At 57.5% G+C, this 114,895-nt stretch carries 103 protein-coding genes and 4 tRNA genes (1 of these 107 only partly in view); 45 read left to right on the forward strand and 62 right to left on the reverse strand.

Annotation, left to right across the window (positions count from 1 at the left end; all coding sequences use genetic code 11):
- Positions 1-142: the 3' end of a twin-arginine translocase subunit TatC gene (gene tatC / locus ACR0DE_RS10335; protein ID WP_170396809.1), read on the forward strand. It extends 737 nt beyond the left edge of the window; only the last 142 of its 879 coding nucleotides appear in the window; the start codon falls outside the window, past its left edge; its stop codon occupies positions 140-142.
- A gap of 115 nt (positions 143-257) precedes the next feature.
- Positions 258-1,100, forward strand: coding sequence for an ATP-binding protein (locus tag ACR0DE_RS10340; RefSeq protein ID WP_170396985.1), 843 nt, complete (start codon positions 258-260; stop codon positions 1,098-1,100).
- Positions 1,101-1,161: 61 nt separating this feature from the next.
- On the opposite strand, the gene ACR0DE_RS10345 is transcribed toward ACR0DE_RS10340, so the two are convergent.
- The 7 genes from ACR0DE_RS10345 to ACR0DE_RS10375 form a co-directional block, all read right to left on the reverse strand.
- Positions 1,162-1,806 (reverse strand): SDR family NAD(P)-dependent oxidoreductase, encoded by a 645-nt coding sequence (locus ACR0DE_RS10345; RefSeq protein ID WP_480753018.1) that lies wholly within the window; start codon positions 1,804-1,806, stop codon positions 1,162-1,164.
- A gap of 42 nt (positions 1,807-1,848) precedes the next feature.
- The gene (locus tag ACR0DE_RS10350; protein WP_170396813.1) at positions 1,849-2,097 is read right to left on the reverse strand and encodes a hypothetical protein; all 249 of its coding nucleotides are present in this window, start codon (positions 2,095-2,097) and stop codon (positions 1,849-1,851) included.
- A gap of 238 nt (positions 2,098-2,335) precedes the next feature.
- On the reverse strand, positions 2,336-3,856 hold the full coding sequence (gene purF / locus ACR0DE_RS10355) for an amidophosphoribosyltransferase (RefSeq protein WP_170396815.1): 1,521 nt from the start codon (positions 3,854-3,856) through the stop codon (positions 2,336-2,338).
- Positions 3,857-4,499: 643 nt separating this feature from the next.
- Positions 4,500-5,072 (reverse strand): CvpA family protein, encoded by a 573-nt coding sequence (locus ACR0DE_RS10360; RefSeq protein ID WP_170406144.1) that lies wholly within the window; start codon positions 5,070-5,072, stop codon positions 4,500-4,502.
- Between the two features lie 40 nt (positions 5,073-5,112).
- Positions 5,113-6,477 carry a DNA repair protein RadA gene (gene radA / locus ACR0DE_RS10365; protein ID WP_170406458.1) on the reverse strand — a complete coding sequence of 455 codons (1,365 nt, stop codon included), beginning with the start codon at positions 6,475-6,477 and terminating at the stop codon, positions 5,113-5,115.
- A gap of 121 nt (positions 6,478-6,598) precedes the next feature.
- On the reverse strand, positions 6,599-7,375 hold the full coding sequence (locus tag ACR0DE_RS10370) for a DNA repair protein (RefSeq protein WP_480753022.1): 777 nt from the start codon (positions 7,373-7,375) through the stop codon (positions 6,599-6,601).
- A gap of 148 nt (positions 7,376-7,523) precedes the next feature.
- Positions 7,524-7,976 carry a paraquat-inducible protein A gene (locus ACR0DE_RS10375; RefSeq protein WP_480753024.1) on the reverse strand — a complete coding sequence of 151 codons (453 nt, stop codon included), beginning with the start codon at positions 7,974-7,976 and terminating at the stop codon, positions 7,524-7,526.
- 209 nt (positions 7,977-8,185) lie between these two features.
- Between ACR0DE_RS10375 and ACR0DE_RS10380 the strand changes: the two genes are divergently transcribed.
- A complete protein-coding gene (locus ACR0DE_RS10380) occupies positions 8,186-8,425 on the forward strand; it encodes a hypothetical protein (protein WP_480753026.1) in 240 nt (79 codons plus the stop codon).
- 85 nt (positions 8,426-8,510) lie between these two features.
- Here the strand turns inward: ACR0DE_RS10380 and ACR0DE_RS10385 are convergent, their stop codons facing one another.
- From ACR0DE_RS10385 to ACR0DE_RS10425, 9 genes are all read right to left on the reverse strand, one after another.
- The gene (locus tag ACR0DE_RS10385) at positions 8,511-9,257 is read right to left on the reverse strand and encodes an ATP-binding cassette domain-containing protein (RefSeq protein ID WP_170396829.1); all 747 of its coding nucleotides are present in this window, start codon (positions 9,255-9,257) and stop codon (positions 8,511-8,513) included.
- Positions 9,254-10,036, reverse strand: coding sequence for an MlaE family ABC transporter permease (locus ACR0DE_RS10390; protein ID WP_170646218.1), 783 nt, complete (start codon positions 10,034-10,036; stop codon positions 9,254-9,256). Before ACR0DE_RS10390 ends, ACR0DE_RS10385 begins: the two co-directional genes overlap by 4 nt.
- Positions 10,033-11,067 (reverse strand): alanine racemase, encoded by a 1,035-nt coding sequence (alr, locus tag ACR0DE_RS10395; RefSeq protein WP_480753033.1) that lies wholly within the window; start codon positions 11,065-11,067, stop codon positions 10,033-10,035. Before alr ends, ACR0DE_RS10390 begins: the two co-directional genes overlap by 4 nt.
- A gap of 47 nt (positions 11,068-11,114) precedes the next feature.
- Positions 11,115-12,053 (reverse strand): isopenicillin N synthase family oxygenase, encoded by a 939-nt coding sequence (locus tag ACR0DE_RS10400; RefSeq protein ID WP_170396835.1) that lies wholly within the window; start codon positions 12,051-12,053, stop codon positions 11,115-11,117.
- Between the two features lie 173 nt (positions 12,054-12,226).
- The gene (locus tag ACR0DE_RS10405) at positions 12,227-13,717 is read right to left on the reverse strand and encodes a replicative DNA helicase (protein ID WP_170421945.1); all 1,491 of its coding nucleotides are present in this window, start codon (positions 13,715-13,717) and stop codon (positions 12,227-12,229) included.
- 201 nt (positions 13,718-13,918) lie between these two features.
- Entirely contained in the window at positions 13,919-14,596 is a 678-nt protein-coding gene (locus tag ACR0DE_RS10410) for an orotate phosphoribosyltransferase (protein ID WP_170646217.1), read from the reverse strand.
- 330 nt (positions 14,597-14,926) lie between these two features.
- Entirely contained in the window at positions 14,927-15,409 is a 483-nt protein-coding gene (locus tag ACR0DE_RS10415; RefSeq protein WP_480753039.1) for a CinA family protein, read from the reverse strand.
- Positions 15,406-15,903, reverse strand: coding sequence for a phosphatidylglycerophosphatase A family protein (locus tag ACR0DE_RS10420; protein WP_480753042.1), 498 nt, complete (start codon positions 15,901-15,903; stop codon positions 15,406-15,408). The genes ACR0DE_RS10415 and ACR0DE_RS10420 overlap by 4 nt, the downstream gene beginning before the upstream one ends.
- The gene (locus ACR0DE_RS10425; RefSeq protein WP_480753044.1) at positions 15,900-17,030 is read right to left on the reverse strand and encodes a bifunctional 2-C-methyl-D-erythritol 4-phosphate cytidylyltransferase/2-C-methyl-D-erythritol 2,4-cyclodiphosphate synthase; all 1,131 of its coding nucleotides are present in this window, start codon (positions 17,028-17,030) and stop codon (positions 15,900-15,902) included. Before ACR0DE_RS10425 ends, ACR0DE_RS10420 begins: the two co-directional genes overlap by 4 nt.
- A gap of 233 nt (positions 17,031-17,263) precedes the next feature.
- Between ACR0DE_RS10425 and dusB the strand changes: the two genes are divergently transcribed.
- From dusB to ACR0DE_RS10460, 7 genes are all read left to right on the forward strand, one after another.
- Positions 17,264-18,193 carry a tRNA dihydrouridine synthase DusB gene (dusB, locus tag ACR0DE_RS10430; protein WP_480753782.1) on the forward strand — a complete coding sequence of 310 codons (930 nt, stop codon included), beginning with the start codon at positions 17,264-17,266 and terminating at the stop codon, positions 18,191-18,193.
- Complete coding sequence (locus ACR0DE_RS10435) at positions 18,190-19,269, forward strand: two-component system sensor histidine kinase NtrB (protein ID WP_170396849.1); 1,080 nt, start codon at positions 18,190-18,192, stop codon at positions 19,267-19,269. Before dusB ends, ACR0DE_RS10435 begins: the two co-directional genes overlap by 4 nt.
- Complete coding sequence (locus ACR0DE_RS10440; RefSeq protein ID WP_480753047.1) at positions 19,269-20,636, forward strand: response regulator; 1,368 nt, start codon at positions 19,269-19,271, stop codon at positions 20,634-20,636. Before ACR0DE_RS10435 ends, ACR0DE_RS10440 begins: the two co-directional genes overlap by 1 nt.
- 162 nt (positions 20,637-20,798) lie before the next feature.
- A complete protein-coding gene (locus ACR0DE_RS10445; protein WP_480753785.1) occupies positions 20,799-23,024 on the forward strand; it encodes a sensor histidine kinase NtrY-like in 2,226 nt (741 codons plus the stop codon).
- Positions 23,021-24,430 (forward strand): nitrogen assimilation response regulator NtrX, encoded by a 1,410-nt coding sequence (gene ntrX, locus ACR0DE_RS10450; protein ID WP_170396856.1) that lies wholly within the window; start codon positions 23,021-23,023, stop codon positions 24,428-24,430. The genes ACR0DE_RS10445 and ntrX overlap by 4 nt, the downstream gene beginning before the upstream one ends.
- Positions 24,427-25,017 carry a helix-turn-helix transcriptional regulator gene (locus ACR0DE_RS10455; protein ID WP_480753049.1) on the forward strand — a complete coding sequence of 197 codons (591 nt, stop codon included), beginning with the start codon at positions 24,427-24,429 and terminating at the stop codon, positions 25,015-25,017. Before ntrX ends, ACR0DE_RS10455 begins: the two co-directional genes overlap by 4 nt.
- A 43-nt stretch (positions 25,018-25,060) precedes the next feature.
- The gene (locus tag ACR0DE_RS10460; RefSeq protein ID WP_480753051.1) at positions 25,061-26,254 is read left to right on the forward strand and encodes an MFS transporter; all 1,194 of its coding nucleotides are present in this window, start codon (positions 25,061-25,063) and stop codon (positions 26,252-26,254) included.
- Here the strand turns inward: ACR0DE_RS10460 and ACR0DE_RS10465 are convergent.
- Positions 26,219-26,698, reverse strand: a complete 480-nt coding sequence (locus ACR0DE_RS10465; protein ID WP_170396863.1) for a hypothetical protein — start codon at positions 26,696-26,698, stop codon at positions 26,219-26,221. The two genes, ACR0DE_RS10460 and ACR0DE_RS10465, sit on opposite strands and share 36 nt — an antisense overlap.
- Positions 26,699-26,794: 96 nt before the next feature.
- Between ACR0DE_RS10465 and trkA the strand changes: the two genes are divergently transcribed.
- The 4 genes from trkA to hflX all read left to right on the forward strand — a co-directional run bounded on the left by trkA (position 26,795) and on the right by hflX (position 31,354).
- Positions 26,795-28,171, forward strand: a complete 1,377-nt coding sequence (gene trkA, locus ACR0DE_RS10470; RefSeq protein WP_170396865.1) for a Trk system potassium transporter TrkA — start codon at positions 26,795-26,797, stop codon at positions 28,169-28,171.
- Entirely contained in the window at positions 28,171-29,712 is a 1,542-nt protein-coding gene (locus ACR0DE_RS10475) for a TrkH family potassium uptake protein (protein ID WP_170636180.1), read from the forward strand. The genes trkA and ACR0DE_RS10475 overlap by 1 nt, the downstream gene beginning before the upstream one ends.
- Before the next feature lie 131 nt (positions 29,713-29,843).
- Positions 29,844-30,083 (forward strand): RNA chaperone Hfq, encoded by a 240-nt coding sequence (hfq, locus tag ACR0DE_RS10480; RefSeq protein WP_005982826.1) that lies wholly within the window; start codon positions 29,844-29,846, stop codon positions 30,081-30,083.
- The gene (gene hflX / locus ACR0DE_RS10485; RefSeq protein ID WP_480753055.1) at positions 30,083-31,354 is read left to right on the forward strand and encodes a GTPase HflX; all 1,272 of its coding nucleotides are present in this window, start codon (positions 30,083-30,085) and stop codon (positions 31,352-31,354) included. Before hfq ends, hflX begins: the two co-directional genes overlap by 1 nt.
- Here the strand turns inward: hflX and ACR0DE_RS10490 are convergent.
- From ACR0DE_RS10490 to hemB, 4 genes are all read right to left on the reverse strand, one after another.
- Positions 31,351-31,746 carry a nuclear transport factor 2 family protein gene (locus ACR0DE_RS10490; RefSeq protein ID WP_170567134.1) on the reverse strand — a complete coding sequence of 132 codons (396 nt, stop codon included), beginning with the start codon at positions 31,744-31,746 and terminating at the stop codon, positions 31,351-31,353. The two genes, hflX and ACR0DE_RS10490, sit on opposite strands and share 4 nt — an antisense overlap.
- 103 nt (positions 31,747-31,849) lie before the next feature.
- On the reverse strand, positions 31,850-34,312 hold the full coding sequence (locus ACR0DE_RS10495) for a penicillin acylase family protein (RefSeq protein WP_480753059.1): 2,463 nt from the start codon (positions 34,310-34,312) through the stop codon (positions 31,850-31,852).
- Positions 34,313-34,477: 165 nt separating this feature from the next.
- Complete coding sequence (locus tag ACR0DE_RS10500) at positions 34,478-35,050, reverse strand: lipid-binding SYLF domain-containing protein (protein WP_170396874.1); 573 nt, start codon at positions 35,048-35,050, stop codon at positions 34,478-34,480.
- 143 nt (positions 35,051-35,193) lie between these two features.
- Positions 35,194-36,192 (reverse strand): porphobilinogen synthase, encoded by a 999-nt coding sequence (gene hemB, locus ACR0DE_RS10505; RefSeq protein ID WP_480753061.1) that lies wholly within the window; start codon positions 36,190-36,192, stop codon positions 35,194-35,196.
- 120 nt (positions 36,193-36,312) lie between these two features.
- On the opposite strand from hemB, the gene ACR0DE_RS10510 reads away from it, so the two are divergent.
- Positions 36,313-36,837, forward strand: a complete 525-nt coding sequence (locus ACR0DE_RS10510; protein ID WP_170396878.1) for a component of SufBCD complex — start codon at positions 36,313-36,315, stop codon at positions 36,835-36,837.
- 21 nt (positions 36,838-36,858) lie between these two features.
- Entirely contained in the window at positions 36,859-40,314 is a 3,456-nt protein-coding gene (gene mfd, locus ACR0DE_RS10515) for a transcription-repair coupling factor (RefSeq protein WP_480753064.1), read from the forward strand.
- Here the strand turns inward: mfd and ACR0DE_RS10520 are convergent.
- From ACR0DE_RS10520 to ACR0DE_RS10540, 5 genes are all read right to left on the reverse strand, one after another.
- Positions 40,311-40,988, reverse strand: coding sequence for an SH3 domain-containing protein (locus ACR0DE_RS10520; protein ID WP_480569916.1), 678 nt, complete (start codon positions 40,986-40,988; stop codon positions 40,311-40,313). The two genes, mfd and ACR0DE_RS10520, sit on opposite strands and share 4 nt — an antisense overlap.
- The gene (locus tag ACR0DE_RS10525; protein ID WP_480753066.1) at positions 40,985-42,649 is read right to left on the reverse strand and encodes a hypothetical protein; all 1,665 of its coding nucleotides are present in this window, start codon (positions 42,647-42,649) and stop codon (positions 40,985-40,987) included. Before ACR0DE_RS10525 ends, ACR0DE_RS10520 begins: the two co-directional genes overlap by 4 nt.
- A 58-nt stretch (positions 42,650-42,707) precedes the next feature.
- Positions 42,708-43,916 carry a multidrug effflux MFS transporter gene (locus tag ACR0DE_RS10530; protein WP_170396885.1) on the reverse strand — a complete coding sequence of 403 codons (1,209 nt, stop codon included), beginning with the start codon at positions 43,914-43,916 and terminating at the stop codon, positions 42,708-42,710.
- Positions 43,917-43,989: 73 nt separating this feature from the next.
- Complete coding sequence (locus ACR0DE_RS10535; protein ID WP_170662690.1) at positions 43,990-44,649, reverse strand: DsbA family oxidoreductase; 660 nt, start codon at positions 44,647-44,649, stop codon at positions 43,990-43,992.
- Positions 44,646-46,163, reverse strand: coding sequence for a class I adenylate-forming enzyme family protein (locus ACR0DE_RS10540; protein WP_480753069.1), 1,518 nt, complete (start codon positions 46,161-46,163; stop codon positions 44,646-44,648). The genes ACR0DE_RS10535 and ACR0DE_RS10540 overlap by 4 nt, the downstream gene beginning before the upstream one ends.
- Before the next feature lie 65 nt (positions 46,164-46,228).
- Here ACR0DE_RS10540 and ACR0DE_RS10545 point away from each other — a divergent pair, with 65 nt between their 5' ends.
- Entirely contained in the window at positions 46,229-46,852 is a 624-nt protein-coding gene (locus ACR0DE_RS10545) for a helix-turn-helix domain-containing protein (RefSeq protein ID WP_170646197.1), read from the forward strand.
- Here the strand turns inward: ACR0DE_RS10545 and ACR0DE_RS10550 are convergent.
- From ACR0DE_RS10550 to ACR0DE_RS10570, 5 genes are all read right to left on the reverse strand, one after another.
- The gene (locus ACR0DE_RS10550; protein ID WP_170396893.1) at positions 46,841-47,077 is read right to left on the reverse strand and encodes a hypothetical protein; all 237 of its coding nucleotides are present in this window, start codon (positions 47,075-47,077) and stop codon (positions 46,841-46,843) included. The genes ACR0DE_RS10545 and ACR0DE_RS10550 overlap by 12 nt on opposite strands.
- A 187-nt stretch (positions 47,078-47,264) precedes the next feature.
- Positions 47,265-47,924, reverse strand: coding sequence for an MIP/aquaporin family protein (locus ACR0DE_RS10555; RefSeq protein WP_170421892.1), 660 nt, complete (start codon positions 47,922-47,924; stop codon positions 47,265-47,267).
- Positions 47,921-48,397 carry an arsenate reductase ArsC gene (locus ACR0DE_RS10560; protein WP_223117981.1) on the reverse strand — a complete coding sequence of 159 codons (477 nt, stop codon included), beginning with the start codon at positions 48,395-48,397 and terminating at the stop codon, positions 47,921-47,923. The genes ACR0DE_RS10555 and ACR0DE_RS10560 overlap by 4 nt, the downstream gene beginning before the upstream one ends.
- Positions 48,398-48,423: 26 nt before the next feature.
- Positions 48,424-49,248, reverse strand: a complete 825-nt coding sequence (locus ACR0DE_RS10565) for an arsenate reductase/protein-tyrosine-phosphatase family protein (protein WP_170421885.1) — start codon at positions 49,246-49,248, stop codon at positions 48,424-48,426.
- 32 nt (positions 49,249-49,280) lie between these two features.
- Positions 49,281-51,107 (reverse strand): extracellular solute-binding protein, encoded by a 1,827-nt coding sequence (locus ACR0DE_RS10570; RefSeq protein WP_480753075.1) that lies wholly within the window; start codon positions 51,105-51,107, stop codon positions 49,281-49,283.
- A gap of 293 nt (positions 51,108-51,400) precedes the next feature.
- Between ACR0DE_RS10570 and ACR0DE_RS10575 the strand changes: the two genes are divergently transcribed.
- Complete coding sequence (locus ACR0DE_RS10575) at positions 51,401-52,174, forward strand: 3-hydroxybutyrate dehydrogenase (protein WP_170421879.1); 774 nt, start codon at positions 51,401-51,403, stop codon at positions 52,172-52,174.
- A 64-nt stretch (positions 52,175-52,238) separates the two neighbouring features.
- Complete coding sequence (locus tag ACR0DE_RS10580) at positions 52,239-53,264, forward strand: patatin-like phospholipase family protein (protein ID WP_480753077.1); 1,026 nt, start codon at positions 52,239-52,241, stop codon at positions 53,262-53,264.
- Here the strand turns inward: ACR0DE_RS10580 and ACR0DE_RS10585 are convergent, their stop codons facing one another.
- From ACR0DE_RS10585 to ACR0DE_RS10600, 4 genes are all read right to left on the reverse strand, one after another.
- Positions 53,265-53,942, reverse strand: coding sequence for a DUF502 domain-containing protein (locus ACR0DE_RS10585; protein ID WP_170396909.1), 678 nt, complete (start codon positions 53,940-53,942; stop codon positions 53,265-53,267).
- Positions 53,943-54,005: 63 nt separating this feature from the next.
- Entirely contained in the window at positions 54,006-54,920 is a 915-nt protein-coding gene (locus tag ACR0DE_RS10590; protein ID WP_170406047.1) for a pseudouridine-5'-phosphate glycosidase, read from the reverse strand.
- Positions 54,917-55,810: a PfkB family carbohydrate kinase gene (locus ACR0DE_RS10595; RefSeq protein WP_170636170.1), complete on the reverse strand. Its 894-nt coding sequence runs from the start codon at positions 55,808-55,810 to the stop codon at positions 54,917-54,919. Before ACR0DE_RS10595 ends, ACR0DE_RS10590 begins: the two co-directional genes overlap by 4 nt.
- Before the next feature lie 55 nt (positions 55,811-55,865).
- Entirely contained in the window at positions 55,866-56,486 is a 621-nt protein-coding gene (locus ACR0DE_RS10600) for a thiamine phosphate synthase (protein ID WP_480753081.1), read from the reverse strand.
- Between the two features lie 164 nt (positions 56,487-56,650).
- Here ACR0DE_RS10600 and ACR0DE_RS10605 point away from each other — a divergent pair, with 164 nt between their 5' ends.
- From ACR0DE_RS10605 to ACR0DE_RS10615, 3 genes are read left to right on the forward strand one after another with little or no spacing between them, the layout of a single operon-like run.
- Positions 56,651-57,394 (forward strand): RNA methyltransferase, encoded by a 744-nt coding sequence (locus tag ACR0DE_RS10605; protein ID WP_480753084.1) that lies wholly within the window; start codon positions 56,651-56,653, stop codon positions 57,392-57,394.
- Between the two features lie 59 nt (positions 57,395-57,453).
- Positions 57,454-58,599 (forward strand): heme A synthase, encoded by a 1,146-nt coding sequence (ctaA, locus tag ACR0DE_RS10610; protein ID WP_480753086.1) that lies wholly within the window; start codon positions 57,454-57,456, stop codon positions 58,597-58,599.
- Positions 58,600-58,603: 4 nt separating this feature from the next.
- Positions 58,604-60,073, forward strand: coding sequence for a carboxypeptidase M32 (locus ACR0DE_RS10615; protein WP_170662680.1), 1,470 nt, complete (start codon positions 58,604-58,606; stop codon positions 60,071-60,073).
- Positions 60,074-60,096: 23 nt separating this feature from the next.
- On the opposite strand, the gene trhA is transcribed toward ACR0DE_RS10615, so the two are convergent.
- Both trhA and gyrA read right to left on the reverse strand, forming a co-directional pair.
- Positions 60,097-60,765 (reverse strand): PAQR family membrane homeostasis protein TrhA, encoded by a 669-nt coding sequence (trhA, locus tag ACR0DE_RS10620; protein WP_170406032.1) that lies wholly within the window; start codon positions 60,763-60,765, stop codon positions 60,097-60,099.
- 126 nt (positions 60,766-60,891) lie between these two features.
- Positions 60,892-63,615 carry a DNA gyrase subunit A gene (gyrA, locus tag ACR0DE_RS10625; RefSeq protein ID WP_480753088.1) on the reverse strand — a complete coding sequence of 908 codons (2,724 nt, stop codon included), beginning with the start codon at positions 63,613-63,615 and terminating at the stop codon, positions 60,892-60,894.
- Between the two features lie 194 nt (positions 63,616-63,809).
- Here gyrA and ACR0DE_RS10630 point away from each other — a divergent pair, with 194 nt between their 5' ends.
- Positions 63,810-64,079, forward strand: a complete 270-nt coding sequence (locus ACR0DE_RS10630; RefSeq protein WP_039535770.1) for an usg protein — start codon at positions 63,810-63,812, stop codon at positions 64,077-64,079.
- 3 nt (positions 64,080-64,082) lie between these two features.
- Here ACR0DE_RS10630 and ACR0DE_RS10635 read toward each other — a convergent pair whose 3' ends face one another.
- Positions 64,083-65,036: a radical SAM protein gene (locus tag ACR0DE_RS10635; protein ID WP_480753090.1), complete on the reverse strand. Its 954-nt coding sequence runs from the start codon at positions 65,034-65,036 to the stop codon at positions 64,083-64,085.
- Positions 65,037-65,199: 163 nt separating this feature from the next.
- On the opposite strand from ACR0DE_RS10635, the gene zwf reads away from it, so the two are divergent.
- The 4 genes from zwf to ACR0DE_RS10655 all read left to right on the forward strand — a co-directional run bounded on the left by zwf (position 65,200) and on the right by ACR0DE_RS10655 (position 70,664).
- Complete coding sequence (gene zwf, locus ACR0DE_RS10640) at positions 65,200-66,654, forward strand: glucose-6-phosphate dehydrogenase (RefSeq protein WP_170732317.1); 1,455 nt, start codon at positions 65,200-65,202, stop codon at positions 66,652-66,654.
- The gene (gene pgl, locus ACR0DE_RS10645) at positions 66,651-67,322 is read left to right on the forward strand and encodes a 6-phosphogluconolactonase (RefSeq protein ID WP_170396937.1); all 672 of its coding nucleotides are present in this window, start codon (positions 66,651-66,653) and stop codon (positions 67,320-67,322) included. The genes zwf and pgl overlap by 4 nt, the downstream gene beginning before the upstream one ends.
- A gap of 5 nt (positions 67,323-67,327) precedes the next feature.
- Entirely contained in the window at positions 67,328-68,938 is a 1,611-nt protein-coding gene (gene pgi, locus ACR0DE_RS10650; RefSeq protein ID WP_480736094.1) for a glucose-6-phosphate isomerase, read from the forward strand.
- A gap of 106 nt (positions 68,939-69,044) precedes the next feature.
- The gene (locus ACR0DE_RS10655) at positions 69,045-70,664 is read left to right on the forward strand and encodes a long-chain-fatty-acid--CoA ligase (RefSeq protein WP_480753092.1); all 1,620 of its coding nucleotides are present in this window, start codon (positions 69,045-69,047) and stop codon (positions 70,662-70,664) included.
- A gap of 18 nt (positions 70,665-70,682) precedes the next feature.
- Here ACR0DE_RS10655 and ACR0DE_RS10660 read toward each other — a convergent pair.
- Together ACR0DE_RS10660 and ACR0DE_RS10665 are read right to left on the reverse strand one after the other, a co-directional pair.
- Positions 70,683-70,757: transfer RNA gene (locus tag ACR0DE_RS10660), tRNA-Asn, on the reverse strand.
- A gap of 347 nt (positions 70,758-71,104) precedes the next feature.
- A complete protein-coding gene (locus tag ACR0DE_RS10665; RefSeq protein ID WP_170393677.1) occupies positions 71,105-72,304 on the reverse strand; it encodes an ROK family transcriptional regulator in 1,200 nt (399 codons plus the stop codon).
- A 186-nt stretch (positions 72,305-72,490) separates the two neighbouring features.
- Between ACR0DE_RS10665 and ACR0DE_RS10670 the strand changes: the two genes are divergently transcribed.
- The 5 genes from ACR0DE_RS10670 to fsa all read left to right on the forward strand — a co-directional run bounded on the left by ACR0DE_RS10670 (position 72,491) and on the right by fsa (position 76,895).
- On the forward strand, positions 72,491-73,510 hold the full coding sequence (locus ACR0DE_RS10670; RefSeq protein WP_480753094.1) for a substrate-binding domain-containing protein: 1,020 nt from the start codon (positions 72,491-72,493) through the stop codon (positions 73,508-73,510).
- 117 nt (positions 73,511-73,627) lie between these two features.
- Complete coding sequence (locus ACR0DE_RS10675; protein ID WP_170392953.1) at positions 73,628-74,698, forward strand: ABC transporter permease; 1,071 nt, start codon at positions 73,628-73,630, stop codon at positions 74,696-74,698.
- Entirely contained in the window at positions 74,698-75,480 is a 783-nt protein-coding gene (locus ACR0DE_RS10680; RefSeq protein WP_170402609.1) for an ATP-binding cassette domain-containing protein, read from the forward strand. The genes ACR0DE_RS10675 and ACR0DE_RS10680 overlap by 1 nt, the downstream gene beginning before the upstream one ends.
- A 122-nt stretch (positions 75,481-75,602) precedes the next feature.
- Positions 75,603-76,148 (forward strand): nucleoside/nucleotide kinase family protein, encoded by a 546-nt coding sequence (locus ACR0DE_RS10685; RefSeq protein WP_480613444.1) that lies wholly within the window; start codon positions 75,603-75,605, stop codon positions 76,146-76,148.
- A 105-nt stretch (positions 76,149-76,253) separates the two neighbouring features.
- Complete coding sequence (fsa, locus tag ACR0DE_RS10690) at positions 76,254-76,895, forward strand: fructose-6-phosphate aldolase (RefSeq protein WP_480753097.1); 642 nt, start codon at positions 76,254-76,256, stop codon at positions 76,893-76,895.
- 750 nt (positions 76,896-77,645) lie between these two features.
- On the opposite strand, the gene ACR0DE_RS10695 is transcribed toward fsa, so the two are convergent.
- Together ACR0DE_RS10695 and ACR0DE_RS10700 are read right to left on the reverse strand one after the other, a co-directional pair.
- Positions 77,646-77,720: transfer RNA gene (locus tag ACR0DE_RS10695), tRNA-Asn, on the reverse strand.
- Between the two features lie 73 nt (positions 77,721-77,793).
- Positions 77,794-78,708, reverse strand: a complete 915-nt coding sequence (locus ACR0DE_RS10700) for an MBL fold metallo-hydrolase (RefSeq protein ID WP_480753100.1) — start codon at positions 78,706-78,708, stop codon at positions 77,794-77,796.
- A 44-nt stretch (positions 78,709-78,752) separates the two neighbouring features.
- On the opposite strand from ACR0DE_RS10700, the gene ACR0DE_RS10705 reads away from it, so the two are divergent.
- Entirely contained in the window at positions 78,753-80,072 is a 1,320-nt protein-coding gene (locus ACR0DE_RS10705) for an ATP-binding protein (RefSeq protein WP_170421844.1), read from the forward strand.
- Positions 80,073-81,046: 974 nt separating this feature from the next.
- Here the strand turns inward: ACR0DE_RS10705 and ACR0DE_RS10710 are convergent.
- Positions 81,047-82,147, reverse strand: coding sequence for a glycosyltransferase family protein (locus ACR0DE_RS10710; RefSeq protein WP_480561437.1), 1,101 nt, complete (start codon positions 82,145-82,147; stop codon positions 81,047-81,049).
- A gap of 182 nt (positions 82,148-82,329) precedes the next feature.
- A tRNA-Ile gene (locus ACR0DE_RS10715) sits at positions 82,330-82,406 on the reverse strand.
- 107 nt (positions 82,407-82,513) lie between these two features.
- On the opposite strand from ACR0DE_RS10715, the gene purM reads away from it, so the two are divergent.
- The 3 genes from purM (at position 82,514) to rnd (ending at position 85,421) form a co-directional block, all read left to right on the forward strand.
- A complete protein-coding gene (purM, locus tag ACR0DE_RS10720; protein ID WP_480753102.1) occupies positions 82,514-83,560 on the forward strand; it encodes a phosphoribosylformylglycinamidine cyclo-ligase in 1,047 nt (348 codons plus the stop codon).
- Positions 83,557-84,153, forward strand: a complete 597-nt coding sequence (gene purN / locus ACR0DE_RS10725) for a phosphoribosylglycinamide formyltransferase (protein ID WP_170562539.1) — start codon at positions 83,557-83,559, stop codon at positions 84,151-84,153. Before purM ends, purN begins: the two co-directional genes overlap by 4 nt.
- Positions 84,154-84,263: 110 nt before the next feature.
- Positions 84,264-85,421 (forward strand): ribonuclease D, encoded by a 1,158-nt coding sequence (gene rnd / locus ACR0DE_RS10730; protein WP_170392960.1) that lies wholly within the window; start codon positions 84,264-84,266, stop codon positions 85,419-85,421.
- On the opposite strand, the gene ACR0DE_RS10735 is transcribed toward rnd, so the two are convergent.
- Complete coding sequence (locus ACR0DE_RS10735) at positions 85,418-85,942, reverse strand: hypothetical protein (protein ID WP_480753104.1); 525 nt, start codon at positions 85,940-85,942, stop codon at positions 85,418-85,420. The two genes, rnd and ACR0DE_RS10735, sit on opposite strands and share 4 nt — an antisense overlap.
- A 141-nt stretch (positions 85,943-86,083) precedes the next feature.
- Here ACR0DE_RS10735 and ACR0DE_RS10740 point away from each other — a divergent pair, with 141 nt between their 5' ends.
- On the forward strand, positions 86,084-86,494 hold the full coding sequence (locus ACR0DE_RS10740; protein WP_170392962.1) for a SufE family protein: 411 nt from the start codon (positions 86,084-86,086) through the stop codon (positions 86,492-86,494).
- A gap of 3 nt (positions 86,495-86,497) precedes the next feature.
- Here the strand turns inward: ACR0DE_RS10740 and ACR0DE_RS10745 are convergent, their stop codons facing one another.
- Together ACR0DE_RS10745 and ACR0DE_RS10750 are read right to left on the reverse strand one after the other, a co-directional pair.
- A complete protein-coding gene (locus ACR0DE_RS10745) occupies positions 86,498-87,163 on the reverse strand; it encodes a DUF1638 domain-containing protein (RefSeq protein ID WP_480753106.1) in 666 nt (221 codons plus the stop codon).
- A 101-nt stretch (positions 87,164-87,264) separates the two neighbouring features.
- On the reverse strand, positions 87,265-87,963 hold the full coding sequence (locus tag ACR0DE_RS10750; RefSeq protein WP_170392964.1) for a corrinoid protein: 699 nt from the start codon (positions 87,961-87,963) through the stop codon (positions 87,265-87,267).
- A 315-nt stretch (positions 87,964-88,278) separates the two neighbouring features.
- Between ACR0DE_RS10750 and ACR0DE_RS10755 the strand changes: the two genes are divergently transcribed.
- A complete protein-coding gene (locus ACR0DE_RS10755) occupies positions 88,279-89,346 on the forward strand; it encodes a PA0069 family radical SAM protein (protein WP_480753108.1) in 1,068 nt (355 codons plus the stop codon).
- Positions 89,347-89,355: 9 nt separating this feature from the next.
- Here the strand turns inward: ACR0DE_RS10755 and ACR0DE_RS10760 are convergent, their stop codons facing one another.
- The 3 genes from ACR0DE_RS10760 to gltX form a co-directional block, all read right to left on the reverse strand.
- Positions 89,356-90,297: an autotransporter outer membrane beta-barrel domain-containing protein gene (locus tag ACR0DE_RS10760; protein ID WP_480753109.1), complete on the reverse strand. Its 942-nt coding sequence runs from the start codon at positions 90,295-90,297 to the stop codon at positions 89,356-89,358.
- Positions 90,298-90,468: 171 nt separating this feature from the next.
- Positions 90,469-91,764, reverse strand: a complete 1,296-nt coding sequence (gltA, locus tag ACR0DE_RS10765; protein ID WP_170392967.1) for a citrate synthase — start codon at positions 91,762-91,764, stop codon at positions 90,469-90,471.
- Positions 91,765-91,878: 114 nt separating this feature from the next.
- The gene (gene gltX / locus ACR0DE_RS10770; protein ID WP_480753111.1) at positions 91,879-93,285 is read right to left on the reverse strand and encodes a glutamate--tRNA ligase; all 1,407 of its coding nucleotides are present in this window, start codon (positions 93,283-93,285) and stop codon (positions 91,879-91,881) included.
- A 78-nt stretch (positions 93,286-93,363) separates the two neighbouring features.
- Between gltX and ACR0DE_RS10775 the strand changes: the two genes are divergently transcribed.
- Entirely contained in the window at positions 93,364-95,391 is a 2,028-nt protein-coding gene (locus ACR0DE_RS10775) for a ComEC/Rec2 family competence protein (RefSeq protein WP_480753113.1), read from the forward strand.
- Here ACR0DE_RS10775 and lexA read toward each other — a convergent pair.
- The 6 genes from lexA to ACR0DE_RS10805 form a co-directional block, all read right to left on the reverse strand.
- Positions 95,385-96,083 carry a transcriptional repressor LexA gene (gene lexA, locus ACR0DE_RS10780; protein WP_170392970.1) on the reverse strand — a complete coding sequence of 233 codons (699 nt, stop codon included), beginning with the start codon at positions 96,081-96,083 and terminating at the stop codon, positions 95,385-95,387. The two genes, ACR0DE_RS10775 and lexA, sit on opposite strands and share 7 nt — an antisense overlap.
- Positions 96,084-96,153: 70 nt before the next feature.
- Positions 96,154-97,326: a molybdopterin molybdotransferase MoeA gene (locus ACR0DE_RS10785; protein ID WP_480753116.1), complete on the reverse strand. Its 1,173-nt coding sequence runs from the start codon at positions 97,324-97,326 to the stop codon at positions 96,154-96,156.
- Positions 97,323-97,796 (reverse strand): cyclic pyranopterin monophosphate synthase MoaC, encoded by a 474-nt coding sequence (gene moaC, locus ACR0DE_RS10790; protein ID WP_170405973.1) that lies wholly within the window; start codon positions 97,794-97,796, stop codon positions 97,323-97,325. Before moaC ends, ACR0DE_RS10785 begins: the two co-directional genes overlap by 4 nt.
- On the reverse strand, positions 97,796-98,608 hold the full coding sequence (gene trpC, locus ACR0DE_RS10795) for an indole-3-glycerol phosphate synthase TrpC (RefSeq protein ID WP_480753118.1): 813 nt from the start codon (positions 98,606-98,608) through the stop codon (positions 97,796-97,798). Before trpC ends, moaC begins: the two co-directional genes overlap by 1 nt.
- Positions 98,605-99,624, reverse strand: coding sequence for an anthranilate phosphoribosyltransferase (gene trpD, locus ACR0DE_RS10800; RefSeq protein ID WP_480753120.1), 1,020 nt, complete (start codon positions 99,622-99,624; stop codon positions 98,605-98,607). Before trpD ends, trpC begins: the two co-directional genes overlap by 4 nt.
- On the reverse strand, positions 99,621-100,202 hold the full coding sequence (locus tag ACR0DE_RS10805) for an anthranilate synthase component II (protein WP_170392975.1): 582 nt from the start codon (positions 100,200-100,202) through the stop codon (positions 99,621-99,623). Before ACR0DE_RS10805 ends, trpD begins: the two co-directional genes overlap by 4 nt.
- Positions 100,203-100,399: 197 nt before the next feature.
- On the opposite strand from ACR0DE_RS10805, the gene ACR0DE_RS10810 reads away from it, so the two are divergent.
- On the forward strand, positions 100,400-101,881 hold the full coding sequence (locus tag ACR0DE_RS10810; protein WP_480563189.1) for a divergent polysaccharide deacetylase family protein: 1,482 nt from the start codon (positions 100,400-100,402) through the stop codon (positions 101,879-101,881).
- A gap of 24 nt (positions 101,882-101,905) precedes the next feature.
- On the opposite strand, the gene trpE is transcribed toward ACR0DE_RS10810, so the two are convergent.
- From trpE to fabI, 5 genes are all read right to left on the reverse strand, one after another.
- A complete protein-coding gene (gene trpE, locus ACR0DE_RS10815) occupies positions 101,906-103,417 on the reverse strand; it encodes an anthranilate synthase component I (protein WP_480753125.1) in 1,512 nt (503 codons plus the stop codon).
- 12 nt (positions 103,418-103,429) lie between these two features.
- The gene (locus ACR0DE_RS10820) at positions 103,430-105,271 is read right to left on the reverse strand and encodes a SurA N-terminal domain-containing protein (protein ID WP_170646150.1); all 1,842 of its coding nucleotides are present in this window, start codon (positions 105,269-105,271) and stop codon (positions 103,430-103,432) included.
- A gap of 81 nt (positions 105,272-105,352) precedes the next feature.
- Positions 105,353-106,528, reverse strand: coding sequence for an aminotransferase (locus ACR0DE_RS10825; protein WP_170421806.1), 1,176 nt, complete (start codon positions 106,526-106,528; stop codon positions 105,353-105,355).
- A 39-nt stretch (positions 106,529-106,567) separates the two neighbouring features.
- On the reverse strand, positions 106,568-107,077 hold the full coding sequence (gpt, locus tag ACR0DE_RS10830) for a xanthine phosphoribosyltransferase (RefSeq protein WP_170392980.1): 510 nt from the start codon (positions 107,075-107,077) through the stop codon (positions 106,568-106,570).
- 6 nt (positions 107,078-107,083) lie between these two features.
- Complete coding sequence (fabI, locus tag ACR0DE_RS10835; protein ID WP_480753129.1) at positions 107,084-107,890, reverse strand: enoyl-ACP reductase FabI; 807 nt, start codon at positions 107,888-107,890, stop codon at positions 107,084-107,086.
- Between the two features lie 134 nt (positions 107,891-108,024).
- Here fabI and pdxH point away from each other — a divergent pair, with 134 nt between their 5' ends.
- The 4 genes from pdxH (at position 108,025) to ACR0DE_RS10855 (ending at position 109,870) form a co-directional block, all read left to right on the forward strand.
- The gene (gene pdxH, locus ACR0DE_RS10840; protein WP_480753132.1) at positions 108,025-108,630 is read left to right on the forward strand and encodes a pyridoxamine 5'-phosphate oxidase; all 606 of its coding nucleotides are present in this window, start codon (positions 108,025-108,027) and stop codon (positions 108,628-108,630) included.
- 117 nt (positions 108,631-108,747) lie between these two features.
- Positions 108,748-109,275 carry a cold-shock protein gene (locus ACR0DE_RS10845; protein WP_170392983.1) on the forward strand — a complete coding sequence of 176 codons (528 nt, stop codon included), beginning with the start codon at positions 108,748-108,750 and terminating at the stop codon, positions 109,273-109,275.
- 7 nt (positions 109,276-109,282) lie between these two features.
- A complete protein-coding gene (locus ACR0DE_RS10850; RefSeq protein WP_170392984.1) occupies positions 109,283-109,750 on the forward strand; it encodes a DUF192 domain-containing protein in 468 nt (155 codons plus the stop codon).
- A 43-nt stretch (positions 109,751-109,793) separates the two neighbouring features.
- Positions 109,794-109,870 (forward strand) — tRNA-Pro (locus tag ACR0DE_RS10855).
- An 8-nt stretch (positions 109,871-109,878) separates the two neighbouring features.
- Here ACR0DE_RS10855 and ACR0DE_RS10860 read toward each other — a convergent pair.
- A complete protein-coding gene (locus ACR0DE_RS10860; RefSeq protein WP_170392985.1) occupies positions 109,879-110,313 on the reverse strand; it encodes a hypothetical protein in 435 nt (144 codons plus the stop codon).
- Positions 110,314-110,857: 544 nt separating this feature from the next.
- Between ACR0DE_RS10860 and ACR0DE_RS10865 the strand changes: the two genes are divergently transcribed.
- Positions 110,858-114,475, forward strand: coding sequence for a vitamin B12-dependent ribonucleotide reductase (locus tag ACR0DE_RS10865; protein ID WP_480753137.1), 3,618 nt, complete (start codon positions 110,858-110,860; stop codon positions 114,473-114,475).
- Positions 114,476-114,895 lie beyond the last annotated feature (420 nt).

The raw sequence follows: 114,895 nt of genomic DNA on the forward strand, positions 1-114,895 counted from the left end.
CGGGCTCTATGAAATTTCAATATTCCTGGTCGCCCGTGTCGAGAAGAAGCGCGAAGAACAGTTGCGCGCCGATGGATACTACGACGATGAAGAGGCCGAAGCCGACGCAGACGTGATGCAGGATTACGAAGAGAACAAGTAACCTGTTCCAATAGCTCTAAAGGCGCGCCCAAGGTAGGCGCGCCTTTTTCAATTGCTACTCTTGTTGTGTTGATCGGAACATGGTTGAACTCCGCCAGAACATCCCGGAGGAGCCGATGGACGACCAAGCCCTGAATCGCATTGCGGACGCGTTGGAACGCATGGCGCCCGCGCCGCTGGCGACACCTGATTTCAACGCGGCCCCGGCTTTCGTCTGGCATGTCGAGCCTGACCGGCTGGAACCCGTCACACAGGTCAATCGGGTCGACCTTGATCTATTGGTGGGGATCAACCGCTCCCGCGATACGTTGCTGGACAACACGCGCCGCTTTGCTGCGGGTTACAAGGCTAATAACGCGCTCTTGTGGGGCGCGCGCGGAATGGGGAAATCCAGCCTCGTCAAAGCGGTGCACGGTACGTTGCAGGATGAGCATCCTGACCTGAAACTGGTCGAATTGCAGCGCGAGGATATGGGCTCGGTCGCGCGTTTGCTGAACCACCTGCGTGCCGCGCCGCACAGGTTCATCCTGTTTTGCGATGATTTGTCGTTCAGCCACGATGACCAGCATTACAAATCGCTCAAGGCCGTGCTGGATGGCGGTATCGAAGGTCGCCCGGAAAACGTTGTGTTCTACGCCACATCAAACCGCCGCCACCTGATGCCGCGCGACATGATCGAAAACGAACGCTCCAGCGCCATTAATCCGTCCGAGGCGGTCGAGGAGAAGGTCTCACTCTCTGACCGTTTCGGCCTGTGGCTGGGGTTCCACCCCTGCGATCAGGACGAATATCTAGCGATGATCGATCGCTACTGCGCCGCTCATGGCGTCAAGGTTGATCCCGAAACTCTGCGCGCCGAAGCCATCGAGTGGCAAGCCACCCGGGGGGCACGCTCGGGCCGCGTCGCCTGGCAATTCTTCGTCGACCTCGCCGGGCGAAACGGCGTCCATATCGGTTAGTCCGCCCGCTTCATCTGGCCAGAAATACCTCCGCCGGAGGCATGGCCCGTCAGGGCCATTCTCACAACAGTGCTATGATCCGCGCCGCTTCATCCGCAGTACTGGTTAATACATCCCGATCTTCACCTGGATGGAAACGTGCACGGACAGCGGTCGGCATCGGTGCAGGCTCAACAATCGACACGCGCGGTCCCGTCCGCGCGGTCTCGGTCGCCCAGCTGCGAGCCAGCGCCATCTGTGCCGCTTTGGTGGCGCCGTAGATGCCATAGAACTTCTCGCCTGCCTTGGGGTCATCGAAGAACACGGCATGGCCAGTTTCGCCCAACAAAGGCGAGACATACGGGATCAGAACCGAGGTGGCGTTTGCATTGATGCTGACTGCCTTGTTCCATTCCTTCGGATCAACGAAATGCACTGGCGTCAGGGCTGAAGTGTGGATTGCAGTATGCAACCACAAATCGATCTTGCCCCAGCGATCGTGAATGCTCCGGCACAGGGTCGCCATCGCATTGGGATCGGTGATGTCCATGGGGGCCAGAGTGGCCAAGCCACCCTTCGCCTGGATGCGGTCATCCAGCTCTTCCAGCCCGCCCTGAGTGCGAGCGACAGCGACGATGTGATAGTCGGGGGCCAGCGCTTCGGCCAGCGCCGCGCCCAACCCGCGAGAAGCCCCGGTGATAAGGGCGATTTTGGTCTGATCGGTCATGAGGGGGGTTTGAACCTGCACGCGCAGGGCGTCAAGTCAGGATCAGCTGCCGGGGATGTCGATCCGGCGGTTCTGGCCGCTTTGTCGCAGCACAACACCATTTTCATCAATGGCGACGACCTTACCCGGGCCGACACGACTGCCGGGTTTCACTTTCTTAATGCGCCCCGACGACATGCGGACCAGGGCTTGCAGGTCCGCCTTGGGTCCAAAAATACCCAATACCGAGACCGCGTTTTTCTTGAGCGCCCCCGCCTGTGTGGCGGCGCTTTTCACCGTTGCGTTTGCCATGATCTGTGGCCGAGCTGCGCGCCCGGACCCCGTTTTGTGAGTGGTTTTCGGCATCCGGGTAACACGGGCTTTGCCGGACCAAAAGGCCGGCAGCACTCGGTTGGAAGCGGTTCGAATGCCGCATACCGAACCCTTTGCAAATGCAGCCTGTTCAGCAATAGGTTGTCGGCGGATTCTGACCTATGGCGGCTAGCGCAAGTCTCTTGGCCGACGCCTCAGGACAAAGCGATTCGCCCGATCACCCCGAGGCAAGTTTCGCCGCGTTCCACGAACTGCCGACCACCTGCATATCTTCACGCTTCTTGCTGACCCGACTGCTGTTTTCTAGGCTGCCCAGATATTCCTCATCGACGCCGGTGACGTAGTTGCCGTCAAAGCAGGAACAGTCAAAGGCTTCGATCTCGGGGTTGCCTTCCTTGGCAGCCCAGATCAGATCGTCGAGATGTTGGTAGAACAGCGCATCCGCACCCAGTTCTTCGCGAATCTCCTCGATCTCTTTGCCATTCGCGACAAGCTCGTGTCGGGTGGGCATATCGATGCCATAGACATTGGGGTATTTCACCGGGGGCGAGGCGCTGGCGATGTAGACCTTTTTGGCGCCGGCCTCACGGCACATCTGGACGATCTTTTTGATTGTATTGCCGCGCACGATCGAATCGTCGATCAGCAGTACGTTATGACCGTCAAACTCCAAAGGCACCGCGTTCAGTTTGCGACGCACGGATTTCTGCCGTTCTTCCTGGCCTGGCATGATGAAGGTGCGGCCAACATAACGGTTCTTAACAAGCCCCTCGCGATAGGGAATGCCTGTGATCTTTGCGGCCTCAAGCGCGACAGGGCGGGCGCTATCTGGCACAGGGATGATCCGGTCGATCTCAAGTCCCGAGTCCTGAATTTGCTTGGCCAGCGTCTGCCCCATTCGCATCTGGGTTTTGTAAACCGACACCCCATCCAGCAGCGAATCCGGTCGGGCTAGATAGACATACTCGAAGATGCAGGGTGTCAGTTTACCTTCAACGGCCTGGAACTCGTGCATATTGCCGTCGAGGTCGATAAGGATCGCCTCGCCGGGACCTAGGTCGCGCAGCTTGTCAAAACCGTTGATGCCGAATGCCACATCTTCGGACGCAAAGGCATAATCATCGCCGTCACCAGTTGCAGCACGCTTGGCAACAGACAAAGGTCGGATGCCGTAAGGATCGCGGAAGGCCAGCATCCCTACGCCCGCGACGAGGCAGATCACCGAATACGCCCCCTGAACCCGCTCCATCGTCATTTTGACACCGGCAAACAGGTTGCGGATCGGATCAGCATTACCATTGACCTTGATCGCATCAGCGACCTTGTCGGCCAGTACGTTCAGAAGGACCTCTGAATCCGAAGTTGTGCGTAGGTGACGGCTGTATTTGGCAGTTACCTTTTCGCGCTGTTCTTCGGTATTGGTGATGTTGCCGTTATGAACCAGATAGATGCCATAAGGCGCGTTCACGAAAAATGGTTGCGCCTCGGCCGCGCTGAGCGAGCCAGCGGTTGGATAGCGGACATGGCCCATGCCGACCTTTCCCAACAGGGTTTCGGCGTCACTGGCATTGAACACGTCTTTGACGAGACCATTTGCTTTCTTCTCACGGAAGAACTCGCCGTTGTAGGTGACGATCCCCGAGGCGTCCTGACCTCGGTGCTGAAGCATCAGCAAGCCGTCATAGATTTCCGCAAAGACATCATGTGTCCGGCTTGCGATCCCCAAAATCCCACACATACACGGGCTCCAATTTCTATGACTTGCTTAGGATGGCGTTCAGGTCGGATCGGGTGCGCACGGGTATCTGAATGGTGTGTTTTGGTCCGTTTGCACGGGACTGAGGCACAAGCACGAAAGCGGCTAGCGCATAAGAAAACAGATACAGCAAGGTCGGCAGCTCCGATTCCATGTCGGTATGGCCACCACATAATGCCAAACGATGCGTGTGTCATCAAAGGATCACATTCGCGATTTGACGCAGGTGCGAATTGTACACGCCGCGGGTTTAGGATGACAAATGTACAGACCTATGCTGTCATATCATTACGAAGGTTTTTTGCATGCAGTCCGGCAATACCTGGTGGAGCAGACGCCATGTGGCAACACAAGCAAAACACACCGAAGGACAAACCTGTCAAGCGGCGTTGCCACCGATGTCGTGGGGCAGGGCGCGCACCCTGCGAGATCTGCAAGGGAACCGGTGAAGTGATCAAGAGCCGAGACCAGTATGGCAAGCCGATCTCAAGCCGATGTGACGGATGCTTTGGCCTGAAGACCATCCGTTGCAATATTTGTGGTGGCGAAGGGTTTATCTGATTTTTCCGAACCAAACGCAAAAAAGCCCGGCTGAAACCGGGCTTCTCGTTGGAATTTGGTTTGATTAGCCCTCAGAGGCGTTGTCGGCGGTGCAGCTTGCGACCAGCTCTTCGTACTGGGCGGTAACCCAACCCAGCGCCGCCTCGGGGTTTTGTTCTTCGATCTGTCCGCTGAACTGTTCGAACACTTTGGCAGAGCGGCTTTCATCAACCATGGTATAAGACTGGCCGGTCATCACCGTGTCGTAGACAAAGAACGCGATGGCAACCAACAGGATGCCGCGGGCGATGCCGAAGAAGAAGCCAAGCGCCTGATCCAGCCCACCAAGCGCGGAACGCTGCACCAGTGAAGAGAATAGCGGCGTGAAGATGCTGACTACGATCAGTGCAATGGCGAAGACGGCGGCAAAGCCGGTAATCACCGAAAGCTCACAACTGTCGCGCAGGAATTCACCGACCACTGGCACTTCTTTGACCAGCGGCACAGCCTGCGGCGCAAAGATGAATGCTAGAACTGCCGCGGCGACCCAACCTGCGATGGCCAAAACCTCGCGCATGAAACCGCGCGAATAGGCCAGCAAGCCCGACAGCACGATGATCAGGGCCACAACCCCGTCAATTATTGTAAAACCTTCCATGGCCCTCGCCTGTTCGTTTTCTGCCCCTCAAGGCGCGACTTTACCCTGCTCCGAAGGTTTCGCCAACAAACCCCACCAAATCAGAGGGTCGGGTGAGTGTCAGACCTGCCACAGTGCCAGTTTTGCCACCTGCCGGAGCAATTGCCGCTGTGAAACCAAGTTTTTGCGCTTCTTTCAACCTGTTTTCGGTCTGCGGGGCTGGTCTAAGTGCCCCGGATAGCGAGATTTCTCCGAAAACGACCGTATCGGCAGGCAGGGCGGTGTCTTCACGAGCGCTGAGCAGTGCAGCAGCAACGGCGAGGTCAGCGGCGGGTTCGCTGACTTTCAGCCCTCCGGCGACGTTCAGATAGACATCGAGCCCGGCAAAGGGGATGCCGCAGCGTGCTTCGAGCACTGCAAGGATCATGGCGAGCCGCCCGCTATCCCATCCGACAACTGTGCGGCGGGGCTGGGAATGGGGGGACGGCGCCACCAGTGCTTGCAATTCGACCAGCACGGGGCGGGTGCCTTCGATACCTGCGAATACGGCGGAACCTGGGCTGGGCTTACCGCGTTCCGATAGGAACAGGGCCGAGGGGTTGGTGACTTGCGCCAGCCCTTTGCCGGTCATTTCGAAGACGCCAATCTCATCCGCTGGGCCAAAGCGGTTCTTAACGGCGCGCAGGATGCGGAACTGGTGCCCGCGTTCGCCTTCGAAGTAAAGCACGGTGTCGACCATATGTTCGACTACACGGGGTCCAGCGATCTGGCCTTCTTTGGTGACGTGGCCAACCATGATGATCGATACGCCGTGGCGTTTTGCAAATGTCGTCAGCTCATGCGCTGCGGCGCGCACCTGCGACACCGAGCCCGGCGCGCTGTCGACATTGTCGGCCCACATCGTCTGGATCGAGTCGATGATGGCGAGGCCGGGTTTTTCTGCCTCTAGCGTCGTGAGGATGTCCCGAAGGTTGGTTTCAGCCGCCAATTGCACCGGCGACTCTTCCAGACCTAACCGGCGCGCGCGCATCCTAACCTGTGCGCTGGCCTCCTCGCCCGAGACGTAGATGGTTTTGACACCTTTGCGGGCAAAACGTGCTGCAGCTTGCAGTAAGAGGGTCGATTTGCCAATGCCGGGGTCACCGCCCACCAGCAGCGCCGATGCAGGGACAAGGCCGCCGCCGAGGACACGGTCCAATTCTTCAACACCGCAGAGGGTGCGGGGCGGGGGTGTTTCTTCGGTCGAGAGGTCGGTGAGCGCGATTGACTGGCCGCGTTTGCCGCCGAGGGATTTCTTGGCTGGTCCAGCCGAGAGCGGGGCTTCCTGAACGATGGTGTTCCACTCGCCGCAGCCGTCGCAGCGGCCCGACCATCGTGTATGTGAGGCACCGCAGGCGGAGCAGGTGAAGGATTGTGTCTTTGCCATGTCGCCCTTGGTGCCCGAGGAAGGGCGGTTCTTCAAGCCCTTGCGGGCTTTCCTCACCGCCGGTGGCGCGCCACGTCCTCAGGCCCTGCGGGCCATCGTCCGCTGCGGGCGCTAGACGCGCCTATTCCGCGGCGCGCGGCGGGGTCATCGCGACGACGCTGGCAGGTTTGGATTCGTCGGTCGAAGATTGCAATTGCGCCGACAGCTCGGGCAGCAGGTCAAACAATTCGTCCCTGAGGCGCGCGAGCTGGGATTTGGCGATGGATTCTTCGATTTCTATATCGCGGGTCCATTGGCGCAGTTCATGCTGGATGATCTGAGCTTCTTCGATCCGGCGCTGAAATTGCTCGACCTCTTCCTGACGTTGCCGCAGGAAGGTGCGGGCGCGTTCGACCTTTGTGTCCCCATAGGTCTCGGCCAGGTCCTGACTGATCTGGCTCATCTGAGCAGCCAGTTCCAGCACCTGCGGTTCGAGCCCCTGCAAATCGGGGTGATCGCGCAGGAAGGCCATACGCTCTTTCACCGCGTCGAATTCGGAGGCCAGCGCAAAGGCGCCGCTGCGGTCGGCGGCATGGGCGACCTGATAGGCCCCGGCCACGTCCTGCATATTCATTGTGAACTTACGATGGGTGTTTTCAAGCGCCATCATGCGGGCGTTCGATGGCAGATAGAAGACCAGCATCAGGATCAGGGCGGTTAATCCGATTTGGATATAGATGCCTGCGTCAATTGTTGCACCGTTGCTGAGACCGGCCTGCAACGAGAGCCAGGGCAGGATGCCAAACGCGGATAAAATGGTGGTCGTCACCGCGAACAATGCTGCGGCGCAGATCAGGAAAAAAGTGAGCCTTAATAAGGTATTCTGAAATTGCAATGTTATTGTGTGGAGGGCGGCCATGATCGTCGTTCTCCTTCTTCAACCGGTACAAAAACCGGGCCGAAGCGGAAGGTTAAACAGACGCGAGGTGATCCGCTACGGACCCGAAAACTACAAAATTTACTGCTCGAAATATAAAGATGATACTCAGAAATCTGTTTTCAATCAATTAGGTCTGAGGTTTTCGTGATCCAAATGTCATCTCTGTAATATGGCCCAAGGCCAGCGAGGCCAGAATGCAGCCGGTGAACAGGTAGAGACCCCATGCGGTTTCGATGGTGGCGTATGAGATGCCTTTGGCCAGCGTGATGTAGAGCGCGATGAGGAAGATATCGGCCATCGCCAGCTTGCCGAGGATGTTGAGCGCGGGCTGGACGCGCGGGTCCAGCAGGTTCCATTGGATCAGAGCGGTGCCGATGGTTTTGATGTAGGGCGCGAAGAGGGCGAAGATGGTGACAACCAGCGCGAGGAAGATGTCGGATTTCCACAATGATTGGAGGCCGGTGATGACGCTTATTTCGCTGAGGCCGAATATCGGCAGCAGGCCGGCGCGCATCAGCGGGGCGAACCACGCGATGGGGTAGAGGATCAGGAGGGATAGGGTGGCGAGGCGGAGGGTCATGAACAAGATTTTGGTAAGGCAATTGAATACTTAATGAGTGGAGGTATCTGCGGCAAGTTCTGAGTTGCCGTCGCTTGAGTTGAGTGTAAGGTTAGGCAAGTCATAAATTAATCAGCTTTAGATTGCAGTGTCTGACCCAATAATAAAGATCGTAAACGGCCCATCCGCGTTGAGCAAAGGAACCTCTGCAGCGATAACAGGAGGTTTGAATGTTGTCTTTTCTGCTGGGAGTGTTGCAGCAGACAGATTACCGTTTGACCGAGAGCAGCTTTTCGGTGTTTTGCATTTCCGACTTTACGAAACGGATCGCGCACGAAGAAGAGCGGTATGGTTTGGTGGCCGTCTATTCAACAGGTTTTCTGGCGAAGATCCCGGCTACATCCCGGTTTCCGGAACACATCTTCGCCAAGTGTTTGATGCAATACGCATTCAAACCCCCGACTTTGTGATAAGCGCAGGGCAATATCTATTGCGCTGTGACTACGCTAAGCGCGCGTATGATCAGTTAAAGCAGGATCGTGAGGCGGAGAGAGCTTAACGCACCGCCTCAATCGGCCCCTCGGCACTGCCGCTGATGAACTGCTCCACATAAGGATCGCCCGAGGCGTCCATCTGGCCGACCGGGCCGGTCCACTGGATCACGCCTCCGTGCAGCATGGCGACGTTGTCGGCAATCGCGCGGACCGAGCTCATGTCGTGGGTGATGGTCATCGCGGTGGCGCCCATCTCGGTCACGATTTCGCGGATCAGGTCGTTGATGACGCCGGACATGATGGGGTCGAGGCCGGTGGTAGGCTCATCGAAAAAGATGATCTCGGGCTCGGCGGCGATGGCGCGGGCGAGGCCGACGCGTTTTTGCATGCCGCCCGACAGCTCGGCCGGGAACCGGTCAGCAACGTTGGATTTCAGGCCCACGCGGCGCAGTTTCTCGATGGCGATTTCGCGGGCTTCATCAGCGGGGCGTTTCAACGAGCCGCGCAGCAGGCGGAAGGCGACGTTTTGCCAGACGGGCAGCGAGTCGAACAGCGCCGCGCCCTGAAACAGCATACCAAAGCGGGCCAGAAACGCATCGCGGTCGCCTTTCGCGGCGTCTTTGCCGTCGACGTAGATCATGCCGCTGTCGGGTTTGATCAGGCCGAGGATACATTTCAACGCCACGGATTTGCCAGTTCCAGAACCGCCGATGATGACCATCGAGGTGCCCTTGGGGATCTCAAGGTTCATGCCTTGCAGGACGTGGTTGTCGTCAAAGGCCTTATGTACGTTCTCCATCCGGATCATAGCGAGAAGAACACCCCTGTAAGAACGAAATTGGCGGCGAGGATCAGCACAGCAGCAGCCTCGACCGAGCCCTTGGTGGCGCGGCCCACGCCCTGCGCGCCGCGGCCCGAGGACATGCCGTAATAGCAACCCATAATGGCGGCGATCACGCCGAAGGCAGCGCCTTTGACCAGTGACGAAACGATGTCGCGCAATTCAAGGAAATCGACGGTGTTTTTCAGATAGGCCGCCGGGTTGAAGCCCAGATTTTGCGTGGCCACGGTGTAGCCGCCTGCGATGCCGATGATATCTCCAACCCCGACCAGCGCTGGAACCGTGATCAGGGCGGCCAGCACGCGTGGGGCGGTGAGGTACTTCATCGGATGGGTGGACAATGTGACCAGAGCGTCGATCTGCTCGGTCACTTTCATCGTCGCAATCTCGGCGGCGATCGAAGACGTCACGCGGGCGGCGATCATCAGGCCGACCAGCACCGGGCCAAGCTCTCGCACCATGCCTATGGCGACGATCTGGGGCACCACGGCCTCGGCGTTGAAACGCGCGCCGCCTGCGTAGATCTGCAGCGCCAACGCGCCGCCGGTGAAGATGGCGGTCAGGCCGACCACGGGCAGGGACAACCAGCCGATATTCAGCAGGGCGATGCCGAACTCGCGCGGATAAAACGGTGGTCGAAATATGTGCGAAACCGCGTCGAGCGCGAACAGCGCGACGCGGCCAAACGCAGCGAGCATGGTCAGGATAGAACGCCCCAGCTCACCCAGCAATGAAACGGGGTTCATTCCACGTAGCCCCGTGAAAAGCGACTGCCGAGCGAGGTCAGAATTTCATAGCCGATGGTGCCAGCGGCTTCGGCCAGATCATCGACGGTTTGGTGCCCGTTCAGGATACGCAGGCGATCAGGTTTATACGGCAAGTCAGTCACATCCACGGTGATCAGGTCCATCGAGATACGTCCTACCACCGGGCAGGGCTGATCACCAGAGAATGTATCGATGCCGCCCCCAATGGCGCGATGCAGCCCATCGGCATAACCGGCCGCAACGGTCGCAATCTTCGACGGGCGGCGCGCGCTCCAGCTGTTGCCGTAGCCGACGGTCTCGCCCACGGCGACGTCGCGCACTTGAATCACCGGCATATCGACGGTGACGACCGGCTTGGCCCCGGCAAAGGGCATCCCGCCGTACAGGCCAATCCCTGGGCGGCAAAAGTCAAAGTGGAATTCCGGCCCCATCAGAGTACCACCCGTCGCCGCAAGCGAGCGCGGCGCGTCGACGCCATCGGTCATCTGTTTGAACGTGTTCAACTGTTGGCGGTTCATAGGGTGTTCAGGCTCATCCCCGCAGGCCAAATGCGACATCACGACCAGCGGGTCCAGGGCAAGAGCTTCGTGCCGCAGTTCGGCCCAGTCCGCGGGCTCAAGCCCAAGGCGATTCATACCGCTGTCGAGCTGGATACCAAAGCCATGATCGGGCAGGGCCTGACGATGACGCTTGAATTGTTCGGGCGAGTTGATCAACGGCGTCAGATCATGCTGGCGCAGCAGATCCGTGTCACCCTCCATATGTCCGGAAAACACCGCAACCAGCGGGCCGGGGCCCACAGCCTCACGCACGGCCACGCCTTCCTCGGCAACGGCGACGAAGAATTTTGCAACGCCTTCCTCAGCCAGCGCAGAGGCGACCGGACCGGCACCTAACCCGTAAGCGTCAGCTTTGACCACTGCGCCGGTTTCAACCTGGGTCATTGCGTCAAGCGCCTGCCAGTTCTGGGCGAGCGCGTGCAGATTTATCGTCAGATGTGCGGTACTCATAAACGCCGTTCATCACATAGGATTGGCCCAGGTCAAGGGGGAGCACCTTAATTCTTGGCGGGTTTATGCGCCTCATAGGCCGCTTCCAGCTCGGAACGCAGGAAATCCGCAAATAATAAGGGGCTAAACTGAGGTTGGCCGGTCCCGGGTAGGGGTTCGATGATTGTGCTGACATGAGGATCAAAAAAGAACGGAACGCTATATCGTTCACGGCCCGAACGGTTGATGACCCGATGCGGCGTCGAAAGCAGGCGGCCGTTCGACATCCGGTGCAGCATATCCCCGACATTGACGACAAAAGCGTCGGGACGGGACGGAACGTCAACCCAATGCCTTGACGGTGTTTTGACCTGCAAGCCGCCCACCTGATCTTGAGCAAGCAGCGTAAGGCATCCGAAATCAGTGTGCGGGGCCGAGCCGAATAGATCATCGGGGCTGGTCTTTGCTTGCGGAGGATAGTGAAGCAGACGCAGCCAGAATGTAGGCTCATCAAAGGCGGAAAGGATCGAGAAATCCTGCGCGTCACAAGCGATCAGCGCGATATGCATCAATCTGCGTCCAAGGGCCGACATAGCCTTAACGTAGGTTTCCAGGGTGTCGCGAAAATCCGGTAGATCAGGCCATCGGTTTGGACCCGAGAGGTAGATATCGGGATCAACGCCAGCATCCTCGCGCATCATCATGAAGCTGGCGGATTGGTTGGGTTTTGTTACATCGGCCAGTGTTGAGTTCACATCTGTCGATGTGTTGATGGCGATGTATCCGCGATGCGTGTGGTCGACTGCGATTGCCAGCTTTTGATCCAGCGGCAGCGCGTGAAACTGTTTTGAGGCTTCGAACACATCGCGCATCAGCTGCGGGTCTATTCCGTGATCTTCGATATAGCCGAAACCAGTCGTGCCGTAGGCCGAACGAAACTCGGCCGCGATTTCCTCATCAGGGCGTGCACCCAGACGAATAACGGGGATCTCTGTGAATTCAGTCATGTCTCTCTCGCTTATAGGGGGAATATTGCAGGGACAAAAATGCCCCCGGTCTATCCCGCAAAGCGTTTGCGGCGATGCCCGAAATGACGCGCCAGAATCACGCGCCGGGGTAGGGGATTGAGACAAGCTTGCATGGCCCGATCCGTACACATCGGACCGGGCAGGTCAAGGAATCAATAACCCTCGATTTGGCTATCCTGTTGCCAGGGTTTGACCAGATTGCCAAATCGGGTGAACTGAGCTTCGAACGACAGCTCTACCGTGCCGATGGGGCCGTGGCGCTGCTTGCCGACGATGACCTCGGCCTTGCCATGCAGGCGCTCCATGGCCTGTTTCCACTCTTCCATCTTTTCCAACTCGTGATCGCCGGGTTTTTCGCGTTCCTTGTAGTATTCCTCGCGGAACACGAACATCACAACGTCGGCATCCTGTTCGATCGAGCCCGATTCCCGCAGGTCAGACAGCTGCGGGCGTTTGTCGTCACGGCTTTCTACCTGTCGGCTGAGCTGTGACAATGCGATGACCGGGATGTTGAGTTCCTTGGCGATGGCTTTCATGCCCATCGAAATCTCGGCGATTTCGTTGACGCGGTTGTCGGCCATTCCGCGGCAGAGCTGAAGGTAGTCGATCACCAGCAAATCCAGCCCGTGCGTCCGCTTCAGCCGCCGTGCACGGGCAGCGAGTTGCGAGATTGGCAGGGCGGGGGTGTCATCAATGAACAGCGGGCAGGCTTCCAGTTCTTTCGCGGCGTCCACGAAGCGGCGGAACTCGGACTCGGTCATGTCGCCCTGGCGGATTTTGTGACTGGAGATCTCAGAAGCCTCGGCCAGAACCCGGCCCGCTAGTTGCTCGGCGCTCATTTCGAGTGAAAAGAACCCAACCACACCGCCGTCGATCGCACCTTCAGAGCCGTCCGGCTTGGTGCCGCGCTTGTAGGCCTTGGCCACGTTAAATGCCACGTTTGTTGCCAGCGATGTCTTACCCATCGACGGACGCCCGGCCAAAATGATCAGGTCGGACGGGTGCAGGCCACCCAATTGCTTGTCGAGATCGGCCAGACCGGTGGAAATCCCCGCCATGCCGCCACCGCGTTGGTACGCCTCGTTGGTGACGTTGACGGCTTCTGTGACCGCCTTGAGGAAGGATTGAAAACCCTGTTCGGTCTGGCCCTGCTCGGATAACTGATAAAGCTGTTGCTCGGCCTCGACGATCTGTTCTTTGGGCTCGCTGCTGACATCGACCCGCGCCGCCTTGTCTGAAATGTCCCGGCCCAGCCGGATTAGCTCGCGCCGAATGGCGAGGTCGTAGATCATCTGGGCGTAGTCATGCACCGCAAAGGCACTGATTGAGGCACCGGCAAGCTTGACCAGATAGGCCGGACCACCCAGTTCCTTCAGGCCCTCATCCTCGGCCATGAAAGACTTCAGCGTGACGGGTGAAGCCAGCGCATTTTTAGCGATACGGGTCGACGCGACTTCGTAGATGCGCGCATGAACCGGATCATAGAAATGCTCGGCCCCAATAATCGATGCGACCCGATCATACAGATCGTTATTCGTCAGAATCGCACCCAGAAGCTGCTGCTCGGCCTCGATGGAGTGCGGCATTGTTTCTGGGTTCTGAATCTGTGCGGCGGCCTGCTCGATACTGCTGATCTCGTTCATTGCTGTTCTCTTTGTCCCCTGGACAGAGGCCATAGCGCGGCCCTGTGAGTCGGCGCAAATTGTATGTTTTCTGGGGATATGCTGTGCATATCTCTTTGCCCCATCATATTGAAGGATGAGGCAGGGTTGCGTCAACATCTTGTGGATGAAGCGATCGACGCAGCGGTCAGTGTTTCCATTCTGAAAACAGTTTGCGCAACGTCAGCTTTTATGTGCGTCCTGCCAACCACGCGGGTCGTTCAGGAAGGCCTCGACGCCATCAAGCGTCTCTTCGTCAAAAGCATTTTGCGCTTTGGCTTCCGCCAAAACATCCCACCAAGTACAAAGCGAGTGCAATTTTACGCCGTGATCGCCCAGCGTTTTCTCGGTTTCGGGGAAAATACCATAATAGAAGATCACAGCCGTATGCCCACAGGTCGCACCGGTTTCGCGGATCGCGTCGACAAAGGACAGTTTTGAGCCTCCATCGGTGGTCAGGTCTTCAACCAGCAGTACCCGCTCACCCTCGCTCATCGCGCCTTCGATGCGGGCGTTCCGGCCGTAGCCTTTGGGTTTCTTCCGCACATAGGTCATTGGCAGTGCCATGCGCTCGGCGACCATTGCAGCGAAGGGAATACCCGCTGTTTCGCCACCGGCGATATTGTCAAACGCTTCGAACCCCGCGTCGCGCATCACGGTAACCGTCAGGAAGTCCATCAGAGTTGAGCGGATGCGCGGGTACGAGATCAGCTTGCGGCAATCGATATAGGTCGGGCTTGGTAGACCGCTGGCCAGCGTGAAAGGTTCGCGGGAATTAAAGTGTACGGCTTTGATCTCCAGCAGCATCCGCGCGGTCAGGCGGGCGATTTCGGTGCTGTCGGGGAAGGAACTGGGGATCATGGCGCAAACCTCTGGGCTGAAAGGGTGTCGCAGGCTGATAGCCTGACCCCCGGCCCAGAGTCGAGAGGGCACGCCAAAAGAAAAGCGGACCCCCAAGAGGTCCGCTTGATGCCCTTGCGGGCAGAGCAGCCAAGGTGGGCTTGACTGCTCATTTCTCGGGCTCGCTTTCCGCAATCGGCAAGACCGTGCCTTCAATCTCGGTTTCGACGTGTATGCGAGGCGAGGTAAGAAGCGCAACCACCATTGCCGTCACAAATGTGTAGGCTGCCGCGCAGTAACTGTATTCAGCGCCCAGTATTCGAATTGATGCGCTGTAGGTTGCACGTTTTCTTAGGTCTGAGCCAGATCAGCAAGAGCGTCGCTCAAAAGGGTCAAAGCGTGGTCCCGTGCAGCGCGACGTACGTTATCCCGTCCCTGTGCTCCGAATTCCACGGTCTCGGTTCGGGTCGGTTGACCCTGTGCAGCGAGGCCAAAGCAAACGCGGCCTTCGGGTTTGTGTTCGGACCCGCCGGGGCCCGCGATGCCGGTGATCGAGACCGCCAGCTGCGCCCGCGAATTCAGCAGGGCGCCATTGGCCATTTCTTGGGCGACTTCTTCTGAAACTGCGCCATACGTCTCAAGCGTATCGGCGCGCACACCCAGCATCTCTTGCTTTGCGGTGTTGGTGTAGGTGACAAAGCCGCGCTCAACCACGGCAGAGCTGCCGGGGATGTCAGTCAGTGCAGCGGCGACCATACCACCGGTACAGCTTTCAGCAGTGGCGATCATCATGCCCTGCGCCTTGGCGCGATCCAGCAGCTCGATAACGGTCATAGACCCATCACTCCATGTGAGATACCGGCGAGGACGACCACACCGATGGCTGCAAAGACCCCTGCGATCACATCATCCAGCATGACACCCATCGGATCTCCACGCCGGTCGGCCCAGCCAATGGGACCGGGTTTGGTAATGTCGAAGAGGCGGAACAAGAGAAAACCCGCGATCCAGCCGGGCCAGAGCGCTGTGATGTCGATCCCATGCGCCCAAGACGGGTAGGAAATCGCCCATATCGCGATGAACTGGCCCGCGACTTCATCAATGACAATTTCGGACGGGTCGTGGTCATCTTGTCCAGCTGTCATCACTAGCGTGGCCCACAGGCCCCCGAAGAAAACCGCGAGTGTTGAGATGACCAGCAAGGGGAAGCCACCCAGCGTATGCAGAACCCACGCCAGCGGCAAAGCAGCCAGCGATCCCCAGGTGCCGGGGGCAGGGCGGAGGTAACCGACGCCGCAGACGGTTCCGATTAGACGAGCCGCTGTCATGACTTCACCAGACAGGCAGTTGCGAGCGAGGCAATGCCTTCGCTGCGACCGGTAAAGCCCAGCCGTTCGGATGTGGTGGCCTTGACCGAGACCTGATCGGTGCGCAAGCCCATGATCCGTGCCATTTCGGCACGCATGGTATCGGCATGAGGGCCGATCTTGGGAAATTCGCAGACCAGTGTGCAGTCGACATTCGAGATCTCATAGCCCAACTGCCCAGCCAATTCGACTGCGTGGCGCAGGAAAAATTCACTCGCTGCACCTTTCCACTGCGGATCGGAGGGCGGAAAATGCTGTCCGATATCACCCCGCGCCAGGGCGCCATAGATCGCGTCGGTGACCGCGTGCATCCCCACATCTGCATCGGAGTGACCTTGGAGCCCACGATTGTGCGGCACCTTCACACCGCAGAGGATCACGTGATCTCCGTCACCAAAGCGGTGCACGTCGTAGCCGTTGCCCAGCCTTACATCCATATTCATACCCATTGTACGTTCGGCCCGTGCGAAATCCTCGGGCCGTGTGATTTTCAGGTTATCCGCATCGCCCGGAATAATCGCGACTTCGATTCCCGCAGCGCGCGCGACTTCTACATCATCCGCTGCACCTCCGGGATGGGCTGAATGGGCGGCGGTGATTGTGCCATAATGAAATCCCTGCGGTGTCTGCGCAGCGTAAAGGCCGGATCGATCCTGCGTTCCTGTGACCACTGAACCGTCGCCTGTCCAGAGCGCATCCGTGACGGCCAAGCCCGGAGCAGCTGCCGCATGCGTGTCGAGTGCTTTCAGAACATCGCCGATTATCCGAGCGCTGACGCAGGGTCGGGCGACATCATGTATCAAAACCTTTTCAACGCTGTACGCTTCCAAAGCCTGCAACCCGTTGCGCACTGATCTGGCGCGGTCTGCACCGCCGGGTGCAAGGATCAGGTTTGTCGCGCTGAATTCTTCCCAAACGGCTGTGTCCTCTTCGGCCAGCACCAAAACGACGTGATCAACCAACCCTTCGAAGCGGTCAATCGCCCAATCGGCCACGCGCCGCCCAGCCAAGGCACGCCACTGTTTGGGCACTCCGCCACCGGCGCGCTGGCCGCGCCCGGCGGCGACGATGATGGCGGCTGTGGTCATCTGAAAGGTCTCCTGATTGGGGCATTGTTTAGGGGGCGGTGAATGCAGAGGCAATCACCCGCGTCAATTTGCTTAAAAAATAAGCATATGATGATTTTGCGGGCTTGAACGCTCCCGTTTTATTGTTCATATGCCGCAATTTCGATATCAAATGCGCAACTGCTCAAGGATTAAGCACATTGGCCCTGCGTCTTGCTGAAAAGGATCTGACCCCTCCGGTGCTGTTGGCGCCAATGGCCGGAATCACCGACCGGCCTTTTAGGGACCTTGTGATGCGCTTCGGCGCGGGGATGGTTGTCAGCGAAATGGTCGCCAGCCAAGAGATGGTACAGGCCAAACCAGGCGTACGTGAACGGGCCGAGCTGTCGGCGGATGTGGAAAACACCGCTGTGCAACTGGCCGGACGCGAGGCGCATTGGATGGCCGAGGCCGCCCGGCAAGTCGCTGACCGGGGCGCGCGCGTGATCGATATCAATATGGGTTGCCCAGCAAAGAAGGTAACCAATGGCTATTCCGGTTCGGCTTTGTTGAAAACTCCGGACCATGCACTGACGCTGATCGAGGCCGTTGTGGGTGCAGTTGATGTGCCTGTTACGCTGAAAACGCGGCTAGGCTGGGATGACAATCTGTTGAACGCACCGGATGTGGCGCGGCGGGCGCAGGACGCAGGCATCCGGATGGTGACCATCCATGGGCGTACGCGCTGTCAATTCTATAAAGGCCGGGCAGATTGGCGGGCGATCCGGGCGGTGAAAGAAGCCGTCTCGATCCCTGTCATCGCAAACGGTGACATCGTCGATACCGAGGCCGCGCAAATCGCGCTGAATCAGTCCGGGGCCGATGGCGTCATGATAGGTCGTGGGGCGCAGGGCAAGCCCTGGCTGCTGGCGCAGATTTGCCATGATCTCTATGGCGCTGCTTCGCCAACCATTCCCACGGGCACTGAACTGATCGAGATGGTGCGTGGCCACTATCTGGCGATGCTGGAGTTCTACGGTACCGATCTGGGCCTGCGCGTCGCACGCAAACATCTCGGTTGGTACATGGATGAGGCCGGAACACCCGCCACCTTGCGGCGGGCTGTCCTGACATCCCGCGACACCGATGAGGTGTTACGGCTTTTGGCAGATGCGCTGAGTGGCACGGCGGAGGCAGCAGCATGACCTCTGACCAGAGCATCTGGACCTCGCTTCCGGTTCCGGCGTTCATTATCGATGCCGAAGATCGGATATCGGACGTCAACTCCTCGGGTGAGGGGTTTCTGAACGCCTCCCGCAAGGCAGTGATTGGACACCCGGTCTGGGATCAACTCGCGGTTGACGCGCCGTTGGAAGAGGCGTTTCTGCGCGCGCGTCAACAAGGTACACCGCTGTTCGTGAACGATGTGGACGTTGGGTCGGGCAATCGCGCGCCGCTACAATGTGCGCTGCAAATCGCGCCGCTGATGGGGCATCCCGGTTCAATGATCATGATCATCTCGCCGCGCGAACTGGCCGGTCGGATGACCCGTGGCAACACTGTGAAATCGGCAGCGCAGTCTGCGATTGGTATGGCCGAGATGCTGGCGCATGAGATCAAGAACCCTTTGGCAGGGATCACCGGTGCGGCGCAATTGCTCAGCATGAATATTTCGCAGCAAGATCTTGAGCTCACTGACCTTATCGTTGAGGAAAGCCGCCGCATCGTGAAGTTGTTGGAGCAGGTAGAACAGTTCGGCAACCTGTCTCAACCCGATTTCAAACCGGTCAATATCCACGATGTACTGGATCGCGCTCGCAGGTCAGCGCTGTTGGGTTTTGGCGCGCATATGACGATTATCGAGGATTACGACCCCTCGCTGCCCTTGGCCTATGGGGACCCGGATCAGTTCCTGCAGGTGGTTCTGAACTTGCTCAAAAACGCTTCGGAAGCTGCTGATGGCAACGGTACAATCCGGCTGCGTACCTATTTTGAGCATTCATTCCGACTGCGGCGCAGTGACGGTTCGGGTCATTCGCTGCCTCTGCAGATCGAGATTATTGATGATGGGCCGGGCCTGCCGGAAAATATTCGCAGTGATATTTTCGACCCCTTCGTGTCGGGCAAGGAGAACGGCACAGGGCTTGGGCTGGCGCTGGTCAGTAAGATCGTTTCCGACCACGACGGCTGGATTTCGGCTGAATCTGTGCCCGGACGCACTAGTTTTCGACTGTCCCTGCGGCGTGCACCGAACGACGCGTATGAAAAGGAGAGCATCTGATGGATGGCACAGTTCTGGTTGCTGATGACGACCGCACGATCCGCACGGTTCTGACACAGGCCCTGACGCGGGCGGGGTGCAAGGTTCACGCGACATCTTCGCTGACCACGCTGATGCGCTGGGTAGCCGAAGGCAAGGGCGACGTTGTGATCTCGGATGTGGTAATGCCGGATGGAAACGGGTTGGAGATGCTGCCAAAGATCGCGCAGGACCGTCCCGGTTTGCCGGTCATCGTGATCTCGGCCCAGAACACCATCATGACAGCCATTCAGGCGGCTGAGGCCGAAGCTTACGATTATCTGCCAAAGCCTTTCGATTTGCCCGATCTGATGAAGCGCACCGCGAGGGCGCTGGATCAAAAGCAGCGGGTACAGGCTGAGCCGGTGATGGCCAGCGAAGACCGCCCTGATGAACTGCCGCTGGTTGGGCGCACCCCCGTGATGCAGGCGCTTTATCGTCTGGTCGCCCGGGTGATGAACACGGATCTGTCTGTGATGATTTCTGGTGAAAGTGGGACGGGTAAATCTCTGATAGCACGCGCTATCCACGATTTCTCTGACCGAAGGACACTGCCCTTTGTCACCGTGACTGTTGCCGATCTGAGCGATTTGGAAGGCCCGGCACGGGTTATGGCGCGCGTACGTGGTGGTACGCTGCTGATCGATGAAATTGCCGATATTGATGATGAGATTCAGGCCCGTATCGTACGCATGATGGACACGCCGGGCGATCACGTGCCGCGTTTCATGGCCACAAGTCAATCAGATCTGACCGACGCGATGGAAAGCGGTCGCGTGCGGCAAGATCTCTATTACCGTCTCTGCGGTGCGACGATCCACGTGCCTGCGTTGCGCGAACGGGTTGATGATATCACCTTGCTGACCGATCACTTTCTGGCGCGGGAGGAGCGGGAAAGCGGCGCGCAGCGTCGCCTCAGCCCCGAAGCGGTTGAGTTGGTGCGCCGGTACTCCTGGCCCGGCAATGTCCGACAGCTTGAAAATGCGATCCGGCGTCTTGGCCTAACCAGCCGTTCTGATGAAATCTCGCGCACCGAAGTAGAGATGGTGCTGGGTAGCCAGCCCGAGGCCGAACCAGTTCTGGGTGATGGCGAGCGTGAGAAGCTGTCATCTTCGGTTGGTCGTCACCTGCGCCGGTATTTTGATCTGCACGGAAACATCCTGCCGCCCCCCGGCCTCTATCAACGTATTCTACGCGAGGTCGAGGCACCGTTGATCGAAATCGCGCTGGATGCGACTGGTGGAAATCAGGCAAAATGTGCTGATCTCCTGGGGATTAACCGGAATACGCTGCGGAAAAAGATTACTGACCTCGATATTCAGGTGACACGCCGTCGCAAACTGATGTAATATCGCCACACAAACAGTGGCATTCGGGTTAGACCCCGGTAACGACCACGATATATGGCGGTAAGCCGCGGAAGCGGCACATCAGAATGAGGGCAGACGGTGGCAACCCGGGCACAGAACGGGCCGATCCTATCGATTAACCGGTGGCGCAAGTCCCGGAGGATGCGCAATTTCAGTACATTGGGATTGGTTATACTGGGCCCGGTTCTGGCGCTTGCAACCTATCTCGTCATTGGCCCTTTTGATCTTGGCGCGGCGGCACCGACACTGCGGCTGATTTTGTTGGCTGATCTGGTCTACGTGCTGGTCGTAGCTGCGCTGGTGTTGGGCCAATTGTTCAGTCTGATCGCCGCACGTCGCGCGAAATCTGCGGGCTCCCGTCTTCACCTGCGCCTGATCGGCGCTTTCACGCTGTTGGCTCTGGTGCCGACGGTCACGGTGGCGATTTTCGCCGGGCTGACGGTGAATATCGGCCTTGAAGGTTGGTTCTCGGACCGTGTGCGGCAGGTGGTTGGGTCGTCACTGACTGCGGCCGAAGCTTACGAACAGGAACACCGCGAGGGCCTGACGCAGGATGCGGTTATTCTGGCGCGTTTCCTCGATAACGCGCGATCGTTGGATTATTTTGTCTCAGACGCCGAATTGCGAGAGGTTCTGGCCCAGGGGCAGGCCCAGATACAACGCGGTTTGCGCGAGGCCTATGTGATCGATGGCAGCGCCGAAATCCGATCGCGCGGTGATCGGTCCTACCTGTTCGACTACGAGGCACCAACTCCCGAAGAGATGATCGAGGCCAATGATCAGGGCGTGGCCATCATTGCCGATTGGGAGAACAGCGAATTCCGCGCGCTTGTTCCTTTGCATGCCTATCTTGACCGGTATCTTTATGTCAGTCGCGAGGTTGATGGGCAGCTTCTGACCTTGCTTGATGAAACCAAAGAGACAGCACAGTTCTACAGCCAACTGGAAAGCGAGCGGGGCAGGGTCCTGTTCGAATTCGGCCTTCTGTATCTCGGCTTTGCTGTGATCCTGATTCTGGCCGCGATGTCGCTGGGCATGTGGTTCGCCGAACGCCTTTCTCGCCCTGTCGGACGGCTGACAACGGCGGCGCAACGCGTTGGTGCTGGTGATCTTAGTGTTCAGGTCATCGAAGAGGCCAGCGACGACGAAATCGCGATGCTGGGCCGCTACTTCAACCAGATGACTCGTCAGTTGAAGGGGCAGCGCGACACGCTGTTGGAAAATACTCGCCATATCGAACGTCGAAGGCGGCTATTTGATTCAGTTCTAAGCTCGGTGACATCCGGTGTCGTTGGCGTTGATTCAGAGGGCTGTGTGACCTTCGTGAACCGATCCGCGGAACGTCTTCTGGGCTGGTCTGGTGGAGAGCAGAACCTGGCTATCGGTATCGCTGTTCCCGAATTTTTGCCTTTGTTCGAAGCCCTTAAGGACAGCGGGCAAGAGGCGGTTCAGGGGGAGATCAAGGTAACCCGCAAAGGCCGGTTGGAGAACTTACTGGTACGCATGGCGACGCGGCGTGGCGAGGATGGAAGGCTGGAAGGCTACGTTGTGGCCTTTGATGACGTGACCGATCTGGTAAGCGCGCAGCGCATGGCGGCCTGGGGCGATGTGGCCCGTCGCATTGCGCATGAGATCAAGAATCCGCTGACACCGATCCAACTGAGCGCCGAGCGGATCAAGCGCAAATTCTCGCGCAAGCTGGACGAGGACGATTGCGATAGCCTGGAATCGATGACCGACGTGATCGTGAGGCAGACCAATGATCTGCGGCGGATTGTTGATGAGTTCTCGAAATTCGCACGCATGCCTGAACCGGAACGGCGCGAAGAGAATATCGTGACGCTAGTGCGTGAGGCGGTTCTGTTGCAGCAGGCGGGTCAGCCTGATGTTCAGATCGATGCGGACTTACCTGAACAGCCCATTTTGGCGGATGTGGATTCGACCATGTTGAGCCAAGCGTTGACGAACCTGATCAAGAACGCGGGCGAGGCTATTGAAACGCTGAAAGAAAAAGGCGCACCGGACAATCTGAAACCTCAGATCAAAGTCGTAGTCTCCACTGACGATGCAGGAACGCAGATCACCATTGCGGACAATGGCATCGGTCTGCCTGAGGACAGGGCACGGCTGTTCGAACCTTATGTGACTACGCGTGACGAAGGCACAGGCCTTGGCCTGCCCATCGTAAAGAAGATCATCGAAGAACATGGCGGAGCGCTGACATTGGAAGACGCGCCCACATTCGACGGACAGGACCATTTCGGCGCAATGGCTGTCATTCGTCTACCCGGGGCCTCAGGCGGCCCGACAAATGCGCCGGAAAAACAGGCGATTAAAACAAACAAACTGAAAGCAGGCCAAAGATGAGCGACATTCTGATCGTAGATGACGAACGCGATATTCGCGAATTGGTGTCCGACATTCTGGAGGACGAAGGCTATTCCACCCGGTTGGCGGCAAACTCGGACGAGTGCATGTCGTCGATCAATGCTGAACCTCCCGGACTGTTGATCTTGGATATCTGGCTGAAAGACAGCCGAATGGACGGGATCGACATCCTGAAAGCTGTAAAACGGGACAACCCGGATGTTCCGGTGGTGATCATTTCCGGACATGGCAATATCGAGATTGCGGTGGCGGCTATCAAGCAGGGGGCTTACGACTTTATCGAAAAGCCCTTTAACATTGACCAGTTGATGGTGGTGATCCGCCGTGCGATGGAAACCTCGCGCCTGCGTCGCGAGAATGCCTCGCTGAAGCGGCAGGAAGTCAGCTGTTCAGACATGATTGGCAATTCTGCGTCGTTCCGAGCGATGCAGGGGCAGTTGGATAAGGTAACAAAGTCGAATGGCCGGGTTATGCTCAGCGGGCCGGCTGGGTCGGGCAAGGAAATTGCCGCGCGCTATATCCATGCCCATTCCAACCGGGCGAATGCCCCATTTGTGACGGTCAATTGTGCGGGGATTGAACCTGAGAGGGTTGAAGAAGTTCTGTTCGGACGAGAATCGTCTGAGCGCGGAATCGAGTCAGGCCTGCTGGAAGAGGCGCATGGCGGCGTTGTCTACTTCGACGAAGTCGCTGACATGCCGCTGGGGACGCAGTCCAAGATTCTTCGCGTGTTGGTTGATCAGCAATTCCAGCGTGTCGGTGGCTCTGACAAGGTGCGGGTTGATCTGCGGGTCATTTCCTCGACCAACCGCGATCTGGAAGAAGAGATCGCCGCCGAACGGTTCCGCGAAGAACTGTATCACCGGCTGAATGTGGTGCCGATTGCGGTTCCCTCGCTGGAGGAACGGCGAGAGGACATCCCGGTTCTGGCGCAACATTTCATCGAGATGTGCAACGATACACAGGGTCTGCCGATGCGCGAGCTGTCGGATGAGGCTATTGCTTTGCTACAAACGATGACATGGCCGGGCAATGTGCGTCAGCTGAAGAACCTGATTGAGCGGGTGCTGATCCTAGGCGATAGCACTGGCCCGATCGAGGCCCGCGAGTTGCCCAACGAAGAAGAGAAATCCGACGAGTCCGGGCGCGTGGTACTGTCTGGCGCACTGGCGACGCTGCCGCTGCGTGAGGCGCGCGAAGCGTTCGAGCGTGAATATTTGCTGACCCAGATCAATCGGTTTGGTGGCAACATAAGCCGCACGGCCAGTTTTGTCGGCATGGAGCGCAGCGCCTTGCACCGCAAGCTCAAGTCGCTGGGCGTCGTGACCTCGAACAAATCCGGTGCGCGGGTGGCTCAGATTGACGAGCCCGAACCAGCCGAGTGAGTGCCGCGCCGAATACAAAGACCGCAGCCGTTTCCATCGGTTTTCCCGCCTTTGGTAAACGGTTGAAGCGGTTGCGGCGGTCGGTTGGACTTAAGCAATCCGCCCTCGCAGATCTGATTGAAGTCGACCAAACCACGATTTCCCGGTGGGAAAACGGGGGTCAAACGCCATCGCCGCATATTCAACAGTCCGTTTTTGCAGCGTTGGGGCCGGTTCGGGTGCAGGATTCTGCGCTGAAACGTCTGGTCGTTCATTCGGCAGAGTGCTTGCACCTTGTCGAAGAGGCCAGCCATACCTGCCTTGCTTATTCGGGCAGCCGGGCGCGGGATTGGAAGACCTCACAGCGCGCCTTGCTGGGCGTTTCGCTTTGGCAATTTGCAACGGATGAGATCAGGCAAGCCGAAGCAGAACTGCAGAAAGATGGCTGGTGGGATTTGCATTCGCCTTCACCCAAAGCGTTTCTGACTTCCGAGGCTGTGCATGATCAAATCAGGATCAACGCCGGGCAAATCGTGTGGGAGCGGTTGTATCTGGGTGATGGTACTCCGGTCCGTCTGGTCAGCGGGCGGCGCGAAGTCACCGCATAATTTATGCGTTCCGCTGGCAGGTTAGGCGCGATAGACCGGCTGCATGAGTGACTCTTTTCGCACATTCTTGCAGGTCATGCTGATCTGGTTTGCTGGCCTCGGTGCGGCAACCCAATTTGCAAAGATTGCCGTACCATTTTCTGATGTGGGGCTGTTGTACCCGGACAATGCTGCCGTGATCGGCTGGTTGCTGTCCATTATCAGTCTAATGGGGGCTGCCTTGGGCGCGATATCCGGAGCGATCACAGCGCGTATTGGGCCAAATCGTCTATTGCTATCAGGGCTTGTGCTCGGCGGCGCGTTATCTTTGCTGCAAGCAAGCTTGCCGGTTTTTCAACTGATGCTGCTCAGCCGGGTGATCGAGGGGCTGTCCCATCTTGCGATTGTGGTGGCGGCACCGACGCTGATTGCTCAGATCACATCCGGTCGGGCGCGGTATAATTCCATGGTGCTGTGGAGTACATTCTTTGGCGTTGCATTCGCATTAAACGCTTGGGTTGGGCTGCCCATCGTCGATCGTTTCGGACTGCCCAGATACTTTGCCATGCACGGGGGTCTGATGCTGCTGATCGCCGCGCTGATCGCGCTTAGCAATCTGAAAACCAACATGGGCCAGACGGAGGGTGCCGGGTGGGGGCTCTCCGCCTTCCTTGATGTGCATATCAGGACCTACCGCTCACCCTTTATTTCGGCCCCGGCAATTGGCTGGTTCTTCTACACGCTGACATTTGTTTCTCTTTTAGCGATCCTGCCGGGGCGTTTGCCCGAAGGGCAGGGCGCATCGATTGCGGCACTTATGCCCCTGGCAGGGATTGTACTGTCATGGCTGCTGGTGCCCTTGCTGTTGACCGTCCTGTCCTGCGTCAGCGTCGTCAATCTGGGCTTTATGCTGGGGATCGCGACGATCATCGCATTGTTTCTGGGGGCGCCCCTTACGTTCGGATGTATCGCCTTGTTTGCCGTGCTCGGGCTTGTACAGGGCGGCAGCTTCGCCGCTGTGCCAGAGTTAAACGATACCACCGAAGCCCAAGCTCTGAGTTATGGTGCGATGGCGCAGATGGGCAATGCCGGAAACCTGCTTGGAACCCCGGTATTGCTGGCGATATTGCTGGGCGTCGATGAGGCTGGCATGTTTGTAGCCGTCGCCGCGTTCTATAGCATCGCGATCATAGCGCATCTGCTGCTGGCGCGGCGTCGCAAATCAGCTGGCTTGTCCCGGAGTGATGATCTGAAATGACCCGTCGTCGAATTTCACGAAACAGGACGCGCTGTTCAGCGGCGGGAGCGTCGTGGTGCGCGTGGGCGTGACCCGCGATTTGACACCTTGTTTGCAAGGCGGAAGGCTGACCGGGCGATAGCCCTTTTGGGCCATGCACTGCGCCTCGACCTTGTTTCTCAGCCCCTGATTCACGTCGACGGTATAGACCCGCCCAGGCTCCCACCATCCGGGGTTGCGATAGCAGCGTCCTCGGCCATCGCAATAGGTGCGCCCGGGCCAATAGACTGGCGGGCTCTGCCGGACCTGATTGGCGACAGGGGCGTCCTTGAGCGCCTGCACCTGGCAGTTCGTGGTCTCGGTCTGCATCCGCGAGACGCTCTCACCTTCGCGATAATACAAAGAAAGCGGACCACAAGCGGACAGCGTCAGCAGGCAAATCAGGGCAGGCAGAATGGTTTTCATATGCTTACTTTGGCGTAGCTTAGGAGGCATGACAATTCAATTGACCGCTTTGGGGGCATCTGTCATTCAAAGATTTCAGGCAGAAAGGCCAAGAGCATGAAGGTCATCATATGCGGTGCCGGTCAAGTCGGCTGGCAGATTGCGCGTCACCTTTCGGGCGAACTGAACGATGTGACGGTGGTCGACAACAATCCCGATCTGGTACGTCGCGCGACCGAGACGCTGGACGTGCAGGGGATCGCCGGTTTCGCCAGTTATCCGGATGTGCTGGATCGGGCAGGGGCGCGGGACGCCGATATGATCATCGCCGCGACACATTCGGATGAGGTGAATATGGTCACCTGCCAGATGGCGCATTCGGTTTTTTCGATCCAACGCAAGATCGCGCGTTTACGGTCGAAATCCTATCTTGAAGCAATCCATTCCGATCTCTACCGCCGCGATCATCTGCCCATTGATGTAGTGATCAGCCCGGAACGCGAAGTTGCCGCCGCAGCGATGCGCCGTCTTTCGGCACCTTCTGCTTTCGATACCGAGATATTCATGGATGGAAAGGCGCAGCTGCTGGGTATTCGGGTCGAGGAGGACTGCCCAATCGTCAACACACCGCTGCGACAATTGACCGACCTGTTTTCCACGCTCAGCTCGATTGTGGTTGGTGTGCGCCGTGAAGGGACGCTGTTTGCGCCGGAATCCGAGGATCAGCTGTTTGTAGGCGACGAATGCTACGTCTTCACTAGCGTAAAAGACGTTGAACGTACGATGGAGGTGTTCGGCAAGGCTCAGCGTAAGCAAGATCGTGTGGTGATCGTCGGCGGCGGTAATGTCGGGTTGGAAGTGGCCCGCACACTGGAAGAGCGCGAAAGCCGGGTGCGTGCCAAGATTATCGAGCGTGACCGCAAATGCGCCGAAATCGCTGCCGAAGCATTGGAGCGTACGATTGTTCTGAACGGCGACGGCCTAGATTCATCTTTGCTGAGCGAAGCAGGGATTGAGCGCGCCGACGCGATGTTGGCGGTCACGGATGACGATCGCACCAACATGCTGGCCGCGGTACGCGCCAAGGGAGAGGGTTGTCCACTGGCCATCGCCCTGATCAACGACCCCAGCATGGTCGCTTTGATGGGACCGCTGGGGATTGACGCATATATCAACCCGCGCGCCACCACTGTCAGTTCGATCCTGCGTCACATTCGGCACGGGCGCGTGCGTCAAGTGTATTCCATTGGTGATGCCGAGGCCGAGGTAATCGAGGCCGAAGTGCTATCAACTTCGCCCATGGCTGGACAAAAACTGCGCGACATCGATTTCCCAGAAGGCGTTCTGGTCGGCGCAGTACGCAAAGGTGACGAGGTTCTGCGCCCGACCGGCAGCCTGCGCATCGACGAGAAAGACGTGGTGGCGATCTTTGCAATGGCCAAAGACGTGCCCGAGGTTGAGCGTCTGATGCAGGTTTCAATCGATTTCTTCTGATGTTGCAGGCACGCGGACAGCAACGGATCGGAGTATTGCGGCGATTGCCGCTGCTGCTGATGATCTGGGGTATCGTGTCGCTGGCAATGTGGATACCCGCAGTTTATGCGCTGGCGCTGGATGATCACGCCACCTCACGGTCATTCTTCTATTCCGGATTGCTGGGTGTTTTTGCGGTGTCGATCATAGCTCTGGCCATGTCGAACCGACGACCACGGCGGGGAACGCTTGGTCAATTGGCGGTTCTGCTGGCCGCCTTTACCGTACTGCCGATATTTCTTGCTATTCCGTTTCATGATGCGCTGGGGACAACCAGCTTCCTGAACGCCTATTTCGATATGGTCAGCGCGCTGACCACAACCGGCGCTGATCTGTTCCCCGATCCCGCACGCCTTTCGGCGCCGTTGCACTTATGGCGCGCGTTGGTCGGTTGGATGGGCGGATTGCTGATGTGGATCTCGGCGGCCGCGATTCTGGCGCCCTTGTCGTTGGGCGGTTTCGAAGTCACAGCCCGGGGGCAACCGGGGCGTCCCGTCTCGGGCGTGGCACAGAGCGAGAAGTCCGATCCACGCGGCCATCTGATCCGCGTGTCGCGCACATTGACACCCGTATATGCGGGTTTGACAGCTGTGATCTGGATCCTGCTGTTGATCGCAGGTGAGCAAGGGCTTACTGCCGTGAGCCACGCGATGTCAGTGATTGCGACTTCCGGCATATCACCTGTCGGTGGATTGGAAGGATCGACCGCAGGAATCACTGGCGAGGCGATCCTGTTCCTTTTCCTGTTCTTTGCCCTGTCGCGGCTGACCTTTTCGACCGATACAGCGACCTCAGGGTATTCGCGGCTGGACAAAGACCCAGAATTTCGGATTGGCATCTTCATCGTGCTGGCGGTCGCTGTGCTGCTGTTCATCCGGTTTTTGGCTGGAACGGCCGAACTGAACATTGCCGTCGAAGTGCGGCAAGCACTTGGCGTTTTTTGGGGGTTCATGTTTACGGCGATGTCGTTTCTGACCACGGCCGGATTTGAAAGCGCCAACTGGAACGACGCGCAGCAATTGTCGGGCTTGAGCACACCGGGCCTGATTCTGATGGGGCTAGCCCTGGTCGGAGGAGGCGTGGCGACGACTGCGGGTGGGGTAAAGCTGTTGCGGGTTTTTGCGCTCTATCTGAATGGCAAGCGCGAGATTGACCGACTGATCTATCCTTCTTCGGTCAGTGGAGAGGGTGGCGGCAACCGCCGCATTCAAAGCGACGGTGCCTTCATCGCCTGGATCTTCCTGATGATGTTCGCCCTGACGTTGGCCTTGTTCGATTTGTTGCTGGCCGTCATGGGCGTAGGTTTTGAACAGGCCATGCTGCTCAGCGTTGCCGCACTCAGCACCACGGGGCCGTTGATAGAATTGGCAACGGATGTGCCCATACGTCTGATTGATCTTTCCAGCGGGGCCAAGTTGACGGTCTGCGCGGCGATGGTGATCGGGCGGTTGGAAACTCTGGCGATCGTGGCACTGATTACGCCAACGCTGTGGCGCGATTGACCCTGCGTCAGGCACCTGGTGTTACTGCCTGATTTTTCATCTGGAATATCTGTGCGCGGCACTCCATACTCTGCCGGAGGGAGCGCGTTGGTCCGCAGCGCGTAGCAAGAACAATGGCGAGATAACAAAATATGGCTTCGGACAGACAGAATCTGCAGGACGCGTTCCTGAACAATGTACGGAAAGCAAAGGTCCCGGTCACAATATTCCTGATCAACGGTGTGAAATTGCAGGGTGTAATCACCTGGTTCGACAACTTCTGCGTACTGCTGCGCCGCGACGGACAGTCGCAGTTGGTGTACAAGCATGCGATTTCGACCATCATGCCGTCACAGCCGATCAACCTTTATGAGGGCGAAGACGCCTCTTGATGGAACATGAGAGGGCGCGCACCCGGGCTTGGGTGCTGCATCCCGAAATCAAATCAGATGAACAGCGCCGTGTCCCCGAACCAGCGCTGGAAGAGGCGGTGGCATTGGCTGCCGCTTTGCCCGATCTGGATGTGGTCGGTTCCGAAATAGTGCGCCTACCGCGCGCGCAGGCTGGTTTTCTGTTCGGCAGCGGCAAGATCGAGGAACTGGCCGAACGCCTCCACGACAATGAGATCGAGCTGGTTCTGATCGACGGGCCAGTGACTCCGGTTCAGCAGCGCAATCTGGAAAAAGCGTGGAAGGTCAAAATCCTCGACCGGACCGGTTTGATTCTGGAAATATTCAGCGACCGTGCGCGTACCCGTGAAGGTGTGCTGCAAGTTGAGATGGCCGCGCTTAGCTATCAGCGTACGCGACTGGTTCGGGCCTGGACCCACCTGGAACGTCAGCGCGGTGGACTTGGGTTTGTGGGTGGTCCCGGTGAAACTCAGATCGAGGCCGACCGGCGTGCTATTGATGAACAACTGGTCCGCCTGCGCCGACAATTGCAAAAAGTGGTGAAGACCCGCACCTTACACCGCGCAGCGCGCGCGAAGGTTCCATACCCGATTGTTGCACTTGTTGGCTATACAAACGCCGGGAAATCCACGCTGTTCAACAGCCTAACCGGGGCCGAGGTGATGGCAAAAGACATGCTGTTCGCCACGTTGGACCCAACTATGCGACGGGTTGAGCTGCCGGATGGCCCCGAGGTGATCCTGTCCGATACCGTGGGTTTCATCTCGAACCTGCCCACGGAACTGGTTGCTGCCTTCCGCGCCACGCTGGAAGAGGTTCTGGGGGCTGATCTGGTCGTGCATGTCCGCGATATCAGCCACGAAGAAACCGAGGCACAGGCACGGGATGTTGAGGCGATCCTGAACTCTTTGGGTGTTGAGGACAGTCGCCCCCGGTTGGAGGTTTGGAACAAGATCGATCTGCTGAGCCCGGAAGACCGCGAAGCCGCGCTTGCCCGGGCCGAGCGTGATCCGGAGATCTTTGCCATATCGGCCGTAACGGGCGAAGGTGTTGATCCGCTGCTGTCTGAAATCGCCACGATCCTGCAGGGTGCGCGGCATGAGACTATCCTGAAACTGGGCTTTGCCGATGGTGACAAACGCGCGTGGCTCTATCGTCAGGATGTGGTCAGGTCTGAAGATCAGACCGAAGAGGGGTTCGAGATCACGGTGCTCTGGACTGACAAGCAGGCGTCCCGCTTCGCGGCGTTCTAGGTACCGTCTATCTGGCGCTGGTAATCCTCTGCATCGAACCACCCAAGCGATGATAGCACCTTGTTGTCCTTTGAAAGTTCCCACTCTTCCCAGCCGCGTGTAACGACACGGTTGCCGGTCTCGGCGTGATGGCCTTCGAGGGTCCAGACAAAAATGGCATGCCCTCCGGCCCAACGCATCATATCGCAACGCACCTCAAGATCGGGGAATTCTGCATAGAACCCGCGGGCCATTTCGGCGATTGCGGCATGGCCGCGCAGGGGCTCACCGCGATTAATGCTGATCTGACCTTCGGGGGCGAAAAAACTGGCGACCAAGTCGGGATCGCCCGAGCTCCAGGCGATGGCATAATCGCGTGCGAGATTGTTTAAGGTGTCTCGAAAGCTGCCCATGCATTTTCCCCCTTCGTGCAATGCGACGGCCAGACGAGTTTAGGCGATAACGAAGGGGTGCGCCACGCGAGGTTCAAAAAGGGGCGGGGATTTGCCGATCAGATCAGCGCGGGTTCAGGACGGTCACACCAACTGCCGCTGCACGGGCAAGCCCGATATCCAGCGACATGGGGATGTATTCTCCGCGCCGCCATAGTTGGGCCTGATCGTCATAATAGCGGGATAGGAAATGGCCTGACTGGCCAGTTGCGGTGATGAAAACCGAACTATCGGGGTCCGCAAAATCGTAGACGCCACGATAACCAGCGCCATGCACATTCTGGAACGGGTCCGGTCCTTCGCCTGACGTGCGCCCGCGCAGCAAGGTGTTATCGCCACCGCTGGTGGATTGGCGGATGTTGACGAAAAACCGCAGCACCGGAACCTGGCCCAGCGCAGGGTGGTCCTGGGTGGCCTGATGCGCATCGCCCCAGCGTAAAGATTCGAGTGCGGGGCCATAGCGCTCGGAAATCCAAATGATCGCGTCATCCAGGGCCAGTCGTGCCATGTCGGTGCAGTTTTCAACGGGCGCGCTCTGAAGAACATCGCACCAGACCGAGGCACCGTCGATATCGCGATACACCCGTTCGATAAACAGCGGCTCGACATGCTTGTATTCGGCAGCCAGCGGACCAAGTTCGTCCGAGATCAGGCGGATTTGCAGCGCGCGCAACCATGCGGCGTAGATCAGGGGTTCCGGCAGATGCTCGTTCATCTCACCGTTCCAGTTGGCCAGCAGATCCAGCGCGATCTGACGCTGCCGTTCGGGCGTGCCTTCGGGTGCCGACTCACCGGTAAACCAGAGGTCGGCGCCGATCAGAGGAAGCAGTGATCGCGCTGTAAAGCTAACCGTGTCCAACTGCGCTTCGATAAAACTGTCACGCGTATGTACCTCGCGCGATTGCATCAGGCGTTCCCAGCGATTGACCCGCTGGGTGTCGCCCCACTCGTACGACACATGGCGCGGGAACGGCCGGTCGATAATCTTGTTGTTTGTGTTACCCAGAACTCCGCCGACCGGGGCCACGAATTCAGGATTGTCTGAATAGGGCAGGCGGCCCTGCCAACGGTTCCGTTCCAGCCAGCCGGGGGTGGGAATGCGGCCTCGGCTTTGATTGTTCAGATCGCGCCGGGGCATTGCGCCGACCAGTTTCATGCCGATCGTGTCTTTATCGACAAGCGACAAGTTTTGCGAAGGGGCAATATAGTCCTCGACCGCGTCGATGGCGTCTCGAACTGAATCGGCATTCATCAGCGCCAAAGAGGCGCTCATGGATGTATCGCGGGGGCTTAGCGCGCTCCACGACAGAGACGCGACATGGCCCGGTGGTGTGATGGTTTCCAGATCATAATGCGTGCCCGGCAGAACCGGGCCATTCTCGGTCCAGCGCAGGGTCAGGGTGATTGGGGCGGCGTCTTTGATCTCGATAATCGAAGGGCGGGTCTGAAAGCGTTTGTAGCCGTCTGGGGTAAGGTATTCTTCGGGATTGTCGGGGTTCAGTTGTTCGATGTGAACGTCCTGATCGTCCAGATAGGAGGAGGTAAGGCCCCAGCCCAGGCGCTCACTCCGTCCGGCTGAGATTGCCGGTACGCCTGGAATCGTTGCACCGATAACGCCGCCTTTGGCCAGTTCCAGCCGCGCCAGATACCAGATACCCGGGGCGGTGAGGCCCAGATGCGGATCGTTTGCCAGCAACGTGCCACCGCTGGCCGAGCGGGACGGCGCGGCGGTCCACGCGTTTGACGCACCTGCCAGCCCGCGCTGCGGGAAAGGCGACAGCGGCGTGTCGGGCATCGGGGTGCCTTGGGCATAGCGCGGAAGGTCTGGAAACAGATCAGCATACTCGGGCAGCGCGGCAATACCGGGACCGGGGACGTCGGGCAGAATGTCGGCCAGCCGTGCGGGATTATCCAGCATCAGCGATGTGCGTGCGCGCAACACTTCATCAGCAAGATGGCCGGAAAGCTGCAGGCTCATCAGCTTGATAATCGCTACGCTGTCGCCCGGCTGCCATGGGGGAACGGGGGTGTTGAACAGGAACATCTCGGGGGCGCCACGTCCAAGCGCCTGTTCGTTGATCTCGGTAAGCCGGGCGTTGATCCCTGCTGAATAAGCGCGAAGCGCGGCCTTGGTATAGTCGTCCTGAAACTCGACTGACCGATGGGCGAGTCCGTAAAGATCGAAACGGCGAAGTAATTTGTCGATGGCTACCGTGCGCTGGCCGAACACTTCGGACAAGCGGCCCTGTGCAGTCCGACGCAGAATGGTCATCTGCCACAGCCTGTCTTGTGCATGGGCATAGCCCAGACCAAAGAACACGTCCGGGTCGGACTGGCCCAGTATATGCGGCACATTTGCAGTGTCGCGAACGATCTCGACAGGGGCAGTTATTCCTTCAACTTCAAGGGTTTGATTGTAATCAGGCAGGGATTGGCTGGCCAGAAAGTAGACCAACCCCACAGCAGCGATTGCCAGCAGGATCAGGCCTGTCGTAAGTCTCACCAGCCAGCGAAAAACCAGGCCCATCTGTCCCCCGAGAATTCTATGCGGTCATTTGCGCCAAGGTTACTGGAACCTCCGCCCGACCGAAAGAGGAATGCCACTGGAATTTGTGGAAAACCGCGAAAACACGGAGCCCCGCCACAAGATGTAGCGGGGCTCGTCAGAGGGGGGAGGGTGGTATCTTGGGTCTTAGGGGATGATGCGCGTATATTTGGTGCCTTCGACCGTCGCGCCGAACTTCAGACCCGCCTGTCCAAAGACTGCGGCCAGCACGGGTTTGCGCAACTGAGTGGTGTCGGTCGACAAGGATTCTCCGGTCGCGTCGACGACGTATCCGATATCTGCACCGGCCGTCCAACCGCTGGAGCGGCGGAAATCGTTCAAGGCCTCTTCGGTCATAAAGAACAGAACATGCGCATATTGCTGTGCGCCGATCTGCAGACCCGCAGTACCGGAGATGGCGGAATAATAGTCGACCGTCGCGCCCTGAATACGCAGTGCACCCTGACCATAGGCGCCACCAAAGATAAATCCGGCATCTGTAATCAGTGGCATGACCAACATTCCGTTGGCCTTGTTGGCAATCTCAACGGTGTTGGGATACTTGCTGTACATCTCGTTCAGCGTCGCGTCGACGCGCGCGTCGAGTGTGACTGCGTTGGAGTTGCCAACGCCGTTGCCGCAGGCGGCGGTCAGCGTCAGTCCGGCCATGCCAAAAGCAAAACCGCGACGGCTAAGTCGGGGGGAGTTTGAACTGCTCATGTTTCTCTGTCTCTGTGTATGTGCCTGATATGTCGGGTGTTCCCGATCTTGTCTGCAAGAATACGCCGATTGCACCGGCCTGTCACGGGAAAGCTGTGCTGCGCACGCAGCAAATCGGCGAAAAATTGCGACAATCTGAAGTGTTAGCCCTGCAGGATGCGCGCGGCTTCGGGTGCAAAATAGGTCAGAATGCCGTCACACCCTGCGCGCTTGAAGGCCAGTAGGCTTTCCAGCATCACCTTTTCGCCGTCGATCCAACCGTTTTGTGCAGCGGCTTGGATCATCGCGTATTCGCCAGACACCTGATAGGCATAGGTCGGCGCACCGAAGCTGTCTTTGACCCGTCGGCAGATATCCAAGTATGGCATCCCCGGTTTGATCATGACCATATCTGCACCCTCGGTCAGGTCACGCTCGATCAGACGGAGGGCCTCGTCCGAGTTGGCAGGGTCCATCTGATAGGTCTTCTTGTCACCGGTCAGAGCGCCTGATGCCCCAACGGCGTCGCGGAAAGGGCCGTAGAAAGCGCTGGCATATTTGGCGGCATAACTCAGGATCATGATATTGTGGTGACCAGCCGACTCAAGTGCACTGCGCATGGCGCCGATACGGCCATCCATCATGTCGGACGGGCCGATGATGTCAGCTCCGGCTTCGGCCTGCGCCAGCGACATTTTCACCAGCGCCTCAACAGTCTGGTCATTCACAATCTCGCCATCGACCACATAGCCGTCATGGCCGTTGATGTTGTAGGGGTCCAGGGCCACATCCGTCATCACCGCGATTTCGGGCGCAGCGGTCTTGATCGCACGAATGGCGCGGTTGGACAGGTTGTCGGGGTTCCAGGCCTCGGCACAATCTTCGGTTTTCAGGCTCGGATCGGTGTACGGGAAAATACATATTGCAGGAATACCAAGGGCTTGCGCTTCAACCGCGGCTTTGGCGATCAGGTCGACCGAGCGTCGCACGACCCCGGGCATCGACGGGACGGGTTCTTCGATATTTTCACCGTCGTGCACAAAAATAGGCCAGATAAAGTCATTCACGGTCAAGGTGTTCTCGCGCACCAGACCCCGGATCGCCTCGGATTGGCGGGCCCGGCGGAAACGGGTCCGGGGATATGGGGCGATAGTCGGTTTCATGGCGCACTCTCCTTGAACAATTGCGCATTGGGTGGCATGAATTCCCGGTGGTCTCAAGGGTAACAATGGACGCATCGCTGCGATGACGGTCCCTGCGGACGTTGAACAAAGGGCAGACGCTTGGACATATACTCTTCGATTTTCGAACTCATCGACATGCGGAGTTTTTCGAATCTGTGGTACTGGATCGGTCTGGCCGTTCTTTGGTCATCTGCCAGCCACTGGACGATGGGGGTGCCCTATGATCTGGTGATGCGCGCCCGTCGTGTAGGTGGTCAATCAGAACAAGACCTTCTGGATGTCGCGCGGATCAACTCGAACAGAGTGTTGTACATCGTCGAAACCTCGGGTCTGGTATTGATGGCAATTTGCTGTTTTGTTTTGACAGGCCTTGCAACGTTGGGATTCTTCTACGACGTGGAATTCGCACAGGCCGTATTTCTGCTTCTGCTCCCGATGTGTTTTGTCATGATGATCAGTATTGCGGCAGCGCGTCGATTGCAGACTCAAGAAGCGACCGTAGAAAACGTTTCCAAAACGCTGACGCGCAGTCGGACCTTTACTCAGATCATTGGTATGTTCTCGATCTTGATCACTGCGTTCTGGGGAATGTATCAGAACATTTCGATTGGTGTCCTGGGTTAGTAGCCCCTGAAAGGCAAGGTAATGACGGCTCCGAACCACGTAACAGTCGGCGGCGGCCCCGAGGGGTTTGATGCACAGCTTGTGCTGAATGAGATCGCGCGCTCGGGCGGTCCAGTCTGTCATATCGCCCGCGATGACAAACGGATGGAGGCGATGCGGGCAGCGTTGGCATTTTTTGCGCCGGACATGCCCGTATTTGTATTCCCCGGATGGGACTGCTTGCCCTATGATCGGGTGTCGCCCAACGCCGACATTTCTGCTGCCCGCGTGGCAACATTGGCTGCTTTGGTGCATCAGATGCCGCAGCGGTTCGTGCTGCTTACCACGCTCAATGCCGCGACCCAACGGGTACCCGCGCGTGCAGTGTTGCGAGAGGCCGCATTCACCGCTCGCGTAGATCAGCGCATAGACGAAGATGCCCTACGCAACTTTCTGGTGCGGATGGGCTTTACCCAAAGCCCCACGGTGATGGAGCCCGGAGACTACGCTATCCGAGGCGGTATCATCGACATCTTCCCACCCGGTGAGAGCGGTCCCGTGCGGCTGGACTTGTTCGGGGATGTTCTGGATGGTGCACGCCGGTTTGATCCTGTCTCGCAGCGAACGACTGAAAAACTTGATGTGGTCGAGCTTGCCCCGGTGTCCGAGGTTATACTGGACGAAGCCGCCATCACCCGATTCCGTCAGAACTATCGCATCGAATTCGGCGCGGCGGGTACGGATGATCCCTTATACGAAGCTGTCAGCGCAGGTCGCAAGCACCAGGGGATTGAGCATTGGTTGCCGTTTTTCCATGAAAAACTGGAAACGCTGTTCGATTATCTTCCAGGGGCCTCAATCTCGCTTGACGATCAGGTCACGCCTGCTCGGCTGGCGCGCTGGGATACGATTGCGGATCAGTATGAGACGCGAAAGCTCGCTTTGGAAAACCGCTCGCGCATGGATACGGTTTATAAACCGACGCCTCCCGGTCTGCACTATATGGACGATGCTGCATGGGAAGATGCAGTGGGCGATCGTCGCGTTTTGCAGTTCAGCCCGCTGCCGCAGGCGAGTGGTCCGGGCGTGATCGATGCAGGCGGACGGATCGGGCGCAACTTTGCACCCGAACGTCAGCAGGAAAGCATCAGCCTGTTTGGCGCTCTGGCGGCGCATATCACCGAAAAGATGGACAAGGGGCCGGTCCTCATTGCCTCTTACTCCGAAGGCGCTCGTGAACGACTGACCGGCTTGATCGAAGATGAAGGCCTGGCCGAGGCGATCCCGGTGACCGACGGAACCCGGGTTGGAAAGCGCGGCCTGCATCTTGCGGTTTGGGCGTTGGAACACGGGTTTGAAGCGCCCAATCTGACTGTGATCTCGGAACAGGACGTTCTGGGCGACCGTCTGATCCGCCAACCCAAAAAACGCCGCAAGGCCGAGAACTTCCTGACTGAAACGCAGTCGCTGTCGCCCGGTGATCTGGTGGTGCATGTTGACCACGGGATCGGGCGGTATCAGGGGATGGAGGTCGTTACGGCTGCTGGGGCCGCCCATGAATGCCTGCTGCTGGAATATGCTGAACAGTCCAAACTCTACCTGCCGGTCGAAAACATCGAACTGCTTTCGAAATATGGCCATGACGAAGGGCTGCTTGATCGTTTGGGCGGTGGCGCTTGGCAGGCCAAGAAGGCCAAGCTGAAAGAGCGCATCCGCGAAATGGCGGACAAGCTGATCCGCATCGCCGCCGAACGAGCCCTGCGGAAAGCTCCTGTCATGGACCCACCGCCGCATGCATGGGAAGAGTTCAGCGCGCGTTTCCCATATCAGGAGACCGACGATCAGTTGCGCGCCATCTCCGAAGTGATGGAGGATATGCATTCCGGCGCGCCGATGGATCGCCTGATCTGTGGGGATGTAGGCTTTGGCAAGACCGAGGTCGCCATGCGCGCAGCCTTTGTCGCCGCGATGTCGGGCGTACAGGTTGCCATTGTGGCACCGACCACGTTGCTCGCGCGGCAACACGCGGCGTCCTTCAAGGAACGCTTCCGGGGTTTCCCACTTGAAGTCCGGCAACTGTCGCGCTTTGTCTCGGCCAAAGAGGCGCAGCAAACCCGCGATGGGTTGGCGCGAGGCACTGTAGATATCGTGATCGGCACCCATGCGTTGCTGGCGAAAGGGATACGGTTCAATAATCTGGGTCTGCTTATCATCGACGAGGAGCAGCATTTCGGTGTGGTCCACAAGGAACGGCTGAAACAACTCCGTTCTGATGTACACGTCCTGACCCTGACCGCCACGCCGATCCCTAGGACATTACAGCTGTCTCTGACCGGGGTGAGGGACCTGTCGATTATCGGCACACCGCCCATCGACCGCCTGGCGATCCGTACTTATGTGAGCGAGTTTGACGCGGTGACGATCCGCGAGGCGCTGCTGCGTGAACACTATCGTGGCGGGCAGAGCTTTTACGTCGTGCCGCGCATCTCGGACCTGCCCGAGATCGAAGAATTCCTGAAGGAACAGTTGCCAGAACTCACTTATGTGGTCGCCCACGGGCAGATGGCTGCAGGTGAGCTCGATGACCGCATGAACGCGTTCTATGACGGCAAGTATGATGTGCTGCTAGCCACCACGATTGTCGAAAGCGGGCTGGATATCCCGACTGCCAACACGATGGTCGTGCATCGGGCGGATATGTTTGGCCTAGCGCAGCTCTATCAGATCCGGGGGCGGGTGGGGCGCTCAAAAACCCGCGCCTATGCCTATCTGACCACCAAACCGCGCCAGCGCCTGACGGCGACGGCTGAGAAACGGTTGCGGGTTCTGGGCTCGCTGGATACGCTCGGGGCCGGGTTCACACTGGCTTCGCAAGACCTCGACATTCGTGGTGCGGGCAACCTGCTGGGTGAGGAACAGTCCGGCCAGATGCGTGATGTGGGCTACGAACTCTACCAATCGATGCTGGAAGAGGCGATTGCCAAGATCAAAGCCGGCGAGATGGAGGGGCTGTCGGATGCCGATGACCAATGGGCGCCGCAGATCAATCTGGGTGTCCCGGTTCTGATCCCCGAGGATTATGTGCCCGATCTGGACGTGCGTCTGGGCCTCTACCGCCGCCTGTCGTCACTGTCGACGAAAGTGGAACTAGAGGGCTTTGCCGCCGAACTGATCGATCGCTTCGGCAGCCTGCCGAAAGAGGTGAATACCCTGATGCTTGTCGTGCGCATCAAGGCGATGTGCAAACGCGCCGGGATCGCCAAGCTGGACGGCGGGCCAAAGGGCGCAACGATACAGTTCCACAATGATAAGTTCGCCTCACCCGAGGGGCTGGTCGAGTTCATTCAGAACCAACGCGGGCTGGCCAAGGTCAAGGACAACAAGATCGTTGTGCGGCGCGACTGGAAGAAGGACAGCGACAAGATCAAAGGTGCGTTTGCCATCGCCCGTGATCTGGCCGAAAAGGTCGTGGCTGTGAAGAAAAAGGCGAAAGCCTAGTCCCCCGTCACAAAAGTGCAGATTTGCCAGTCGCCCGTATCGGATTTAACAAACGCAGCGCGGTAGCCAACCATCGATGTCAGAAAATCGCTGAGTAAGTAGCCCGATGTCCCATCGGTCAGTCTGATTTTCTGGTATTCCCCATCAGGTTGATAGTCAGGGACGATCACGATTTCATGACTGATCAGCGCGAGGATGGGCGCGCCACGAGACGGTGCCTGACGCAGTGTGATGCTTTCGCCCGAAACGTAGAAGGCGGTGAAAGGGTCCACTGTAGCGGGAAGAATGATCCGCCAATAGTGCGGCATCCAGAATTCACCCTGATCGTCAAAATATCCCGGTTGGGAAACCGTTTGCTGCAATTGCGACCAGTAAAAATCACGTAGCTCCGCAGCCTCGTCCTTAAATTCTTCACCAAGCGTTTCCGGAGGCACAGTCAAGTTGGTGCGAAACTCTTCCGGTCCACCTGCTGTACCGTGACTGAGATAGATGTCGGGACAAGCGGCGGCGACAACTGCATCAGTATCGCGTGCCTCGATTTTCGCCAGCAAGTCAGCTCGGAATGCGACCAGTGATGGATTTTGACCTGCCTCGTCGATAGGTGGAAAGGTCTGGCGCTGTGCCAGCGCTGGAGTGGCAAGCAGCAGGCCTGCCACCAAAAGGAATAGCTTCATTCCGCAGCCCTCATGGCGGCTTGGGCACAGAAGCATGACGCGCCGACGGTGCGGTCCGCGCGCGCCAAGGCAAGATCAAGGCGTTGCTTGATTTGGCGGATTTCTACTGTCTCGCCGCGTGCTTTCAGGCAATCATGCAAACCCTTCAAACTCCAGACATTGTCAGGGTGGATCGAGGCGCGGCTGAGCGTGCCACCCAAGCCTAGATCTTCACGATAGACTGCCTCGGCCTCGTTCACATGCCCTTGTTCGAACAACAACGCACCAAGCGCATGGCGTGTTGGTTGCATCCAACCCCATGGCTCGTCATAGGGCAGCGTGTCATCCAACTCGACCGAGCGGCGTAGATGTGCATAGGCAATCTCGTAGTTGCCTTTGCGATACTCGATTTCTCCGCGCAGCATTTCCGCTGCGATCTCCAGAAGGTCGATGACACGATTGTTGTGCAGGCGGCGCGTCTCGGGCACGCAGGTTTTTGCGGCAAGGAACAACTGCTCTTCGGCCTCGGCCTGCGCCACCTCATCAGTGGCCGCATGTGCGATGGCGCGAGCATAATGAGTTGTTGCCGTCAGAGTGCGATAGAGATCAGGGTCGTCTGGCAACTTCAGTGCCTTGGCCTCTTCCCAGCGGCCAAAGCGGATCAGGATATGCGGGCCCATGGACATGTAGCTTTCAAAATAATCCGCCATCGGCGGGCTTTCGATCCGAAGCATATCTTCGGGGGTGGTATTCCACAGGCCCTGATTGGCACGCAGGGCTGGTTCCATCTGACCGAGGAACAGCGCGCCATAGATAGTGAAGTGATAGTTGTGCTGACGATAGCCTGTGTAGATGTTGAACGCGCCTTCACGCTCATAATATTTCAGATCGGCCTCGGTAGCCTTTTCGTTCCAGTAGGCAACGTTGTGATAGTGGCCGCACAGCACGTCGATATGGGTCGGCATATGCACCAGGTGACCGGCATCGGGTACGAGTGTACGCAGGATGTCTCCGGCCTGCAGCGCCTTTTCTGGCGTCGGCGACATCTCCATCAGGTGCACATATAGGTGAAGTAGACCGGGATGAGACATCGACGCCGGGTCATTGACCATAGCGGTCTCCAAAGCGTCTTGCGCTTCAAGGGTCGCGGCACCCTCGGCCGGTTGGCCCGTTTTCAGGTCCCACATCTGCCACGGGGTGAGGTTCATCAGCGCCTCAACATGGATCGTGCGCAGGTCCAGATCATCAGGCTGTTCGGCAAATGCGGCGCGCATGGCGTCCGCATAGTCATAGTCCCACTGGTGCATGTTTTCGGTGGGGTCACGCTGAGGGTATCGGGCGGGTAGGGCGCGGATCAACGCTTGCTCAACCGCTGTGCACCCGTCGAGCAGCGACAGCGCCTTCTGTGTTGCATCATAGGCGATGGCCAGTGATTTGGCCCGGCCCTGATCGTCCCGCAATTCCCACGGCAGGTTATAGTTTGGGCCTGCTGCATAGGCGACGCCCCAATGGGCCATGGCGCAATCCGGGTCAATTTCGGCAGCTTTCTGAAAGCACGTGACCGCTTCGTCGTGGTTGTAGCCATACGTCCAGACCAATCCGCGATCGAACCAAAGCTGTGCTTCGGGAGATGCTGTGGTGACGGCACAGGAATACGTGCCCAGATCATAATAGTCGCTCATGGCGCCCCCTCCCCACGATTTGCGGGAAGGTTAGCGTGTTTCAGCGGCTCTGCACAGATCAGGCGGGCAGTCTGTTTTCAATCCGGCCCATATGTAGCATCAGGCCGAAGCCAAGGATGCACATCGTCAGCACGCCGGTCGTCAGCGGTGTGATCGACCCGTCAAATAACAGCCCAATAGGGGCCGCGATGGCAGCCGCCAGAATTGTGGCGATCGAGCCAATGACCGAGGCAGCCATTCCCGCGATATGACCCATAGGTTCCATGGCAATGGCGTTCAGGTTGCCCATGGTTACACCGGCCATAAAGAAGATCGAGGTCTGCCATGCCACGAACACAGCAAAGGATGCGCCCGGTGATAGCGGTGTCATGTTCAGGATTATCACAATGCTTGTTATCAGAATTTGCCCGCCCAAGGCCCAGGTCACCATGCGGCGCATGCCAACGCGCACGACCACGGCAGCGTTCAAAAGGCTGGCCGAACCCGAGATCAGCGCCACGAAGGCGAACCAGAAGGGAAAGCTGTCTGCCCGATCATGGATGACGTCAAAAACCGGCTGAACCATCGTTAGCATGGTGAACAGCAACCCCATGCACAGCGTCTGCACCAGGATCGAGAGGCGCACGGTGGGGTGTGCGAACATCTCATGCACTGCCGCAATCATCAGGGGCAGGCGGAAGGGGCGCCGGTTTTCGGGCGCCAGAGATTCAGGCAGGCGCGTGGCCATCCAGATCACGATGATCGTGGCGAATATGATGAAGGACACAAAGATTCCGCGCCAGCCGACCAGTGCAATAACGCCTGCGCCTAGCAGCGGTGCCACGGCGGGGACCAGAGTAAAGATCATCATCGCAATCGAGATGATGCGCGCCATCTCGCGCCCTGAAAACAAGTCGCGAATGATCGCCATGGCCACAACGCGCGGCCCGGCCGCCCCGAGGCCCTGCGCGATGCGCGCAGCCAACACCAGTTCAAGCGATGAGCTGGACCACGCAACAGCGCAGGCCAGTATATAGAGAGCGGCACCACCATAAATCACCGGCTTGCGCCCGACCGCATCGGAAATTGGCCCAGTAAAGAATGTGCCGATCCCCATGCCCAGCACAAAAGAGGTCAGGATCAACTGTGCTTTGTTCAGATCGTAGGGGCTGAGCTCTGCGCCGATCTCGGGCAGGGCTGGCAGCATTGAATCGATCGAAAAGGCTATCGTGGCGAACATCATCGCGATCAACGCAATGAATTCGCCCCGGGACATGCGGTCGGCCATGGGGAACTCCTTCCCGAATGCGCTATCACGGCGTTTCGGGTTGGACTAGATCAGAAATGCACAGAGGTATGTGCTATTCTGCAGGGGAAGCCTCAATCTGAGACATGATCTCAGAGATCACTTTTGCCCACAATTCAGGAGGTTGCGCGCCCGGAACGGCGTGCTGGTTTGCAACGATGTATGTGGGAACCGAATTTACGCCCATTTCGCGTGAATGGCTGTCGCGGTTACGGATATCCTCGCGGTCGGCGTCTGACTGCAGCAGTTTCAGTACGACCGCTGCGTCCATGCCGACGCTGTCGGCGACATCAGCCAACACCTCATGATCACCAATATCACGCGCCTCGACGAAGTAAGCATTAAAGAGTGCATCGACCACGGCATCCTGCTTGCCCTCAATCCCCGCCCAGTGGATCAGGCGGTGGGCATCCAGCGTGTTGGGCGTGCGTTTCATGCCTTCGAAATCGATATTCAAACCTGCGTTTTCGGCATGTTCGACAACGGGAGCGTATGCGCGAACTGCTCCGTCCTTACCGCCGAACTTCCGTTCAAGGTATTCGCGCCGATCCATGCCCTCGTCGGGCATATCGGGGTTCAGCTGAAAGGGGTGCCACTCGATCATAAAGGGGTGGTCTGGCACTTCGGCGAGCGCTTTGTCCAGATGGGTCTTGCCGATATAGCACCAGGGGCAAATCGGATCGGACATGATGTCGAGCTTTACAGTGTGTGTCATTCGGACGTCGCCTTGAAATAGGCCGGCAGGGCGCGGCGCAGAAGTTTGCCGTTGCCTCCGGTGGGCAAGGCGGGCAGATGGACAAAGGCACGCGGCTGTTTGTAGCGCGCCAACTTGTCAGACACATAGGCGTGCAGGTCCGCCGCGTCCAGTTCTTCGGGGCCAGTGTAGAAGGCAACGATGATCGAACTGTCCTGTTTTACCTCGACCGTAGCCGCCCCGACCTGGGTGATCTCGGGATGGGTGGATAAGGCCGCTTCGACTTCGACCGGGGAAACGCGATATCCGCCCGCATTCATCATGTCGTCATCTCGACCCAGATAGGTGATTTGCCCATCAACGGCCATCGCGCCTTGATCACCGGTCAGGAACCAATCCCCCTGCATCCGAGCAGCGGCCTCGTCCGGGGCATTCAGATAGGTTAGCATCAGGCCCGGATCTTCGCGATGTACGGCTATTGTTCCTTCCTGACCTTGTGGCACAGGGCCATCCGGCCCAAGGATGGCAATCCGACGCCCGGGCTGCGGCTGCCCCAACGCTGTGCCGCGTGCCGGGTGGCTTGGGCTGGATGAGATGAAGGTCGAGCATTCGGACATGCCGTAAGCCTCATAAAGCTCGGTGCCGGTGGACTGGACCCATTGTTCATACAGGTGTCGCGACAGCTTTTCCCCGGCGCAAAGGCCGTGGCGCAGATCGGGAAGGCCGGGCTGCGTGTCACTTTGCATCATCTTCCGAAAGACCCCCGGTGCGGCTGCAAAGATGGTGGCACGATGTTGTTTCAACAGGGCAGGCAGATTGCGTATGTCTGTCCCGGGTTCAGGGATCAGAGCCGTTGCACCAATGGCCCAAGGGTCCATCAAGCCGGTGCCCAGCGTGTAGGTCCAATTGAATGCCCCCGCATGGCACAGCCGGTCTGAGAGTTTCAGGCCATACCAGCCGTCGACCATCATCTGCCGAGCCCAGATGGCGCGGTGTGCATGCGCAACCGCACGGGGTTTGCCTGAAGTGCCCGAAGTGTAGACCACGTAGGCAAGCCGCTCGGGATCTCCCATGGCAAAACTTGCAGGCGGCAGTGATCGCATCCGGGCCAGTTCAGGCAGCATGATCTGATCCGGGTGCGCCGCGCAGGCGACCTGGGGATCTCGCAAAATGGCGGCTGGTTTCAGATCGTCGATGATCTTTGCGGTCTCTTGCTCGGTCAGTTGTGATGAGGTGGGCACGGGGACCAGCCCCACGGCGATTGCGCCCAGATAGGCGATCGGAAAATCGACGGTATTGCCCAATCGCATGAGAACAATGTCTTCGGCGCGAAGGCCGCTCTGCAGCAATCCTGAACCGGTGCCCATTATCGCCGAATGCAGATCGCCATAGGTCCAGTCTGTTGCACCATCCGATCTCAGCACTGAAAGCGCGGTCTTCTCAGCTGAACTTTGCGCATGGCGCAGCACATGCGCGGCAAGATTGAACGGGCGCGGGCAGGGCGTAGGCGGCCCCTGATCAAAGATCGACAACATGAGAACTGGCTATCCCCGTGCGAGGCGCGTTGCAAGCAGGGCATGCTCGCCCTATAGAAAGACCCATGGCCACCAATGATCATAAATCTATCGTCAGAATTGCCCGCGACAATGGTATCAACACCGAGTTGGAGCCGGTCGATCTGGGCGCGCGCGTGCGCGAACTGCGTAAAGCCCGCAACTGGACGCTGGAACAGGCGGCGAGTCAGGCGGGTCTGGCCCGGTCGACACTCAGCAAGATCGAAAATGGTCAGATGTCTCCGACCTATGATGCTTTGAAAAAGCTGGCGACCGGATTGGAGATTTCGGTGCCTCAGCTTTTTACGCCGCCACAACGCGATCAGGTGATCGGTCGAATGGCAGTGACCAAGATGGGCGGGGGTGCGGCCCATGCGACCACTACCTACGAACATGAGTTGCTGGCAGAAACGCTAACCAAAAAGCAGATGCTGCCCTATCGCGCCCGTGTACGTGCACGCTCGATGGAAGAATTTGACGGCTGGGTGCGTCACGATGGTGAGGAATTTCTGTATGTTCTGACCGGAGTGGTGCGGTTGTTTACCGAGTTCTATGAGCCGGTCGAAATGCGCCGCGGCGACAGCGCTTATTACGACGGCAGCATGGGGCATAACGTCATTTCGGTCAGTGATGAGGATGCGACGATCCTGTGGGTGACGTCACTTGCTTAGGGCTTGAGCCGCTTCGCGGTTCAATGCTTCGGTGAACAGGAAATCCTCAAGCTCTTCGCGCGCCTCGTTTACGGTCAGGTGGTGACGCTCGGCCAGGTAAGCTTCGAACTGTTTGCGATCTTCGCCAACGCGCGCCATATCCCTATCGCGCAGGTTCGGAAACCTACGTTTTGCACGCGCATATGACGCGTCCCAGTCTTGCGTCAGATCAGCCCAGTTTAGCATCTGCGAGCCTTCCTTAGTTGGTGTTTCAGGATTGCTCTCCCCCAAGACAGCCTACGGAGCGCCGTGCGTTGCTGCAGACATGACAAAATGTCGCAGCCGGAGTCGGGAGATAAGATGCAAAAAACCCGCTGCGGAGATACCGCAACGGGCCCACGGACCTGCTGTAAAGTGAGTGGCGGCCGGTCCGTTATTCTGCTTGTTCGAATAACCAGTTCAGTATTTTGTGTCCGATAAATACAGCAATTAACTGCATAATTATGAACATCGGAATGTGCGCAGGGTATATCCCCGCAAAGGTATCCGTAAAGCCCCTTGCGATGGTAACGGCGGGATTAGCAAAACTTGTGGAAGACGTATACCAGTAGGCGCCGGTAATATAGAGGCCCACAAGGGCTGGTACCGTGTCCGGCTTGTGCCGAATTCCGCCGAAAATCACAAAGAGCAAACCCAAAGTGGCGACAATCTCCGAAAACCACTGATGTGCCCCGGTACGATGCATCGTTTCCGAAGTTTGCAGAATCGGCAGGTCAAACATGTAATGGCTGGCCCAGACCCCCGCGATACCTCCGGCAATCTGAACAAGCATGTAAGGGGTGACCGCACGCCAGGGATGTTCACCGCGCAGCGCAAAGGCCAATGTCACTGCAGGGTTGAAGTGAGCGCCCGAGACAGGGCCGAGCGTAGTGATGATAGCGTAAAGGATGCAGCCGGTCGCAATTGCATTGGCCAGCAACGCCAGCGCGATGTTCCCGTCGGACAAGGTTTGCGCCATGATGCCTGATCCGACAACGCCGATCAGCAGGAAGGCGGTTCCGAGGAATTCGGCAAAGTATTGGCGGGCGCTCACAGCAGGGCTCCTATACGTTTGAGATGGGCCGAGAGTTCAACGCTGTCCATGGTTTCAATGGGCAGCTCCAGAAGTGCTTCGGCGCGGCGCCCAAGAATGTCATACGCGGTCCTAAAGGCGGTTTCCCAGTCTGACTGAGACGCGGCGGCTGGGTCCTCGACACCCCAATGCGCGCGTACGGGCGCGCCGGGCCAGACGGGGCATGTCTCTTCGGCGGCTGAGCCGCAAACCGTGATCACTATGTCCATTTCCGGAGCATCTTCTGCTGCAAACTCATCCCAGCTTTTAGAGCGGGCATCGCGGACGTCATGGCTTTCGGCACCAAGCAGCGTCAAGGATTGCGGATGCACCTTCCCGGTCGGGTTGGAGCCTGCTGAATAGGCGCGTACACGCCCTTCGCCGGTGTGATTGAAGAGCGACTCCAGCAGAATCGACCGAGCCGAGTTGCCGGTGCATAGAACCAGTATGTTCATGGGGGTATCCTTGGATTGATCGAGGACTATTCGGCCATTCGACCGATATCATCCACCTTGTGCTGTAGTGAGATGCGGTCGAGCGTTTCGAACGGGAGGCTTGCAAAGGCGGTGATACGGTTGCGCAGCAATCCGTAGGCCTGCTGGAATGCCAGCTGCTTTTGCGCGTCGGTTCCTTCAACTTTGACCGGATCGGGCAGACCCCAATGCGCGCTTATCGGTTGTCCTGGCCAAGCGGGGCAGGCCTCGTTCGCCGCGTGGTCGCAGACGGTAAAGACAAAATCCATCTTTGGGGCATCAGCAGCGGCAAATTCTTCCAGTGATTTTGAGCGGAGCGAGGTCGTGTCGTAGTCTTTTTGCTTCAAGAGTTCCAAAACGATTGAATTTGGTCCGTCCGATGGTGCCGTTCCTGCCGAATAAGCGCGAAACAAGCCGTTACCTTCATTGTTTAGGATGGCTTCCGCCATGATCGAACGGGCCGAGTTTCCGGTGCAGAGGAAAAGCGCATTCATGACGCGGTCAGGGGACGCCATAACGGGGTCATCCGAGGGTTGCATGCACAAATCAGGACGATTTTGACAGCAACCGCCCAGCAACTCATCAAACAGCCCGCGCACCGCTGGTAAGTTGGCGGCATATTGCAATGATGTCCCGCTGCGCGACTGCTGGATCAGCCCGGCGGATTTCAATGCATTCAGGTAGGTTGACGCAGTATTGGGTTTCAGCGCTAAAGCCTCAGCTATCTGACCCGCAGCAACGGAATCTGGATAGCGACGCATCAACAGCCGGAACAGATCCAGCCGCTTGGGATGTGCGAGTGCGTTCAGCCTGTCATGAATCTCTATTTCCATAATTCATGAAATATGGAAATAGAAAGGACTCGTCAATCCTGAAACCACCAGACCTGTGGCATATATTCTGGCCCATCGCCATAAATTGGCAGAGTGTCGGGTTGCTTCAGCTCTTTGACATGGGCGATACGGCCGACATCAAAGCTCCAGATAGGAATGACATAGCGACCCGCTGTCAGAACACGATCCAGCGCGCGCGTTGCCGCAACAAAATCCTCGTGGCTTTCCGAGGCCAGCATCGCGTCGATCAGCCCGTCCACGGCGGGCGAGGTCAGGCCCATAACATTCCGCGTCCCGGGAGCATTTGCGTTTTCGCTGCCCCAATACAGACGTTGTTCGTTGCCTGGCGAGAGCGACAGCGCACGACGGAACGGGGTCATGTCAAAATCTTGCGCATCGATGCGTGAAGTATATTGCGCGTCATCTACTTTCTCGACTGTCAACTGGATACCCAGGCGTTCGAGGGCGCGGGCGTAGATTTCCGCGATCACGCCGACATCCTGCACCACATTCAGGCTGCCCTGGCTGATGACCAGATCAATCACAAACGGCTCACCGCTGGCGTTGCGAAGCTGGCCGTCCTGAATTGTCCATCCGGCCTCTTCCAGCAGTTTAAGCGCTTTGCGGATATTGCGACGGTTGCGTTCGGTTCCATCGCTTTGAGGCAATTCATATCCATCCAGCGTGCCCGGTGCCAACTCGGCGGCGTAAGGTTGAAGCAATTCCTCGACACGACCAGTGGCCGGTCCGGGTTGCATCCCCAATTCCGATCCCGAGAAATAGGAGGTGATCCTGGGCTGCGCGCCGCCTGTAATGGTGTCGTTGATGAACTCGAAGTTGAAGGCCAGCGTTAGTGCCTCGCGTACGCGCCAGTCATCGAATGGGGCCTTGCGTGTGTTCATGACAAAGCCGGTCATGCCTGACGGCTTTTGATGGGGAATTTCCGTCTTCACAATATCACCGCGCTGAACCGCTGGGAAGTTGTACTGCGTGTTCCATTTATCCGCGTTGAATTCACGAACGGCCGAAAGCTCACCAGCTTTGAACGCTTCAAACGCGACTGTGCCGTCTCCGTAGAACTCAATCCGCATGTCATCCAGATTCATCGTGCCCTTGCGGTAGGGGATATCGGCACCCCAATAGTCAGGATTGCGACGCAGGTTCACATAGCGGCCAGCCTCATAGTCATCGATTACGTATGGTCCGGAACCGATGGGTATATCGTGTAGTTGAGCGTCAGCGAACGACTTTCCCTCCCACTGCGCTTTTTGCAGGATCGGGCGCATTCCGGCGATCAGGGCCAGTTCGCGATCCGGTTCGTTAAAGGTGATCCGAACGCTGCGCGGTCCAGTCTGTTCAATGCTATCAATCTTGCCCCACAGCCCGCGATATCGCAGGTGGCCTTCGGTGCCCAGTGTCTCATAGGACCAGATCACGTCATCGACAGTGACCGGCGATCCATCCGAGAATTCAGCATTTTCGCGCAGCGTGAATTCGACCCAAGTTCGGTCCGAATCCGTCTCAACTGATTCGGCTAACAACCCGTAAAGAGTGAAAGGTTCGTCCCAGGAGCGGCCCATCAGGCTTTCATGCGTCCAAAATCGCAACTGCCACGGCGCGGTGCCTTTTTGCACAAACGGGTTCAGACTGTTATAGCCGCCGGTATTGCCAAATACGACCTTGCCGCCCTTGGGCGCGTCAGGATTTGCGTAGGGTAGCGACACAAAATCCGGTGGTAGGGCCGGGTCACCATACATAGCTATGCCATGGGCCGATTCTGCTGACGCCATTGAGGCGGCGAAAATACAGGTGATTCCCACAATCGCGGGACGAAGGGGGCGGAGATAATCGGGGCTCATTTTGGAAACAATCCTGCTCTGGCCTTATTTTGTTTGGGATTCACCGTAGCCATGATTTTTCTTATTATCAAACTTTTAGCTTGGACGAGGGCGTGGAATTGCTTATAAAGGTCCTACTGCTCGATAGGTTTCTTGCCTGTATGAAACCTGCCTCAATAACTTAACGCCCGCTTCGTGCGGGCGTTTTTTTTGGCAAAACTCGTGCGGGTGCGCGGATCAGATCATTCCCCGTTTTCTTTGCAGGTGCAGCATGGCACTGTGTTTGAGAAACAAAAACTCATAAGGAGAGTGCCATGAGTCTGTCGGGCAAAACAGCCGTCGTCACGGGGTCGAATTCGGGGATTGGGCTGGGCATCGCGCGTGAGCTGGCGAAGGCCGGGGCGGATGTGGTGCTGAATTCGTTCACCGACCGTGATGAAGATCATGCGCTGGCCACCGAGATTGGCAAAGAGACGGGAACCAACGCGCGCTATATCAAGGCAGATATGTCCAAGGGCGATGAATGCCGTGCACTGATCGAACAGGCAGGTGCTTGTGACATTCTGGTGAACAACGCCGGCATTCAGCATGTGGCCCCGATCGATCAGTTTCCGTCGGACAAATGGGATGCCATCATCGCGATCAACATGAATTCGGTCTTTCATACGATGGCGGCAGCGCTTCCGATGATGCGCGCGGCGGGTTGGGGGCGGATCGTGAATATTGCCTCGGCTCACGGTCTGACGGCCTCGCCCTACAAGGCGGCTTACATCGCGGCAAAGCATGGTGTCGTCGGGATGAGCAAGACCGTGGCGCTGGAGACTGCGCAGGAGCCGATTACCTGCAATGCTATTTGTCCGGGATACGTACTGACTCCATTGGTTGAGGCGCAAATTCCCAACACGATGAAAGAGTACAATATGAGCCGTGAGGATGTGGTGAAGAACATCCTGCTGGAGCGGCAGCCGTCGAAGGAGTTTGCCACGGTCGAGCAGCTGGGCGGAACTACGATCTTCTTGTGCTCGGATGCAGCGGCACAGATCACAGGAACGACGATATCCGTGGATGGGGGATGGACGGCATTGTGAGGGACCATGGGGGCTCTGCCCCCATACCCCCGAGGTATTTCTGGCCAGATGAAGAGGCGGAACCATGAAACGGATCAATCTGGCATTGCAGGGCGGTGGGGCGCATGGCGCGTTTACCTGGGGTGTACTGGATCGATTGCTGGATGAAGAGGATATCGAGGTTGCCGCGATCACTGGGACTTCGGCCGGCGCACTGAACGGGGCAGCGTTCAAATCAGGGATGGTGCATGCAGGGCGCGACGGGGCGCGGGCGTGTCTGGATGGACTTTGGAAACGCATGGGTGCCGTCGGCGATATGCGAATTGCCCATTGGATGCGGGGCATTGAGCCTGCTCATGTTGCACAAGCGTTGGAGTACTCCGTTCCGTTCTCGATGGCCGAAGCATGGTCGCGGCTGGTATCGCCTTACGCCTATGGGCCGTTTTATCGCAATCCGCTCACCCCGGTTGTGGATCGGTTCAACTTTGATGAGATTTGTGCAGACGAAGGGCCCGCGCTGTTTGTCTGCGCCACCTGTGTGCGCAGCGGCAAGATTCGCGTTTTCACAGGCGAGGAGATTTCGACCGATGCGATTCTGGCCTCGGCCTGCTTGCCGAACCTGTTTCAGGCGATTGAAATCTATGACCCGAAATCCGAGCGGACCGAAGCGTATTGGGATGGCGGCTATACCGGAAACCCGGCGCTTTATCCGTTGTTCGGTGGGGAATTGCCAGATGATGTGGTGATTGTGAACATCAACCCGCTGGAACGCGATGAGGTGCCTAAAACGCCGCAGCAGATTCAGAACCGGATCAATGAGATCAGTTTTAACTCATCGTTGTTTCGCGAGCTGCGTGCGATCAATTTCGTTCAACGGCTTCTGGCCGAAGGCAAGCTGAAGGCTGGTGAGATGAGCCGGGTGCTGGTGCATATGATCGCTGATGACGCCCTGATGAACGACCTTTCGGCGGCCACCAAGATCGTGCCAAACCCGGTTGTGCTGAACCGGCTGAAACAGTCCGGGCGCGATGCGGCGGATCAGTTTCTGAGCGCGCATAAGGACGATCTGGGTCAGCGGAGCACGGTCGATTTGCCCGCAATGTTTGGTTGATTATTCAGGCGGCTGGGTTGGGTCTTTGTCATTCGGGTAAACCAGACCCGCTGAGATCACCAGCTTGGCTGCATCCTCGATGGACATATCCAGCAGGATCACATCCTCTGCGGGGAAAAACAACAGGAACCCGGATGTGGGGTTTGGGGTTGTCGGGACAAACACGCTTAGCAACTCGCCCCCGGTTTCGGCGCGATCGCTCACTTCACCGCGCGCTGTTGTCGAGACGAAGCCGATTGCCCAGATGCCCCGGCGCGGATACTGGATCAGGCAGGCTTTTTCGAAAGACCGCTCGGTCTGGGCGAACACAGTTTCCGAGATTTGCTTGATCCCGGAATAAACCGAACGGACCACGGGCATGCGGTCGACGACACTCTCGGCGAAATGGATCAGAGAACGGCCCAGAATGCCCTTTGCGATCCAGCCGACGATAATCGTGAACAGCAGGAATATGACCACGCCAACGCCGCGCAGGTTGATGCCGACATATTCCGAGGGTTGGAACCGTTGCGGGATCAGTGGCAGGACGGCGCTGTCGATCCAGCCAACCACAGACCAGATCAACCAGATGGTCAGCCACACCGGAGCAATGACGACGATACCAGTCAAAAAGGACGCGCGTAGCCGGGAGAACAGGCCGGGGCGTCGGTGGGGTTCTTCGTCAAACGGAGTGTTCATTGCGGTCCTGAGTGGTTTGCGGAATTAGGTAAGCAGTCCGGGCGCTTGGTGCAATAGCTGGGGTCAGTGGGCTGATTCCGTTAGCGCACGCGCGATGACCGCTGCCAGTCGGGCGTTGTTGCGTACCAAAGCGATGTTGGCGGTAAGCGAACGGCCTTCGGTCTGTTCATAGATACGCTGTAGCAGATAAGGTGTGACGCCTTTACCTGTGATCCGGTGAGTTTCTGCATCGGCCTGTGCGGACGCGATGATCGGGGCCAGCTCCTCGGACGGGATCTGGTCGGCTTGCGGGATCGGGTTAGCGACCAACTGACCACCCGGCAGCCCCAACGCACGCCGTGCTGCGTGGGCTTTTGCTATGTCAGCGGCATCATCCATGCGCAGCGGGGCTGCCAAGGGTGATTTTGCGGACCAGAAGGCCGGGAACTCGTCCTGTCCGTGGGCGATGACGGGGACGCCGAGCGTTTCCAGAACTTCAAGTGTTTTGGCGAGGTCGAGGATGGCTTTGGCCCCGGCCGCGACCACAGTCACCGGGGTCTGCGCGAGCTCGTGCAGGTCAGCGGAGATGTCGAAGGAGGTTTCGGCCCCCTGATGCACCCCACCGATGCCTCCGGTGGCGAAGACCTCGATGCCTGCATAATGTGCGGCGATCATTGTTGCGGCGACGGTGGTGGCCCCGGTGCCGCCTGTGGCGAGGCAGGCGGCCATGTCAGCGCGTGACAGTTTGGCGACGCCTTGCGCCTGACCCAGTGCGCTCAGCTGGTCGGCTTCGAGGCCGACGTGCAAAACTCCGTCAATAACGGCAATCGTTGCTGGAACGGCGCCCGCATCGCGGATGTCTTGTTCAACCTGTGCCGCGACCTCGATGTTCTGGGGGTAGGGCATGCCATGGGTGATGATGGTGCTTTCCAATGCCACGATCGGTTGGCCCGCATCCTTGGCGGCGCGGACCTCTGCAGAATAATGAATGGTGATCACAGTGGGGTTTCTCCGGAAACATAGGTTGCAGCGGCGCGCAGCGCGCGGCTGAGTGCCGCGTCGCTGTCGGCACCATTCGCCTCGGCGGCGATATGGGCGGCCATGAAAGTGTCGCCCGCGCCGGTCACGCGGGTGACCAGAACGGACGGGGGTGTTTGGGTCAAGACAGCATCAGCATCCCCGACGGTGGCCGAGTTGCCGCCATCGGTCACAAGAACCCGCAACGCGCCACGGTCCAGCAGGCCTTTGGCGGCGCTCTCGGAATCGGTGAACTCGCGTTGGCAAAGCAGTCCGGCCTCTTCGAGATTCACATAGAGCGTTGCACGGGCGTGTTTGAGGAAGGGCAGCAGCCGTTCTGCCTTGCCGGGCGAGGCCGGGGCGACGCGCAGGTCGGCTTTGGCAAAGGCGGGGCTTTGGGCGATCTCTTCAAGCAAGGTCAGCGTGAGGTTACCGTCCAGCGCGATGGGCCCTTCGAATGGTGTATTTTCATAACCCAGCGGACCATGCATCAAGGGACGCAGGATTTTGGCTCCGGCAGCTTCAAGCGAATGCGCATCGGCAATGGCGGCGATCAGCCCGTTGGCTCCTTCAACCGCCATATATCTGTCGGTTGGCAGGTCTTGCGAGCGATAGATGTGATCGGTGACCATCCCCAAACGCGCGCAGGACCGGACCAATTCGTCGCCTTCAGCGTCGCGGCCAATTGCGGTCAGCAAAGTCGGGGTCATTCCGAACCGCACCAGCGTCATGGCGATGTTCATGGCGACGCCACCCGGCAGGCGAGTAATGCGGCCGGGTACATCCGAGCCCTGTCGCATGGCGCTGGCCGAGCGTCCGATCACGTCCCAAAGGACCGAACCGATGCACAAAATTTTGCTGTTCTTGTTCATGCCTTGTGTCATGCCGCAGCCCCGACGCGGGTGCAAGGGTTAACGCTCGCATCCCTTAGCGCATTGCGGCAATCAGAGAGTTCAGCGCCTCCAACGGGTTATCTTGCGACCAGATTTCTTCTCCGATGCCGAAGAAATCGGTGCAGGGGGTGAGGTCTCGGATCAGATCGGACGTCAGGCCGCCCTCGGCCACGACGGGAACCTCGATCATTTCGGACCACCATTGGAACAGGTCCTTTTCGGCCTGAGTACCATCGCCCAGCGTGGCGGAACCAACCGGGCCAAAGGCCACGTAATCCGCGCCACTTTCGCCAGCAGTCATCCCGTCATGACTGGAAGACCCGCAAAAACTGCCGACAATCGCATCCGTGCCCAGCTCCTTGCGGGCTGCCCTGACAGACCGCGCGCCGTCATCCAGATGCACCCCGTCCAGACCCAACCGCTGCGCCAGCAATACATGGTTGGAAATCACGATGGCCACATCGCGCGCATGCGCAACTTCGCGGCAAGCATCGGCGGCGCGTGCGATGGTATCTTCGTCGCTTCCAGCCAAGGCGAGGCGGATACATGCAATTTCAGCCCCGTCCAATACGTGACCCAATTGATCAGGGAATGTACTCAGCGCGATGGTCGGAGGCGTGATCAGGTAAATCTGCGGCTGCTCGGGGATGTCCATGGCGCGTCCTTCGGGTTTGTCATCTTTCGCGCGGTTTAGCGGATTGCGCGGGGGAAGCAAACTTTTATGCCGGCAACGTACCCTTTTGCGAACAGAAGACGCCGGGCCGACTTGCCCTCGACCCATGCGGCCATTAGAGCAAGCGGAGTTTTTCGGAGTTAGCCATGCCTAGCGATACACTACAGCCGTCTTTTGTTCTGGTGCGCCCTCAGATGGGTGAGAACATCGGTGCTGCCGCGCGGGCGATGTGGAACTTTGGGCTGGATCGGATGCGGATCGTGGCACCGCGCGACGGCTGGCCCAACCCCAAGGCGGTGGCGATGTCCAGCGGGGCCGGGCGGCTTTTGGATGAGGCGCAGTTATTTGACGATCTGGCGGGCGCGCTGGAGGACACCACCTTTGTCTTTGCCACTACAGCGCGGCAACGTGGGTTGACCAAGCCTGTCTATAGCCCGGAGCGCGCAATGCAGCTTGCATCGCAGAAAGTGGCGGCGGGCGAAAAGGTCGCTGTTCTGTTTGGCCCGGAACGGGCAGGGCTTGAGAATGAGGATATCGCCAAGGCCAATGCGATTATCTCGGTGCCAGTGAATCCGGAATATGCGTCGTTGAACCTTGGGCAGTGCGTTCTGCTGACCGCCTACGAATGGATGCGCCAGACCGGGGATGTCGTGCATGAGGCAACTGATCTGGGCAAGGGCGATTGGGCGACCGGGATCGAGGTTGAAAAGTTGGTTGAGCATTATGAGGACCGTCTGGAACAGGCCGGGTTCTTTTATCCGCCGGAAAAAGCCGAAGGAATGAAGGTGAACCTGCGCAATCTGTGGTCGCGGATGCGGTTGACACGGGCCGATGTACAGATGCTTCACGGGATCATGCGGCAGATGGTCCGCTGGAAAGACAAAAGCTGAGGCTGGACCTATCTTCCGCCAAACCATAGCTTGCGACGAAATCAGGACATGAGGACAGCATGAGCGGTAAGCGCAGCATCTTCGAAGAGGTCTCGGACAGCGAAAAACAACAGTCCGTCCAACCCGGTATGATCGACCGGGGGCGTGGCGGTGCGCGAGCCGCGATCCGGGTTTGGCTGATGATCCTGTTCGCGCTGGTCGTGATCATGATTGCCGTGGGCGGGCTCACGCGGCTGACCGACAGTGGTCTATCGATCACCGAATGGCGACCTATTACGGGTGCGATCCCGCCGATGAACGCTGCCGACTGGCAAGCCGAATTCGATAAATACAAGCAGATTGACCAGTGGCGCATTCAGAACCAATGGATGGAGCTGGATGATTTCAAAACCATCTATTGGTGGGAATGGGGCCATCGCCAGTTGGGCCGCGTGATAGGATTGGTTTGGGCCGTTGGATTTATCGGTTTCCTTGTGACCCGCAAGATTCCGACAGGATGGGCTGGTAAGCTGCTGATCCCCGGCCTGCTTGGCGGTGTTCAGGGTGCTGTAGGCTGGTGGATGGTCGCCTCGGGCGTCACACAGGGTGAAGGCATGACCGCCGTTGCCAGCTATCGTCTGGCAACGCATCTTGGCTTGGCCTTCGTGATCCTCGGCTTTCTTGCCTGGTACATCTTTGAACTTGGCCGTGACGAACGCGACCTGATGCAGGCCCGCCGCGCGAAAGAGGCTAAGCTTTTCTCGATATCGACCGGACTGCTGCACTTCACCTTCCTGCAAATCCTCATCGGTGCGCTGGTGGCTGGGATCGACGCAGGGAGGTCCTACACTGACTGGCCCCTGATTGGCGGTCAGTTGCTGCCGCCCGATGCGGCCATGCTGGAACCGATGTGGCGTAACTTCTTTGAAAGTCCCGGTCTGGTGCAGTTTATCCACCGTTGCGTCGGCTATCTGCTCTTTATTTTCGCCATCATAGTCTGGCGGCGCGGTGGCAGCAGCGCGCACCCACAGACCCGCTTTGCCTTCAACGCCATGTTCGCGGCTTTGTCACTGCAAGTGGTCGTGGGCATCATCACAGTCGTCTATGCGGCACCTTGGCAGATCGCCATTTTCCACCAGTTCATGGCCGTGGTCGTCTGGACACTGATCCTGCGCGCCCGCTTCCTGACAGCTTACCCTATCGCAACATCTGTGCGCGGAGCATGATCCCATGACAGCATACAATGACCTGATGGCCTTTCAGCGCGAAACCTCGGCCCTGGGCCAGATTGCCGGTAGGCTCGGCTGGGACCAGGAAACGGTGATGCCGCGCGGTGCCGCGCCGCAACGGGCCGAGGAAATGGCAGCGATCGAGGCTGTATTGCATGCTCGCCGCTCTGACCCTCGCGTTGCCGAATGGTTGGAGCAGGCCGCACCGCAAGATGAGGTCGGCAAGGCACAACTGCGTGAGATACGCCGCGCCTATGACCGCGCGGTGAAGGTGCCCGCCGATCTGGCGACGGCGATTGCACGCGTGACATCCGCCGCGCAGGGCACATGGGCCCAGGCGCGAGCGGACGAAGATGTCTCAGCCTTCCTGCCGGTGCTGGAAGAAGTTGTCTCACTGAAACGGCAAGAAGGTGAAGCGCTGGCACAGGGTGGCGACGTTTATGATGCGATGGTTGAGGATTACGAGCCCTACACAACCGGCGCTCAGATCGCCGCGATCTTTGACGAAATGCGCCCACGTCTGGTGGCTCTTCGCGCCGCCGTTCTGGATCGCCCGGAACCTGTCGCGCTGACCGGCAACTTTGACGAACTGACCCAGATGCGCCTGACGCAGAAACTGGCAACGACATTCGGCTATGACCTGAACAATGGCCGCGTCGACAAGGCTGTGCATCCGTTCAGCTCGGGCAGCGGGCTGGACGTTCGGATCACCACTCGCACCAGCGAGACCGATCCGTTCAACTGCTTTTACTCGACCATTCACGAGGTTGGCCACGCCGCCTATGAGCAGGGCATCGACCGCGATTACCTGCTGACCCCGCTGGGACGTGGTGTGTCGATGGGTGTGCATGAAAGCCAAAGCCGGATTTACGAAAACCAGCTGGGCCGCTCGCGCGCCTTTACCGGATGGCTGTTTGACCAGATGAAAGAGGCGTTCGGTGATTTTGGCATCGCCGATGCGGATGCGTTCTATGCCACCGTCAACCGCGTCCACAACGGCTATATCCGGACCGAGGCGGATGAGGTGCAGTACAATCTGCACATCATGCTACGGTTTGATTTGGAACGCGCACTGATGGCCGGTGACTTGCAGGTCGGCGACCTTGAAGCCGCCTGGAACAACCGCTTCAAAGCAGATTTTGGTTATGCGGTCGACAAGCCCTCGAATGGATGCTTGCAGGACGTACACTGGTCGGTTGGCCTGTTTGGCTATTTCCCGACCTATTCGCTGGGTAATGTCTATGCGGGATGCCTGTATCAAACACTGCGCGCGGCAATTCCCGGACTTGAGGGGCAGTTGGCAGCTGGCGATACTTCCGGGGCGACCGGTTGGCTTCGAGAGCATGTGCAGCAGCATGGAGGACTGTACGCGCCCCGCGAAATCATTCAGCGCGCCAGTGGGGTGGAACCAGGGCCGGAGCCGCTGTTGGCTTATCTAGAGCAGAAGTTCGGGGCGTTGTACGGGCTTTGAGGCGTGTTCTTGGCGCTCCGGCGTTACACTGGTCCTGACGGTACCATTTCGATACGCAAGGCAACAGCGGCGAAGAAAAGGCCGCTTCCTGCCAATACAAACACGTGCCAGATTGTGTTGTGGTAGGGCAGCCAGTCCAGAAGGTAGAATACCACGCCTGCGGTATAGATGAGGCCTCCAGCGATCATCAAAGTAAGGGTAAGGGGTGAAAGTTCGGCCAACATGGATTGTCCGGCCCAAACCGCGGCCCATCCCATCAGAAGATACAGCGCCAGCCCGAACCAGCGGAAGCGGTTCGGGTCGATCATCTTCAGAACAGAGCCCAGCGTCGCAGAAGACCACAGCCCCAGCAAAAGCCCCGGAGGTTGCGAAGCCGAGAGCAGCAGGAACGGCGTATAAGTTCCTGCGATCTTCACGTAGATACCCGAGTGATCAAGGCGGCGCAGAAACTCTGCCCACTCATCATGCTCGATCATGTTGTAGAGCGCCGAGAACGTCAGCATCAAAACCAGAGTTATTCCATAGATCGAGGCGCCCAAAACCGCCGCCGGGTCTGACCGATAGAAGACTGTCATGATGATCAGCATAGGCGCTGCGATCACCGCCGAAGAAACACCCAGCACGTGAACAACACCGTCACTTATTCGCTCAGCACGGCTATAGGCAGGTCGGATATGGGCGAATGACCACATATCGAAATGCTAGGCGTGCCGGGTCTGCTGGGGCAAGCCCACCCTCGTGCCGTTGGCAGGAACGTGACCCTGAGAAACAAAAACGCCCGCAATACGGGCGTTATGTTACACTTCTGTAGTGCTTTGTTATTCCTCGGCTTCTTCGTCACCCTGGTCGGCGATCCAAGCCACACTAACGACTTCTTCGCCTTTGCCGGTGTTGAATACCCGCACACCACCCGCGCTGCGGGAGCGGAACGAGATGCCCTCGACCGGCACCCGGATCGATTGGCCTTTCGAGGTAGCCAGCATGATCTGATCGTCGATTTCTACGGGGAAGGAGGCAACCAGTTCGCCACCGCGCATGGCTTTGTCCATCGCCGCCACACCCATGCCACCGCGACCGCGGACAGGGTAGTCGTGACTGGAGCTCAGCTTGCCCGCGCCGCCCGACGTGATGGTCAAGATCAGGTTCTCGGCTGCCGACATCTCGGCATAGCGTTCCTGCGTGATACTGCCAGGCGCGGCTTCGTCCTCGTCCGTTTCGCCGTCATCCGCAATGCCCGCGACTGCGCGGCGCATCTTGAGGTAGGCGGCGCGTTCGTCCGGGTCGGCCTCGAAATGGCGAATTACGGACATCGAGACGACACGGTCGCCATTGCTCAGCCTGATGCCGCGCACACCGGTAGATTCGCGTGAGTTGAAGACACGTAAATCAGTGGTCCGGAAGCGGATCGCACGGCCCGAATTGGTGACCAGCATCACGTCTTCATCTTCTGAACAGATGCGAGCGTTTACCAGTTCCACATCCTCGGGCAGTTTCATCGCGATCTTGCCATTGCGGCGGACGTTCGTGAAATCTGACAGACGATTGCGGCGGACGTCACCTGCACTGGTGGCGAAGACGATTTGCAGGTTCTCCCACTCTTCATCCGGCACATCCACGGGCATGATCGCCGCGATCGAGACACCGGTCGGGATCGGCAGGATGTTGACGATCGCCTTGCCCTTACCGGTCCGGCTGGATTGCGGCAGACGCCAGGTCTTGAGCTTGTAGACCATGCCTTCGGTGGTGAAGAACAGCAGTTGCGTATGCGTGTTCGCCACGAAGAGATTGGTGACAACATCCTCTTCCTTGGTCTGCATACCCGACAGGCCTTTGCCGCCACGCTTTTGCGCCCGGAAATCGGCCAGAGGGGTGCGTTTGATGTAGCCGCCTGAGGTGACAGTCACGACCATATCTTCGCGTTCGATCAGGTCTTCGTCTTCCATATCACCGGACCAGTCAACGATCTCGGTGCGGCGGTCGACGGCGAACTGCTCGCGCACGCTGCGTAGCTCATCGGCGATGATGCCCATGATGCGCTCACGCGAAGACAGAATATCCAAGTATTCCTTGATCTTGTCGGCCAGTTCTTCCAGTTCGTCCGTGACTTCCTTGACACCCAGTTGGGTCAGACGCTGCAGCCGCAGTTCGAGAATGGCGCGGGCCTGTACCTCGGTCAGGTTATAGGTGCCGTCGTCATTCATCTTGGACAGCGGATCGTCGATCAGGCGTAGATAGCCTTCGATCTCGGATGCAGGCCAGCGGCGGGTCATCAGTTTCTCGCGCGCCTCTGCGGCGTCTGCCGACGAGCGGATCGTGGCGACCACTTCGTCCACGTTCGACACGGCCACGGCCAGACCACACAGGATATGGCTGCGTTCACGCGCTTTGCGCAGGTCGTAGGCTGTGCGTCGGGCAACGACATCCTCGCGGAAGTCGATGAACGAGGTCAGGAACCGGCGCAGGGTCAACTGCTCGGGGCGGCCACCGTTCAGCGCCAGCATGTTGCAGCCAAAGGATGTCTGCATCGGTGAGAAGCGATAGAGCTGGTTCAGAACAACTTCAGGCGTTGCATCGCGTTTCAGTTCGACCACCACGCGCACGCCATTCCGGTCGGATTCGTCCTGTACATGCGCCACGCCTTCGATGCGTTTCTCGCGCACCGCTTCGGCGATCTTCTCGATCATCGAAGCCTTGTTCACCTGATAGGGGATCTCATCCACGACGATGGCATAGCGGTCCTTGCGCAGTTCTTCGACGCGGGTCTTGGCCCTGATGATGACGCTGCCACGGCCCTCCAGATAGGCTTTGCGCGCACCGGACCGGCCCAGCATGACGCCACCGGTCGGGAAATCGGGGCCGGGGACGTATTCGATCAGTTGCTCGGACGTCAAATCCGGATCGTCGATCAGCGCAAGCGTGGCGTCGACCACTTCACCCAGATTATGCGGCGGGATGTTCGTGGCCATACCCACGGCGATACCGCCAGCACCATTGACCAGCATGTTTGGGAAACGGGCGGGCAGGACGGTCGGTTCCTTGTCCTTGCCGTCGTAGTTGTCCTGAAAATCAACCGTCTCTTTTTCGATATCTGCCAGCAGCGCGGCGGCAGGCTTGTCCATCCGCACTTCGGTGTAACGCATCGCCGCCGGGTTATCGCCGTCCATTGAGCCAAAGTTGCCCTGACCGTCCAACAGCGGCAGCGACATCGAGAAATCCTGCGCCATCCGCACCAGCGCGTCATAGATCGCACTATCACCATGCGGGTGGTACTTACCCATCACGTCGCCAACCGGACGGGCCGACTTGCGATAGGACTTGTCATGAGTGTTCCCGGTCTCATGCATCGCGTAGAGAATACGCCGATGCACCGGTTTCAGCCCATCGCGCAGATCGGGGATCGCACGGCTGACAATGACCGACATCGCATAGTCCAGATAGGACGTGCGCATTTCGGATTCGATGGATACCGTCGGGCCGTCATAAACGGGGCGCTCGGGCGGGGTTTCGTCCATGTTTTCAGGGATTTCTGGCGTATCGCTCACGTAGGCTGCCCGTGTCTTGTTCTTGATCTATATCTTGTGGATACACTTTATCAGACCCGGCATATAAGGTGCAAGCAAGCAACCGTTCCCCGGCCAAATTAGGTCGGTAACACCTGAGTAACATATTGTTATCTAAGTATTAGGACAGTTCCGTGTTACTCTGAGTAGACCTTGTAACAAGATTGGAGGTCTGCATGGCGCAAAGTGAAACTGAACTCATGCTTAAGGGGTACGGGCTGACCACTGCGGAATTTTTCTACCACATGCCCGACTATATTCACGTACTGAACACGTTTATTTGGCAGGATTACGACCTTGCTCCGGACCATCCGAAGCTGTTCGAATTCGTAGAATTCTGGCAGAAAGAGATTGAAGGTCCGCTGCACTCGGTCAGGTTCACGCACCGTAAAATGATCGCGCCTGGGGAATGGCGCAACATGGTGGGTGAGTTTCGGGTGAACTAGCCCTCAGGCCGAACAACTCGCGCCGCCCAATACACAGAATTTGGCGCAGTGCGGGTGGTTCAGATGCACGTCGGCCTCGGCCTCTTCAAGGGTTTCGCCCAATTCAAACTCCGGTGAATAAGGCAGCAGCGTACAGGCCAGCACTACCGGGCGCTCGGCGCCTTTGCGTTTGACGACCATACGCGAGCTGGCGCACATCACCGCATCGGGAGATTTGTCCAGGATGCCCCAGCAAGCGGTTGTAATTTCAGGAACTTCAACTGTTTCGTCCATCTCGGGAAACAAAACTGTTTGGCCCGGATTTTGCGCATCAATGTCAAAGCCGTGCTTGGCAAAGAATGCTGCATACCCCGCGCGGCTTTTAGCGTCGCTATCCCCCCAGACTGTGCGCCCGGCAATGGCCATCCTAAAGCCGTTATCCCGCAACCACTCCATCCCCGTCAGAGTTTTGGCAAAACTGCCTTTGCCGCGTTCTTCGTCATGCAGATCGGGGCGGTAGTGGTCGACGGAGACACGCAGCGTCAGTTTTTCTGCGTAGTCGCGCTGTAATTCCAGCAAACCCTCGCGCATTTTGCGGCGCATCATCGGCCGCATTGCATTGGTCAGGATCAAAACTTCGTACCCGCGCTCTAGCGCAACGCGCGTCATCTCGATCATCTCGGGGTTCATGAAGGGCTCACCACCTGTAAAGCCTATCTCGCGGATCGGCCATTGGCGCTGTTCGATCTGATCCAGATAGTCGCGGACTTCGTCGGCGGTGATGTAAACCAGAGCATCGTTGGTTGGGCTGCTGGCGATATAGCAGTTTACGCACTCGATGTTGCACAGCGTTCCGGTGTTGAACCAAAGGGTTTCGGGATGAGTCAGCGCGACGGACGCGCGCGTTTGCCCGTCTGCTGTCACTAAACTGTTCTGAAACTTCCCGATATTCGCAGCCAGTAGGGCGTTGTCTTTCATTCCGGCATCCGGTTCTGTGCTTGTGTCAAACCGGCTTAACCGTTTGTGCCGGTTTAGTTAAGAGCATCTACCCCTCGCTGACAGAGTTTTGATGTGGGAAGAAAGTTGCTGATTGGTTGCGCTAACATTGGACATGCCCCAAGCGGCAAGGTAAGGAAAAGCCATGGTTTCTCGTGTCATACCTGTTGACCCATTTGATCTGGTCATATTCGGCGGAACCGGCGATCTGGCACAGCGCAAGATCGTTCCGGCCCTGTTTCGGCGTTACTGCGCCGGGCAGTGGCCCGAGGCCACCCGGATCATCGGCGCAGCGCGGGGCGCTCTGACCGTTGATGGCTTTCGCGAGATGGTGGCCGAATCGTTGCGGCAGCACGCACCGAAGCGGGCAAATGATCAGGAGGCTGTGAACGGTTTTCTGCAGCGCGTGGAGTATGTCCCGCTTGACGCATTGTCCGAAGATGGTTGGGCCCAGTTGGCCGAAATGCTGAATGCGGATCGTATCAGGGCCTTCTATTTCTCGGTAGGCCCCCGATTGTTTGGCCCGCTGGCCGAACAGATCAGGGCGCACAATCTGGCCACCCCGCAAACCCGTATCGTCGTCGAAAAGCCTTTTGGGCACGATCTGGAAAGTGCTCGCGCGTTGAATGCGACACTGGCGGCGCATTTTGACGAAGGGCAAATCTATCGGATCGATCATTATCTGGGTAAGGAAACCGTTCAGAATCTTATGGCCGTTCGGTTCGGCAACATGCTGTTCGAACCGCTTTGGAACAGCCAGTATGTCGATCACATTCAGATCACTGTGGCCGAGACCGTCGGCATTGACGGTCGTGAAGAGTATTACGAGCGCGCTGGCGCCATGCGCGACATGATGCAGAACCATCTGATGCAGCTTTTGTGTCTGATCGCGATGGAACCACCCGCAAAATTTGATCCGGACGCGGTGCGCGATGAGAAACTCAAGGTCATACGTGCGTTGGATTCGGTTGAGCCGCATCATATCGTACGAGGTCAGTTTGCAGGCGGTGCCGATGGCCGGGGGTATCGTGAAGTTGTCGGCAATCAAAGGTCGACGACGGAAAGCTACATCGCATTGCGCGCGCATATCAGCAATTGGCGTTGGGCGGGCACACCGTTCTATCTGCGCACGGGCAAAGAGCTGGTGGCGCGGTCCTCGGTCATCAATGTGATGTTCAAGGATGCTCCGCATTCGATTTTTGGCGAAGAGGCCGGGCGTCATGCGAATGCTCTGTCGATCCGGTTGCAGCCCAATGAAGGCATCACTTTGAAAGTGACAATCAAAGAGCCGGGGCAGGGAGGCATGCGTCTGGTTGACGTTCCGCTGGACATGAGCTTTGCCGAAGCGCTTGGGCCTGAAAACCAGGACCCACCTGACGCTTATGAGCGGCTGGTGATGGATGTCATTCGCGGCAACCAAACGCTGTTCATGCGCGGTGATGAGGTAGAAGCCGCATGGGCCTGGACCGATCCGATTATCGCGGGCTGGGAGGCGCGCGGTGATGTTCCCAAACCCTATGAAAACGGCAGCACCGGCCCGGGCGACGCCGAGCTGCTGATGAAACGAGACCACCGCCGCTGGCAAGGAATAAATCCATGAATATCAAAGAATACGCCGATCGCGACATGCTGGCGATTGATGTCGCGAATGCATTGGCCGGAGATCTTGAGGCCGCATTGCTACATCATGATACTGTCTCGTTGGCCGTTCCGGGCGGAACCACACCGGGGCCGATCTTTGATGGATTGTGCGCTGCGGATCTGGAATGGGATCGTGTGCACATACTGCCGACCGATGAAAGATGCGTGCCGGGTGATCACGAGCGTTCGAACGAGAGGTTGATCCGGGAACGGTTGCTGACCAGTCGCGCATCCATTGCACAATACATGCCGCTCTATGTTGCGGAACATGAGCCTGAGGCGGTTTTGCCCGAGATCGAAAGCCTGATTAACCCGCATCTGCCGCTATCGGTTCTTGTGCTAGGTATGGGTGAGGACATGCATACCGCCTCGCTCTTTCCGGGGATGCAGGGCTTGTCTGCTGCTCTGAACAACAACGCCCCGACACTGGCGGTAGCGCGGACCGACGTGCAGCCCGAAGCGCGTATCACGCTGACGGGTCCGGTTCTGGACGGCGCTTTGTCCAAGCATCTCGTCATATTCGGAGAAACTAAACGGAATGCCCTGGATCGTGCCATGTCACTACCACCCGAGGAAGCTCCGATCGCGGCCGTGCTCAGCGGCATGACCGTACATTGGGCGGAGTAATCACGATGCAGCTGGATCAATTGAACTCACTCGCAGCCACACAGACGGGCCGTCGGATACTCGATCTGTTTGACGCCGATCCAAACCGGGCGCAGGGTTTCTCTGCTTCGACCGGAGATCTGCTGTTTGACTATTCGAAGACACAAATCGACGAAGATATCCGCGCGGCACTGATCCAGCTTTGCGATCAAGTCGAATTGGCAGAGCGTCGGGCCGCGATGTTCTCCGGTGAAAAGATCAACGAAACCGAAGGCCGGGCTGTATTGCATACCGCGCTACGCAATCTCGACGGAGGCCCGGTCGAGGTCGATGGTCAGGATGTAATGCCGGACGTACTGGGCACTTTGCAGCGAATGCGCGTCTTTGCAGAAGAAGTGCGTGGCGGGGCGATCAAAGGGGCAGGGGGCGGCTTTACGGATGTGGTCAATATTGGCATCGGCGGCTCGGACCTTGGGCCGGTGATGGCGACGCATGCCTTGGCACCTTATCACGACGGGCCAAAGCTGCATTATGTCTCAAACGTGGATGGTGCGCATATTGCGGATACGCTGCGCCCGCTTGATCCGACACGGACTCTGGTGATTGTCGCTTCGAAGACCTTTACGACCATCGAGACGATGACCAATGCACGCACGGCGCGGGCTTGGATGGTCGATGGTGGTGGTGATCCGGCGCGGCAATTCGCAGCGGTCTCCAGCGCTGTTGACAAGACTCAGGCCTTCGGGATTCCCGAGTCGCGGGTGTTTGGCTTCGCGGATTGGGTCGGCGGGCGGTACTCGGTCTGGGGGCCGGTCGGACTGCCGGTAATGATCGCCGTTGGCTCGAACGCGTTTGACGCGTTTCTACGGGGTGGTCAGGCGATGGATCTGCACTTTCAATCCGCCGAATGGGCAGAAAATCTGCCAGTTATGCTGGCGCTTGTGGGGGTCTGGCATCGTCAGGTGCTTGGGCATGCCAGCCGCGCAGTTCTGCCATATGATCAGCGTCTGCTGCGCCTGCCTGCCTATTTCCAACAGCTTGAGATGGAATCGAACGGTAAATCTGTCGCGATGGATGGCAGCGCGCTGACCATGCCTTCAGGTCCGGTTGTCTGGGGCGAACCCGGCACAAATGGGCAGCATGCATTTTATCAGTTGATCCATCAGGGCACCGATGTGATCCCCTGCGAATTCATGGTGGCGGCAAACGGGCATGAGCCGGAACTGGCCCATCATCATCGCCTTCTATTGGCCAATTGCTTGGCCCAGTCCGAAGCGCTAATGCGGGGTCGGTCGCTGGATGTTGCACGCGCACGCATGGCCGAAAAGGGCCTTACAGGCGACGAGTTGGAGCGTCAGGCACGCCATCGTGTGTTTTCGGGCGACCGCCCGTCAACCACGCTGATCTATCCGCAGCTTACTCCGTTTGTGCTGGGTCAAATCATTGCGCTTTATGAACACCGTGTGTTTGTCGAAGGCGTGCTGCTTGGAATCAACTCGTTCGATCAGTGGGGTGTTGAGCTGGGCAAGGAACTGGCAACGTCTCTGGGACCGATCGTGGACGGTGAGGTCAGCGCCGATGGCAAAGATGGCTCGACCTCGGCGCTGGTTGGATACGCATTGCGACATCGCGGTTGACGCGGCACCCTGCCGCACTCTCTTATTGTCAGACAATTGAATTCTTGGCAGGGTTGTTGCCAAGACATAACGGCGCGGCCAAGCGCTGACGATGGGAGGAATGTCCATGCTGGGACAGATGATGACGCAGCCTTTGCTGATTTCGTCGCTGATTGAACATGCTGAACGTTATCACGGGCAGACCGAGATCATCTCGGTCGAAACCGACGGAACCGTGACCGAGACCAACTGGTCCGGGATCGCGCAGAACGCCCGACGGATGGCTTCGGCGTTAGAGAAACTGGGGCTGCAACCGCAGGATCGCGTGGGCACGCTGGCCTGGAATAACCGCCGCCACCTTGAGATCTACTATGCAGTGTCCGGCGCGGGCTTTGTCTGCCACACGATCAACCCGCGTCTGTTTCCCGAACAACTAACTTATATCATCAACCACGCGCAGGACCGGGTCCTGTTCTTCGATGCGACTTTCCTGCCATTAGTCGCCGCGCTGCAAGAGCATCTGACCGAGGTGCAGTACTATGTGCTGATGGGTGCGCGGGACGAGGATGCGCTGTCTCAGGTGCCGGGGTTGGTTTTTTATGACGAGCTCATTGAAACCGGTGATACAGACTACGCGTGGCCCAGCTTTGATGAAAACACTGCCTCCAGCCTCTGTTATACTTCGGGTACCACTGGGAACCCCAAAGGCGTTCTCTATTCCCACCGCTCTACAGTTCTGCACAGCTTCGCGTCGAACACGCGCGACGTAATCGGCTATTCCGCCATGGATGTGGTGATGCCGGTGGTGCCAATGTTCCACGTCAACGCTTGGGGCTCGCCCTATGCCAGCGCTATGTCTGGTTCGCGAATGGTGATGCCGGGGCCGGGATTGCATGGCGAGGCATTGGTCAATCTGATCGACACATATGGCGTCACGCTGGCGATGGGCGTACCGACCATTTGGCAAGGTCTGCTGGCCCATGCCGCGACATGCGGGACCAAGTTGAAAAGCCTCAATCGTACTGTAATCGGTGGTGCGGCATGCCCGCCCTCAATGATTGAAACGTTCCGCGAAACTTATGGCGTCGATACCGTCCACGCCTGGGGCATGAGCGAAATGAGCCCGCTGGGCACGACGAACTATCCGATGGCCAAACATCTGGGCATGCCCAGGGAGGCACAGCACAAGCTGCGCGAAAACCAAGGCCGCCCGCCCTTTGGGGTTGAACTAAAAATCGTCGATGATGATGGCAGAGATCTTCCCCATGACGGTGAAACGCAGGGCGATCTGATGGTGCGCGGCCATTGGGTGCTGGACAGCTACTTCCACATGCAGGATGAGGCCTTGTTGCAGGATGGCTGGTTCACGACTGGCGACGTTGCCACACTGGACCCGGATGGGTACATGACCATCCGCGACCGATCGAAGGACATCATCAAATCGGGGGGTGAATGGATCAGCTCTGTCGAGTTGGAGAATATCGCGGTCGCACACCCTCAACTAGCGACGGCTGCCGTTGTGGGCGTGCCGCATCCGAAATGGGACGAACGCCCGCTCTTGGTAGCAGTGAAGGCCGAGGGCGAAGAACCGACCGAGCAGGATTTGTTGGCATTCTTCGACGGCAAAATCGCAAAATGGCAGGTACCCGACAAGGTCGTGTTCGTCGACGCCTTGCCCCTTAACGCGACCGGAAAGGTCCTGAAGCGCACGTTGCGCTCGGATTTCAGTGATGCGCTGATGGGATAAGTGCCAGTCTGGGAAGAATGGCTCCGGCGGTAGGGATCGAACCTACGACCAATTGATTAACAGTCAACTGCTCTACCGCTGAGCTACGCCGGAACTGAGGGGCGTGTATCAACAGGTAAAGTGGAGGTCCAGATGCAAAAACGTTTTTTTGTGGGTGAAGTGCACGGCCTCTCATCTAATTCGGAGGCGACTCAGTGTGGACCTTCCCTAATAGCGTAGCCAACGGCCTATTTGAGCCCGCTTCGACCAATGCTGCGCGATGCTCCAACGACATCAATGCGCAGAAAGCCGACGTCGGCCGCTTTCGAGGCGGCCTAAAGCAGTGCACAGTTACCCAATTGGATGGCTACCTGCAGCTGCGTCAGAGCGGCCGTTCTAAGGCCTCCAAATTGAGTAGGAGCGGTTCTTACTTGATTAAGACTGCCGCCTATGAGTTTCGACTACATCCCAGAAAGCCCAGCATTAGTGTTCAATAGAAACTGGCGGAAAATCGGGCTGCTTGCCGCCCCAATCCCGCGGGCGTTTTCTCCGACAGCCGCAGCTTCTACAACCGGAGGAATCAAACCGCGTTTATCTTGGTTGACTAGGTAACGACGAACCCGTGAGACCAGCTCCTCACGTATTTCAGATGGGAATGCGCCGTCGATAAAAATTGCCTCAAAGTCGATGACCGCGCAAATAGACAGCGCAGCTTTGGCCAGTTCCTGCGCGGTGGTACCGATCCATGGTTCGACATAGCGAGAAATGCCGCTCCAGTCCTGCGGCTTTTTCCACAAAATTCCCGGATCAACACCCGCTTCTATCAACCTGTCCTCGAGCAGGAACAGCGATGCAGTGTCAATCAGTTGCTGGCTTTCACCCAAAGGACCCGTCGTCCGCATGGCACCCAAGGCACCGGCATTGCCTTGGTTGCCCTCAAATACGGTGCCATTCAATGCAACGCCTCCGCCAATCATTGAGCCTATGAAGAAATAAAAATAGTCTCGATACTCAGCCCCGCGGCCATAGAGGTGCTCCGCGTGACACGCGGCAGTAGCATCATTGACCACAAAGACCGGCAGTTCGCTGAACTTGGCCACCTCGGAAAAGAAGTTCACGTTTCTCCAGGACCTGAATTTCTGAGCCGCAAGCCCAGAAAGGTCGTGCCACTTCCACAGCTCGAACGGTGTTCCGATTCCAATCCCGCATACACGGTCCCGAAGTTTCTGGGGTTCATTGGCCAGAAGCTCTTCCAATCCTACCTCCAGAAACCCGAACACTGCTTCGGGTAGCGGGTAGTCATAAGTCGTCGAGAGCTGTTGGCGTGGCTTACCGGTGAAGTCGATCAAAAGAAGATCGGCGCTGCGGCGACCGATCTTCATTCCCACCGACAGAATGCCTTCGGGATTGAGCTCCATGGGGATCGAAGGTTTCCCAACTTTGCCCTTCAACGGCGTCCCACGTTTGAGAATCTCGTCCTTTTCGAGCTTACGCAGAATGATCGACACGGTCTGGGGTGACAGGCCCGTCAGCCGCGCGACGTCCGCCCCGGCAGCAGGTCCATGCCGTTGTAAAACCGTCAGAATGAGGCGTTCGTTATGATCACGAACACCGCTTTGGCTTACCCCGCCGGTTAGTATTTTCAACGCCTCTCTTTCCATAACCTTAAACATAAACACCTTGTTTTCTTATGAAAAGATACGTGGGCAAATTAATAAATAAACTTTATTTATTTATTGACACAGAGGCTAGAATCACGGTTTCTTGAACGGGACCTTCATTGGAGGATGGAGGCCCGCCTTGTCGCTATTCCGCGCGGGGCCACAACAATTTTCTGGGAGGACAACATGAGAAATCTACTCAAGCTCGCCGCATCCGCGACTGCGCTGACTTTGGCCGCTGCATCCGCGCAAGCGGCTGGTGAAACCGTCTGCCTGATTACCAAGACCGACACCAACCCCTTTTTCGTTAAGATGAAGGAAGGCGCAACCGCCAAGGCAGAAGAGCTGGGCATGACGCTCAAGGCGTTTGCCGGCAAGGTTGATGGCGACCATGAAACTCAGGTTCAGGCCATTGAAACCTGCATTCTCGATGGCGCAAAAGGCATTCTGCTGACAGCATCCGACACCAGCTCAATCGTTCCTGCGGTCAAACAGGCGCGGGATGCGGGGGTTTTGGTCATTGCGCTGGATACTCCGCTTAGCCCGATTGACTCAGCGGACGCGACATTCGCGACGGACAACTACAAGGCCGGCCTTCTGATCGGTCAGTGGGCCAAGGCCAAAATGGGCGACGCCGCAGTCGATGCCAAGATCGCGACGCTGGATCTGAACGTCAGTCAGCCGACAGTAGACGTTCTGCGCAATCAGGGTTTCCTCGACGGGTTCGGCGTGGACCTGGCGGACCCGAATGTCATCGGTGACGAAACCGATGCGCGTCTGGTTGGCAGTGACGTGACCGACGGCAATGAAGAAGGCGGGCGCCGCGCGATGGAAAACCTTTTGGCCAAGGATTCATCCATCAACGTTGTTCACACGATCAACGAACCGGCTGCTGCGGGCGCATATGAGGCGCTGAAATCCATCGGGCGTGAAAACGACGTACTGATCGTTTCGGTCGACGGGGGGTGCCCCGGCGTCCAAAACGTCGAAGCCGGTGTGATCGGGGCGACAAGCCAACAGTACCCGCTGTTGATGGCTTCGCTTGGTGTTGAGGCCGTGAAGAAATGGGCCGAAGAGGGCGTGAAGCCCGAAAACACACCCGGCAAGGACTTCTACGACACGGGTGTGGCACTCATCACTGACCAGCCGGTTGATGGGGTCGAGTCGCTGTCTGTCGCAGAAGGCCTGGATCTCTGCTGGGGCTAAAGGCAGCCCTACAAGGTGAGGCGCGCCGTAGCGCCTCATCAATCCTTTAACCAGCAAACCTAAACTTCCTGTAAACTGATTTCGTGGACGCGATGCCAGCCACGAAAAGGGGGAGAGATGTCTGAAGCAAACCAAAACGCCCAGGAATTCGAAACCGCCGCCAACGCGTCAGAAACCGTAGCGGAATTTGAAGATCACCGTCGTGGTGTTCTGGGGAAGTTGCAGCATCTTCTCCATGTCAACCCTTCCTTTGTGCCGTTGATCGTTCTGGTCGGCGCCATCGTAATTTTCGGTCTGCTGCTGGGGTCCAAGTTCTTCTCCCCCTTTGCGATGACGCTGATCTTGCAGCAAGTTCAGATCGTGGGCATCGTGGCCGCAGCGCAAAGCCTTGTCATTCTGACCGCCGGCATCGACTTGAGCGTCGGTGCGATCATGGTGTTTTCATCCGTCATCATGGGTCAGTTCACCTTCCGCTACGGTATCCCGGTGCCCATTGCTGTGATGTGCGGGCTGGCAATGGGAACGCTGATCGGGGCTCTCAATGGCTGGCTGGTCAGTCGCGTAAAGCTGCCGCCCTTTATTGTCACGCTCGGCATGTGGCAGATCGTTCTGGCGACAAACTTCCTGTATTCCGCAAACGAAACAATTCGCAGTCAGGATATCGAGGCCAACGCCCCGTTCCTGCAATTCTTTGGTACCAAATTCAGCATCGGTGGCGCGACCTTTACGGTCGGCGTGATATTCATGCTCGTTCTGATTTTCGTGTTGGCTTACGCGCTCAAACACACGGCCTGGGGCCGGCATGTCTATGCAGTGGGGGATGACCCTGAGGCGGCTGAACTATCCGGTGTGAACGTGCACAGAACGCTGATGTCCGTTTATATGTTATCCGGTTTGATCTGTGCCTTTGCGGGCTGGGCTTTGATCGGACGCATCGGGTCGGTTTCACCTACATCCGGTCAATTGGCCAATATCGAAAGCATCACCGCGGTTGTGATCGGGGGCATCTCTTTGTTCGGCGGGCGGGGATCCATCCTGGGATCGCTGTTTGGCGCGCTGATTGTTGGCGTGTTCACTTTGGGGCTTAGGCTTCTGGGCGCAGACGCACAATGGACCTTCTTACTTATCGGACTTCTCATTATCGCTGCGGTTGCCGTCGACCAGTGGATTAGAAAGGTATCGGGCTAATGTCAGACTCAACTCCAGTCGTCCAAGGCCGCGGGATCGTAAAACGCTATGGCCACGTTACCGCCATCGACCATTCCGACTTTGAACTGCGCCAGGGGGAAATCCTGGCAGTGATCGGAGATAACGGCGCGGGCAAATCATCCATCGTGAAGGCGATCTGCGGCGCCACAATCCCGGATGAAGGCGAGATTCTGATCGAAGGCAAAAAGGTTAACTTCACCTCTCCGATCGATGCGCGGAATATGGGGATTGAGATTGTCTATCAGCAGCTCGCCATGTCTCCTGCCCTTTCGATTGCGGACAACATGTTCATGGGGCGCGAAATCCGCAAGCAGGGGTTCATGGGCAAATACATGCGTAAGCTTGACCGTCCAGCGATGGAGAAGTTTGCCCGTGAAAAACTGACCGAGCTTGGGCTGATGACTGTACAGTCGATCAATCAGGCGGTTGAGACTCTTTCTGGTGGCCAACGCCAAGGTGTTGCCGTTGCTCGTGCCGCTGCCTTTGCAACCAAGTTTATCATCATGGATGAACCGACCGCTGCTTTGGGGGTTAAGGAAAGCCGCAAGGTGCTTGAGCTGATCCAGGACGTGCGGGCGCGTGGCATTCCGATCATCCTGATCAGCCACAACATGCCTCATGTTTTTGAGGTTGCCGACCGCATTCATGTGCATCGGTTGGGCAAAAGGCTCTGCACAATTGATCCCAAGGATTACACGATGTCCGATGCAGTCGCCTTCATGACCGGTGCCAAGGAACCCCCAAAAGAGGACGCAGCGTGATCGAGCAGGACGTACAGCGCGTTTGCGACCTGATCTCCTCCCGGCGGCAAGTTGGAGTCCGGACGATTATCGCAATCGCCGGCCCCCCTGCATCCGGAAAGTCGACCTTAGCGGAAGCCGTTGTGCAATCGCTAAACACGCAACAGAGCTCGGCGGTTCCCTCAGCCACACTTGTACCAATGGATGGTTACCATTTGGACAACTGCGTGCTGGAAACGCGTGGATTGCTGGCGAGAAAAGGCGCGCCAGAGACTTTCGACGGGGTCGGGTTTTGCGCTGCAATCAGAGAGCTTCAATTTACGCGCCACGAGTCCTTTCATCCCAAATTCGACCGCACAATGGACCTCGCTATTGCCAACGCCATTGCGGTTCACCCGGCAACTCCGGTCGTCGTCGTTGAGGGTAACTATCTTCTGATGGACAGCGACCCGTGGAGAAACCTGACGGATGTCTATGCCGCAACGGTTTTTATCAGCCCAACTTTGGAAGAGCTTGAAAACAGGCTGCAAAACCGCTGGATCAGCCATGGCTTTGACCCGCAAACCGCGCTGCAACGCGCAATAGCGAACGATCTGCCAAACGCTGAACGTGTCATCCGTGATAGCCGGAAAGCCGATCTTATACTGAGCCAGAACTACACTGAATTCGGGATGCGCAACGCATTCTGAATCTGCGCACTGGCTTCAGCCAACCCTTGATGCAGTGCCTCTAGGCAGCCTCAGTTGCAACCCAAGTCACCCCTTACGCAATGAGGAAACCTCAAGAAATTCTTCGTGGACACCGCAGAAGTAAACGACATCAAAGACCTGATGGGTTTCGGATTATTGGATGGCGTGACCACCAATCCAAGCTTGATCGCCAAGTCCGGTCGCGATTTCAAAGAGGTCATTGCAGAAATTTGCACTCTGACGGATACGCCAGTATCGGCAGAGGTTGCAGCGTTGGATGCTGCGGGAATGATCGCAGAGGGAGTGCACCTCGCGGCGATCGCAGACAACGTCGTTGTCAAACTGCCGCTGACATTGGATGGCCTCAGGGCCTGTGCTCATTTCAAAAGTGAAGGTATCAGAACAAACGTCACACTGTGCTTTTCACCCAATCAGGCTCTCTTGGCGGCAATGGCTGGCGCTACCTATATATCTCCGTTCATTGGCAGATTGGATGACATCAATCTGGACGGAGTCAATCTGATCCGTGACATCCGTAGCATTTACGACAACTATAGTATTGAAACTGAAATCATTGCGGCATCCGTCAGAAGCCCCAATCATATTACAGAGGTGGCACTGGCCGGTTCCGACATCGCCACGATCCCGCCGTCCGTTATTCGCAAACTGATCATGCATCCATTGACCGATATCGGCATCGAGAAGTTTCTCAATGATTGGAATTCGACTGGGCAATCGATCCTTTGATGGATTGCCAACTCGATTGAGGAAGAGCGACCTGTCCCAAATGATTTACCTCTAAGCGGCACTGCTGCATTTTAAGAAATAAGGTCTCAAGGAGAGTCTTTCTGCTTTGTCAAGTACGTCGAGCTTTGTGGAAAACCGTCGTCACTCCTCACTATTGGCGGGATGAACACTAAGGCAACGGCAGATCAATATAAGGTCAACGGTAGGAAAATGGCTAGAGCAATCGGCGAGGTCGCGGCGAAATTCCGGTTTGACCTTGGCAGCCAGGCGCCTTCATTTCATAGTGTCATCTTCCCGTAAACGTCCGCTTTCACTCCCGTGCCAATTACCTTTGGCGTCTCCAGGGAATAACAGCTTTCCGTCCGCCGTATTTGTTGCCTCGGTCGCAAAGTGCACAAAGCGGATGTTCCGCCGGAAAACTTTGACAGCAGCTTTGTCGGCAAAGTAGCCCTCCGCTCGGGCGAAAGTAAACGACCGGCTTCCTCGTTTCCAGATGTTCGCGAAAGGTGCCGCAAACATCAGCTTTGAGGTATCCTATGATCGATTGATCTCGAATCAATTGACCTACCGATTTGCTCTGCCTGAAAATCATGCAATAACAGGTGGTTGCTGGCTGAATGGTGGTTTTGCTGGGAGCTGTTGTCACTTCATTGCCACCTGATTCTTGGCAACAAACTGGCAACACGGCCCTACATTCCTTCCCCTAGATGCGAGGCTTTCCATTAAGTCTATGATCTAAATGGGGAAAATTGGCTCCGGCGGTAGGGATCGAACCTACGACCAATTGATTAACAGTCAACTGCTCTACCGCTGAGCTACGCCGGAACTGAGGGGCGTATAACAACCCGTATTTTCGGCGTCCAGAGGGGAAGCGCACGGGCCGCCAATTTTTTCCGATTCACGCGATGCGCTTGAAACGAGACGCAACTGACAGATCCCCCAAGGGCGCTACACGGGATCTGCCGGTCAGATCAACCAGATGGGCGAAGACATTACGCTCGGCCGCGGGAAGCAGCGCGGCGGGGGTTTCGATATAGATTCGCTGGGCAAGCTGTTGGGCCGTTTCAGGGCCATTTTCCAGGGCGTCGAGTATCTGTGATTCTCGCTGCAATCGGTGGTCTATCAGCCAATCCAGGCGTTTGTCAGGACCCGTAATGGGGGCACCATGCCCGGGGTGAAAAACCGACCATTTGCGCGCGCGCAGGCGGCGACAGGCTGCCATGAAATCCGTCAGGTCCCCGTCCGGGGGCGAGACCAGAGAGCTGGCCCAGCCCATGACGTGATCAGCCGTAAAGCAGACATCCCCCCAGGCCAACGCGATATGGTTGCCCAGATGGCCGGGTGTGTGGATCACTTCGAGTTGCCAGCCTTCTGCCGCGACGCGTTCACCGTCTTCAAGCTCGATATCAGGGCGGAAATCGGCATCGATTCCCTCACCACCTCCGGCAAGCCCGTTCTGGGCCAGTTCGGTCATGATTTCGCTGCGTCCAGCTTGCGGACCACCAAAAGCCAGAATCGGAGCGCCGGTGCGGGATGCGAGCGGGGCGGCCAAAGGCGAGTGATCCAGATGGGTGTGCGTAACAAATATGTGGCTGATCCGCTGCCCGGGTTCCAGCGCATCAACGATGGCTTGCAAATGCGCATCACTCAATGGCCCAGGGTCGATGACAGCAATGTCCTCATCGCCCAGAAGGTAGGTATTCGTACCACGATAAGTCATTGGCGAGGGATTGGGCGCAAGAATGCGCCTTAGCCCCGGGGCAAGCACGGCAACCTGTCCAGGGAGAGGGTTGAAATCGTCGGGGGCTTGCATTCTGACCTCTTCCTCTTGCCCGGGCAGCCCGCTAGGTTTAGCGCATGTCGACCCAATGGCTCAAACCCTATATGCCGCGCAGCCTATATGCGCGTGCCGCACTCATTCTGGTACTGCCGGTCATTGTCGTGCTTTTGGTGGTGGCGATTGCCTTTTTGCAAAAACATCTTGAAGAAGTGACCGCCCAGATGACCCGCACGGCGGCGCGCGAGGTGACACTGGTGCTGGACGTGATGGAGGGTGCGGAAACCCAGCAGCAGGCATTGGCAGCTGCGCGGCAGGACTTGTCGGTCTTGAACATGACCGCCCGTTTTCTGCCGCCGAATGAAGAGCCGAAAAACAGTCCGCGTCGATGGTACGATTTCATTGCCCCGCAGGTGGATGCGGAAATGCGCAGCTTGTTGCCTGAAACCCAGTATGTGGCTCTGCCAAATGGACAGGAAGTGAGTCTTTTTCTGGCAACCAATCTGGGCATGCTTGAGCTAGAGTTTGATCGCCGACGCCTGTCGCCGACTGCACCGCATCAGCTGATTGTGACGATGGTGTTCTTTGCGGCTCTGATGACAACGATCTCGTTTCTCTACATGCGCAATCAGTTGCGCCCGATCACGCGCCTTGCGGACGCGGCGCAGGCCTTTGGTCGCGGGCGGGTCGTGCCTTATTCACCCGGTGGCGCAATCGAGGTACGCGCTGCGGGCAATGCCTTCGTTGACATGCGCGCCCGAATCGAGCGGCAGATTGAGCAGCGCACGCTCATGTTGTCGGGGGTCAGCCACGATCTGCGCACACCTCTGACGCGTCTGAAACTTGGATTAGCTATGTTGCCCGAGGACGAGGCCGCACCGTTGTTGCAAGACGTGGACGAGATGCAATCGCTGCTGGATGCATTCTTGGACTTCTCGCGTGGCGCTGCAGAGAGCGCACCCGAAGAGATTGAACCCGAAAACTGGCTGAGCCAAATCGTTGACGATGCACAGCGCGCGGGCCAGCACGTTGAACTAATCTCCGTCGAGGGGCGTGGAACGGCAATGCTGCGCCCATCGGCCATGCGCAGGGCAGTAGAGAATCTGATTGGAAACGCGAATCGCTATGGTTCACGCGCCGAGGTCAGCCTTTCGATGACGCCAAAGTCACTACGCATTCGGGTTGAAGATGACGGCCCCGGTATCCCGATCGAACAACGCACCGAGGCCGTCAAACCCTTCACGCGACTTGATCCGGCGCGAAACCAGAATCAGGGCACCGGCGTGGGTTTGGGCCTTGCGATTGTTGCCGATATCGCCCGCGTACATGGTGGTATTCTGCGACTGGGCAGCAGCGAAAGGCTGGGCGGATTATGCGCGGATATCGTGATTGGACGGTGAATTGGTAGGCCCGGAGGGTCTGTCAGGAATTAGGTTTTACCCTTTATTATCAACGTGGGTGTCCCAGGCTGGAATACCGCTTTGCTCAGCTTTCCAATCCATCCTGGCCTGTTTTGATGCCCCCATTCCAACCAGTCTCATCCGTTCAACCCTTTCAGTATTTGCCTGGGCGCGCTCGTGAATGGACATGATCTCGCATAGAGTAACTCCACGAAGGACGAGAAGGTGATGGATCGCCTTATGAATCATCGAGGGCTACTGGTGAGGGTCTCGTCAAAGTGAAAGAGCTGGGTAGTCGAGCAGTTCGTCTGAAGCGGCCGGCGAGGGCCGGTCGATAGCTGAAGTAGCCGGATCATCTATGGGAATATCGACAGCTAGCGGTGCTGTTCCTTCCGATCTGTCGACAAGGCGTTTTGATGCCGAGGTTGCAGGTACCTGCGCTCTCAAGTTTCCAAAGCCAGAACATGACGTATACCGGTCAACCATCCCGAATTATGGAGAGATGTCGCATGACAATGATTTACAAAGACGTCTCATTTAACATGCTCGTGCCGTATACGGACGAGGTGACAGGCGATCCACAGGATTTAGACGACGTTGCCAACATTGATGTCGTAGCTTTTGTGGGGCGTGATTACAAAAGTGTTGTCTGGCAACGATCAAGGTTCCTGATCGTGTACTGACCGAAACAAAACCGTGTCGTTTGACGAATGATGGGGAGGCTCACACTCCCAAAATAATGGACAACCGCGAAGTTCTGCCGTCATCCCCATTTGGAAATCACGCAAGAAGTGTGTTGCTGTCGACAGATCGCTATAGTACGTTCGTAAATTGGGAGAACGTTGCTTCAGCAAGCCAAAGAATGCCCGCCGTGTCGACAATACCGCGGAATGCAACCTAGTCTTATCGACATCAAATCGATCCGTCTCTGGTCGCGCCACTTGTCAACACGATCAAACCACACAGCGCTATTTCTAGAGAAAGCCAGCTCTCTCAAGCTTCTGACTTATTCGCTGTCCGGTTGATGTCGGCAAAAAATGCCCCGTTCGCTCTGCAAGATAATTCTGCAAATCACTATGAAACGTATCCTCGGTACAAAGTCGCCAGAGAATGTCCAAAGCCTCCTCACTGTGGTCGTACGTTCCAGGATACGCAGAACCAAGTTGTTCGTCACGAACCGCATTTCGCCGGGTGACAATGGGGGTTTTGGTTGCCATTGCATCCAGCAGTTTCCCAGACCCCAAATAATCGCTGTCTGCGCACATTTGCCCAAGTGTCCCACGGCAGGCTGCAAGCGCTCCGGGTACTTCTCCATAGGGAATGTGACCTAAGGACAATGCTGGCATGGGTAATGTTGTGCGGATGCTTCCAGCAAATGCGGCCAACGGATTAGTTGAGGAGCCAAGCCGTTCTCGGACAATGCTGAGGTTGTCGATCAACTCAATTGGAATTGTCTCTTTGGTGACACGCCCAAAGAATCCAAAAGACTTAGAACCAGTCATCTTTGCGTGCCAAATGAATTTCGACTTGGAAGAGATTGGCTGAAGAAAAAGGGGATCGATAGCTTGCTGGATGTTTAGGATCATATCGGGCAGCACGATCTTGTCGGGATACCATTTGGATAGTTTTTTTCGTACTGCAGCACTGGTGGAATGCTCATACAACAAATTCTGCCACGCCTCTGTCGTGACCACCAGAGCATCGGCTACACGAAAGGCTTCTGGGTCGTAAGGATATGCTAGCGTTATCTTAGGGTGGGGAAGGCTTTTGAACAGCTCTGGGTTCGCCCGAACATAATACAGATCATAGTCGCGCGTCGGTGTTCTCAAGCCTCCCGGATCACCTATGATTCCGCGTTCCCAGTCAACGAGGACGTCGTTGTAGTAAACATCTGCAAAGCTGGAAAGACTTCGGTAGAATCGCATTTCGTTTATACGATCCCCAGACAAAGGCTCCATGACAGGGCGATCAAGAAATTGGCAGTAAATTTTGGGACGCTTGGAATTCACGCTGTCAGCCTGTTTTGTTTTGATTGGAATGAGGATGACGCTAGCTGCCTCGCTCGGTTCAATCATACCCAACTATGCGGGTCAAGTCCGGGCATGATAGTTTGTGCTGACAAGTGTGACGGCGTATTGGCTGGCGAAATTTTTTTTGTTGAAGCTCTGTCTTTTTTTGTCCCATTGGAATCACGTGAGGGTACTATCAGTAGTTCGTGGGGAAATTTGGCGTTGATTTATATGGAAAATGGCGGTTTTGGTAGGCCCGGAGGGACTCGAACCCCCAACCAAAGCGTTATGAGCGCTCTGCTCTAACCAATTGAGCTACAGGCCCGCCTGAGGGCTTTGCCTATCACGATGGCAGCCCGCGTCAAGCCTGACCGTTGCAACATGGCCCACAATCGAATAACCCGCGCGCAAAGCACTCATGAGGGATTGGCCATGACAGCGGGCAAGAACGGAATCACCTATGCCGACGCAGGTGTGGATATCGATGCAGGCAACGCTCTGGTCGATCGGATCAAGCCTGCGGCCAAGCGCACCAACCGCTCGGGCGTGATGAGTGGGCTAGGCGGATTTGGCGCTCTGTTCGACCTGAAAGCGGCTGGCTATAAAGACCCGGTTCTGGTGGGCGCAACCGATGGTGTGGGCACCAAGCTGCGGATCGCAATTGATACCGGCGTTGTCGATGGCGTGGGAATCGATCTGGTGGCGATGTGCGTCAACGATCTGATCTGCCAAGGTGCTGAGCCGCTGTTTTTCCTGGATTATTTTGCCACCGGTAAGTTGGACACCGATACTGCCGCGCGGATTATCGAAGGAATTGCCGAGGGGTGTGTCCAATCTGGCTGCGCCCTGATTGGTGGTGAAACCGCCGAGATGCCGGGTATGTACCCTGACGGCGATTTCGATCTGGCCGGTTTCTCGGTTGGTGCCATGGAACGCGGGACCGCATTGCCCGAGGGCGTTGAACAGGGTGATGTCCTGCTGGGGCTGGCTTCGAACGGGGTGCATTCCAACGGCTATTCGCTAGTGCGCAAGCTGGTCGAGATCTCGGGGTTGGGCTGGGAGGCAGAGTCGCCTTTCGGTGGCGGAACATTGGGTGAGGCTCTGCTGACCCCCACGAGGCTTTATGTGAAACCAGCGCTGCAAGCGATCCGGGCCGGCGGCGTTCACGCGCTTGCCCATATAACCGGCGGCGGCCTCACCGAAAATCTGCCGCGCGTATTGCCCAAAGGGCTCGGGGCCGAGATTGATTTGAATGCTTGGGACTTGCCGCCTGTGTTCAAATGGATGGCCGAGACCGGTGGCATCGCCGAGTCCGAGATGTTGAAGACCTTCAACTGTGGCATCGGCATGATTGTTGTCTGCGCTGCAGATCAGGCAGATGATCTTACAACACTGCTTGCAGAGGCAGGCGAATCCGTTGCGCGCATCGGAACGGTCACCGCAGCGCCGGGTGTTGCCTATTCAGGCAAACTGCTGTGAGCCACAAGCGCGTCGCGATCCTGATCTCCGGGGGCGGATCGAACATGCTGTCGCTGGTCGACAGCATGAATGGCGATCATCCCGGTCGGCCATGTCTGGTATTGTCGAACGATGCAAATGCCGGAGGGCTGAAGAAAGCTGCACAGCGCGGAATTCCGACCGCAGCCGTCGACCACAAGCCCTTTGGCAAAGATCGCGCTGGGTTTGAGGCAGAACTGCTTAAACCGCTTATGGCAGCCCAGCCGGATGCTGTCTGTCTGGCCGGTTTCATGCGTGTATTGACGGGTGAATTTGTATCGCGTTTCCAGGGCCGGATGCTGAACATCCACCCATCGCTTTTGCCTAAGTACAAGGGTTTGAACACCCATGCACGCGCAATTGAAGCAGGCGACGCCGAACATGGCTGCACCGTTCACGAAGTTACTGCCGCGTTGGATGACGGACCGATTCTGGGTCAGGCGCGCGTGGGTGTACGGGTAGGGGACACGCCTGAGGAGCTCGCCGCCCGCGTGTTGACCTGGGAGCACAAACTCTACCCTGCCGTGCTTCGCCGTTATTGTATGGGCAACAAAGACCCAGTTCTTCTGCCCTAACGCGGCGGGGTGATTTACACGCAAAGGTTATTCGTCTTATGGTCGCATATCGCTCGGGACGAGGACGGCACGGGCAGTCACAATAACCAAAAGCAAGAACAGCACCGCGCATGAAAACCCTGACGACGACGCAAGAGCTGGCCGCATTCTGCTCGGCTGCTGCACAATATCCTTATGTCACTGTAGATACCGAATTTCTGCGCGAACGGACCTATTATTCGAAACTCTGTCTGGTGCAGCTTGCAGTGCCATCGGAAGATGAAGACAGCGCCGTTCTGGTTGATCCATTGGCTGACGGCATGTCGCTGGAACCTTTGTACCAGCTGTTCAGCGACGAAAGCGTGGTCAAGGTTTTCCACGCCGCGCGGCAGGATCTTGAAATTTTTTGGGTCGACGCGGGCGTCTTTCCGACTCCGTTGTTTGATACTCAGGTCGCTGCGATGGTCTGCGGTTTTGGTGAACAGGTTGGCTATGAAACTCTGGTCCGGAAGATTTGCAAGGAAGGGGTCGATAAAACTTCTCGCTTCACCGACTGGTCACGGCGCCCTCTGACGGAAGCGCAGAAAACATACGCACTGGCAGATGTAACCCATCTTCGGAAAATCTATGAGCATCTGGCTGCAGAACTTAAGAAGTCGCGTCGAGATCACTGGGTTGCAGAAGAGCTTCGCATACTGACCCGACCCGAGACATATGACATTCGCCCGGAAGAGGCGTGGCGGCGGGTCAAAACGCGGACCAACTCTGCCAAGTTTCTGGCCGTGGTTCGAGAGCTGGCGCAGTTCCGCGAGGCCTATGCGCAAGAGAACAATGTGCCACGAAGCCGTGTGTTCAAAGACGATGCGTTGATCGAGATGGCCTCGACCAAGCCCAAGACGCCCTCTGATCTGGGCGGGTCGCGCTTGTTGCTGCGCGAAGCGCGCAAAGGGGCGATCGCAGAAGGCATTCTGGAGGCGGTAAAACGGGGCGTAGGTTGCCCGCAAGACCGGTTGCCGAAGATTGACAACAGCCGCGACAAGCTGAAGGTCAACCCGGCGCTTGCAGATTTGCTGCGCGTTCTTTTGAAATCAAAGACCGAAAGCGCAGGCGTTGCCGCAAAATTGATCGCCTCCAGCGCGGAATTGGATCAGATCGCTGCAGGCGAACGAGAAGTTCCCGCCATGTCCGGTTGGCGGTTCGAGGTTTTTGGCGAGGACGCGCTGAAGCTTTGCGAAGGCAAGATTGCTTTGGCCGCCAAGGGACAGGCCGTGCAGGTTGTCTCGCTTTAACGGCGACGGGATTCCAACGCGTTCTGCTGGCCTTTGACCCGAACTAAACGAATACCTTCCAGTTCTTTCCGGCTTACATTGACGGCCTCTGAAACCATCCGCGACCGTTCGGTGCCCTGCGCAGTGGCGTATTCCGGGTAATCCACGCGGAAGGTGAATTCCATAACGCCATTTTTGCTGAGTTCTTCAGATCTTACGCGCGCGAGCTGCGCGTTGAACGCACCCTGTCGAATGGCTGTGCCAGCCGCATAGATGATTGCACCCGTCGAGGTTGGGTCGATCCGCAATTCGTTGATCACGGCGATTGGAACGCTGTTATCCTCGGCGTCCGGACGCTCGAACAGGCCTTTTTTGTCGGCATTTTCGGGAACCAAGGCATTAGCGTCATCGGCTGATACTTCGGATGGGCTGGGTGTGCTGCTGCCAAACCAGTTCGATGGATTCGCGCTTGAGTTGCTCCAGTTGCTACAAGCGGACAGAGCCATTGTGAAGATCATCAGAACAGGCAGAGTTTTGTGCATGGACCCAGTACTTTGTGCAACTTTACCTGCATCGGGTTAACGCAAATTCGATCGTTTGAAAAGCCACGCTGGGGACTGGACAGTCGGTAGCGCTGAGCATAGTTCACAATTGTGAATGCGTAACGCAAGGACGGACCCGATATGGCAACGCCAGCCTTCGAAGAGATAGTCGAGGATTTCGAGTTCCTGGAGGACTGGGAAGACCGCTATCGCCATGTGATCGAGCAGGGCAAAGCGATGGAGCCTCTGGATGATGCATTCAAAGTCCCTGCGACCAAGGTGAATGGTTGCGCCAGTCAGGTCTGGCTGCATCCAACCATTGAGGGCGGTCAATTCCGCTTTGACGGTGACAGCGATGCCCTGATTGTTCGGGGCTTGATTGCGGTTCTGCGTAGCCTGTATAACGGCTTGCCGGTGGCCGAGGTGCCCAGTGTTGATGCCGGTGGAGAACTCGCGCGACTGGGGTTGCAGGATCATTTGTCTGCCCAACGTTCAAACGGGTTACGCGCTATGATAGAACGTATTCGCGAAGTGGCATTGGCCAGCGCCTGACTTTTAGGTGGATTTGCGCGCTGCCCAGTCAGCAAGCGTGGTTTCCAAATCGCCATAGCCGGTTTGCCGACGCTCGAACTCCAGCCCCATCCGATCAGCGCACTCCTGCGCGCGACGAGTCAAGTCGGGATCATCGGTTTGCGCCTGATAAACGAGCTTGGTGTAATTTCCGAAATACATCTCTCGCAATTCAGGATGACGGTCCAGACCCAGCGGTTTCCAGACAAACGCATCAAACTGCCGCGCAAGGAAATCTGTCAGATAAAAAGCGGTGGTTTCATCGTCGCCATGCGCTGCAAAGGCAAGATTGCCCTCGAAGAAGGAATAGCAATGGGGCCCTTGGATCATCTCGACCCCCAGCCGCTTGCATGCTGCCTGTAACAAGCCACCGGTTCCGCAATCGGCATAGACAACGTAGATGCGGTCGTATGAGCCCCGATGCTTGGCAACCGCATCCTCGACCGCCTGTGTGATCTTTTCCGGGTGCACATGCAAAATGGCGGGCAGGCAAGTCAGGGCCATGTGATCCCAGCCGTTCCGTTCTTTCAGGTCCAGAATCTCGCGGGCCAGTGCACCGCATGCGATCAGAAGAATCGACTCGGCGCTGTGCGGTGCGACATAGCCTTGACGGGTCAGGCTGTCATCGTCTGGGATCTGTGAGTCGGTCATCTGATCTCTCTGGCTGGTCTTTAGCAATATATGTGCCCGAGGTTCGGACAAAAAAGGCCGCCCCAAAAAGGACGGCCTGTCTCACGATATGATCTCGCGCCTTAGCCGGCCAGTTGGTTGTGCTTGCGCGACATGAAGTCCTTGGCCATTTCCACCGCCACGGCTGCGTCGCGGCAATAGCCGTCAGCGCCGATCGCCTTGCCAAACTCTTCGTTCAGCGGAGCGCCGCCAACCAGAACGGTGTACTCATCACGCAGGCCTTGTTCGACCAACGTGTCGATTACGACCTTCATATAAGGCATCGTCGTCGTCAGCAGAGCGGACATGCCCAGAATGTCGGGCTGTTCGTTTTCCAGCGCTTCGAGGTAGTTCTCGACCGGGTTGTTGATGCCGATATCGACAACTTCGAACCCGGCGCCTTCCATCATCATCGCAACAAGGTTCTTGCCGATGTCATGGATGTCGCCCTTGACGGTGCCGATCACCATCTTACCAACGCGCGGAGCACCAGTTTCAGCCAGCAGAGGTTTCAGGATCGCCATACCGCCTTTCATGGCGTTGGCCGCCAGCAGCACCTCAGGCACGAACAGGATTCCGTCGCGGAAGTCGTGGCCGACAATTGTCATGCCGCCAACCAGCGCTTTGGTCAGGATGTCATAGGGTTGCCATCCGCGCTCGAGCAGGATGTTCACACCTTCTTCGATCTCTTCCTTCAGGCCGTCATAAAGGTCATCGAACATCTGTTCGACGAGTTCGTCGTCATTCAGTTCGGACAGGACGATGTCTTCTTCATCAGACATGGGTATTTCCCTGAGCTGTGCGGGCCTGCGGCCCGTGGTGGCATTTTCACCGTTTTGGCCATTTCGTCGCAGGTCTACTGTGACGATTGCGACCTAGGTCGTTCTGAGACCGACCTATAGGCCGAATATTCGCACTCAGCGACATCGAATTTTGCAAGATCATCCTGCATTGGTTTCATTAGCCACGGTAAATTCACCTGCAGTCTAATGCGTCGCCTGTTTCGAGCATCTGATGATTTTTGGGAGACGAAACATGAATCTTGCCAGTGAAACTGGTTTTAATTACATCTAGTGATAGGAACAAATGGCGAACAAATGACTACTGCCATCAAAAGCCCTGGGCGCGGAGCAACCTCAAACGAAGCAGGTCGATTCGAGAGGTTTACAACCGAGTTGACCGAAGATGGCTGGGATTTGCCAGACGAACTGCCACCTTTGCGGACCGAAGTTCGGGAAGAAATGGCGCGCAATCTGATTACCTATAACAAGTCGCCGGACCTACCTTTTGACAGATCCATAAACCCATATCGGGGCTGCGAGCATGGATGCGTGTATTGCTTTGCTCGGCCAACGCATGCGTATCTGGGGCTGTCTCCGGGCTTGGATTTCGAAACCCGCCTTGTTGCGCGACCCAATGCGGCTGAGCTATTGCGTCGCGAACTCTCGGCACGTTCTTACAAGGTGGCCACGATTGCACTGGGCACCAACACCGATCCTTATCAACCGATCGAAAAAAACCGCAAGATAACAAGAAGCTGTCTAAAGGTGCTGAGAGATTTTCAGCATCCGGTCGGTATTGTGACCAAGGGGGCTCTGATCGAGCGTGATCTTGATATTCTGGCACCGATGGCCCGCAATGGCCTTGTCCGGGTTGGCATCTCGCTGACCACATTGGACCGCGATCTTTCCCGACGGATGGAACCACGAGCACCTTCGCCGCAGCGCAGGCTCGGAATGATCCGCAACCTGACCGAGGCTGGCGTGCCTGTGCGCGTTATGACGTCTCCGGTGATTCCCGGTTTAACCGATCATGAATTGGAAAACCTGTTGGAGGCCGGAAAGCAGGCTGGCGCCGATGCTGCAAGCTGGATCATGCTGCGGCTTCCGCGTGAAGTATCCGCGCTCTGGCGCGAGTGGCTGATCGAACATCAGCCGGGCAGGGCTGAGAAGGTGATGGCACGGCTGCGCGAAATGCATGGGGGTAGGGAGTATGATCCCCGATGGGGCCACCGCATGCGGGGCGAAGGGACCTATGCCGAGATGATTGCGCAACGGTTCAAGGCCGCAGTCAAACGTCTCGGGCTGTCGACTGATATGCCGCCACTAAACTGTGCGGCTTTTGCGCCGCCACCTCAGCCCGGTGATCAGCTGGCTTTGTTCTGAAACCTTTGTTCAGAAACTGATGCCAATCCCGGCGGAGAATCCGTTAACCGTATCGCTGCCGTAATAACGGACCATAAACCGTGTCGTTGATACCCAAGGCACCCATGTGTCGGACAGATCAACCTCGATCCCGCCACCTACGCGGGCCAGCCAGTCGGTGCCCAATACAAGTGACTGATCCCCGATCAGATAGGACAGGGACAGATCGCCCACCCAGCGGACCGGGCGACCGAACATGCGTTTTCCAGTTGGAAAGCGGTAGCGTGACCACAGAACTGCATTTGCGGCAGTTGATTCAACCAACAAGTCCTCGTTGTCTCCGATAGGCCAGTATTCGATATGGGTATAGCGCAGGCTTGCCTCGAATTCCCGGTCGTTGGACAGAGCTTTTTCGTACGAGACCGTCATCGATCCGCCTGCGCCACCAGCCCAGATGCCGCCGCTTTCGAGAAAGTCTCGATCAAGCCCCAGGCTGTTGGCGATGGCTTGCGCACCGACAGATGCGTCGGATTGCGTACGTCCGACCGAGATATGGGCCATCGGGGTCATTTTCCAATACTCGCCGATGTCGAACTGATAGCCGACACCGCCGGTCAGGGCGAGGCTGGTCCATTTCAGCGGTATACGCGTGGTATCTCCGGTGCCGCTGAAGGTCAGAACGGGGTCATAGCGCGCGTAGCCTATATACCCCTCAAGATAGATCGGCACGCCCTCAGCAAGGCGAAACCCGCCGCCCAGCTGGGCGGATTTGAAATCGTAATCGCGATTGTCTGTATTTGATTGCAGCGAGATTGCGCTGGCAGAATCGTCCGGGATGCCTGCCAGCCCTAAGATTGCCAGCGACCCGGCGGCGTTTTCCTGCTGCTGCTTCTCAAAAGCACGTTCCAGCACGCTTTGAGCGGATGCCGATTGCGCAAGTAGCAACATAATGAACAAGAGGATTAAACGCATGAGAACCAAACACTATTCGCCGGACGCGGCAACATTAGGCGGACTAACGCAGTGCGGAAAGATGCATCGAAACAGTCATTTACGTTTGGTTTCGAACGGTCTCATTTTGGTAACGCTACGGAAAAAAAGACCCCGGATAACCGGGGTCTTAACATCGATATTGTGTGTGGATCAGCGGTTTTCGATGTCCACGTAATCGCGGTTGGTCGCGCCCAGATAAAGCTGACGTGGGCGTCCGATCTTATTCTGTGGATCGGCAATCATTTCTTTCCACTGGCTAACCCAGCCAACGGTACGTGACAACGCGAAGATTGGCGTGAACATCGAGGTCGGGAAACCCATCGCTTCCATCACGATGCCCGAATAGAAGTCGACATTCGGGAACAGTTTCTTTTCGATGAAATACGGATCTTCCAGAGCCTGTTTTTCCAGCGCCTTCGCGACCTGTAGTTTGGGATTGTTTTCCACGCCCAGCAGGTCAAGTACTTCGTCTGCCGATTGCTTCATCACTTTCGCGCGTGGATCGAAGTTCTTGTAGACGCGGTGGCCAAAGCCCATCAGACGGAACGGGTCATCTTTGTCTTTGGCGCGCTCGATAAACTCGGGGATGCGGTCCACGCTGCCGATCTCTTCCAGCATTTCAAGGCAAGCCTGGTTCGCACCACCATGGGCCGGACCCCAGAGACAGGCGATACCGGCCGCGATACAGGCGAACGGGTTTGCACCCGAAGAAGATGCCAGACGCACCGTCGAAGTCGAGGCGTTCTGTTCGTGATCCGCCTGCAGCATGAAGATACGATCCATGGCGCGTGCCAGAATCGGGTTCACCTCGTAATCTTCGGCAGGAACGGCAAAACACATGCGCAGGAAGTTTGACGCATAGTCCAGGTCGTTGCGCGGATACACGAAGGGCTGACCAATATGGTATTTGTAGGCCCAGGCCGCGATGGTCGGCATTTTTGCGATCAAACGGTGCGAAGCTACTTCACGCTGACGCGGGTCCGCGATGTCGGTCGAATCGTGATAGAACGCGGACATGGCACCAACCACACCCACCATGATGGCCATCGGATGCGCATCCCGGCGGAATCCGCGATAGAAATACTGCATCTGCTCGTGCAGCATCGTGTGCCGGGTGATTGTGGTCTCGAAGTTCTCCAGATCCTTCGCCGAAGGCAGCTCGCCATACAGCAGCAGATAGCTGAGTTCGAGGAAATGCGACTTCGAGGCGATCTGCTCGATCGGATAACCGCGATGCAGCAACTCACCCTTGTCACCGTCGATGAATGTAATGGTGCTGTCACAGCTTGCGGTGGACGTGAAACCCGGATCATAAGTAAAGACGCCAGCCTGACCATAGAGCTTGCGAATATCGATCACATCGGGCCCAGCGGTCGGAGAAAACACCGGCAGATCATAGCTTTCGCCGTGGACAGTCAGTTTGGCTGATTTTTTGCTCTCGGTCATGTTTGTCCCTTCTTCATTCGTGCGCATGCCGGATCGCTGTCCGACAAAGCAGGCAACGACTGCGATCCGTCGCGCAGTCCGTTCTTAGCAGAGCAGCGTTACCCTTATGTGAAATCAGGCCGGGTTCGCTGCATCAGAAAGCCGCGCTAGGGTTTCATCGCGCCCAAGCACAAGCATCATGTCAAATACCGAAGGTGTAACTGCCCGGCCCGCTAGTGCCGCCCGCAGCGGACCAGCCAATTTGCCGAACTTAACCCCATTCGCCTCTGCGAACGAATTCAGGGTCTCCTCCAGTTCGTTCCGGGACCAGCTAGCATTTTGCAGCTGCGGCGTCAATTCTTTCAGTATACCGTCGGATACAGATGCCAGCGCCTTTGCGGCCTTTTCATCTGGCTGGATAGGTCGCGACGTAAGCACAAAATGAGCTTTTTCAATGATTTCCGGGAACGTGCGTGCGCGGTCCTTGAGGCAATACATCGCACGGATCAAATCACTGGATTGTGTTTCGGAAAGCGGCGGCAAACCAGCTGACTTCAGATATCCCTGAATTTCATGCTGCAGCGCGGCATCTTCCCCGACGGCAATATGTTGTCCACAAAGGTTTTCAAGCTTCTTCACATCAAATCGCGCCGGGCTTTTGCCGATGCCATCCAGATCGAACCACTCTTTAGCCTGGGCATCGGTAAAGAACTCATCATCCCCATGGCTCCAGCCCAGCCGAGCCAGATAGTTGCGCATTCCGGATGCCGGATATCCCATGGCCTGATATTCTTGCGCCCCCAACGCACCGTGACGTTTGCTGAGCTTTTTCCCATCGGGTCCATGGATCAAAGGGATATGCGCCCAGACTGGTACATCCCAACCCATCGCCTCGTAGATCATCATCTGACGGGCGGCGTTGTTGAGGTGATCGTCGCCCCGGATCACATGAGTCACGCCCATATCATGATCGTCAACCACAACGGCAAGCATATAGACCGGAGTCCCATCCGAACGCAGCAGGATCATGTCATCCAACTGATCGTTGCGAATGGTGACATCGCCCTGCACCTGATCGCGGATCACAGTGGCACCGTCTTGCGGAGCCTTGATGCGGATCACGTAAGGGGCGTCGGGATGTGTGGTAGGGTCAGCCTCGCGCCACGGGCTGCGAAACAGGGTCGACTGCCCCTCGGCCCGCGCCTGTTCACGGAATGCAGCGATTTCTTCCTGCGTCGAAAAGCACTTGTATGCCTTGCCGTCGGACAGCAATTGATGCGCGACCTCTGCATGTCGAGGGGCACCCTCGAATTGGCTGACGACCTCACCGTCATGATCAAGCCCTAGCCAGTCCATGCCTTGCAGTATGGCCGCTGTTGCTTCCGGCGTGGAACGTTCCCGATCGGTATCCTCGATCCGCAACAGGAACTTGCCGCCGCGACCCCGCGCATAAAGCCAGTTGAACAGCGCAGTGCGGGCGCCACCGATATGCAGAAATCCGGTGGGAGAGGGGGCAAAACGGGTGACGACCTGATCGGACATGGTGTGGATTAACCTTTTGGTAACCTTAGCGGGCATAGTTTGGCGACTATCTACCCAGCCCGAAGGACGGGGGCAACCATGCGTGTTCTGACACGGGTCGAGACCGCATTGCTGACCCAGCGGGGACACTTGTTTCCGTGGTCCCCGATCTGCCTGGCGGTCGGGATTGGTTGGTATTTCAGCCTCAGGTTCGAACCCGAGGTTGAGCTCTATGTCGGCGTTCTGGCGCTTGCCTTGCTGGCGCTTGCCTCCACCCGTTGGATGGGGGCCGCGTGGTCACCGCTGGCCACTGGCTTAGCCCTGATCGCGATGGGGTTCGTTCTGGCCGGGACGCGGGCACATATGGTTGCGGAGCCGGTCCTGCAATGGCGTTACTATGGCCCGGTCGAGGGGAGGGTCGTAGCGCTGGACCGCTCTGCGTCGGATGCGCTGAGGGTGACATTGGATCAGGTGCGGATCGGGGACGTTCCTGCTGATCAAAGACCCCGGCGCATCCGGCTTTCTATTCACGGTGAGTCAGTTGCGCTGTCCCCGGGTCAGCGGATTATGACCACAGCACATCTTTCGCCGCCGCAAGGGCCAGTTGAACCCGGAGGTTTTGATTTTCGCCGCCACGCCTGGTTCCAGCAACTCGGCGCTGTTGGATACACTCGGGCTCCGGTCCTGACGTCGGCTGCGGCGCAAGATGGTTTGGACGGAGTGCGTATCACGGCCTTGCGCATGGAGATCTCGGATCGGGTGCGCACGATCCTGCCGGGCGAAGTCGGGGGCTTTGCCGCCGCCGTAACTACCGGTGATCGCAGCGGGATGGGGCAGGCCTCGTTAGAGGCGTTGCGCGCGTCCAACCTGGCTCATCTTCTGGCGATTTCGGGCCTTCACATGGGTTTGTTGACCGGTTTCGTTTTTGTGGCGTGCCGCATGGGGTTCTCAATGGTACCTGTCATCGCGCTTCGCATGCCCGTACGCAAGGTGGCCGCGCTCTGTGCGTTATTCGCGTCGACAATCTACCTGCTTCTGTCTGGTGGGAACGTCGCGACTGAGCGCGCCTTTGTGATGGTCTGCGTTATGCTGGGGGCCGTATTGTTGGACCGGCGCGCGATTTCATTGCGGGCGGTGGCCATGGCTGCGCTGATTGTTCTTACCTTGCGCCCGGAAACTCTATTGAGCCCCGGATTTCAGATGTCTTTTGCTGCTACAACCGCCTTGGTCGCAGGGTTCGGCGCATTGCGGGACTATGGCCCAATGCCAGGCCCAAAGTGGCTGCGGCCTGTGCTGGCCTTGTTGACATCCTCGGCGATCGCGGGGATCGCGACAGCTCCGATCGGGGCGGCGCGTTTTAACGCTATTTCGCACTATGGGTTGTTGGCAAATCTCGTCTCCGTGCCCGTCATGGGAACGCTGGTCGTTCCAAGTGCGGTGGTCGCCGCCCTTCTTGCACCTTTTGGGCTTGAAGCGATTGCATTGCACGTAATGGGTCTTGGGCTGAGATGGATCCTTACCGTTGCCAATTGGGTCGCGGGACTGGAGGGCGCGCGCGGGTACGTAGTAAGCCCAGACTATTTCGTATTGCCTGTTCTAGCTCTGTCTCTTCTGTGGCTAATGCTGTGGCAAGGGCACGCACGGTGGCTCGGCATCGCCCCCGCAGCATTGGCGATAGCGCTGTGGGGTCAGGGAAGCCGCCCAGACGTGCTGATCGCCGATACCGGCGGGCTGGTCGGAGTGATGACTGAACACGGGCGCGCGCTGAGCAAACCGAAAGGTAGCGGATTTGTCGCGTCGGTGTGGCTGGAAAATGACGGGGACGGGGCAGATCAACCAAAGGCCGCTTTGCGATGGCCAGAGGCATCAGCGGGAATTCAACGTCTTCTTCTGGGAGACAAAGAGCTTGTCCACTTGACTGGCAAGCGGGCTGCGAGCGCCTTTCAGGAATGCAGGAAAGATCAGATCATTGTCGCCCCGGTGTCGTTGACTTTGACCGGTGAATGCAGCGTTTACGATACGGAATTTCTGCGGAAGACAGGCAGTCTTGCGTTGTCCAAGGGGCGTTTGTTCGCCAGTTCTGATATCTCAGGCCGCCGCCTCTGGTCCCCCAAGCTGCTTCAGTAGCTTCGGATCAAGCCTACCAGGCGGCCCTGAACTTTCACCTTGTCCTCTGGCAGCACGCGGGTCTCATAGGCCGGATTCGCCGCTTCCAGCGCAATGGCCTGACCTCGGCGGAAAAACCGTTTCAGCGTGGCTTCCTGATCTTCCACCAATGCCACCACGATGTCACCGTTGTCAGCGGCCGTTGTTTCGCGGATCACCACGACATCGCCATCGTTGATACCGGCGTCGATCATCGAGTCGCCACGAACCTCAAGCGCATAATGTTCACCACGGCCCGAAACCATCGAGCCCGGTACCGCAACGCGGTGCGAAACATGGCTGATCGCTTCGATCGGTACACCGGCAGCAATCCGGCCCATAACAGGCAATTCCATCGCATCAACTGTGACGGGTTCAAAGTTCGCGGGGCGTGGACCTTCAGGGCGATCGCCTTCAATCACACGCGGTTTGAAACCTGCCGTGGGCTCTCCCCCAAGGCTTTCTGGCAGCTTGACAATTTCGATGGCACGGGCTCGATGGGCAAGGCGGCGGATAAAGCCACGTTCTTCCAGCGCGGTGATCAGTCGATGAATCCCGGATTTTGACCGTAGATCCAACGCGGCCTTCATCTCATCAAAACTGGGCGGAACACCGTCCGCTTGCACGCGTTTGTGGATGAATTCCAGCAAATCCAATTGCTTCTTGGTCAGCATTGCTCATACCTCGTCGCTCATGCGTTTTCTTTTGTTCTACGCATGTTCACGTTTTGTGTCAACGGATTTGCTAGATCGGCAGGTAAAGGACCTCATCCCCGGCCTCGCGCGCGGGATCGTGGGGTTGGCGTACCAATAGTGCATTGGCTTGCGCCAAAACACTTAGCAGCGAGCTGTCCTGATCATCACAGGCGCGGATGCCGCCGTTGTCCAACACCGCCCGCATATAATGCTCACGCGGGCCATTTTTCCCGAGCGGGGCAGAAAGGCGGGCGCGTTGGAATGGCTGTAGGGCCTGTTCAATCCCCAACATGCGGCGCACCATTGGGATGAGGAACAGGTAACCGCACACCATGGCACTGACCGGGTTTCCGGGTAGACCGACCATTGCAGCACCCCCAAGCCGCCCGGCCATCAGAGGTTTACCCGGTCGCATGCGAATCTTGTAGAACGATTGCTTCAACCCAAGACCTTCCGAGACATCCGCAACCAGGTCGTACTCGCCAACCGACGCCCCTCCGATTGTCACCACAAGGTCAGCGCCCTGTGCCAAGCCAAAAGCTGTTTCTAATGACGCTAAGGTATCTTGTGCGATAGGAAGTACACGAACTTGTGCGCCAGCGTTTTCCAGTAACGCCTTAAGACCAAAGGTATTTGAGGCGATGATCTGATCGGGGCCGGGTGTTTCTCCGGGCATCACCAGTTCGTCACCGGTTGAGATTAGTGCAACCACGGGTTTGCGGGTCACAGGGACCGAAGCGATGTTCATCGCTGCCATTAATGCGACATCTTCGGGTCTGAGCTGGTGTGGGGCCGTGATCTGCGTACCGATGCTGAAATCGATCCCCGCAGGGCGGATATTGGCCTTTTCACCGGGGGCGTCGGTTATGGTGATCAGATCACCGCGTCGGTCGACATCTTCCTGTATGACGACGAAATCTGCACCATCCGGCACAGGCGCACCAGTGAATATCCGCACAGCTTGGCCGGGTCCGACGCTTCCAGCAAAGCGACGTCCGGCCGCTGCTTCGCCAACCACTTTGAACATTGCGTGCAGTTCGACTTCGGCCGCGTTGACGGCGTACCCATCCATTGATGACGCAGCAAAGGGCGGCTGATCACGCGTTGCTGCAACGTTTTCTGCCAGGATACGACCGGCAGCCTCGGCAAGGGCAACCGTTTCTGCGGGCAGCGGTGAGACCAGATCGAACAGCAGAGCCCGCGCTTCTTCAACCGAGATCATGATGCCTCGTAACGCCCTGATTTTCCGCCGTCTTTCAGTAGAACACGAATACCGCCGATCTCCATCGATTTGTCCACGGCCTTCGCCATATCGTAAACCGTCAGTGCGGCTGTCGAGACTGCTGTCAGCGCTTCCATCTCTACGCCGGTCTGGCCGGAAGTCTTTACAGTCGCTTCAATCTGAACGCCGGGAAGGTCCGGGTCTAAGCTCAGTTCAATGGCGACTTTGGTCACGGGTAGCGGATGACACAGAGGTATCAGGTCAGGCGTTTTCTTGGCGCCCATTATGCCCGCAAGTCTGGCAACACCAAGAACATCGCCTTTCTTAGCGCGTCCTTCTGAAATGATATCAAAGGTTTCCTTCGCCATCTTGATGTATCCAGATGCAACCGCAACCCGGTCAGTGACAGCCTTGTCGGACACATCCACCATATGGGCCTCACCTTTGGCATCAAAATGGGTCAGCGGCATCACATCACTCCGGGAATGAGCGGGTTGGCGAGCAGTGCTCGAGTTGCCGAAGCTACATCTTCATGACGCATCAGGCTTTCACCAATAAGGAAACAGCGCGCACCGTAGCGGGCGATATCGGCGAGGTCCGCCGGAGTGCTCAGGCCGCTCTCGCAGACGATCGTGCGATCCGCTGGAACCAGCTTTGACAGATGACGAGTTGTATCAAGATTCGTCTCGAAGGTCTTGAGATTGCGGTTGTTTATCCCGATCAGCGGGCTTTTCAGCTGCGATGCCCGCTCAAGCTCGTCTGCTTCATGGACTTCGATCAGAACATCCATGCCCCAGTCAAACGCGGTTTGCTCAAGCTCGGCGGCCTGTGCATCGCTGACCGATGCCATGATGATCAGGATGCAATCCGCACCCAATGCACGCGCTTCGACCACCTGATAGGGGTCGTACATGAAGTCCTTCCGCAATGCTGGCAACGAACAGGCCGCGCGCGCTTCGGTCAGAAAGGATTTGTCGCCCTGAAAGCTAGGCATGTCGGTCAGAACCGACAGGCAAGCCGCGCCGCCCTCTTCATAAGCTTTGGCAAGCGCGGGCGGATCGAAATCAGCGCGGATCAGACCTTTGGACGGGCTGGCCTTTTTGACCTCGGCGATCAATCCGTACCCCTTGCGCATAGCCGAATGCAGGGCTTCGGCAAAACCGCGTACCTCGGGTGCGTTCCGTGCCTCAGATTCTAGTGTTTCCAGAGGCTTATGCGCCTTATCCGCAGCGATCTCTTCCAGCTTGTACGCTTTGATTTTGTCCAGAACGGTCTCGGTCATGCGGCTTCCTGTGTAATGCGCGCCAGCGCGGTGGTCTTTTCACGGGCCTTGCCGCTATCAATGCTTTCTGTGGCCATCGAAACGCCCTCGCGCAGATCGCGTGCCGCATCTGCAACGACCAGCGCCGCTGCCGAGTTTAGCAACACCGCGTCGCGGTAGGCTGAAGGTGCCCCATCCAGCAGGGCGCGGAAGGCGACCGCGTTCTCTTCGGGCGTGCCGCCGATGATATCTTCGAACGGATGCACCGGAAGGCCTGCATCTTCGGGGTGAAGCTCGACCTCTTTGACAACGCCGTCCTCAACTGATGCGACCCAGCTGACCCCGGTGATCGTAAGCTCATCCGTACCGTCTGAGCCGTGGACTAGCCAGGCATGTTCAGCCCCAAGCAGACCCAGAGTTTCGGCCATCGGGCGGATCAGGTCGCGGCTGAACGCACCGGTCAGTTGGCGCTTCACTCCGGCGGGGTTGGTTAGGGGCCCCAGAATGTTGAAAATCGTGCGCGTACCCAGTTCTTGCCGCGAGGGCATGACATGGGCGATCGCCGGGTGGTGCATCGGGGCCATCATGAAACCGATACCGACTTCTTTCAGCGCTTTTTCAACAACTTCCGGGCCAACCATAACGTTAATACCAAGCTGCCCAAGAGCATCTGCTGCGCCGGATTTCGAGCTCAGATTCCGATTACCGTGTTTTGCAACGGTGACACCGGCGCCAGCCGTCACAAAAGCCGTGGCTGTCGAGATATTGAGTGTTCCTTTGCCGTCGCCCCCCGTGCCAACGATGTCCATCGCGCCAGCGGGAGCTTTCACTGCATTGCATTTCGCGCGCATTACGGCAGCGGCGGCGGCGTATTCCTCGACCGTCTCGCCGCGCGTGCGCATTGCCATCAGCAACCCGCCGATCTGGCTGGGCGTGGCGGCCCCATCAAAGAGGATGCCAAAGGCCTGTTCAGCCTCGGCACGGGTCAAAGGTCGATCGGCCGCAGCACCGATCAGAGGTTTCAGAGCGTCGCTCATGCGGGGACTTTCATTTCGTTCAGGAAGTTCTTGAGCAGGGCGTGACCATGCTCGGACGCGATGGATTCCGGGTGAAACTGGACGCCGTGGATCGGCAGTTCTTTGTGCTGCAGACCCATAATCGTGCCATCCTCAAGCTCGGCGGTGATCTCAAGGCAATCGGGCAGGCTTTCGCGTTCTACGACAAGCGAATGATACCGGGTGGCCTCGAAGGGCGAGGGCAGGCCAGCGAATACACCTTTGCCGGTGTGTTTCATCGTGCCCATTTTCCCGTGCACGATCTCATGACAGCGCACAACCTTGCCGCCAAATGCCTGACCGATGGTTTGATGCCCCAGACAGACCCCCATCAGCGGTGTTTGCGTCTCGGCCGCGGCTTCGGTCAAGGCCAGACAGATACCCGCCTGATCGGGATCACAAGGGCCGGGGCTGAGCAGAATACCAGCCGGGTTCATCGCCATTGCTTCCTGCACATCCAGCGCGTCATTCCGGCGCACGACCATCTCGGCCCCGAGCTCACCCAGATAATGAACGAGGTTGTAGGTAAACGAGTCATAGTTGTCGATCAGCAGCAGCATTTGGGCACTTATCTTCCTATGGGCATTTCGGGCTGGCGATGCAGTCCCTGAGCGCGGTATAATGTCGGGACATACATGCTCAGGCTTGTGCGGCAGCGTCAAGAGGACATACCCAACTTGACACCGTGCGGGTGAGCGCCGCGGAAGATGGCGTCTGGGTGGATGAGGCACGAAACAACGCGAGAGGCGAGATTTCGATGAGCGGATTTTACGGTGGAGTGATCGCCGGGGCGGTCTCGGTATTGGCACTGGGCGCGGTTCTTTCGCTGACAACTCCTTTGTCACGTAAACCAGATGTGACGGCAACAGCGCCCGAAGTGGCTGATACTCCGCAGCCCCTGGAGGCTGCGAAAGTTGAAGAAAGCAATGCCGATGCTGATCTGGTTGAGTTGCCACCATCCGGCCCTGAAACCCCCGATCTATCATCAGATTCGCTGGATGGCTTGGCAGGTATCGAGCTTGAGCCCGGTGCCCGTCCTGAGGCGGGTGGAGCACCGACCGTAGCCGAGGCACCTGCAGCGATCTCATCTTCTGACGTGACCGTTCAAACCGAAGCGCCCGCGGCACCGCCAAATCCACTTGCCGAACCAACCTCGCCACAACAGGAAGCCGAACCGGCAGCGCTCGCGGACGCTCCAGCAGCGCCTGCGCCCGAGGAAGCCCCGGAACCGCAGGTTGCGGAAGAAACGCCCAACGAGGCCCCTCAGGTCGCTGCCTTGCAGCCTGAGATCGCGGATGTGCCGGATGCAGCTCCAGAGGCTCAGGAAGCGGAACCCGTGCCTGATGAAAATCCAATCGCGGTTGAGGGTGAAGAAGATACCCGCCCTGTACGTCAGCCGCGCGTATTGACCCTGCCGCAAATTGGCGGAGAGGGGGCCACAGGTTCCGGTTCGTTGATCGGCAAGCGTGTCGTGCCCCTAACCGAGAGGGATGACCCGCCCGTCGAACAAGCCGTGATTACTCCAGAAGTGGTGGCCAAGCCCATCGAAGCACATGCTGCCACCTTCGAAAATCCAGAATCCAAGCCATTGATGTCGATCATTCTGATCGATGATGAAGGGGCTTTTGGGGCCGAGGCGTTGCAGGATTTCCCATACCCGCTAAGTTTTGCCGTCAGCCCGTCTGACCCGAATGCAGCGGAAAAAATGGCCCGTCATCGCGAGGCTGGATTTGAAGTATTGGCCTTGGTTGACATGCACGAAGCCGCCAGTGCTCAGGACGCTGAGGTGTCGTTGTCGGTGTGGTTGGATCAATTGCCTCAAACCGTTGGCATTCTGGAAGGTGTCGGAAGCGGCATTCAGGGCAACCGAAAGCTGGCTGATCAGGTTGCGGCGATTGCCGGAGATACCGGGCGCGGGCTGGTGACGCAGGACAATGGTCTAAACACAGCGCAAAAGCTTGCAGCGCGCAACGGCATTCCATCCAGCGTAGTGTTCCGCGATTTCGATGGTGCCAAACAGGACCCCAAGATCATGCGGCGTTTTCTGGATCAGGCAGCCTTCCGCGCCGGACAGGAAGGTGCCGTGGTGATGCTGGGTCGTCTGCGTCCCGAGACGATCTCGGCTCTGTTGCTGTGGGGGCTTGAGGATCGCGGCAGCCGCGTGGCGATGGCCCCAATTTCTGCCGTGATGATGAAAGAAGTCCAGCAGGGCGATGCCGGATCGCTGACGGACGGGTGACGGCAGCGACCATCCGCCACCCCACTAGCTGTTTCCGCTGCCTGTAAACCGCGCCGCATCCGCAGCCGCGCGGCGAATGGCGTTCGATTTATGGACGGTCTCCATGTATTCCGCTTCTGGGTCGCTGTCATAGACAACGCCGCCTCCAGCTTGGATATACAGTTTGTGGTCTTTCACAATGGCCGTCCGCAGCGCGATGCACATATCCATGTCGCCGCCTGCGCTGAAATACCCGACACCGCCACCGTAGATGCCGCGCTTTTCAGGCTCCAACTCGTCGATGATCTCCATCGCGCGCACTTTGGGCGCGCCTGATACCGTGCCTGCAGGCATCCCGGCAAAGAACGCGTCCAATGCGTCCTTGTCTTCGGCCAGTTCACCGACCACGTTTGATACGATGTGCATCACGTGGCTGTAGCGCTCGATGATGAACTCTTCGGTAGGACGCACGGTTCCGATCTTAGAAACACGCCCGGTGTCATTGCGGCCCAGGTCCAGCAACATGAGGTGCTCGGCGAGTTCTTTCTTGTCGGCCAGCAGGTCGATTTCGTTGGCCTTGTCTTCTTCGGGCGTCGCGCCACGCGGGCGGGTACCCGCGATAGGGCGGATCGTGACCTCATTGCCGAAGACACGCACCAGAATTTCTGGGCTTGCGCCTACGACCTGAAAGCCGCCGAAGTTGAAATAGAACATGAATGGCGATGGGTTGGTGCGCCGCAGCGAGCGGTAGAGGGCAAATGGCGGTTGTGGAAAATCCTGCGTCCAGCGTTGGGCCGGGACGACTTGAAAGATATCGCCCGCGCGGATATATTCCTTGGCCTTTTCAACGGCCTCCATATAGCCCGACTTGGTAAAGTTCGACACCGGAGGCCCAACTTCGACCGCGTCGCCCAGATCGCGGGTTTCGGCGGGCATGGCGCGTTCCAGATCGCGCACGGCATCCATCACACGCTCGGCAGCCTGCGCATAGGCGGCTTTGGCGGTTTGCCCCTCGCTGACCCAGGCGGGCGACACCACGGTAACCTCGCCTTTGACGCCGTCCAACACAGCAATGACCGAGGGGCGCAGCATGATCGCATCGGGCAGGCCCAACGGGTCAGGGTTCACATCCGGCAGGTATTCCACCAACCGGACCATGTCGTAGCCCAGATAGCCAAACAGGCCAGCGGCGGCCTGCGGCAGGTCATCGGGAAGCGCGATGCGGCTTTCAGCCAACAAGGCGCGTAAGTTGTCCATCGGGTTGCCATCCTGTGGCTCGAACGCCTCGGCATCGAAGCGGGCTGATCGGTTCAAGGCCGATGTCTCGCCCTGATAGCGCCAAATCAGATCGGGCTTCATTCCGATGATCGAATAGCGCCCGCGTACCTCACCCCCGGTTACCGACTCGAGCATGAAGGCGTCTTTCTGAGCGCCTGTCAGTTTCAGCATCAGTGAAACCGGCGTATCCAGATCAGCGGCGAGGCGGGTATAGACGACCTGATTTTCGCCCGCATCATAAGCGCGCGCGAAACTTTCGAAATCCGGGGTCAGGGCCATGTTCTGTCTCTTTTAGTAACTGGCCCGTACCGCGTTCAGCGCTTGCTGATCCAGCACAGGGCGTGCGCGTGTCTGGGCATTGCGCACATAGATGTCAAAGATGTTCTGCGCCAGCGCCTGGCTCAATTGCGCAGCCAGTGCATCCTGCATCTGGCGTTGCTCATCGGTTTCCGCCGGAGGTAGCTCTTCATCCAGACGCACGATCAGGGCGTTACCGTTTCCGGGAATGACACGCAGCTCGCCAGGGTCCATTTCAAACACCTGAGTCATGAAGTCCACGGGAACATCCTCGAGGAATGCGGTACGTGTCAGCGCATTTTCGACGCGGAAGGGCAGGCCTGTGGCGGTAAAGTCGCCATCTGTTGCCAGTTGGGTCAGAACCGTGTTGCCCTGATTTTGCAGCGCTTTCGCAGTTTCTACCTGCAGCCATGCCTCGGCGACACGGTCACGGGCGCTTTCCAGAGGTTCCGGGCGCGGTTCCAGCACTTCATTCAAGCGCAACGCAAAGATCGAACCATCTTCAAGGAACGCGACCTCTGGGAAATCACCTTCTTGCACAGCCTCAGCGACTGAGCGGAAGCCGTCATACGCGGCAACGCCATCGTCGCTTTGCTGGGTCCAGTCGATCTGACCCAGTTCCATCTCGGTCTCACCGGCCAGTTCTTCCAGTGTTGCGCCGCCTGCAAGCAGGTCGTTGATGTCTTCGGCCTGTGCTTCGATCTGACGGCGCGCTCGGTCGGCGGCGAGTTCTGCACGAAGTTCGGGTTCGGCGTCTTCGAAACTGACATTGTTCTCGGCCAGCGATCCATTGATCCGGAACAGGGCAGGGCCGAACACCGTGGGAAGCGGGCCGACCACATCGTCGATCTCGGCGGCAAACACGGCGTCGGCTGCATCGCCCAGATCTTCACGGGTGACATCGCCCAGATCAACATCGCTCAGCTCAAGCTGACGTTCGCGGACCAACTGTTCGAAATCGGCCCCGCCAACTTCAAGTTGTGCCAGCGCCTCGGTTGCGGATTCTTCGCTGGGATAGGGCAGACGCTCGACCAAGCGGCGCTCGGGTTGGAAAAATTCGTCAGCGCGTTGGTCGTATAGACGGCGCAGAGAATCTTCGTCCACTTCGATCGTGTCGAGCAGCATGTCGGGCGACAGAATGGCGTAGGTCAGTTGCTTGGTGCGGGGCAGGGTGAACTGATCGGTATTCTCATCGTAATATGTCTGAATCTGCGCGTCTGTGGGTTGGGCCACGGGCGTTTCGAGAAGGTCGGCAGACAGGGTCGCCACGGTAAAGCTGCGGCGGGCTAGCACATAGTTCGACAAAGCCTCGGTCAGCGTACGGGGCATTTCAACACCGCTCATGACCGCACCCTGAACGATGGTGCGTGAAGATTCTTTGCGCAGATCCGATTCGAATTCGGAATCGGTCATTCCGACCTGTTCCAGCTGAAAGCGATAGGCTTCGCGGTCGAATGTACCGTTTACACCTTGGAACGCCGGTATCTGTACAATCTCGTCCTGCAGGTTCTCGTCACCGATCGAAATGCCAAGCTGTCCGACCTCGTTATCGATTGCGGCCAGCGCGATCAGGCGCGAAAGGGCAAGTTGATCGAGGCCAAGATCATGTGCCTGCGAAATCTGCATTGCCTGTCCGGTTTGTGCTTCGACGGCCCGGATCTCGCGCTGAAGCTCACGAAAATACGCGTCGACCGAAACGCTTTCATCACCGACCTGCGCAACCGTACGAACGGTTCCGGTCAGGCTGGTGGCGCCAAAGCCCGCAAGGCCCAGCATCAAAAGACCCATGAGAATCCAGACAAAGGTTTTGGATAGGTTTTTCATGCCTGCGGCCATGGTGCCCTCTTGGTTTTGTCGGCAAATGTCTGCCCAGTCGGTTGCGGCCCTGAATACGATGCGTGCAGCCGGGGGGCAAGCTTAGAAGGACAAGCCCTGCAATCGGTCGAACAATTGCGCGATACCGGCGCGGTCGAGGTTGGCAAATGCTACACGAACCTGCCGCTTTCCCGCGGAATCGCCCTCTGGCATGAACATGGTACCCGGCAAAAGCAGTATACCTGCCTCGGGTACCAGCCGCCGGGCCAATTCGTCGGAAGCGATGCCAAAGGGATGTTCGAGGTAGGCAAAGTAAGCGCCAAGTCCCAAAAGACGCCAGCCTTTGTCTTCAAGGCGTGGCATTCCTTCCGCGATGGCCGCTCTTCGGTCGAGAATTTCATCTCGTTCACCCGCAACCCATTGGGTCAAGTTCCGCATGCCCCAAAGCGCGGCAAACTGGCCGATCTGGCCGGGGCAGATTGCGACCGTGTCCAGAAATTTCTCGATCTCCGCCAACAGGGCGGGGCTGGTTGAAATCGCGCCGACACGGTGACCGGTCAGGCGGTAGGCTTTTGAGAACGAGTAGAGATGGACAAACGTATCGTCCCAACCCGATTGCTGGAACAGGTCATGAGGCGCGCCTGATCGACTGTCGAAATCGCGATAGGTTTCGTCAACCAAAAGACGAAGCCCCGTTTCCCGCGCAAGATCATAGAAGCGGCGCACCAAGTCCGCAGGGTATTCGACACCACCGGGATTGTTCGGCGTCACCAACGAAATCGCCCGTGTCTTTTCGGTGATAAGGGCGCGGGCGCGTTCCGGATCGGGAAGCAAATCATCGTCTGTGGGCAAATCAACGGTTTTTACCCCAGCCATATCCAGCCACATCTTGTGATTGAAATACCAAGGGGTCGGAAGGATCACCTCATCCCCCTGATCGGTAATTGCCGAAATCACGGCTGAAAAGGCCTGATTGCAGCCCGAGGTGATTGCGATCTGATTCGCCGTTACCTCAGCCACATAATGTGCGCTGATCTGAGCTGCGAGTTCGGACCGCAGGTCATCGTTGCCCAGAACCGGGCCGTATAGATGCGCGCTGTCCTGCTCGACCGCGAATTCGGCCATTGCTTGCCGCAGCGCTAACGGGGGCGGATCGACCGGAGCCGCCTGACTGACATTGATCAACGGACGGTCAACTGCGAACTCGACCCCGTCCAGCCAACGGCGTGCCTCCATCACCGGAGGGGCAAAGGTGGCGGCAGTGCGGGTCATTGTCATGGTGAGTCCGTGATTACAGCGCTTAGTTGAAACGCTTGATTAATCGGTTCCCCGATAGGGTTCGACATATTGCAGGGCCATGTCCCATGGGAAGAAAATCCATGTGTCCTGACTGACCTCGGTAATGAAGGTGTCTACCATCGGACGGCCCTTGGGCTTGGCGTATACGGTCGCGAAATGCGCTTTGGGGAACATCTCGCGCACCAGTTCCAGCGTTTTGCCGCTATCGACCAGATCGTCGATGATCAGAATACCGGTGCCATCACCCATCAGATCAGCATTGGGCGCTTTGAGAATTTCTGCTTCGCCCTGCGCCTGATGATGATAGGATTTCACGCTGACAGTATCGACCGTACGGATATCCAGTTCGCGGCTGACGATCATCGCGGGGGCCATGCCGCCACGTGTAATTGCCACGACCGCACGCCAAGCGCCGTCATCTGGTCCTTGCCCATCCAGACGCCACGCAAGAGCGCGCGAGTCGCGATGAATCTGATCCCAGCTGATGTGGAAGCCTTTTTCGTGTGGCAGGCGGTCCTTGGCGCTCATGGTCTGTTATCCTTTTTCAACGTCCGGCGCGTCGACGGCCTTCATTCCGACGATGTGATAGCCTGAATCCACGTGCAGATTCTCACCTGTCACTCCGCTGCTGAGATCAGACAGCAGATACAGGGCCGATTTACCAACATCATCGATGGTCACATTCCGGCGCAGGGGCGAGTTATACTCGTTCCACTTCATGATGTAACGGAAATCGCCGATGCCGCTGGCCGCGAGCGTTTTGATCGGGCCTGCCGAGATCGAATTCACGCGAATGCCGTCTTTGCCCAAATCCTCGGCCAGATACTTTACGGATGCCTCAAGGGCGGCTTTTGCAACACCCATTACATTGTAGTGTGGCATGACCTGTTCGGCGCCGTAGTAGGTGAGGGTGATCGCACTGCCGCCTTCGTTCATCATTTTTTCCGCGCGCTGCATAACGGCGGTGAAAGAGTAGACCGAAACATCCATCGTCAGGTTAAAGTTCGCGCGCGACGTGTCGACGTAACGCCCGCGCAATTCGTTCTTGTCAGAAAAGCCAATGGCGTGGACGACGAAATCCAATTTACCCCATTTCTTTTCGAGCGCGCTGAAGAGTTCATTAATTGATTCTTCGTCGCTGACGTCACAGGGCAAAACGATCTCACTGCCCAACTGCGCCGCCAATGGATCGACGCGTTTTTTCAGGGCGTCCCCCTGATAGGAAAAGGCCAGCTCGGCCCCGGCGTCGGACATGGCGCGGGCGATACCCCATGCGATTGATTTGTCATTGGCCAGTCCCATGATGAGGCCGCGTTTTCCGGCCATCAACTGATTTGACATCTTCGGTTCTCCGCCTGTCGTCGCATTGTGTTCGGTTGGTTTATGCCATTGATTGTCCTGCTTCAAGGCCATGCGCTCTTGCCCGCAGCGGGTTCTCGCCTTAGGGTCATGTTAATTGTTTCCTGGGGATGGAAATGAACGAGCATAATGGCATCTTCGCCGGGGCTGATCCGTTTGAAATCGCGGATCGGTGGCTGGCCGAGGCAGAAAAGACCGAACCGAATGATCCTAATGCGATTGCTTTGGCAACCGTGGACCCGGAAGGTTTGCCGAACGCCCGTATGGTTCTGCTGAAGGAAATCGAGAAGGACGCGTTTGTTTTCTATACGAACTATCGCAGCGCCAAGGCTCAGGAGTTGGACAGCGCCCACAAAGCGGCTTTTGTGATGCATTGGAAATCTTTGCGGCGACAAATCCGTGTTCGTGGTACAATCACCAAGGAAGATGGGCCGCAGGCGGACGCATACTACGCCTCGCGCTCGCTCAAAAGCCGCTTGGGTGCTTGGGCGTCACACCAGTCGCAACCGCTGGAAAGTCGTGCATCCCTGATGGCCGAAGTGGCTAAAGTGACCGCAAAGTTGGGTACCAACCCGCCTCGCCCTGAATTTTGGGGGGGATACCGTGTAACACCTGTCGAAGTCGAGTTCTGGGCCGATGGTGCCTTCAGGTTGCATGACAGGTTTCAGTGGAAGCGACAAAATGTCGATTCCGACTGGCAAGTGCTGAGGTTAAATCCATGACGTTCGCGTTGCGTGAAATGCAACTGTTTGCAGACAATAGCTTTTTTCAGCTTGAATTTGCGAGCCAAAACATAAACAAGAAACCCTTAACGACTTGCCTATCGTAATGGGAAAACAGTGCCAGAAGATCTGAACAGCATGTACCGCGTCCGTGGACACGTAAAATGGTTCGATCCCGCCAAGGGATACGGATTTGTTGTGTCTGACGAAGGCGGCCCGGACATTCTGTTGCACGTCAACGTGCTGCGAAACTTCGGGCAAAGCTCGGTCGCGGATGGCGCCGGCATCGAGATCATGACCCACAAAACTGATCGCGGTGTTCAAGCGGTCGAAGTGATCAGTGTTGACCCGCCTGTTCGCGCGGAAACCATGATGTTGGCCGATTTTGCCGAGCTTGATCCAACCGTGATCGGCAGCGCTCCGCTTGAGGCTGCGCGCGTCAAATGGTTCGACAAGGGCAAAGGGTTTGGCTTTGCCAATGTTTTCGGCAGCAGTGAAGATGTATTCCTGCATATCGAGGTGCTACGTCGTTCTGGGTTGGCAGATCTACAACCGGGCGAAGCGCTGGCCATGCGGGTCATTGATGGCAAGCGCGGAAGAATGGCCGCGCAGGTTCTGGCCTGGGAAGCGGCCCTGAACGACTAGGTTCTGAATGATGAGAACGGCTTTCGTACTGGCGCTCCTGAGTTTTTTGATTGGCGGGATCGCGCGGGCTGAATGCCGTCCGGATCGTGTCGAGCTTCGAAATGATCTGGCAGAGGTTCGCTTCGACGTTGAACTGGCCATCACACCGAAAGAGCGATCGCGCGGATTGATGTTTCGCGAAAGCATGCCCAACAGATCTGGAATGTTGTTTGTTTTTGATCCCCCTCAACCTGTTGCGTTCTGGATGAAGAATACCCTGATTCCGCTTGATATGATCTTTGTTGATCGCGCGGGCACTGTGACGCGTGTGCACGAAGGTGCAATTCCGGGGGATCTGAGCCCAATCGAAGGCGGCGATTCGGTTTATGCAGTCCTGGAAATCAACGCTGGCCTAGCCGAGCGTTACGCCATTCGGCCTGGATCGCAGATGCGCCACGAAGTTTTTTCGCAAGGTCCTGCAATTTGGCCCTGTTAGGGCTTTTCAAATCAGATCGGCACGTTTAGGAAGGCGCACGGTCCGGGGCGTGGCGCAGTCTGGTAGCGCACCTGTTTTGGGTACAGGGGGTCGTAGGTTCGAATCCTGCCGCCCCGACCATTTTTCCTCTACACTGGCGTTCCGCCATAATCGGTGTAGAGCTTGGAAAAATCCCTGTCCAAATCTTTGCTTTCAATAGGTATTCTAAGAGTTGAACCATCTTTCTGCGGAACCAGAAAGTACAACTCTGCGTCCACGCGATACCCGGCCTGATTCTTGGTCGAGCTCAGTCGCGTTACGATTTGCGGCAAGTTCTGCGGATAGCCGTTGAAGCTGAGAATCAAATACGCCGTTGCCTCGGGCGGCAAGGTCTCGCGGCATTCAAAGATGCTTGCGGTGGTCTTGATATACTTGTCGCCCGGCCCCGCGCAGTCGGTCCTGAAGGAATTGAAAAGGTTCTGCGGATAACCGTCGAATTGCGCGCTGCGAGATGCAGGTGGTGCTTCCTGTGATGTGCAGGACACGATTAGCGCCACAATAGTTAACAATGAAATCAAACGCATGTAGAGTAGATTTCCCATCCAGAAATGTCGTGTGATTTCAAGTATGGCACGCGCTGCGATGTCGTGACGATGATTCTCTGAACATGTCCTTAACGCGGGATCGGTTGATCAATGACCTCTAACTGTGGCGGAAAACACGAGAAATCACTCTGACACATCAAGGCGGAATGGGCTGGTCGTCCGGGACATGTCTGTGGAGGAATCGCGATGCGGCGAAATTCCGCCGGTTCAGCAAAACAGGTCAAGCTAAAAGATTCCAAAAATGACTGAAAAAGCCCGTTGACCAACTATGGGAATATACGTCAGATTGTATGGGCCGAAAGACGAGCCACTAAATCTGGTAGGCAATGACCGGAAAAGGCATCGGGCGAGGGACGGAAAGCAAACCACTATGACGTAGACCGTATTCGCGGTTCTGCGCTGTTCTAGGCAGCGTCCGGTCCCTTGCGTCTCAAATTCGTCGGTAGTGCGGGCGGCACCCCGCAGCATCAAGATTTAGTGCCGGGACTTGAAATTTGGACAGATCGAAGCTGGGGCAGCGGACATGAAGATTGAAAGAAAATTCACCAAACCGGGACAGGATGCATATGCCGATCTGGATTTTGTGTCCGCAACATCCGAGATTCGCAATCCGGATGGCACAATCGTGTTCCGTCTGGACGAGATCGAAGTGCCTGCAAAATGGAGCCAGGTGGCTAGCGATGTCATAGCACAGAAGTACTTCCGCAAGGCCGGTGTTCCTTCCAAGCTGAAGAAGGTTAAGGAAAAGGGCGTTCCCGAATTCCTGTGGCGATCGGTTCCTGCGGAAGATGCTGAATTTGATGGCGAAACCTCATCGAAACAGGTTTTTGATCGTCTGGCCGGTGCGTGGGCTTATTGGGGCTGGAAGGGCGGCTATTTCTCAACTGAAGAGGACGCGAGCGCCTATTTTGACGAGATGCGCTATATGCTGGCGACCCAGCGCGCAGCTCCGAACTCGCCACAGTGGTTCAACACCGGTCTGCACTGGGCATATGGGATCGATGGCCCGGCGCAGGGGCACCACTATGTTGACTACAAAACCGGCAAGCTAACCAAATCGAAATCCGCTTATGAGCATCCGCAACCGCATGCGTGCTTCATCCAGTCGGTCGACGATGATCTGGTCAACGAAGGCGGCATCATGGACTTGTGGGTGCGTGAGGCGCGCCTGTTTAAGTATGGCTCGGGCACCGGAACCAACTTCAGCCATCTGCGTGCAGAGGGTGAAGCGCTTTCGGGTGGCGGCAAGTCTTCGGGCCTCATGGGATTTCTCAAGATCGGCGACCGCGCCGCTGGCGCGATCAAATCAGGCGGTACAACCCGTCGAGCAGCAAAGATGGTAATCGTCGATGCAGATCACCCGGACATCGAGCAATTCATCGAATGGAAAGTGATCGAAGAGCAGAAGGTGGCCTCGATCGTTGCCGGATCGAAGATGCACGAGAAGATGCTGAACGGTATTTTCGAGGCCATCCGGTCTTGGGACGGCTCTGCCGATGATGCCTATGATCCAAACGCAAACGACGCCCTGAAAAATGCGGTTCGCGAAGCGAAAAAGGTTGCGATCCCAGAAACTTACATCAAGCGCGTTCTGGACTACGCCAAGCAGGGCCACGATAGCATTGAATTCCCGACCTACGATACGGACTGGGATTCAGAGGCTTATAGCTCGGTCTCGGGCCAAAACTCGAATAACTCGATCCGGGTGACCAATGCGTTCCTGACCGCAGTTGAAAAAGACGCGGATTGGGAACTGATCAACCGCACCGACGGCAAGGTTGCTCGTACAGTCAAAGCTCGTGATTTGTGGGAAAAGGTCGGCCACGCTGCATGGGCCTGTGCCGATCCTGGCATCCAGTTCCATGATACTGTCAACGAATGGCACACTTGCCCCGAAGACGGTGAAATCCGCGGTTCGAACCCGTGTTCGGAATACATGTTCCTCGATGACACTGCCTGTAACCTGGCGTCGATGAACTTGCTGACCTTTTTCAAGGACGGTGAGTTCCAGGCGGCGGACTATATGCACGCCTCGCGGCTTTGGACGCTGACGCTGGAAATCTCGGTGACCATGGCGCAGTTCCCGTCTAAGGAAATTGCGAAACTCTCTTACGACTTCCGCACCTTGGGTCTGGGATACGCCAACATCGGCGGCCTGTTGATGAACATGGGTTACAGCTACGACTCGGATGAGGGGCGTTCGATCTGTGGCGCGCTGACCGCGATCATGACCGGTGTGGCTTATGCGACCTCGGCAGAGATTGCAGGCGAGCTTGGCCCGTTCAAAGGATATGAGCGCAACGCAGACCATATGCTGCGCGTCATCCGCAACCACCGTCGTGCGTCGCAAGGAGTGACCGATGGTTATGAAAAACTGGCTGTTAAGCCGGTGCCTCTGGATCACGACAATTGCCCGGATAAGCGTTTGATCGATCTGGCCATGTCAGCTTGGGATGAAGCGCTGAGCCTCGGCGAAAAGAACGGTTATCGCAACGCGCAGGCCACAGTTATCGCACCAACCGGCACCATCGGTCTGGTGATGGATTGCGACACGACCGGGATCGAACCGGACTTTGCTCTGGTCAAGTTCAAGAAGCTGGCCGGCGGTGGTTACTTCAAGATCATCAACCGCTCGGTGCCTTCGGCGCTGGAAAAGCTGGGCTATTCCTCGGCTCAGATTGAAGAGATCGTGGGTTATGCGGTTGGTCATGGCACCATCGGCAACGCGCCGGGGATTAACCACACCTCGCTGACCGGTCATGGTTTTGGCCCGAACGAGTTGGCAAAAGTAGATGCCGCACTGGAAAGCGCGTTCGACATTCGGTTCGTCTTCAACCAGTGGACGCTGGGCGAGGACTTCTGTACCGGTGTTCTGGGCATCCCGGCGACCAAGCTGAATGACCCGACTTTCGATTTGCTGCGCCATCTGGGATTTACCAAGGCGGATATCGACGCGGCCAACGACCATGTTTGCGGAACCATGACGCTGGAAGGTGCGCCGCATCTGGAGGAAGAGCATTACGCCATCTTCGACTGCGCCAACCCGTGCGGTAAAAAAGGCAAGCGTTTCCTTGGGGTTGATAGCCACATCACCATGATGGCGGCGGCGCAGAGCTTCATCTCAGGCGCGATCAGCAAGACGATCAACATGCCGAATGACGCGACCATTGAGGACTGCCAAAAGGCATACGAACTCAGTTGGTCGCTGGGTGTGAAGGCGAACGCGCTATACCGCGACGGCTCGAAACTGTCGCAGCCTCTGGCCGCGGCGCTGGTCGAAGATGATGACGAAGCGGCGGAAATTCTGGAAAGCGGTTCGACGCAAGAAAAAGCTGTCGTTCTGGCCGAGAAGGTGATCGAGAAGGTTGTGGTCAAGGAAATGATCCGCAGCCATCGCGAGAAACTGCCGCATCGCCGCAAGGGCTATACCCAAAAGGCGATCGTTGGCGGCCACAAGGTCTATCTGCGGACTGGCGAGTTCGAAGACGGCAAATTGGGCGAGATTTTCATCGACATGCATAAGGAAGGCGCTGGCTTCCGGGCGATGATGAACAACTTTGCCATCGCTGTGTCGGTTGGCCTGCAATACGGCGTGCCGCTGGAGGAGTTCGTCGACGCTTTCACCTTCACCAAGTTCGAACCGGCCGGGATGGTGCAGGGCAACGACTCGATCAAAAACGCGACGTCGATCCTTGATTACATCTTCCGCGAACTGGCTGTGTCCTATCTGGACCGCACCGATCTGGCGCATGTCAAACCCGAAGGCGCAACCTTCGACGATCTGGGTCGCGGCGAAGAGGATGGTCTGTCCAACGTATCGGAAATCAGTGAAAGCGCGGCGACCAAATCCTTGGAAGTGCTGAAACAAATCAGTTCAACCGGCTATCTGCGCAAACGACTGCCGCAAGACCTGATGGTCTTCAATGGCGGACAGGCTGACGTGACGGGTATGGCCGAAACCGCAGCGACATTCGAAGCACCCGCTGAGACGGCGGTTGCGACCGGAATGGACGCCCGTACCAAAGCCAAGATGCAAGGGTACGAGGGCGATCCATGCGGCGAATGCGGAAACTACACGCTGGTGCGCAACGGCACCTGCATGAAATGCAACACTTGCGGCGCAACTAGCGGGTGTAGCTGAGTTTAGCGCCCCGGCAACCCGGGGTGCAGGGGTCGGATGCTGCCACAGTAACCGGCCCCGACGAATACGAAGCAAGGCGCTGAGACTTACCATCGATGCCTTGTTTCACTCGGCCGACATGCCCGTGTCGGCCGGGAACAGGGTGGGGCGGAATATTTGCTCCCTCCCACTCTCTCACGGGACGGGTGCGCTCGTCCCATGCGCAGTCCAGGCCGCAGGCAAAAAAACACCGGGCGGTCAACGAAATGAGCCTGGAAGGCGAAACTGACAGGGGGCTTCGGCCCCCTTTCTTTTTTCTACCCTGAGTCGTGGATTTGAGCAGGGCATTGCCGGATCATCCCGTTTGGATCGGGCAAGAGTTGCCGAAACCTGCGCGGGCGATTTCGCCCGGCAAGCCTCCGCAGATGCGACTCAGTCAAA

This window comes from Ruegeria sp. C10, assembly GCF_056537805.1.

Bases quoted from the DNA above. Each gene is read 5' to 3' on its own strand.
- ACR0DE_RS10595 (WP_170636170.1), bottom strand. From the start codon at position 55,810: ATGAACAAGAACAGCAAAATTTTGTGCATCGGTTCGGTCCTTTGGGAC.
- ACR0DE_RS10740 (WP_170392962.1), top strand. From the start codon at position 86,084: ATGGCAACGCCAGCCTTCGAAGAGATAGTCGAGGATTTCGAGTTCCTG.
- ACR0DE_RS10825 (WP_170421806.1), bottom strand. From the start codon at position 106,528: ATGACAATGACCCGCACTGCCGCCACCTTTGCCCCTCCGGTGATGGAG.
- ACR0DE_RS10445 (WP_480753785.1), top strand. From the start codon at position 20,799: ATGCGCAATTTCAGTACATTGGGATTGGTTATACTGGGCCCGGTTCTG.
- ACR0DE_RS10735 (WP_480753104.1), bottom strand. From the start codon at position 85,942: ATGCACAAAACTCTGCCTGTTCTGATGATCTTCACAATGGCTCTGTCC.
- ACR0DE_RS10520 (WP_480569916.1), bottom strand. From the start codon at position 40,988: ATGAAGCTATTCCTTTTGGTGGCAGGCCTGCTGCTTGCCACTCCAGCG.
- ACR0DE_RS10425 (WP_480753044.1), bottom strand. From the start codon at position 17,030: ATGACCACAGCCGCCATCATCGTCGCCGCCGGGCGCGGCCAGCGCGCC.
- ACR0DE_RS10605 (WP_480753084.1), top strand. From the start codon at position 56,651: ATGCCTAGCGATACACTACAGCCGTCTTTTGTTCTGGTGCGCCCTCAG.
- moaC (WP_170405973.1), bottom strand. From the start codon at position 97,796: ATGCCGCTGACCCATTTTGATGCCAAAGGTGAGGCCCATATGGTGGAT.
- ACR0DE_RS10670 (WP_480753094.1), top strand. From the start codon at position 72,491: ATGAGAAATCTACTCAAGCTCGCCGCATCCGCGACTGCGCTGACTTTG.
- gltA (WP_170392967.1), bottom strand. From the start codon at position 91,764: ATGACCGAGAGCAAAAAATCAGCCAAACTGACTGTCCACGGCGAAAGC.
- pgi (WP_480736094.1), top strand. From the start codon at position 67,328: ATGCAGCTGGATCAATTGAACTCACTCGCAGCCACACAGACGGGCCGT.
- ACR0DE_RS10615 (WP_170662680.1), top strand. From the start codon at position 58,604: ATGACAGCATACAATGACCTGATGGCCTTTCAGCGCGAAACCTCGGCC.
- ACR0DE_RS10635 (WP_480753090.1), bottom strand. From the start codon at position 65,036: ATGAAAGACAACGCCCTACTGGCTGCGAATATCGGGAAGTTTCAGAAC.
- ACR0DE_RS10375 (WP_480753024.1), bottom strand. From the start codon at position 7,976: ATGACCCTCCGCCTCGCCACCCTATCCCTCCTGATCCTCTACCCCATC.
- ACR0DE_RS10655 (WP_480753092.1), top strand. From the start codon at position 69,045: ATGCTGGGACAGATGATGACGCAGCCTTTGCTGATTTCGTCGCTGATT.
- ACR0DE_RS10410 (WP_170646217.1), bottom strand. From the start codon at position 14,596: ATGATCCCCAGTTCCTTCCCCGACAGCACCGAAATCGCCCGCCTGACC.
- pdxH (WP_480753132.1), top strand. From the start codon at position 108,025: ATGAACGAGCATAATGGCATCTTCGCCGGGGCTGATCCGTTTGAAATC.
- trpC (WP_480753118.1), bottom strand. From the start codon at position 98,608: ATGACCGAGACCGTTCTGGACAAAATCAAAGCGTACAAGCTGGAAGAG.
- ACR0DE_RS10545 (WP_170646197.1), top strand. From the start codon at position 46,229: ATGGCCACCAATGATCATAAATCTATCGTCAGAATTGCCCGCGACAAT.
- ACR0DE_RS10560 (WP_223117981.1), bottom strand. From the start codon at position 48,397: ATGAACATACTGGTTCTATGCACCGGCAACTCGGCTCGGTCGATTCTG.
- ACR0DE_RS10860 (WP_170392985.1), bottom strand. From the start codon at position 110,313: ATGCGTTTGATTTCATTGTTAACTATTGTGGCGCTAATCGTGTCCTGC.
- ACR0DE_RS10550 (WP_170396893.1), bottom strand. From the start codon at position 47,077: ATGCTAAACTGGGCTGATCTGACGCAAGACTGGGACGCGTCATATGCG.
- ACR0DE_RS10380 (WP_480753026.1), top strand. From the start codon at position 8,186: ATGTTGTCTTTTCTGCTGGGAGTGTTGCAGCAGACAGATTACCGTTTG.
- trpE (WP_480753125.1), bottom strand. From the start codon at position 103,417: ATGGCCCTGACCCCGGATTTCGAAAGTTTCGCGCGCGCTTATGATGCG.
- pgl (WP_170396937.1), top strand. From the start codon at position 66,651: ATGAATATCAAAGAATACGCCGATCGCGACATGCTGGCGATTGATGTC.
- ACR0DE_RS10785 (WP_480753116.1), bottom strand. From the start codon at position 97,326: ATGATCTCGGTTGAAGAAGCGCGGGCTCTGCTGTTCGATCTGGTCTCA.
- ACR0DE_RS10865 (WP_480753137.1), top strand. From the start codon at position 110,858: ATGAAGATTGAAAGAAAATTCACCAAACCGGGACAGGATGCATATGCC.
- ACR0DE_RS10575 (WP_170421879.1), top strand. From the start codon at position 51,401: ATGAGTCTGTCGGGCAAAACAGCCGTCGTCACGGGGTCGAATTCGGGG.
- ACR0DE_RS10390 (WP_170646218.1), bottom strand. From the start codon at position 10,036: ATGAACCCCGTTTCATTGCTGGGTGAGCTGGGGCGTTCTATCCTGACC.
- ACR0DE_RS10675 (WP_170392953.1), top strand. From the start codon at position 73,628: ATGTCTGAAGCAAACCAAAACGCCCAGGAATTCGAAACCGCCGCCAAC.
- ACR0DE_RS10580 (WP_480753077.1), top strand. From the start codon at position 52,239: ATGAAACGGATCAATCTGGCATTGCAGGGCGGTGGGGCGCATGGCGCG.
- hfq (WP_005982826.1), top strand. From the start codon at position 29,844: ATGGCTTCGGACAGACAGAATCTGCAGGACGCGTTCCTGAACAATGTA.
- ACR0DE_RS10665 (WP_170393677.1), bottom strand. From the start codon at position 72,304: ATGGAAAGAGAGGCGTTGAAAATACTAACCGGCGGGGTAAGCCAAAGC.
- ACR0DE_RS10385 (WP_170396829.1), bottom strand. From the start codon at position 9,257: ATGATCCGGATGGAGAACGTACATAAGGCCTTTGACGACAACCACGTC.
- ctaA (WP_480753086.1), top strand. From the start codon at position 57,454: ATGAGCGGTAAGCGCAGCATCTTCGAAGAGGTCTCGGACAGCGAAAAA.
- ACR0DE_RS10495 (WP_480753059.1), bottom strand. From the start codon at position 34,312: ATGGGCCTGGTTTTTCGCTGGCTGGTGAGACTTACGACAGGCCTGATC.
- dusB (WP_480753782.1), top strand. From the start codon at position 17,264: ATGGCCGGAATCACCGACCGGCCTTTTAGGGACCTTGTGATGCGCTTC.
- ACR0DE_RS10700 (WP_480753100.1), bottom strand. From the start codon at position 78,708: ATGCAAGCCCCCGACGATTTCAACCCTCTCCCTGGACAGGTTGCCGTG.
- ACR0DE_RS10630 (WP_039535770.1), top strand. From the start codon at position 63,810: ATGGCGCAAAGTGAAACTGAACTCATGCTTAAGGGGTACGGGCTGACC.
- ACR0DE_RS10535 (WP_170662690.1), bottom strand. From the start codon at position 44,649: ATGACACACACTGTAAAGCTCGACATCATGTCCGATCCGATTTGCCCC.
- mfd (WP_480753064.1), top strand. From the start codon at position 36,859: ATGACGGCTCCGAACCACGTAACAGTCGGCGGCGGCCCCGAGGGGTTT.
- ACR0DE_RS10810 (WP_480563189.1), top strand. From the start codon at position 100,400: ATGAGCGGATTTTACGGTGGAGTGATCGCCGGGGCGGTCTCGGTATTG.
- zwf (WP_170732317.1), top strand. From the start codon at position 65,200: ATGGTTTCTCGTGTCATACCTGTTGACCCATTTGATCTGGTCATATTC.
- ACR0DE_RS10600 (WP_480753081.1), bottom strand. From the start codon at position 56,486: ATGGACATCCCCGAGCAGCCGCAGATTTACCTGATCACGCCTCCGACC.
- ACR0DE_RS10710 (WP_480561437.1), bottom strand. From the start codon at position 82,147: ATGATTGAACCGAGCGAGGCAGCTAGCGTCATCCTCATTCCAATCAAA.
- ACR0DE_RS10750 (WP_170392964.1), bottom strand. From the start codon at position 87,963: ATGTCTGATGAAGAAGACATCGTCCTGTCCGAACTGAATGACGACGAA.
- ACR0DE_RS10435 (WP_170396849.1), top strand. From the start codon at position 18,190: ATGACCTCTGACCAGAGCATCTGGACCTCGCTTCCGGTTCCGGCGTTC.
- ACR0DE_RS10360 (WP_170406144.1), bottom strand. From the start codon at position 5,072: ATGGAAGGTTTTACAATAATTGACGGGGTTGTGGCCCTGATCATCGTG.
- ACR0DE_RS10345 (WP_480753018.1), bottom strand. From the start codon at position 1,806: ATGACCGATCAGACCAAAATCGCCCTTATCACCGGGGCTTCTCGCGGG.
- radA (WP_170406458.1), bottom strand. From the start codon at position 6,477: ATGGCAAAGACACAATCCTTCACCTGCTCCGCCTGCGGTGCCTCACAT.
- trkA (WP_170396865.1), top strand. From the start codon at position 26,795: ATGAAGGTCATCATATGCGGTGCCGGTCAAGTCGGCTGGCAGATTGCG.
- purF (WP_170396815.1), bottom strand. From the start codon at position 3,856: ATGTGTGGGATTTTGGGGATCGCAAGCCGGACACATGATGTCTTTGCG.
- hemB (WP_480753061.1), bottom strand. From the start codon at position 36,192: ATGAAACCGACTATCGCCCCATATCCCCGGACCCGTTTCCGCCGGGCC.
- gltX (WP_480753111.1), bottom strand. From the start codon at position 93,285: ATGTCCGATCAGGTCGTCACCCGTTTTGCCCCCTCTCCCACCGGATTT.
- trhA (WP_170406032.1), bottom strand. From the start codon at position 60,765: ATGTGGTCATTCGCCCATATCCGACCTGCCTATAGCCGTGCTGAGCGA.
- ACR0DE_RS10415 (WP_480753039.1), bottom strand. From the start codon at position 15,409: ATGACCGTTATCGAGCTGCTGGATCGCGCCAAGGCGCAGGGCATGATG.
- ACR0DE_RS10420 (WP_480753042.1), bottom strand. From the start codon at position 15,903: ATGACAGCGGCTCGTCTAATCGGAACCGTCTGCGGCGTCGGTTACCTC.
- ACR0DE_RS10805 (WP_170392975.1), bottom strand. From the start codon at position 100,202: ATGCTGCTGCTGATCGACAACTATGACTCGTTTACCTACAACCTCGTT.
- ACR0DE_RS10565 (WP_170421885.1), bottom strand. From the start codon at position 49,248: ATGGAAATAGAGATTCATGACAGGCTGAACGCACTCGCACATCCCAAG.
- ACR0DE_RS10540 (WP_480753069.1), bottom strand. From the start codon at position 46,163: ATGTTGTCGATCTTTGATCAGGGGCCGCCTACGCCCTGCCCGCGCCCG.
- ACR0DE_RS10760 (WP_480753109.1), bottom strand. From the start codon at position 90,297: ATGCGTTTAATCCTCTTGTTCATTATGTTGCTACTTGCGCAATCGGCA.
- ACR0DE_RS10370 (WP_480753022.1), bottom strand. From the start codon at position 7,375: ATGGCCGCCCTCCACACAATAACATTGCAATTTCAGAATACCTTATTA.
- ACR0DE_RS10460 (WP_480753051.1), top strand. From the start codon at position 25,061: ATGAGTGACTCTTTTCGCACATTCTTGCAGGTCATGCTGATCTGGTTT.
- alr (WP_480753033.1), bottom strand. From the start codon at position 11,067: ATGAGTACCGCACATCTGACGATAAATCTGCACGCGCTCGCCCAGAAC.
- ACR0DE_RS10705 (WP_170421844.1), top strand. From the start codon at position 78,753: ATGTCGACCCAATGGCTCAAACCCTATATGCCGCGCAGCCTATATGCG.
- purM (WP_480753102.1), top strand. From the start codon at position 82,514: ATGACAGCGGGCAAGAACGGAATCACCTATGCCGACGCAGGTGTGGAT.
- hflX (WP_480753055.1), top strand. From the start codon at position 30,083: ATGGAACATGAGAGGGCGCGCACCCGGGCTTGGGTGCTGCATCCCGAA.
- ACR0DE_RS10490 (WP_170567134.1), bottom strand. From the start codon at position 31,746: ATGGGCAGCTTTCGAGACACCTTAAACAATCTCGCACGCGATTATGCC.
- ACR0DE_RS10500 (WP_170396874.1), bottom strand. From the start codon at position 35,050: ATGAGCAGTTCAAACTCCCCCCGACTTAGCCGTCGCGGTTTTGCTTTT.
- ACR0DE_RS10850 (WP_170392984.1), top strand. From the start codon at position 109,283: ATGATGAGAACGGCTTTCGTACTGGCGCTCCTGAGTTTTTTGATTGGC.
- fabI (WP_480753129.1), bottom strand. From the start codon at position 107,890: ATGTCAAATCAGTTGATGGCCGGAAAACGCGGCCTCATCATGGGACTG.
- ACR0DE_RS10400 (WP_170396835.1), bottom strand. From the start codon at position 12,053: ATGACTGAATTCACAGAGATCCCCGTTATTCGTCTGGGTGCACGCCCT.
- ACR0DE_RS10680 (WP_170402609.1), top strand. From the start codon at position 74,698: ATGTCAGACTCAACTCCAGTCGTCCAAGGCCGCGGGATCGTAAAACGC.
- ACR0DE_RS10585 (WP_170396909.1), bottom strand. From the start codon at position 53,942: ATGAACACTCCGTTTGACGAAGAACCCCACCGACGCCCCGGCCTGTTC.
- ACR0DE_RS10745 (WP_480753106.1), bottom strand. From the start codon at position 87,163: ATGACCGACTCACAGATCCCAGACGATGACAGCCTGACCCGTCAAGGC.
- ACR0DE_RS10820 (WP_170646150.1), bottom strand. From the start codon at position 105,271: ATGGCCGCAGGCATGAAAAACCTATCCAAAACCTTTGTCTGGATTCTC.
- ACR0DE_RS10525 (WP_480753066.1), bottom strand. From the start codon at position 42,649: ATGAGCGACTATTATGATCTGGGCACGTATTCCTGTGCCGTCACCACA.
- ACR0DE_RS10755 (WP_480753108.1), top strand. From the start codon at position 88,279: ATGACTACTGCCATCAAAAGCCCTGGGCGCGGAGCAACCTCAAACGAA.
- rnd (WP_170392960.1), top strand. From the start codon at position 84,264: ATGAAAACCCTGACGACGACGCAAGAGCTGGCCGCATTCTGCTCGGCT.
- ACR0DE_RS10350 (WP_170396813.1), bottom strand. From the start codon at position 2,097: ATGGCAAACGCAACGGTGAAAAGCGCCGCCACACAGGCGGGGGCGCTC.
- ntrX (WP_170396856.1), top strand. From the start codon at position 23,021: ATGAGCGACATTCTGATCGTAGATGACGAACGCGATATTCGCGAATTG.
- ACR0DE_RS10775 (WP_480753113.1), top strand. From the start codon at position 93,364: ATGCGTGTTCTGACACGGGTCGAGACCGCATTGCTGACCCAGCGGGGA.
- trpD (WP_480753120.1), bottom strand. From the start codon at position 99,624: ATGAGCGACGCTCTGAAACCTCTGATCGGTGCTGCGGCCGATCGACCT.
- lexA (WP_170392970.1), bottom strand. From the start codon at position 96,083: ATGCTGACCAAGAAGCAATTGGATTTGCTGGAATTCATCCACAAACGC.
- ACR0DE_RS10475 (WP_170636180.1), top strand. From the start codon at position 28,171: ATGTTGCAGGCACGCGGACAGCAACGGATCGGAGTATTGCGGCGATTG.
- ACR0DE_RS10440 (WP_480753047.1), top strand. From the start codon at position 19,269: ATGGATGGCACAGTTCTGGTTGCTGATGACGACCGCACGATCCGCACG.
- ACR0DE_RS10465 (WP_170396863.1), bottom strand. From the start codon at position 26,698: ATGAAAACCATTCTGCCTGCCCTGATTTGCCTGCTGACGCTGTCCGCT.
- ACR0DE_RS10530 (WP_170396885.1), bottom strand. From the start codon at position 43,916: ATGGCCGACCGCATGTCCCGGGGCGAATTCATTGCGTTGATCGCGATG.
- ACR0DE_RS10340 (WP_170396985.1), top strand. From the start codon at position 258: ATGGACGACCAAGCCCTGAATCGCATTGCGGACGCGTTGGAACGCATG.
- ACR0DE_RS10570 (WP_480753075.1), bottom strand. From the start codon at position 51,107: ATGAGCCCCGATTATCTCCGCCCCCTTCGTCCCGCGATTGTGGGAATC.
- gpt (WP_170392980.1), bottom strand. From the start codon at position 107,077: ATGAGCGCCAAGGACCGCCTGCCACACGAAAAAGGCTTCCACATCAGC.
- ACR0DE_RS10405 (WP_170421945.1), bottom strand. From the start codon at position 13,717: ATGAACGAGATCAGCAGTATCGAGCAGGCCGCCGCACAGATTCAGAAC.